The sequence below is a fragment of the Streptomyces sp. NPDC048636 genome, assembly GCF_040650655.1.
Classification (GTDB): Bacteria; Actinomycetota; Actinomycetes; order Streptomycetales; family Streptomycetaceae; genus Streptomyces.
In genome coordinates this window covers 1-114,380 of the sequence record NZ_JBEZHR010000008.1, presented here as the reverse complement: position 1 = coordinate 114,380, position 114,380 = coordinate 1, and the positions used below count along the sequence as shown (strand labels likewise).

The window sequence follows — 114,380 nt, the reverse complement described above, 5'->3', positions numbered from 1 at the left end:
GGACCTGATGCCGTGGGCCGTGGGGCCGCTACGGCTGGGGCGGGCGTGGGTGATGGGGCCCGACGCCGCCTCGCTCACCGCGCGGTGGGAGCGGCTGATGGCCACCGGGGACGAGGCGGAGCGCGCCGCGCTGTTCCGGCCGTCCCGTGCGCGGACCCTGCACACCTCCGTCGCCCAGCTGCCCGGTCAACGAGGCTCCACCGCGCGGCTGGTGCGGGCCGACGGGCCGTGTCCCGAACCGGTGCGGGTGACCTGCGGACCGTTCGACCAGCAGTGGCTGATACCGGACCACCGGCTGATCGACGCGGCCCGGCCCGAGCTGTGGCGGGTCGCCGACGACCGGCAGATCCATGTGGTCGAGACGGCGGCCGGGTCCGGTCCCGACCCGGCGCTCGCCTTCTCGGCGGCGCTGCCGGACGGGTGGTCCGCGGCGGGCCGTCCGGGCCGGATCCGTCCGCTGTACCGGCGCCCGGGCGGCCGGGAGCCCAATGTCGCCCCCGGTCTGCTCGACCATCTCGGTGCCCGGCTCGGCCGGTCCGTCTCCGCCGAGGACCTGCTCGCCTGGACCGCCGCCGCGGCGCACTCCGCGCCCTGCGCCGTTCCGCTCACGGCCGATCCGGAGGTGTGGGCGCAGGGCGTGGAGCTGGGCCGCCGTGCGCTGTGGCTGCATACGCGCGGGGCGCACAGTGGTGAGCGCCCGCGGATGCCGGGCGGTCAGCGCCCGTACGTACGCGCCGCGCTCCCGGCCCGCGGTCTGCCGGACTCCCTGGGCTACGACCCGGAGGCGGCGGCGCTGCTGCTGGGCGAGGGCCGGATCTCCCCGGTGCCGCGCGGTGCGTGGGAGTTCCACGCGCAGGGGGTGCGGGTGCTGGAGAGCTGGTTCGAGCGGCGTACGCGCCGGGGCGAGCCCGGCACGCTGGACGCGGTGGTGCCCAGGGCGTGGCCGTCCGCCTGGACCTCCGAACTCCTGGAGCTGATCACCGTGCTGGCGCTGCTCGCCGAACTCGGCCCGCGACGCCGTGATCTGGCGGCCCGGTTGGCGGACGGAGAGCTGATCGCCCCGGCGGAGCTGCACGGGGCGGGCGTCCTGCCGGTGCCGGCCGCGGCCCGCCGTCCGGCCTCGGTGCTCGATCACCACGAGGAGGGCCCGGAGGGCCAGTTCGCCCTGTGGTGACCGTGGCCGCGATCAGCGCGTGGCCGCGTACCCGGCCAGGACCCGGCCCAGGAGCCGGTCGAAGGTCTCGTCCGGGTCGGCGGCGGCCGGGGCGGCGGCGAAGGTGCGGGAGAGGTGCGGATAGTCGCCGCCGGCGATGACCCGTGCGAGATAGGCGGTCTGGGCCGCCCGGCGCTGTTCGGCGGTGGACTCCGAGGCCCGGCGCTGCCGGGCGGCGGCCAGCTCGGAGGAGACGTAGGAGATCACCGTGCCGTTGACCATCGCGATCAGCTCGATCTTGAGGCCGTGGTCGAGGCCCGACTCCTCCAGCGCGGCCAGGCAATACTCCAGGTAGCGCAGCCCGTTGGGGCCCAGCGCGCCACTGGGCAGCACGGCGGCGGGCAGCCAGGGGTGACGGAGCATCAGGGCGCGGCCCTGGCGGGCGACGCCGAGGAGGTCGGCCCGCCAGTCCCCCGACGGCCGCCCGGGCAGCTCGTATTCGCCGGAGACCCGGTCCACCATCAGGTCGACCAGATCCTCCTTCCGCGGCACATAGTTGTAGAGCGACATCGTGCCGCAGCCGACGGCCGCCGCCACCCGGCGCATCGACACCGCGTCCATACCCGCCTCGTCCGCGATCCGCACCGCGGCCTCGGCGATGTCGTCACGGGTGTACGCGGGGCGCGGACCGCGGCCGGTGCGCTCGGGGAGCGCCCAGATCACATCCGGCCCGGCCGTCCGGCCACTCGCTGCCATGGATCATCACCTCGCCCACCATCCTAGTTACGTACAGCGTACGTAGTGAGCTACAGTGAGCCGCATGGAAACTACGTACGCTGTACTTAGTGAAGGGCTGTGCAAACGCTTCGGCGAGGTGCGCGCCCTGCGCGGACTCGATCTCGCCGTCCCGCCCGGTACGGTCTGCGGGCTGCTCGGCCCCAACGGCGCGGGCAAGACCACCGCGGTCCGGATCCTCACCACCCTGAGCGCCCCGGACTCCGGTACCGCGCGGGTCGCGGGCCATGACGTCGTAAGGGACCCCCGTGCGGTGCGCGGGCGGATCGCCGTCACCGGCCAGCAGGGCTCGGTGGACGGGGATCTGACGGGCCGGGAGAATCTGCGCCTGTTCGCCCGGCTCCAGCGGCTGCGCGGCTCCGCCGCCGGAGAGCGGGCGGACGCCCTGCTGGAGCGCTTCGACCTGACGGAGGCGGCCGACCGCCCGGCCCGCACCTACTCCGGCGGGATGCGCCGCCGACTGGACCTCGCGGCCTGTCTGCTCACCGCTCCGGCCGTGCTCTTCCTCGACGAACCGACGACCGGTCTGGACCCGCGCAGCCGGGGCGAGATCTGGGACAGCGTCCGCGAGCTGGCCCGGGCGGGCACCACCGTGCTGCTGACCACCCAGTATCTGGAGGAGGCCGACCGGCTGGCCGACGACATCGTGGTGATCGACCAGGGCCGGACCATCGCCACCGGCACCCCCGAGGAGCTGAAGACCACGATCGGCCGACGGATCGAGATCGTGGTGGCGGACGCGGCGGCGGTCAACGGCGCGGCCGTGGTCCTCGGCAACCTCACCGGTTCACCGGCGGAGTGCGACACCGAACACCGCACCGTCGGGGCCGCGTCCAGCGATCCCGCCCTCACCCTGCCCCGGGTGGTCCGGGAGCTGGACGCGGCCGGGGTGCCGCTGGCGGACGCCTCGGTGCGCCGCCCCACCCTCGACGAGGTCTTCCTCGAACTCACCCACCGCACCGCCGTCCCCGAGGAGGCCGCCGTATGAGCGACCTGAGCCACCCCACGCTCGGCTGGGCCGTCCGCGACACCGTGGCCATGCTGGGCCGTCAGCTGACCCGGCTGCGGCACGCCCCGGCGCTGTTCACCATCACCCTGGTGGCGCCGCTGATGATGCTGGTGCTCTTCGGCTATGTCTTCGGCAGCGCGATCCAGGTGCCGGGCTCGGGCGACTACCGCGAATATCTGGTGCCGGGGCTGTTCGTCTCGATCGCGGCGGGCGGCATCCTCACCGGGATGATCGGTACCGCGCAGGACATGCAGCGCGGGGTCATGGACCGGTTCCGCACCCTGCCGATGAGCCGGGTCGCCGTACCGCTGGGCCAGGCCGCCTCGGAGGTGCTGATCGCCGCGGTGGGGCTGGTGCCGCTGGCGCTGCTGGGGCTCGCCGTGGGGTGGCGGGTACGGGGTGGAGTGGGAGCCGCGCTCGGGGCGTTCGCGCTGTTGCTGCTGTTCCGCCTGGCCACCGCCTGGATCGGGCAGTACCTCGGCATGGTGGTGGGCAAGGAGGAGGCCGCGGGCCAGCTCTCCAGCCTCACCTTCTCGCTGCCGATGGTGTCCAACACCTATGTGCCGACCGACGGGATGCCCGGCTGGCTGCGGTTCGTGGCCGACTGGAACCCGATCAGCGCGGTGGTGGCGGCCTGTCGTGATCTCTTCGGGAACGCGGCGGCGGACCCGGACGCGTCCTGGCCGCTCGCCCACCCGGTGGCGGCGTCGATCGGCTGGTCGCTGCTGCTGGTGGCGGTGTTCATGCCGCTCACCGTCCGCCGCTACACGCGCGGCGGACGGTGAACCGGAACGTCATCCTTCGTCGGTATCCCGGAACGGCTGGGGTGTGCGGTGCCTCACAGCACCGCCACACCGGCTGGAGCGGGCCGGGGTGCCCCCCTGGCTGCCCGGGACGCCGACGGCAATCCTCACAACCGGCGGACCGAGTGGGTCAGCCGTGATTGCCGAAGAGCGAGCGACGCAGCCGACGCAACGGCGCGAACAGCGAAACCCGCGCACTCCGGCTGTTCTTCGCGCGCACATGGTCGCGCGCGGTCAGCTCCTGCATCAGCACCGTCGCCCCCTCGGCCTCCCGCAGCGGGACGGCGGGGCCGCCCATCACCGCGAGATGGCGTTCGAGGCGCGCACTGGACGCACCGCTCCCGCAGTTGATCGCAGGCACTCGCGGCCTGCTCCGTACCGTTATCTGCTCCATGACACTCCCCACCCGTACGAGGGCACCCGCCCCGGGCAGAGTAACCCTACCTCCCCGAGCCGTCACCCGCGCATCCCATGTTCCGGATTCACCACCGCGTCAAGGGTGTTGACGGGAAATGTCACACGCGGACAAATTGTCGGACGGACCAAGCCATCCAGCCGTCGGCCCCGAATTGCTGCTTGAAGGAATGCCCCGACAAGCGTGCGAAGGACCGACAGGATGACCGCATTCACCAGGAGCTTGGCCTCGCTGGTCAGCTGCGCACTGGCCGCGGCCGGGCTCACGGCCGCCGGTGTGGCCGTGCTCCGGCCGGAGACGGCCCAGGCGTCCAGCCACCGCGAGGCGCCGCTGATCTCCGGTCAGCCGCAGTACGACACCACGGACGTGTACGCGTTCGTCAGCCCCGACAAGCCGGACACGACCACGATGGTGGTCAACATGCTGCCGTTCGAGGACCCGGCGGGCGGCCCGAACTTCTACAAGTTCGCCCATGACGCCCGCTACGACCTGCATGTGGACAACGACGGGGACGGCCAGGGCGATCTGCTCTTCCGGTGGACCTTCAAGGACCATCTGCGCAACGGGGACACCTTCCTCTACAACACCGGTCCGGTGACCTCCCTGGAGGACCAGGACCTGAACTTCTTCCAGACCTATGACATCGAGATGATCCACCTCAAGGATCAGCACGCCGTCTCCCGCGAGAAGATCGCGAAGAACCAGCTGGTCGCGCCGTCCAACGTCGGCAAGGCGTCCATGCCCAAGTACGAGACCCTGCGCGACCAGGCGGTCTATCAGCTGCCCGGCGGCGGCTCGACCTTCGCGGGCCAGGCCGACGACCCGTTCTTCCTCGATCTGCGCGTCTTCGACCTGCTGTACGGCGGCGACATGTCCGAGGTGGGCCAGGACAGTCTGAAGGGCTACAACGTCCAGAGCCTCGCCCTCCAGCTGCCGACGAAGACGCTGACCGAGTCCGACGAGCAGCCGGTGATCGGTACGTGGTCCACCACCCACCGCAAGACGGCGGGCGGCGACTGGGCACAGGTCTCCCGGCTGGGCAGTCCGCTGGTCAACGAGGTGGTCATCCCGCGTAAGGACAAGGACAAGTTCAACGCCTCGTCCCCCTGGGACGACGGGCAGTTCCTGAAGTTCGTCCAGGATCCCGAACTGGCCAGGCTGGTGGAGCAGATCTACAAGATCAAGGCGCCCAGGACACCCCGCGACGACCTGGTCCAGGTCTTCCTCACCGGTGTGCCCAAGCTGAACCAGCCACCGAACGTACGCCCCGCCGAGATGCTCCGGCTCAACACCTCCATCAAGCCGACCGCCGGCCCCAAACGCCTCGGCGTGCTCGACGGTGACAACGCCGGATTCCCCAACGGCCGACGGCTGACCGACGATGTGCTGGACATCTCGCTCCAGGCCGTGGAGGGCGAACTCGTCGGCAAGAAGAACGACCTGGGCGACGCGGTGGACGAGAACGACCAGAAGTTCGGCGACTCCTTCCCGTACCTGGCGGTCCCCAACTCCGGTTCGGACGCCACCGCGGCCAAGAAGAGCGCCGGGGACTCGCTGCTCAACGGTGGCGACGGGGTCGACCCGGCCTCGGACGACAACATGCTGCTCGCCGGGTCCGCGGCGGCCGGTGGCGGGGCCGTGCTGCTGCTGGCCCTCGGATTCGCCTGGTGGCGCTCGCACCGTCGGCCGGCCCGGGTCCGCAGGCACTGACCGGTCCGCGGATGAGCGGTCCCCTCCCCAGGGGCGCGGCCCCGCACCTCCCGCGCGGCGGCCGCGCCCTCTCCCCTCTCTCTTCCGTCCGGCCCCGGCGTACGTTCCGGCGAAAGGCAACAGTCACCATGGCTCTTCGGCCACTCCTCCCCCACACACCCCGCACCGCCGTGGTCGTGTGCGCGCTCGCGGTGGGTCTGACCGCCGCCTCGGTCGTGATCGACGGGCCGGGCGGATCCGGCGGCGGGCCGTCCGCGCCCCGTGACGCACGGCCCGCCGCGGCCCGGCTCCAACAGATCAGCGCGGACGGCCTCTCCAGCCGGGTCGGCGCGTTGCAACGGCATCTGCGCACCGAGCCCAAGGACGCGGCGGGCTGGGCCCAGCTCGGCTCCGCCTATGTCGAGCAGGCCCGCGGCACCGGCGATCCCACCCGGTATCCGCAGGCGCAGAAGGCGTTCGCCCGGTCGCTGACCGTCCAGCCGCGCGACAACGACACCTCGCTCGCCGGACGTGCCTCGCTCGCCGCCGCCCGCCATGACTTCCGGGGCGCGCTGCGGGACGCCGACAAGGCGCTGAAGGTGAACGCCTACAGCCAGGGCGCGATGGCCGTCCGCGTCGACGCCCTCGTCGAACTCGGCCGCTACCAGGACGCGTACAAGGCCGCGGAGCACGCCGACGCCACCCGCCCCGGCATCCCCGTGTTCACCCGGCTCGCCTATGTCCTGGAGCTGCGCGGTGAACCGGCGAAGGCGCGGAAGGTGCTGCTGCGCGCCGAGGACTCCGCGACCTCGCCCAGCGACATCGCCTATGTCTCCACCGCGCTCGGCCAGCTCGCCTGGGGCCAGGGCCGGTACGACACCGCCCGTGACGCCTATGACACCGCGCTGCGGGCCGTCCCCGGCTATCTGCCCGCCCTGGAGGGCCGCGGCCGCACCGCGGCGGCGGACGGCCGGCTCGGCGCCGGGATCCGCGATCTGGAGAAGGTCGTCCAGCGCTATCCACTGCCCGCGGAGCTCGCGGCGCTCGGCGAGGCGTACGAGGCGCGCGGCGACCGCGAGCGGGGAAGGCGTCAGTACGCCGTGGTGGACACCTGGATCACCCTGGCGAAGGCCAACGGCGTGGCGACCGACCTCGACAGCGCGCTGGTCGCCGCCGACCACGGCGACGCCGAGGAGGCCCTGAAGGCGGCCCGCGCCGAATGGGACCGGCGGCACACGGTGCACACGGCCGACGCCCTCGCCTGGGCGCTGCACCGCACCGGCGACCACAAGGAGGCCCTGGGGTACGCCGAGCGCGCCGCCGAACCGGGCTATCGCAACGCGGCGTTCCTCTACCACCGGGGAATGATCGAGAAGTCGCTCGGCGAGAAGGCCGCCGCCCGCCGCCATCTGCGCGAGGCGCTCGACCTCAACCCCGGCTTCTCCCCCACCGCCTCCCGTACGGCGAAGGCGGCGCTGAAGGCGTTGGGCGGTGACCGATGAGGCTCCGGTTCCGCGTCCGCCGTCTGGTGGCCGCCGCGGGTGTGCTGACGGGCGCCGCGGCGCTGGTGGTGCTGCCCGCGGGCAGCGCGTCCGCGCATCCGCTGGGCAACTTCACCGTCAACCGCTACGACGGGCTGGTGGTCGCCCCAGGGCGGCTGACGGTGGACCATGTCGAGGACCTGGCCGAGATCCCCTCCGCACAGGCGAAACCGGAGATCGACGGGGACGGTGACAACACCCTCGCGGCGGGCGAGGTGAACGCCTGGGCGGCGCGCCGGTGCGCAAGCGCCGCGCGCGGGGCGCGACTTACCGTCGACGGGCGCACGGTGCCGGTGCGCGCCGCCCACACCACCGGTCACACCCGGCCGGGTCAGGCGGGGCTGCCGACGCTGCGTGTCGAGTGCCGGTTGACGGCCGCGCTGACGCGCGGGGAGCGGACGGCCGTCTCGTACCGTCCGAAGGACATCGGAACCGGCCCCGGCTGGCGGGAGATGACGGCCCAGGGCGACCGGATGACGCTCTCGGGCTCCGATGTGCCGAAGAAGTCCGCCTCGCACCGGCTGACCGGCTATCCCAAGGGGCAGCTCTCCTCACCGCTCGACCAGCGCGCGGCGGCCCTGCGGGCGCGGCCCGGCGGTCCGGCGCTCGCCTCCTCGCCGGAGGCCGAGGAGCGGAAGGGGGTGGCCTCCGGGGTGCTGCCGCGCGGTGTCGACCGCTGGACCGAGGCACTGACCTCGATGGTGGCGCGGCATGACATCACCTTCGGCTTCGCCCTCACCGCGTTCGCCACCGCCGTCCTGCTCGGCGCGATGCACGCGCTGGCCCCCGGACACGGCAAGACGATGATGGCGGCGGCCGCCGCGGCGGGCGGGCGCAGCGCGCTGCGCGATGTGGTGGCGCTGGGCGCGTCGGTGACGGTCACCCACACGATGGGGGTGTTCGCGCTGGGGCTGCTGGTCACGGCGGGTTCGGCGGCGGCGCCCTCGGTGATCTCCTGGCTGGGCATCGCCAGCGGTGTGCTGGTCTCGGCGGCCGGGGCGCGGCTGTTGCGCAAGGCGCTGCGCCATCGGCGCCAACTGAGCCATCAGCGCGCCCACCACCACGCTCATGACCACGAGCACGAGCACAGTCATGGTCACGCGCACGGCCACAGCCACGACCATGGGCACGGACATGCGCACACCCACACCCATGACCACGGGGACGGCCACACCCACACCCATGAGCTGCGGCCCACCCTGCGCGGCACACTGCTGCTCGGATTCGCCGGGGGTCTGGTCCCCAGCCCCTCCGCCGTCATCGTGCTGGTGGGCGCGGCGGCCCTGGGACAGGCGTGGTTCGGCTTCCTGCTGGTGCTGGCGTACGGGCTGGGCCTGGCGCTGACCCTCACACTCGCCGGGTTCACGGTGGTACGGCTCGGGCACCGGATCGCGGAGCGGCTGCGGGCCCGCCGCGCGGCGGCCACGGGCCGCGGTCACCGGCTGCTGGCGGCGCTCCATCGCAGCTCACCGGTGGGCACGGCAGCGGTGGTGCTCGCGCTCGGCTGCGGATTGGTGCTCAGGGGGGCGGCAACTACGCTCGGTTGAGGTACATTCACCCCGAATTGCTCGGTTGGGGGGAGGGCTCGGCCATGGGCGACGAGGGTGCGGGGCGGCGGGGCGAGCGGGTGGCCGGAGGGCGTTACCGCCTTCTGGACGTGCTGGGCCACGGCGGGATGGGTGTGGTGTGGCGGGCCTACGACGACGCGTTGGGCCGCGAGGTGGCCATCAAGGAGGTCCGCGCCCCGGCCGGGCTCGGCGACCGTGACCTCGGGCGGCTGTACGCCCGGCTGGAGCGCGAGGGCCGGGCGGCCGCGCGGATCTCGCACCGCAACGTGGTCACGGTGTACGACGTGGCGCTGGAGGACGGCCGCCCCTGGATCGTGATGGAGCTGGTGCGCGGTCTCTCCCTGGCGGAGGTCCTGGAGGCGGAAGGCCGACTGCCGCCCGCGCGGACGGCGTTCGTCGGTGCCGAGGTACTGACCGCGCTGCGGGCCGCCCATGCGGTGGGGGTGCTGCACCGGGACGTCAAACCCGGCAACGTACTGATCGCCGACGACGGCCGGGTGGTGCTCACCGACTTCGGAATCGCGGCGGTGGAGGGCGACGCGGCGACGCTGACACTGACCGGGGAGCTGGTGGGCTCACCGGAGTTCCTGGCGCCCGAGCGCGCCCTCGGCGAGCCGCCGGGTCCGGGCGCGGATCTGTGGTCGCTGGGCGTGCTGCTGTACGCGGCGGTCGAAGGTGTCTCGCCGTTCCGCCAGGACACTCCGCTGAGCACCCTGCGCGCGGTGGTGGACGCGTCGCTGCCGGAGCCGCGCCGGGCCGGACCGCTCGCCCCCGTACTGGAGGGGCTGCTGCACAAGGACCCGGGACGGCGGCTCGCGGCGGCGGAGGCGGAGCGGATGCTGCGGCTGGTGGCGGCGGGCGGCGCGCCCCGGGCCTCCTCGGCCCCGGTGCCCGCGCCCGTGCCCGTACCGTCGGCGGGGTTCCCCTCGGACGGCCCGGACGGCGCGCCATTCCCCCTCACCCCCGCTCCCACTCCCGCGCCGTCCGGTGATACGGCACCGCCGCCTGACCACCGGCCCCGGCGCGCGGTGGCCGCGCTGGTGGCGGGGGCACTGCTGGCCGGGGTGGCGCTGGGCGGGGTCACCTGGGCGCTGCTCAACGGCGACAACGGCGACGACGGGAACAAGGGGAGCGATAACGCCCCGCACAGCGGCGGGAGTTCCTACGGCGCCACCGCGTCGGCCGCCGAGGACGCGGACCACCCCAAGGCCGGTACCGGTGCGGATGGCAAGGGGACGGCTTCCCGTCCGGCGGACGGCGCCTCGTCCTCGGAACGGCCGTCCCTCACCATCACGATCATCGTGAAGGCGGCGCGCGGCAGCTACCACGGCGTATGTCCGGCGCCGGAGGACGAGGCGCCGTCGTTCACCGCGACCGTCACGGTGAACCGCTCCCCCGCGACCGTGGAGTACCGCTGGATCACCGGCAGCGGTGAGGTGTCCGATCCGGGCTGGAAGAAGCTGGAGTTCACCGGCGGCCGGGCGGGGTCGTCGCGCACGGTGCGCCATGCGGAGGCGGCGTCCGGCGCCCGGAAGGACTGGATCGCCGTGGAGGCCAGGAGCCCCAAGGCGGTCACCTCGCAGAAGGTGTCGTTCGCCGTGGTGTGCGAGGAGGCCCCGACGGGCGGGGCCTCCTCTTCGGTCTCCTCGCCGCCCTCGGCCGAGGGCGGCTGAGATCAGGCGGCCGCGCTGAACGCGGGGAGGTAACCGCCGGAGTGTCCGGCGGCGTTCGGGTGGTACGAGTCGTCGATGGGCCAGGTGAGGCTGTTCAGCCAGGCACTGCCGGAGCAGATCTCATGGCCGGAGAAGCGGCCGGTGACATCGGCGAAGGTGTAGCCGTGGTCGGCCGCGCGCTTGGCGGTGATGGAGTTGAGGAGGTCGGCCGCGCCGTTGATAGCGGAGCGTTCGGCTTCGGTCAGACCCGCGATGCAGGAGCCGTTGAGCTTGTAGAAGCGGGGGTAGCCGAGGACGACCACATGGGCGGAGGGGGACTTGGCGCCGATCGCGTTGTAGACCTGGTCGAGCCTGCCGGGCAGGGTGGTCTCGGCGAAGGCGCGAGCGCTGGCGATCTTGTTGAGACACGCACTCTCGCCGGGCAGTACACAGGTGGTCATGACGTCGGCGAAACCGGCGTCATTGCCGCCGATGCTGATACTGACCAGTCCGGTGCCGGAGTTGAGCGGTCCGAGCTGATTGTTGAGTACGTCGGCGGTCTTGGCGCCCGAGCAGGCGGTGAAGTTGAAGCTGGAGGGGGAGTGCGAGGCGGCCCAGAGCGCGGGGTACGCCTTGGTGCTGCGCTTGCAGCCGCCGCTGGAGCTGTCGTAGCTGCCCGCGCCGACGCCGGACGCATAGGAGTCACCCAGCGCCACATAGGCGGGGCCCGCGCTGTTCTCGGTGGCATGGGCGGTGCCGGCCCCGGTGAGGGCGAGGACGGCTCCTACGGCGAACGCTCCGACGGTCGCCGTGAGTCTGGACAGTTTCATTCGATCTCCCTAGCAGGGTCTCTGCTGTGCCGATGTGAGGCGCGATCACCCCACAAGGGGGGCAAACGCGTTCGAAACCGTCAGTCACGCCGCCCGCACGTGTTTCGACGACATGACATGGCTATGTCATGCCGTCGAACGGGCCTGTCCATGCGCGTAGTTGGCAAGATTCTTGCGGTCAGAGAGGTGAGGGAACGCGCGCACACCGGTGATTGACCCCGGGCGCCCCCAGGCGCACATGGGGCGCACGCGGCGCACGACCCCTTGATGAGTGCTCAACCATTCGCACTCCCGTGGCGCGTTCGTACCTACTCTCCGTCTTGACGCGCCTCCGTTGAGTACGCGACATTGAAGCCCGGCATCCGGCGCTTCGGGGGGCAAGTCGCCCATGCAGACCATCACTGACAAGAGACCGGCGGGTGTGCGCTACCTACCGGTGATCGCGGGGGCCGCGGTCGGCGTCGGAGGGGTGGGGGCCGCGCTGGCGCTCGCCGATGTCGGCTCACCGCTGCGTGCGCCGTTCGCCCTCTTCTTTCTCGTGGTGGCACCTGCGGCGGCCGTGGGCGGCGCATTGCGCGGCCTTGACGCCGCCGCCCGCTGCGTGCTGGCGGTCACGGGTGCGCTGGCGCTCGATCTGCTGGTCGCCCAGGCCATGCTGGCGCTGCACCTCTGGTCGGTGCGGGGCGGTGTGGTCGCGGTGGGGTGTCTGAGCCTGCTGATCCTCGTGGGGACGCGGGCGGCGCGTCGGCCCCGGAGTGCGACGGGCCCGGCAGGCCGTACGACAAGAAGTCAGGAATGACACGTGGAGATCGGCGTATACCGCCCGGGTGAGCTGACAGCCGCGGACCGGGAGGTCTGGACCGCCATGCAGTCGGAGGCGCACCTGCTCGGCGCCCCGGAGCTGGCGAATCCTTTCTTGGCACCGGAGTTCACCCTCGCCGTCGGCCGCTGCCGCCGCGGGGTGCGGATCGCGGTGGTGCGCGAGGAGGGCGAGCCGGTGGCCTTCTTCCCCTTCCAGCGGACCCGGCTCGGGGTGGGGCGGGCGATCGGCCTGGGCCTTTCGGACGCCCAGGGTCTGGTGCACCGCCCCGGCTTCCCCTGGGACGCGCGGGAGCTGCTGCGGGCGTGCGGGCTCTCGGTATGGGAGTTCGACCATCTGGTCGAGGGACAGAAGCCGTTCGCGGCCCAGGCCCGGGGTAGCTTCCCCTCCCCCGTGATCGACGTGGACCGGGGGTACCCGGCGTATCTCGCCCAACTGCGCTCCCGCTCACCGAAGTTCACCCGCTCCACGCTGGCCAAGGAGCGCAAGCTGGGCCGTGACGTCGGCGACGTGGCTTACGTCCATGACGAGCGCGACCCGGCGGTGCTGCGCACGCTGATCGGCTGGAAGTCCGCGCAGTACCGCAGGACCGGGCGGAGCGACCGCTTCGCCCACCCCTGGATCGTCCGGCTGGTGCACCAGTTGTTCCACACCCGCCGGGCCTCCTTCGAGGGGCTGCTCTCGGTGCTGTACGCGGGTGGGCGGCCGGTGGCCGCGCATTTCGGACTGCGTTCGGAGCGGGTGTTCGCCTGCTGGTTTCCGGCGTACGACCCGGCATATGCCAAATTCTCGCCCGGACTTGTGCTGCATCTGCGTATGGCGGAAGGTGCCGCTGGACAGGGTGTGGCATATCTCGATCTCGGACGCGGTGAGAAGGAGTACAAGGACTCCCTGAAAACACGCGATCTCAGCGTGTCGGAGGGGTGGGTGGCGCGCCGTCACCCGGTGGCGCTCGGACATCGGGCACGCCGTGCCCCGGTGCGGGCGCTCCGCAATACGGTGCTCTCCAGGCCGGAGCTGTTCGGACCGGCCGACCGGATGCTGAAGCGTATGGGCGGCATCCGGGCGAGGAATTGACCCGCGATATTCCCGAAGGAGGTGTCGGCACAACGGCGATGCACTAGAGTTTCGGCGTTCATACCGCCGGAAAAACACCCGCAGTGGAATGGATCAGCACACGAGGCGGCTCCTGGGGAGGGCTTGGCCGCCGTGCTGGTTTCCCGGTGCGGGACGCGGTAGGGGGGTGCCGCGCTCGTCCGTCCCGGTTGCGCCGGGGCGGTGCCGAGTCGCGTGCCGCGAGGCCAGCCAGCTTGCCCGGCCTGTTCGACAGTCCATGCTGTCATGGGCGGGTGAGAACCCCCCTTTCGAACCGGATACACCAAAGGACCGCCCGGGCGGACGGTCCACCGGACGAGAGGGAAAACCAACTCATGAGCTCCTTTGTGCGCCCGGCCGATTCGGATGTCCATCCATCGTCCGGACCGCATCGATATCGACCGGTGTCCTCGCATCTCGCGATCGCGCCACCGGTGAGCGTCGTGATTCCCGCGATGAACGAGGCGGACAATCTTCCGTACGTTTTCAAAACGCTGCCCGACTGGATCCATGAAGTTGTCCTGGTGGATGGGAATTCCACCGATGACACGGTCCGGGTGGCACGTGAGCTATGGCCCGACGTCAAAGTCGTGTCGCAGTCCGGAAAGGGCAAGGGGGATGCCCTCATCACCGGATTCGCGGCCTGCACCGGAGAGATCGTGGTGATGGTCGACGCCGATGGTTCGGCGGACGGTTCCGAGATCGTCAGCTATGTCTCGGCACTGGTCTCGGGCGCGGACTTCGCCAAGGGGTCCCGGTTCGCCAACGGCGGCGGCACCGACGATATGACGCCGATCCGCAAACTGGGCAACCGCGCGCTCACCGCCTTCGTCAACCGGAAGTTCGGCGCGCGCTACACCGATCTCTGCTACGGCTACAACGCCTTCTGGCGCCGCTGCCTCGACGAGATCGCGCTCGACTGCGCCGGGTTCGAGGTCGAGACACTGATGAACATCCGTGTCGTGAAGGCGGGGTTACGGGTCCAGGAGATCCCCAGTCATGAGTACGAACGCATCCACGGCGTCAGCAATCTGCGGGCCGTCCGCGACGGGCTCCGGGTGCTCAAGGTGATCCTCGCCGAGCGCGGGATCCGGCGGCCGCGTCGCCCGGCGATGGCGACCGCGGCGGTCCGGGGGGAGGTGTCTTGACGGTTCGCACACCACCGGTGCGGATCTCCGTGGTGATCTGCGTCTACACCGAGGACCGCTGGGGCGACATCCTCGCCGCGGTGGCCTCGGTGCGCGACCAGTCCCTGCCCGCCCTGGAAACGCTCCTGGTGGTGGACCACAACGCACGGCTGCTGCGGCGGCTGGCGGACCACTACGGGGGCGACGGGGCGGACGCGGACGCCGTAGCGGGGCAGGAGGTGCGGGTGCTCGCCAACGCGGGCCCCCGCGGCCTGTCCTCGGGCCGTAACACCGGGATCGCCGCTTCCGGCGGCGAGGTGATCGCCTTCCTCGACGACGACGCCGTCGCCGAGCCGGACTGGCTGCGCCACTTCGCCGCCGCCTACGTCGATCCACGGGTGATGGCGGTCGGCGGGCGCACGGTCCCGGTGTGGGCCTCCCGCCGCCGCCCGGTGTGGTTCCCGGAGGAGTTCGACTGGGTGGTCGGCTGTACGTACCGGGGGCTGCCGCCGGGTCGGGTCCGGGTGCGCAATGTGCTGGGCGGTAACGCCTCGTTCCGCAGGGAGGCGTTCACCCTGGCCGGGGGGTTCGCCACCGGTATCGGCCGGGACGGGGACAAGCGCCCGCTGGGCTGCGAGGAGACCGAGCTGTGCATCCGGCTCACCCGTGCCCGGCCGGACGCGGTACTGCTGATCGACGACCGTGCGGTGATCCACCACAAGGTGCCCGCCGCGCGGGAGCGGTTCGGCTACTTCCGCAGCCGCGCCTATGCCGAGGGGCTCTCCAAGGCGCTGGTGGCTCGCAGTGCGGGGGCACGGGACGGGCTGTCGGCCGAGCGGCGCTACACCACCCGGGTGCTGCCCGCGGGTGTCGGGCGCGGAGTGCGGGACGCGCTGCTCGGCCAGGCGGGCGGGGCCGGGCGGGCGGCCGCCATCGTGGCCGGGGTGGCGGCCGCCACCGGCGGCTATGTGATCGGCAGCGCCCGCGCCCGCCGTGGCGGCCCGCGCTTCACCATCGCCCCGATCCCGGAGGGCGGCCCGCACTTCGGCATCGCCCCGGTCCTGGTGGACGGCCCCGCGTCGGCGGACGCCACGGCCCCCGCCGCGCGGGAGGCCCACCCCACCTCCGCGGGGCGGTCCGCCACGCCGGACGGGCCCCCGACCGGGCCGCAGGACACGTCCGCCGCACCGGAAGGGAACCCGGCAGCGGCCGCGTCCGACGGCACGGCTGACGCGGCCGGGAGGCTTTCCGCCGCGCCCGGCGGCGGCTCGGGCGACGGTCATCCGGACCGCCGGGGCGAGGGGGCGGTATGAGCGGCGGCGGACCGGTACCCATCCTCATGTATCACGCGGTGGCCCACGCCCCCGCGCGGGCCACCCACGGTCTGTCCGTCTCACCGGGCGCGTTCGCCGAGCAGATGGATCTGCTCGGCGTACACGGCTTCACCCCCGTGACCTGTGAACGGCTGGCCGCCGCCTGGCGCGGTGGGACACCGCTGCCGCCGAACCCCGTACTGATCACCTTCGACGACGGCTACGAGGGCGTACACCGCTACGCCCTCCCGGCCCTGGCCCACCACGGCTTCCCGGCCACGCTGTTCGCCTCCACCGGTTGGCTGCGCGGCCGTTACGAGACCGACGGCGCGCTCGATGTGATGCTCGACTGGCCGCAGGTGCGGGAGCTGGCCGCCGCCGGGGTGGAGATCGGCGGCCATAGCCACACCCACCCCCAGCTCGACCAGCTCACCGACGCACGGCTGTGGTTCGAGGTGACCCGCTGCCGGGAGATCCTCACCGCCGAACTGGGCCGTCCGCCGGTGTCGTTCGCCTACCCGTACGGCTACTCCAGCCGCCGGGTGCGCCACGCGGTGCGCTCCGCCGGGTTCGGAGTGTCCCTCGCGGTGGGGAACGCGCTGGCCGCCAAGGGCCAGGGGCCGTACGCCCTGCGCCGGGTGACGGTGCGCCGCACCACCCGTATCGAGGAGTTCCAGCAGCTCGTCAGCGGCCGGTCGCTCGGCCGCCACTTCGCCAGGGACCGGGCCCTCACCAAGGGATACGCCCTGGTCCGCAGATCACGTCAGGTTCTGGGAAAGGTGACTTGAGCCCGTGTCCGACACGACCACCCGGGCCGGGGAGCGGACGGCCGCCGAGGCGCCCGCCGCCCGGCACGGGGAACGCGGCCAGCTCTTCCGCAACGCCTACGCCCTGATGCTCAATACGGGCATCTCGGCGGTGCTCGGCCTCGGCTTCTGGCTGGCGGCGGCCCGCTACTACGCGGAGGACGCCGTCGGCCAGGGGTCGGCGGCCATCGCCGCGATGAAGCTCCTGGCCGGGCTCACCGCGGTGACCCTCACCGGGGCGCTGGCCCGGTTCATCCCGGTCGCCGGGCGCGCCACCGGGCGGCTGGTCTCCACCACCTACGCGGCGAGTTCGGTGGTGGTCGCGGTCGCGGCGGTGGTCTTCCTGCTGACGCTGAACACCTGGGGTCCGTCGTACCGCTTTCTGCACGGCCCGGTGCACGGGCTCGGTTTTGTCGCGGCGGTGGTCGCCTGGTCGCTGCTGACCCTCCAGGACGGGGTGCTGACCGGGCTGCGCAGCGCGCTCTGGGTGCCGGTGGGCAATACGGTGTTCTCGGCGGCGAAGCTGCTGCTGCTCATCGCGCTGGCGGCGGCGATTCCGACCGCCGGGGTGTTCGTGTCGTGGGTCGCCGCGATCGCGGTGTCCGTTCTGCCGCTGGGCTGGCTGGTCTTCCGCCGCCTGGTGCCCCGTCATGTCAAGGCCACGCGGGGCACGGCGCGGCCGGCGTCCTTACGGGAGATGGGGCGATTCCTCGCCGGGGACTACACGGGGTCGCTGTTCTCGCTGGCCGTGGTCTACGCGGTGCCGGTCATCGTCGCCTCGCAGGTGAGCGCCGAGGACAACGCGTACTTCTACATCACCACCACCATCGGTGGCACCACCAATCTGCTGGCCATCAACATGGGCGCGTCGCTGACTGTCGAGGGGGCCCACGATCCGGCCCGGCTCGCCGAGAACTGCCGGGCGGCACTGGGCCGGATGGCCCGGATCATGATCCCGGTCTGTCTGGTGCTGTTCGTGTTCGCCCCGCAGATCCTCGGGGTGTTCGGGGACGGCTACGCGGACGCCGCCGCGCCGCTGCTGCGGTGGTTCGCGGTGGGGGCGGCGCTGCGGGTGGTCATCGAGGTGTACTTCGCGGTGCTGCGGGCGCAGAGCCGTACCTCCGGACTCGCTTATCTTCAGGGCCTGTTGTGTGTGCTGGTGCTGGGGCTGACCTTGCTGCTGCTGCCGCGGATGGGGCTGACCGGGGCGGGGGTCGCGGAGATCTCCAGCCTTGCGGTGATCGCGTCCATCGCGGCGGTGAAGCTCTACCGGGTGGTCACGGCCGCGCCCGCGGCCCCGGCCGCCCCGGCCGCCGCCGCCGTCCCGCTCGCGGAGACCGGCACCGCCCCCGACGGGGACCTGGCAGACCTGGCCGTACGGGGTGATCGCGGCGGCAGGCGGAGCCTCGGCGGGCAGGAGGAGAGCTACGGCACCCGCTGGGCGGTGCGCGCCGCGCTCGACAGCGACACCCTCGCGCTCGGTGTGCGGACCGACTTCGACCACCCCGAGCGGCGTCCTGACACCCGCCGGGGTCCGGGCGGCGGCCCGGTGGAGCGCGACTTGGACACGACGTCGCTCCGGAGCCCCGCGGCGGAGCCCGTACACCGCACCCGGGCCGCCGGGCCGCTGCTGTGGGGGCTGCTCATCGCCGCGCTCGGGCTCTACTGGCTGCCGCTCATCGGCATGGGCGAGGCCGAACTGGACGGGATGGGCGGGCTCGGCCTGGTGTCGGTGCTGCCCCCGGCGACCTTCGCCGGAGCCGCGCTGCTCGTGGCCGTGTTCGCGGGCGGGCTGTGGCCGGACCGGCCGCACCGGGCGCTGCTGACCGTCACCCTGCTGGCCACCGTGGTCTCGCTGCACGCGGTGCCCGCCGTACTGGAGGCGCAGCCGCGGTTCCCGACGGCCTGGCAGCACCTGGGGTTCATGGACTACATCGGGCGCACCGGGGACGCGGTGCCCGATCTGGACGCGCGCTGGAGCTGGCCCGGTTTCTTCGCGGGGGCCCAGTTCCTGGCGGGTGCCTGCGGGGTGACGGACTTCGGCGCGCTGCTGCGCTGGTGGCCGACGCTGATCCAGCTGCTCTATCTCGCCCCGCTGATGGTGCTGATGCGGGCGGTGCGCGGGAGCTGGCGGGCGAAGTGGACGGCGGTGTGGCTGTTCGCGTTGAGCGGCTGGGTGGGCCAGGACTACTTCTCCCCGCAGGGTTTCACCTATCTCTTCTATCTGGTCTTCGTGGCCGTGCTGCTGGTGTGGTTCCGCGAACCCCGGGTGCTGCGCGGCAGGCTGCGGCCGGGCGAGACCGAGGTGGCCGGGGCCTCCGGCGGTCAGCGGGTGGCGCTGCTGGGACTGCTGCTGGTGCTGTTCGCGGCGTCGGTGGCGGCCCATCAGCTGACCCCGTTCGTGATGCTGGGGGTGGTGAGCGCGCTGGTGCTGCTGCGCCGCTCCGAGCTGTACGGGCTGCCGCTGCTGTGCGGGGTCATGGTCGTGGTCTGGGTGGGGTGGCTCGCCGAACCGTACTGGTCGGGCCATTTCGACGAGCTGTTCGGCGGGATGGGCGGGGTGGGCGGCAATGTCTCCTCGTCCGTCTCCGGCCGGATCGAGGGCGGCAGCAGTGTGCACAAGCTGGTCCTCTACACCCGGGTGGCGCTGGCCGGCGGGGTGCTGGCCTTCGCCTGCTGGGGGGTGCTGCGGCGGCGGGCGGCCGGGTTCGCGGAGCGCTCGCTGCTGGTGCTGACCTTCGTACCGTTCCTGGGCTTCGGGATGCAGTCGTACGGCGGGGAGATGGCGCTGCGGGTCTTCCTGTTCGCGCTGCCGGGCGCCTGTGCCCTGGCCGCGCTGGCGCTCTTCCCGAGCGTGCGGCCCCGCCGGCGGAGCCGTCGGCTGGGCCCGCCGGCGGCCCTGCTCGCGGGGCTGACCCTGATGTCCGGCTTCCTGGTGGCCCGTTGGGGCAATGAGACCTTCGAGCGGGTGCGGCCGGGCGAGGTCGCGGCGATGGAGTACCTCTACGCCCATGACCGGCCCACCGTGCGGGTGCTGTGGATGAGCAACGACACCGTCAACAACGTCACCCCGGCGATGCCGTGGGGCGAACGGGACATGGAACGGGTCGACTACGTCCCCACCCTGGCCCCGCCCGATCCGGCCCGGGTCGGCTCACTGGTCCGGGCGCTGGGGGACGCCGGGCCGCATTCCTATCTGATGCTGGGCCGTGGTCAGTCGGTCTACCTCGCTCTGGACTCCGGCTACCCCGCCGACTGGCAGCGGCGGCTGGAGCGCTCGCTGGACGGCCGCTCGGAACTGCGCAGGGTGCTGTCCAACGGGGACGCGTCGCTGTACGAGCTGAAGCGGCAGCCACCCGGGGCGGTGGCCGAGCCCGCGCCGGGCCGGGCCGGCCCGCTGATCACCTGGACGCCGTGGTCGGTGCTGGGCGCGCTGGCGGCGGTGGCGCTGCTGGTGCTGCTGGCGGCGCGGGAGGTGGTGCGGGTGGCGGTGGAGCCGGGCGTCCGCCGGCTGCGCTGGCTGCGGGGCTCGTTCTGGTGCGCGCTGCCGCTGCTGGGCGTGGTGCTGGCCGCACTGGTGCAGCGATTCCTGACGATGTCATGAGCGCGGCGCGGCTACCGCTTGAACCAGCGCACCCCGTATCCGCCGAGACCGAAGGAGTGCCCGTCCACCCGGGCCGTCACCCGGCGGTCACGGGTGTTGACCACCAACAGGGCGTGGTCGTCGGCGAGGACCTGGAGCCTCTCCCGGTCCTCGGCGGCGATGTCCACCGTGCGGAAGGCGGTGCGGGGCGGGAACTCCCGGGCGAACCGGCCCAGCAGTCTCATCATCGGCAGCGGGGTGCCGCCGTCGGACAGCTCGGTGCTGCGCCACAGACAGCCGGGGCAGCGGGCGCCGCGCCGCTGGGGGTTCCAGTAGAAGGCGGTGGTGGCGCCGCCTTCGGCCAGCCGCATCAGCGCGGTGGCCTGCACCGCCGTACGGCGCCGCTCGCTCCAGCCGTCCCGCCGGTCATCGGATCCGGCCGGTTCGACGTACCACTCGGCCCACCACACCGGCAGCCCGGTGGTCTTCCGCAGCCAGCGGGTGACATCGGTGAACTTCTCCGTGGCGCGGAAGGCGTCCGGAATCAGCCGGTCGTCCTCGCGGGTGTAGCTGGAGCCGTCGGCCACCACGAAGTCGGCACCGGTCTTGTGCCGGTTCCAGTAGCGGATCGCGTCCACCGACCGCTGGTCGAGGGTGCCCCACGGCCCGCGCACCGGGGACGAGCCGGAGTCCCCGGGCGGATCGCTGTCGGCGACCACATACGGGCCGCCGACCAGGTTCTTCGGGTCGCGCTTCTTGAGCTCCCGGTAGACCAGGTTGTACAGCCGGGTGTAGCCCTCGTAGTTCCAGCGCCGCTTGGTGTCGTCGTAGAAGCCCTTGAACTCGTTCCAGACGATGAAGTGACGGACGTCCGGATAGCGCGCGGCGACCTTCCCGGCCAGCTCGGCGAAGTCCTTGTAGTGGGCGGGGGTCGGCGCGGTCTCCAGCGACTTCCGCGACCAGTCGGTGCGGCCCGGCGCGCCGCCCTTCATCCAGTCGGGGGCGCAGCACAGGGTGAGGACGGGCACGGTGCCGGTGCGGCGCATCAGGGCGACCCGCCGGTCGAGGTCGGCGAAGTCGTAGCGGCCCGGCGACGGCTCGGGGTTGCCCGCGCCCCAGCCCATGAGGTGCTGGTTCTGCGGCATCCGGCGGTCGGAGAGCGTCCGCTCGGCGGTCCGTGTGCCCCGCGCGGTGCCTTGGTCGGCGCTGTACTGGGTATGGGTGAATCCCCAGCCGAGGCCCGGCGCGGCGGATCTGTCGTCGGCCGACGCCGACCCCCGCCGTCCGTCTCCGCCCCCCGGCCAGCCGGTGCAGGTGGTCAGCAGTACGGCCAGTGCCGCCATACCGGCGGCGAGCAGCGTGCCGGTCCGCCACCGCCTCGTGCTCGTTAATCCGGCCCGTTCCCCACCTTGACGTCCCACAAAGGGTAAGAGTATCCGTGAACGCCCCCATTCCGGTGGGGTTCTTCGGAACCGTTCGCCAAACGGCCACAAACCCCGGTGCGTGGACGCCCCACGTGCTGGATCATGGGGCGGGTGCGCCGACCGCCGCACCGACCCGCGTTCTCAGGAGGCAGGCCCTGCCCACGACACCCGCCGAACAGTCTCTCCCCATCCGGCTGAACGTCGATGACAGCGACTCGCCGTCGGATGTCGTCGACGCGCTCTTCCTCGGGCGCTTCGCCACCGGTGAGCAGCCGTACGCCCGCAGCCACTCCGTGGACCGCGTGAAGTCCGGGGTGACCCTGCTGCCGCCCTCGGCCACGGTGCTGCGCGCCGCCCGTGACGACGACCGCAGCGCGACCCTCGCCGAGGGCGAGGGCTGGACGCTGCTGGTGTCCCGGTGGAACCGGGGCGCGGATGTGACGGTGACCGCCGTCGATGACGCGCTCGCCGAGAAGGTGCTGGGGCAGGCGGTCGACGGCGCGGAGGACGAGCCGGAACCCCAGCCGGAGAACGTGGCGATGGGCTTCTGGTACGTCTCGCCGCGGCGCGGTCCGCACCGCACCACCCGGCAGATCTCCGCCGGGACCTGGGAGGAGATCCGCGGCAACTACACCGCGCCGGTCGCCGAGGCGATGGACGGGCTGATGAAGGTCACCCCGGATGACATCGCCGGGCGGCTGTTGCTGCTGCACGGCCCGCCGGGCACCGGCAAGACCTCGGCGCTGCGCACCCTGGCCCGCTCCTGGCGGGACTGGTGCCAGGTGGACTGCGTGCTGGACCCGGAGCGGCTGTTCACCGACGTCGGCTATCTGATGGATATCGCGATCGGCGAGGACGACGGCTCGGCCAAGGGCCGCTGGCGGCTGCTGCTGCTGGAGGACTGCGACGAGCTGATCCGCGGCGAGGCCAAGCACACCGCGGGCCAGGCGCTCTCCCGGCTGCTGAACCTGACGGACGGTCTGCTCGGCCAGGGGCGGAACGTACTGGTCGGGGTGACCACCAACGAGGACCTGGAGCGGCTGCACCCGGCCGTGGTCCGCCCCGGCCGCTGTCTGGCCCGGATCGAGGTCGGCAAGCTGAGCCGCTCCGAGGCGCTGGGCTGGCTCGGCGACGACGCGCACGGCCGGGAGGACACCGTCGGACGGGACGGCGCCACCCTGGCCGAGCTGTTCGCGCTGCGCCGCGGCACCCGGCCCGCGTCGGTTCCGGTCCAGCCGGGCGACGCGGACGCGGGGCTGTATCTCTGAGCCATGGGTCCGGGGCTCGGCGCCCCGTCGGTTCCGGGGCCGCCGTCGGTTCCGGGGCCGCCGTCCGGGTGGTGCGCCGCTCAGCCGTACAGCTCTCGCAGCCGTACGGACAGACAGGTCACACAGCCCTCCATCTTCTCGAACTCGCTGATGTCCACCGGCACCGGCTCATAGCCGAGGTCGGCGAAGAGCTCGGCGCTGCGCGGCGCGCTCGTCGCCATCAGCAGCCGTCCGCCGCCGAGCAGCACCACATGGGCGCCGGACTCCTCGGGGACGGGCAGGAAGCGCGGGAAGGCGGCGGGGTCGTCGACCAGCGGCGGATGGCCGATGACGGTCCCGTCGGGGAGGGCGGTGACCGCCGATTTCAGATGGAGCACCCGGCTGACCGGTACGGCCACCACCCGGGCGCCCAGCGGTTCGAAGACCGCGCGCAGCTGCCGTACGCCCTCGCCGTTGGTGCGGCCGCCGCGGCCCGCGTAGAGGGTGTCGCCGATCTTGAGGATGTCGCCGCCGTCCAGTGTCCCCGGTTCGCGGACCCGGTTGAGCGAGAGGCCGAGGGCGGTCACGGTCTCCTCGGCGGCGGCCGTCTCCGGCCTGCGGGACCCGGCGCCGGGACGGGCCATCAGCGCCACGTTCTTATGGACGACCATGGTGTCCTCGATGAACACCCCGTCCGGGCAGTCGTCGAGCGGGGGCACCTCCACCGTCTCCCAGCCGTGGGCGCGCAGGCAGCCGACGTAGTCCTCCCACTGCCGCAGGGCGAGCTCCGGGTCGACGGGCTTGCGGTCGATATGGGTGACGAGTCCGTCGGCGAGTCGGGGGCTGGGGCGTCGGACGAGGGCTTTCCGGCTGGCCATGGGTGCGGCTCCTGATCGGGGGCGTGGAGGTCGGGGCGGTCGGCGGGTTCAGGACGCGTCGTAGGCGGCCCGCAGCGCGTCCTCGACCACGGCGAGCGCGTCCGCGCGCGCCAGACCGAGGCGCCGCGCCCGCTCGACGTAAGCCCGGGCGGCCTCGGCCGCCTGGCGCCGGGCCGCGTCGCCCGCCGCCGCCACGAAGGAGCCGTGCCGGCCGCGGGTCTCGATCACACCGTCGGACTCCAGCGCCCGGTAGGCCTTGGCGACCGTGTTGGCCGCGAGCCCCAGCTCCTCGGCGAACCCGCGGACGGTGGGCAGTTTGTAGCCCACGGGCAGCGCGCCGGAGCGGGCCTGTTCGGCGATCTGGGCGCGGATCTGCTCGAACGGGGCGGTCGCCGCGTCCGGGTCGACGGTGATCTGCAAGGCCACGCGGGGCTCCTCGGCGGGTGCTGTGGGCGGGGGTCCGGTCGGCCGTTCCGGCGGTCCGGCGGGTTTGTCCTCCCCATTGTGTGATGCCGTGGTGTGAGGTCACACCGGTGTCCGGAAATCGGGAGGCACCCCGGGCGGGGACACCGTAGCCTGCGACACCATGACCATGATCGTGCGCGATTTCCGTCCTGCCGACGCGGAGGCCGTGGCCGCGGCGCGCCGTTCCGCCTTTCCCCATCTGGTGACCACGGCGTCCACCGTGAGCTGGGAAGTGGCGAGCGCACCCGCCGAACGGCAGTACCGGTTGCTGGTCGCCGAGGTGGACGGCCAAGTGGTGGGCTCGTCCGAGATCGGCGTCTTCCACGACAGCGAGGAGCGGGGGCTCGCGTTCGCCAACACCTCGGTGCGCGCGGACGCGCTGGGCCGGGGCGCGGGTTCGGCGCTGGTGACCGCGGCGGAGGAACGGCTCGCCGCGCTCGGCGCCGCCAAGGTCTTCGCCTGGACGCTGGAGGCCCCGCACGCGGTGACCTTCGCCGAGCGGCGTGGCTACCGGCGCGGCCGCTCGTCCCGCGTGCAGCGGCTGGACCTCACCGCGGCCGCCCTGCCGCCACTGGACCCGAACGGGCTGCCGGGGAAGGTGGAGCTGCGGACGGCGGCGGACTTCCTCGACGATCCCCGTCCGCTGTACGAGGCGGACGTGGAGTGCACCGCGGACGAGCCGGGGGACGTGGCGGCCGGGCGGCTGCCGTACGACCAGTGGATCGCCCTGGTCTGGGAACACCCCGCGCTCAACCGCGAACTGACCACGGTGGCCGTGGTGGACGGGACGGCCGCCGCGTACAGCGTGGCGCATACGGACGGCGACGGCCGCTACTGGTCGGGGATGACCGGTACGCTCCGTGCCTTCCGGGGCCGCGGGCTGGCGAAGCTGGCCAAGAACGACGCACTGCACCGGGCCCGGGCGGCGGGCTGCCGCGAGGCGTTCACCGGCAACGACGGTGACAATCTGCCGATGCTGGCGATCAACAAGTGGTTCGGCTACGAACCCGCGGTCACGGAATGGCGCTATGTCCGGGAGCTGTCCGCGTAACGGGCGAGGACACCGGCAGCGGCACAAGCCGGTCGGGACCCCCGGGATCGACGCCGATGGAGTCCCCCGGCTCGTGCCAGTGCAGGACGAACCGCTCCCCCGCCCGGTATGCCTCGAGCCCCGCGCGGCAGTACGCCACCATGTCGTCGGGCAGCGCGTCCAGCGGGAACCAGCCGAGCTCCGCGCACTTGTCCGGCTCCCGGTTGACCGGCCGATGGCCGCCGCCCGGCCCGGTGGCGTCCGCCTCGAAGAACCAGCCGGTGCGGGGCGCGCCCGACGGGGACTTGTGCTGCATCACCAGCGCGGTCCGCACCTCGTCGGGGGCGAGGACGATCCCGGTCTCCTCCTCCGCCTCCCGGATCAGCGCGGCCCGTACGTCCTCGCCGTCCTCGACATGGCCGGACGGGGCGTGCAGCAGCCCGTCCGCGTAACCGGTGCCGGAGCGGCGGGCGAGCAGCACCTCCCCGCCGCGGCGCAGGATCAGATGGACGTCGACGATCTCGGTGTGCCGGACGGGGCGGGCGAGGTCGGCGATGAGGACATAGCGCTCATCACGCACCTCCCGGCCCCATAGCGCCGCGTCCGGTCCGAGCTGCTCGAGCCGGGTGCGCACCGCCAACGGCTCGACCAGCCGCGTCAGTTCGGCCGCCGTCAGTCCGACCGGATCGGATTCGCCCCACCGCCCCTCGACCAGCACCAGCCGTCCGCCGGGCCGCAGCAGCCGCGCCCAGCGGCGGAGCACCGCCGCCGGGCCGGGCAGCAGCCACAGCAGATGGCGCACCAGCAGGACGTCGAAGGCCCGCTCCGCCACCGGCGGCGCCGCCGCGTCGCCGACGAGCACGGTGGCGCCGGTGCCGGCCAGCTTGACGCGGGCGCGCTCGGCCATGGGCGGCGAGCGGTCGACGCCGGTCACCCGGTGGCCGTCCTCGGTCAGCAGCAGCGCGAGACTGCCGGTGCCGCAGCCGAGGTCGAGGACGTCCAGCGGTTCGCCCGGCGGCCGCTCGGGCAGCCAGTCACACAGCCGCGCCGCCCATGCGGCCCTGACCCCCGGATCGCGCAGCCCGTGGTCCGGCTCCTGGTCGAAGTCGGCCGCGGCGGCGTCCCAGTAAGCGGTGGTGGTGTCCTCGGATCCCATACCGCGATGGTGCCACCCACCACTGACAGCCCGGCGGTCACCGGGGCGTCGACGGCCGCAGCAGCAGGGTGAGGAAGCCGAGGGTGCCGCGGTAGCCCTTCAGCCATGCGTCACGGTGCTCCGCGGCGGCGGCGTGGGCGGCTCCGGCGCCGGGGTCGTCGGGGTGGTCCAGAGCCCACCGCTCCAGCGAACCGGTCCAGCTCCACTCGTAGTCGTCCCACTCCTGGACGGTGCTGACATGGCCATGGACCGGTGTCCAGCCGTCGGCCACGACGCGGTCCACGGTGGCCGCCAGATCGGCGTAGTCGTCCGGTACGGCGTCCAGCGCGTCGAGCGCCGCGGCCCCGGGCTCGCGCTCCCAGAATCCGTCGCCGATCAACACCTGGCCGCCGGGGGCGAGATGGCGCCGGGCCGCGGCGAGGGTGGGCAGCAGACCGCCGAAGGCGTGGACGGCGCCGACGCTGAGGACGGTGCCGAACCGGTGCGGCGCGCCGAACGCGGCGGCGTCCGCCTCATGCAGCTCCAGCCGGTCCGCCACCCCGCGCTCCCGGGCCTCCGCACGCCCCAGGGCGAGTACGGCGCCGTCGGTGTCCACGCCCTCGGCCACCGCCTTCGGCCGCAGCTCCAGCGCGCGCCGGAGCCATTCCCCGCGTCCGCAGCCGAGGTCCAGCACCCGTGCCCCGTCGGTCACCGCCCGTTCCAGCAGCCGTTCGACCGTCGCGTCGGCGAGCGGTGCGGCGATGGGGTGGTCGGTATGTGCGAGCCGGGAGAGCTGTCGTCGGTCCATCCGCGCAGCCTCGCAGCCGCGCCCCGGCCCGCGCATCCGGATTTCCGGGGGCGCCCGCCGACCGGTCCGGGGGGCGCCCCCGGACCGGTCAGCCGCCCAGGTAGTGGAAGCCGGGCCTCGGGTGCATCAGGAAGTCATGGTGCGAGATGTTCCAGGCGTAGGCACCGGCGAGCGCGAAGGCGATCCGGTCCCCGACGCGCAGTGCGTCCACCGGCACTCGCCGGGCCAGGACGTCCTTGGGGGTGCACAGTTGGCCGACGAGCGTGACCGGCTCCCGCGTCACGGCCGGGCGTGGCCAGGGGCGGTCCCAGGTGTCGTCGGGCAGCACCACGAAGGGCTGGTCGTGCTGTTTGGTGACCGGGGTACGCAGGTGGTGGGTGCCGCCGCGGAGCACCGCGAACGCCTCGCCACCACTGTGTTTGAGGTCCAGCACCTCGGTGACGTACCAGCCGCAGTAGACGGTCAGGGCGCGGCCCGGTTCGATCCGCAGGGTGCGTCCGGGGTTCCGGTGCGCCACGTCGGCCAGGCCCTCGCCGTAGGCGGCCCAGTCGAAGCGTGCGTCGGGACGGGTGTAGTCGACGGCCATACCGCCGCCGACGTTCACCTCGGTGAGCGCGAGACCGTGCCGGTCGGACAGCTCCCGCGCCCAGGCGGCGATCCGTCCGGCCACGGCGACCTGGGCGGGGGCGTCGAGTCCGCTGGCCAGGTGGGCGTGGATACCGCGCAGCCGCAGCGGGGAATCGGCCGTGAAGTGGCCGAGACAGCGCTCGAGTTGGCCGGGGTTCAGGCCGAAGGGGCTGGGGCCGCCGCCCATGGCGAGCGCGGCGCCGCCCAGCTCACCGCCGTCCACGGGGAGGTTGACGCGCAGCAGCACCTCGGCCGTGCGCCCCGCCGCCCCGGCGAGCTCCGCCAGCAGCCGCAGTTCGTGCTCGCTCTCGACATGGAAACGCGCCACGCCCAGCTTCAGGGCGCGCCGTAGCTCGGTCTCGGTCTTGCCCGGTCCGCCGAAGGCCAGCGGATGTCCGGGGACGGCGTCGCGGACATGCTCCAGCTCACCGCCGGAGGCCACTTCATAGCCGGTGACGTACGGGGCGAGGGCCGTGAGGACGTGTGGCGCGGGGTTGGCCTTGGCGGCGTAGTACAGCTCGACGGCGGGCGGCAGCGCCTCCCGTACGGTCCGGGCGTGGGTCGCGAGCGCGGTCAGGTCGTAGACGTAGGCGGGCAGTTCGTCACCGCCGAGGGTGGCGGCGTGGCCGGCGACGGACGGGGTGATCATCGGCTGCTCCCGGGCGAGATGACATGGGCCGCCTCGGACAGCAGGGCGGAGGCGAGCGGACTGGCGATACGGACGTAGCCCGCCTCACGGTCGGCCTTACGGGCCCAGCGGGTGAGGAGGTTGGCCTTGGCGGGCAGCGGGACGCCCGCGACGAGGGCGCGCAGCGGCGGCGGATCGTCATGGGCCGCGGAGCGTTCGCACAGCACCCGGCGGACCGCCGACCACAGGGCGGGCTCCAGCCGGGGATGGCGGTCGGCGAGCGCGGCGACCATCTCGGCGACATGGTTGACCAGCAGGCAGTACACCACCCGGTCCCAGCCGCGGCCGCGCTCGTACGTCATGGGGCGGGCCACGGCTGCGGGCAGCCGGGCGAGCGCCGCGGCGTGGTGTTCGGGCAGCAGCTTGGTGCCCTCGAGGTCGCGGAAGAGGACCTGTCGCGGGGTGCCGGAGGCGTCGACCCCGATGACCACGTTCTGGAGATGGGGCTCCAGGACCACGCCATGGTCGAAGTAGGCGGCCAGGACGGGTGGGACGAGCAGTCCGAGATACGCCTCCCACCAGGCCAGCGCGCGGTCCGGTCCGGCCCCGGCGAGCAGCCGGGAGACCTGGGCGCCGCCGGTCGGGTACTCATCGGCGACGGCCGCCGCCAGCAGCCCGGTCAGCCCGGGCCGCAGCCGGGCGGCGAGACCCTCGCGGACGATCACCCCGAACCCCTCGGTGAGTTCGCGGTGGCCGAGGTCGAGGGTGCGGTAGGCGGGTTCGCGCAGCAGCTCGGCGCCGGGGAAGCGGGCGCCGAGGTCGGCGGCGACCGGCTCCAGCAGCCGGGTCAGCGCGACGGCCCCCGCCAGCTCGTAGTCGGCGTTCTTGCGCAGGCAGTTGGTGATCCGCACATTCAGGCTGAACTTGAGGAAGTCCCGGCCGTCGTAGAGGGTCCGGACCGACGCGGTCGGCGCGAAGTCCGGCCCGCCGGGCCCGAGGTCGAGCACCTCGCCGCGGCCCAGCGCCGCCCGCAGCGCCCGGTGGTCGCGCAGCATCGCGTACTGCCAGGGGTGGGCGGGCAGCAGCCGGTAGCCGTCGGGCACCGGGCGCTGGCGGTCGAGGGCGCCCAGGGCCCCGGGGGACGCGGACTCCTCACGGACGGACTCCTCGCGCACGGCGAGGTGGTGCAGCGGGAAGCGGGCTCCGGCCTCGGGGGCGAACAGGGACCAGGCGTCGGCGCTGCCGGTGCGGGCCTTGGGGGTGGGGTGAAAGCGGTGACCGAAGATCAGCGACTGCTCGGAGGCGAGATAGGCGTCGTCCTCCGGGGCCCCCGCGGTGGTCTTCTCCCGATCCTCCAGGGCCGCCGTCATCCCCGCGTGGCTGGAGGCGACCTGGTCCAGGAACTCGTCGTTGCGTACGCCGGTGCGCAGATGCAGTTCCCGGTGGATGAGCTCGGCGAGGTCGCGCCAGGTGACCTCGGTCCAGGTGCCGTCGCGCTGTTCGCTGACCGGTCCGGTGAACCGGTGCGCCCCGATGAGGGACGTACGGCGCAGTCCGACGCGCAGCAGCACCCCGCAGCGTGGCAGCCGCAGCCGCAGCTGTCCGTCGGCGACGGCGGTCTGGTGCTCCGGGCCGGAGACCTCGCGGAGCAGACAGTTGAGGAGGGTGTGGGCGGCCACCTCGTCGGCGCGGGCCACGGCGGTGGCCGGGGCGGACGGGGAGGAGGGTGAGGGCATCGGGCGGCTCCAGCGGGTGCGGAGGGAGGTGGCGGGAGGCGGGGCGGAGGCGGGACGGGAAGTGCGGAGGGACGGGGATCGGGACGCGGGTCGGGAGGGTGCATCGCCCGGCGGCTCGGTGGTCATCCGCCGCTCCCCCGCAGCAGGTAGTTGGGTCCGGTGACGTAGTGCTTGTTGATGTCGGCGGCCCCGGTGCGCTCCTTGGGCAGCAGCGTGCCCGCCGTGACCATCGCCTTGACCGGCAGCCGGGGCGCGTCCAGCAGCCGGGCCCGCAGCAGGTCGGCCGTGGCGCCGGGCCGGGTCCCCGCCATCCGGTCGACGGCTTCGGTGAGCCGGGTCCGCAACTGCCGCAGCAGGTCGTCGAGGGGCGCCCGGCCGAGCGCGGCCAGCTCGAAGGCCGGGGCCGCGGCGCACAGATGGACGGTGATGGTGGTGAACACATCGGTCACCGGAACATCGCCGCGGGCCAGGATCCTGCGGTCGTCGAATCCGCACAGATCGGCGGCGGCGCCCCCGCCGATCATCGCCGCGAGCCGTACCGCGTGGACGCGCGGCCCGTCGTGATCCTTGATCAGCAGCCGGAGGCGGGGGCCTGTCGCACCGTCCTCGAACACCAGGGAGGTGTTCTGCTGATGGGACTCGAGCGCGATGCCGTGGGCGAAGAGGGTGGTGTGGAAGTCGAACAGCAGCCGGTAGTAGGCGTCGAGGAGGGCGCGCAGATCACCGCCGTAGTAGCGGTCGGCGAGCGCGTCCACGACCGTCCCCCCGTCCGGTGTCCGGGCCAGCAGTCCGGCCAGCGGCACGATCCGGGTGTGCTCGAGCCCCGGGGGGTAGCGGCGTACCAGGGTCGCCAACAGCGCATGTCCGGCGTGGAGATGGGTGGTCTCGTCGGCCAGCAGCACGGTGTCGGTGAACCGCGGCTCCCGCGCGATCACCGCCGCCACCAGCCGCTGCGCCACCGCACCGTCGATCAGTGTGCCGGGTTTGACGGTCCGCCGGTTGCGCAGTCCCAGGGTGGCCGTGGTGAGCGGCAGCTTGAGGTGGACGAGGGGATCGTCGGCGACGGCGACGGTCCGCATCGACAGCGTGGGGACGACGTCGAGGTACGCGCGCCCGGCGAGCCGGGCGGAGCCGCCGAGCCCGGTCTCCCCCAGTGCGTCGACGAGCGGGCGGCCGACGGTCAGCGGATGCACGGGAACGGCCAGATGCGTACGGTCCAGACCGCGCTCCAGCCCGAGTTCCCCGGGCGCGGGCCACCACGGGGGCAGCCGCGCGGCCTCCCCGGCCACCGCCTCGCGCGGCAGCGCGACCCAGCGCAGCGGGAAGGTGGGGTGGAACTCGGGCGCGTAGGCGTGTAATGCGGCCTCGTCCACGCCGGAGCGGGCACGGCCGGTCGGATAGACGGGATGATCGCGAAAGGCGGCGAGGGTGTCGTAGGCGAGCGAACCGGCCATCCCGGCCCATGCGGTGCCCATACCGGGCGGGCACGTAGCGCCGCCTCGCGCGAGCCCGCCTGGGCGGGGCGCGCCCCTACCGGACTCCACCGCGCCGGGCCCACCCGGACCGGACCCACCCGGACCGGGGGCGCCCGAACCCGGACGACCCGAGCCGGACTCCACCACGCCGGGGACGCCCGCACCGGGGGTGCCGGGTTCGGGGCCGTAGTGGGTGGTCAGGTGGGCGACGATGCCGGGGCGGATGCGGTCGTGCAAGCGCGCGGTGTCCAAGGCTTGTCGGCACTCGTCCATGAAGCTGTCGTAGCCCGCCCGGTCCTCGGCCGGGACGAGCCGTCGCAGCTGCCGGAGGACGGCGTCGAGCCCGGTGACGACCGTGGCGGCGGAGGTATCACCCGGGATATCGCCGTTCCCCCCTGCCGCACCCGGCGGAGGTACGAACTCCAGCCGGACCGGGCGGCGGGCCCGGATCTCGCACTGGAAGCCGTCCTCCTCCACCGGCAGCAGCACGCACTCACCTCCGTCCAGCGCGATCCGCAGCCAGTCGCCCCCGTCCGCGCGGCGTACGGTGCGGGCGCGGCCGCGCAGTCGGTACGCGTCCTCGCGGAGCAGGGTGTCGATCACCCGCCCGAGAAGCTCCTCCTCGTGGCTCCCCCCGGCGCCGGACCGAAAGCCGTCGGGCGCCCCGGTCCCGCTCATGACGTGATCTCCCATCGGTGGGCCGCCAGGAACTCCGCCACGGCGGCGTCGATCAGCTCCTGATCGGTGCCGGTCGCCCGCAGGACGCCGAGGAAGTCGCGGTTGGTGCCGTGGAGCGGGTGTTCCTCGCCGATGTCACGCAGGGGACGGTAGTCCAGCCGTACGCCGTCGCGCTCGCTCACGCCCGCCGCCGGGGCGGAGACCAGCCGTCCGGCGCGGTCCGCCACGACGTATTCCAGCCGGGCCCTGCCGTCGGTCCGCGCGCCGAGGTCGTCCGGCAGCGGTTCGCCCAGGTGGGTGCGGAGGACGTGCTCGAACAGCGGGATGCCGAGGAGTTCGCCGAGCACCAGGTCGCACTGGTCGCCGATGGCCCGGTAGTTGACCTCGATCAGCCGGGCCCGGTCGCCCTGGACGACGTATTCGGTGTGGCAGATGCCGAAACCGACACCCAGCGCGCGCAGTTGGGCCAGCACCCGGCCGGTGTGGGGTTCGGGCGCCGGGGCGGGCAGCAGGCTCAGCCGCTCCTCGACGAAGTGCGGGGGCGGGGAGAGTTCGGTCCGGAACCCGCCGAGGACGTGCAGGGTGCGGCCGTCGCCGAGGGTTTCGAGGGTACGGAGTTCACCCTCGAGGAACTCCTCGACCACCAGCGCCGCGCCGGGCCGCCGTCCGCGTATCTCATGGCACCGGGCGACCAGTTCGGCCGCGTCCGCGACGCGTACGACATCCTCGCTGGCCACCCCCTCGCGCGGTTTGACCACACAGGGGTAGGGCGCGTCGAGCCCGGCGAGGTCGGACGGGTCCTGTCCGGTGCCGAGTTCGGTGGACCAGACGGTGTCCGCACCGGCCGCGGCCAGCGCGCGACGCAGCTCGGCCTTGTTCTTGGTGCGCAGCGCGGCGCGCCAGTCCTTGCCGGGGAGGCCGAAGTAGTCGGCGGCGAGGGCGGCCTGGGCCTGGAGGTGATCGCTGTTGCTGAAGATCGCCCGGGGCGGCTGCCGGGTGGCGGCGATACGGCCGATGACCTCGCGGAAGTCCCCTACGTCGCAGTGTTCGAGGGCGAGTGCGGGCAGGGGTGCTCCACCGGCCGCGCGGACGCGCGCGTAGGCGCGCTCATGCGCCTCCGGCTGGTCGGTGAGCAGGGTGACCGCGAGCCCCAGTCTCGCCGCCGCCGGGAGGAAGCCCTCGGTGACGGAGTCGGTGGGGTTGACGGCGAGGAGGTGGAGCCGGTCCGGCCGCCGGGCAGGGGAGGAGAACGGCCGTGGCGCCGCCTCGGGATCATGCTCGTTCACGGGCCGAGATTAGGTTAGGCATGCCTAAGACCGCTAATTCGGTGGCCCCGTCCGCCCGTTTGGCCCTGATTCGCCGTCAACCCGACGCCCCGATGCGGCGGTGCCGGGCCCGCCGCGCGGCCAGCCGCTCACCCTGGTCCCGCGCGCGGAGGGTGGCGAGCTCGGCTCCGAGGATACGGCCGAGCCGGTCGAGGAAGATCTCCGGGCGGCCCTCCTCCGCGTCGGACTCGTCCACGATCCGGTCGACGATGCCCTGGGCGAACAGATCGGCGGAGCGCACGCCTTGGCGCCCGGCGACCTCGTACGCCCGCTCGGTGGTGCGGTGGAGGATCGCGGCGGCGCCCTCGGGCGGCAGCGGCGAAAGCCAGGCGTGCCGCGCCGCCACGACCCGGTCGGCGGGCAGCAGCGCGAGCGCGGCGCCCCCGGCGCCCTGGCCGAGCAGCAGACACAGGGTGGGCGCGGGCAGGGTCACCATGTCGGCGAGGCAGCGGGCGATCTCCCCCGCCAGCCCGCCCTCCTCGGCGGCGCGGCTGAGCGCGGCGCCCGCGGTGTCGATGACGGTGAGCAGCGGAAGCCCCAGCTCGGCGGCGATCCGCATGCCGCGCCGGGCGGTGCGCAGCCCGGCGGGGCCGAGCGGCTGCCCCCGCCCCGGCCCGTCGCCGGTCTCGCCCTCGCGCGCGCTGCGCCGGTTGTGCCCGAGCACCACACAGGGGGTCCCGCCGACGCGCGCGAGCGCGAGCAGCAGCCCGGGATCGTGCTCACCGGCCCCGGTCCCGCTGAGCGGGGTCACATCCTCGGCGGCGACGCGCAACAGATCCCGCACCCCGGGCCGATCGGGCCGCCGGGAGGCCCGAATCGACTCCTCGGCGGAAGGCACAGCGCCCACACCCCCGACCCCAGAGCCCACCCCCGCGGCGGGCCCGAGTACGGGTGGGCCCGTCGGGGGTGGGCCATCCCCCGCGGGATCCGTGGAGCGAGAGGGCGAGGCGTCGTCGGACGGTGGCGGCGCGGCGCGCCCCGCCGCCTCATCGGAGCCGGAATCGGACGCCGCACCAGGCACAGCGCGCCCCACGCCACTCTCGGAGCCAGGTGCGGGCGCTGCCCCCTCGGCCATCGGGGGCGCCCCCGATGCGGGCAGCGAGGAGGCGGAAGCCACACCCCGCACCGGCGCACCGGCCCCGGGCACGGCCGGGCCCGCGCCACCGGCGGGGCCGGGCGCGGGCTGGGCCGCTGGATCCGGCCCGTCCGTCGCATTCGCCGCGGGGCGGGAGGGCGGGCCATGGCCCTCACCGTCGGCGGACGGTGACGGCGCGGGGTCTCCGCACAGGACGCGGAGGACCTGCGCCGCCACCCCCGCCAGACGGCTCGCGGGGAGCACGGCGTCGATCAGGCCGTGGTGCATCAGATGGTCGGCGACCTGTACGCCGGGCGGGAACTCCTCGCCGTAGAGCGCCTCATGCACCCGTGGGCCCATGAAGCCGATGAGCGCGCCCGGCTCGGCCGCGGTGACATGCCCCAGGGAGCCCCAGGACGCGAGGACGCCACCCGTCGTGGGATGGCGCAGATGCACGAGATAGGGCAGGCCCGCGGCCTTGTGGTCGGTTATCGCCGCCGCCACCTTCACCATCTGGAGGAAGGCGACGGTGCCCTCCTGCATCCGGGTCCCACCGGACGCGGGGGCCGCGAGCAGCGGGAGCCGTTCCGCGGTGGCCCGCTCCACCGCCCTGACCAGGCGCTCCCCGGCGGCGACCCCTATCGAACCGGCCAGGAACCGGAACTCGCATGCGACGAACGCCACCCGCCGCCCCTCGATCCGCCCCTCCCCCGTGATCACGGACTCGTCGAGTCCGGTGCGCTCACGGGCCCGCTCCAGATCGGCGCGGTAGTCGGGGTCCTCGGTGGTGATCTCGACCGGTTCGTCCCATGACCGCCGGGTGCCCGGGTCGAGGACGGCCTCGATCAGCTCCACGGCGGACTTGCGGGACGACGGCGTGGACGAGGAGGCGGACCGCATCGGTCCGGATCCAGCCGCGTCGTTCGTACGAGAGTTCGTTCCGGTCATGTCTGTCACCATTCCACGCACCCGGCCCTCCGCAATCATTCTCGGCATGTGCTAACTTTTTTTGGCATGTGCAGGGTTTCACTATGACCGTCTCCGAACCGACCGGCGATGAGCTGGTGCGCATCCTCGCCACGCTCGCCAATCCCCACCGGCTCCGGGTCATCGCGGCATTGGCGCGTGAGCGCATGTATGTGAGCGAACTGGCCCGCGCGCTGGGGATCAGCCGGGCGCTCCTCCAGGTCCATCTGCGGAAGCTGGAGGCCGCCGGGCTGGTGACGGCACGGCTCGAGGTGTCGGAGGACGGCAAGGCCATGAAGTTCTACGAGGTCAGCCGGTTCACGATCGAGCTGACGCCGGAGGCCGTCGAAGCCGCGGAGCGGACGCTGACGGTTCCGGGGAACGACGCGCGCCAGGAGGCCGTGCGGCACGAGACGACGCGCCACGAGACGAAAGGAAACACGTGATGGACGGACACGATCTCGCGGAGGTCGTCGGGGCCTTCGGCCTCTTCGCGCTGGTCACCACCGTACTCACCACGATCATCTGGCAGTTCGCCGCCACCCGGCGCGCGAAGGTCCAGGTCGTACGGGAGCTGGAGTACCGCAAGATCGCGGAGGAGGCCGTCGCGGCACAGCAGGGCGCCGAGCTCCGGCTCAAGGAGATCAGCGAGCGCCTCGCCGCGGTACAGGGGCGGATGGACTCACTGGAGCGCATTCTCCAGACCGTCGAATAACCGCAGCCGGAGGCCCCGGCACAGGCCCTGGGCCGTCGAGCGGCAACTCGACGGCCCAGGTGGACGAAGCAGCAGCACCAGCTCGCCCGAGGGCGAGTTCTCACAGGAACGCTCCTTCCGCAAGAAAGGACAGCAGCTCATGCTGCGCAAAAGCAAGTCGCACCCCGCGCTCGTGGAACGGATCGCGGGGTGGTCGACCAGGCATCGCACGCTCGCGATCGTGGGCTGGTTCGCGCTGGTGGTGGTGGCCGTGCTCACCAGCGCGGTGATACCGGGCGAGACCAGGAGCAGCACCGGACCGGGTGAGTCGGGCCGCGCCGATGTGGTGCTGGACGACCAGCGGGAATACCCGCCCGCCCAGGAGAACGTACTGATCCAGGCCATGAAGTCCGGCGGCACCCCCCGGTTCACCGACGACCCCGCACTGCGCCGGGCCGCCGAGGACCTGGTCCGGACCCTGCGCCGTGCACCGGCCGCGGCCGCGGTGACCGCCGTCCGCGCCCCGCTGGTGTCGGAGGACGGCCGGTCCGGTCTGGTCACCTTCCAGGTGGCGGGGCCCGACGAGAAGTCGGCGGAGCACTACGAGACCGCGGTCGACGCTTTGGCCTCGGTACGCGAGCGCCATCCCGGCGTACGGCTGGCGCAGGCGGGCGACACAAGCCTGTCGCGGGCGGTCGACGAGGGCATCAAAGGGGACTTCCAGCGGGCGGAGTTCTTCTCGCTGCCGCTCACGGTCGCCATTCTGCTGGTGGTGTTCGGCTCGCTGATCGCGGCCGCGATTCCCCTGCTGCTGGCGGCCACCACGGTCATCGGCACCTTCGGCGTGCTCCAGGTGGTGGCGCACTGGGTGCCGGTCAACAGCGCCACCTCCTCCATGGTGTTGCTGATCGGCGTGGCCGTGGGTATCGACTACTCGCTCTTCTCCCTGCGCCGGGTGCGTGAGGAACGCGCCGCCGGACATGACCTGCCGGAGGCGCTGCGGATCACGGCGCGGACCTCGGGCCGGGTGGTCGTGGTCTCCGGGCTGACCGTGATGGCCTGTATGAGCGGGCTGCTCCTCACCGGCCTGGACAACTTCAAGGGGCTGACGGCGGGCGCGGTGCTGGTGGTCGGGGTGGCGGTGCTCGGCTCGGTGACCGTACTGCCCGCGCTGCTGGCCGCGTTGGGGAGCCGGGTGGACCGGGCGCGGCTGCCCTGGCTGGGCCGTCGCAGGATCGCGGCGGAGCCGTCCCGCACCTGGTCGGCGGTGGCCCGCGCGGTGGTGCGCCGCCCGCTGCTGTGGGGCGGTTCGGCGGCGCTGGCGCTGTTGGTGCTGGCGCTGCCCGCGTCCGGGATGCACCTCCAGGACGCGGCGGTGACCGACAGTCTGCCCCGGAGCGTCCCGGCGGTGGACGCGGCGATCCGGATGCAGCGGGCGTTCCCCGGCACCCCGGCCCCGGCACAGGTGGTGATCTGGGGAACGCGGGACAGCCGCGCCCTGGACCGTCCTGAGGTGCGGAAGGCGGTGGCGAGCCTGGACGAACGGGCCGCGGCCGACGGGGGAACGCCGGGCGCACCGATCACGGTGACCCGGGCGGACCGGGCCCTGGTGGTCCGGGTGCCGCTGGCCAGCTTCGGCACCGACGACACCGCGAACAGGGCGCTGGAGACGCTGCGGAAGCGGACGCTCCCGGCCGCCCTCGGCAGGCTGGAGGGGATCGACTACGCGGTGACGGGCAAGACGGCGTTCGCCCATGACTTCACCCGGCAGGTCTCCGACCGCACCCCCGCCGTCTTCGCCTTCGTGCTCGTCCTCGCTTTCGTCCTGCTCGCGGTCGCCTTCCGTTCGCTGGCCGTCCCCCTGGTGTCGATCGTGCTCAACCTGCTGTCGATCGGGGCCAGTTACGGGGTGCTGGCCTGGGTGTTCCAGGACGGGCACCTGGGCTCCGTACTGGGCTTCAGCCCGTACGGCGGGGTCATCGGCTGGCTGCCGCTGTTCATGTTCGTCATCCTCTTCGGACTCAGCATGGACTACCACATCTTCGTGCTCAGCCGGATCCGCGAACGGTGGCTGGACGGCGCGGACGCCCGTGAGGCGATCGTCGGGGGTGTGGCGTCCGGGGCGGGGGTGGTCACCAGCGCGGCGGTCATCATGACGGCGGCCTTCAGCGTCTTCGTCGTGCTGTCCGCGATCGAGTACAAGATGATGGGCGTCGGTCTGGCGGTGGCCGTCCTCATCGACGCCACCGTGGTGCGCGGGGTGCTGCTGCCCGCCGCCATCGCGCTGCTGGGACGGCGGAGTTGGACCCTGCCGCGCCGGCCGCGGTGGCTTCCGGGCGGCCGGGGCGACCGCTCCCCCGCCGGTCCGACGGATGCGCCGCGTCCGGGCCGGGTGCCCATGGGCTGACGTCAGGACGTCGCTCAAGGCGGTTGCCGCTCACGGGCCCGTATCGCGTTTCCGGTCCGTGACGGGCGTCATCCTCAGCTCAGTCTGAGCTGCTCCTTAACGCCGTCATAAGCGCGGCGAATCGTCTGATGGACCTGGCTAGCGTGCTGCGCGTCGCCCCCCATCAGCGAAGGAGTTCCCCACCATGACCGCTCGCCGCGAGGCCGCACGGATAGCCGCGCTCGGTGTTGTGCCGCTCGCCCTCACCACGCTGAGCGCGGCCCCGGCCGTCGCGCACGGTTCGATGCAGAACCCGGTCAGCCGGGTGTCGGCCTGTTTCGCCGAGGGGCCGGAGAGCCCGGACTCGGCGGCCTGCAAGGCGGCGGTGGCGGCCGGGGGCACCCAGCCGCTGTACGACTGGAACGAGGTCAACATCCCCGACGCCGCCGGGCGCCACAAGCAGATCATCCCGGACGGAAAGCTGTGCAGCGCGGGCCGCGAGAAGTACAAGGGGCTGGACCTGCCGCGCGCCGACTGGCCCGCCTCGGCGATGAAGGCCGGGAGCCACACCTTCACCTACCGGGCCACCGCCCCGCACAAGGGCAGTTTCGAGCTGTACATCACCAAGGACGGCTACCGGCCGACCAAGCGGCTGGCCTGGTCCGATCTGGAGGCGAAACCGTTCGCGAAGGTCACCGACCCGACGCTGCGGAACGGGAGTTACGTCTTCAAGGGCACCGTGCCGAAGAAGTCCGGCCGCCATCTGATCTACAGCGTCTGGCAGCGTTCGGACAGCCCGGAGGCGTTCTACACCTGCTCGGACGTGACCTTCGGCGGCGCGGCCGGGGCCCCGAAGAAGACGTCGGCCCCGAAGGCGTCGGCCCCGGAAGCGTCCGCACCGAAGCCGTCCGCACCGGATGACGCGCAGATCGCCGCGGGCGCCGGGAAGTCGACCGTCGATCACCACGGGCACGGGGGTGACGAGCCGAAGGCGGCGGATGCCCACAAGGGCGCGAAGGCCGAGGTGAAGAGCGCCGAGGTGAACTCCGCCGCCAAGGCCCCGGCCGCGACCGGCGGCAAAGCCGGAGGCAAGGGTCAACACCTCGCCCAGACCGGTGGCGACGGCAACACCACCACCCTCGCCATCGGCGGTGCCGCGGTCCTCGCGGCCGGGGCGGCGGTGCTGTTCACCGCGAACGGCCGGCGCAGGACGGCACGGCGCGGCCGCGGCTGACAGGGGCGGTAGGCGCCGGGACACGGAGCCGGTTCCGGGGGTGGTTTGACCGTGCCCCTCGGGACCGGCTCCTCCCCGTCGGCGCCCGACCACACGTCATACCCGGCGCCCATACGGCGCTCAGGCGCCCTCGTCCGCTGCCGCCTCCCCGTCCTCGTCGTCGGCCAACGCCGCGTCGAGCGCGGCCGTCAGCCGCTGGAGCCGCGACCGCAGGTCCACCATCTCCTCCGTGTCGAGACCGCTGGCCTCGCCCACCCTCAGCGGGATGTCCTGGGCCTTCTCGCGCAGCGCCTCGCCCTCCGCCGTCAGCCGCACGGTCACCGAGCGCTCGTCATGGGCGCTGCGCTCGCGCTGGACGAGACCGGCCGTCTGCATCCGCTTGAGCAGCGGGGAGAGAGTGCCGGAGTCCAGCCGCAGATACTCCCCCAGCTTCTTGACCGGCATCTCCCCGTGCTCCCACAGCACCAGCATCGCCAGGTACTGGGGGTAGGTCAGCTCCGTCTCGCGCAGCACCCGGCGGTAGACGCCGCCGAAGGCGCGGGAGGCGGCGTGCAGGGTGAAGCAGAGCTGGAGATCGAGCCGGAGGAGATCGGGGCGGGACTGGTGCAACATGCCTCCAGCGTACCCTTTAGTTGTGCACAACTGAATTGTGTGCTGTACTTCGTGTCGAACGGAGACGGGCGCAGCGAGCGCCCGCTCCGCACGGACTCGAAAGGGATGGTCTCCATGGATGCGCTCTACACCGCGGTCGCCACGGCCAACGGACGCGACGGCCGGGCCGTGAGCTCCGACGGCCAGATCGACCTGGCGCTGGCCATGCCGCCCGCGCTCGGCGGCAGCGGTCAGGGCACCAACCCCGAGCAGCTGTTCGCCGCGGGCTACGCCGCCTGCTTCGCCAGCGCGCTCGGTCTCGTCGGCCGTCAGGCCAAGATCGACACCAAGGACATCTCGGTGACCGCCGAGGTCGGCATCGGCAAGGACGAGGCCGACGGCGGCTTCGGGCTCAAGGTGACACTGCGCGTGGAGCTGCCCGCGGACCTGGAGGGCGACAAGGGCCGCGGCCTGGTCGAGCAGGCCCACCAGGTGTGCCCGTACTCGAAGGCGACCAGGGGCAATGTCGAGGTCGAGCTGATCGCCGAGTAACGAGCGAGCGGCACCGGGCGGCTATGCGGCGGGGGAAGCGGATTCGAGGTTCGCGGCCATACGGCTCAGCACCCGTACGGTCTCGAGGTACTGCCCGGCCGTCACCCCGTCCATCAGCCGCCGCCGGGTGTCATGGACCCGCCCCGCCACCTCGGCCCGCCCCTCGGCACCGAGCGGGGTGAGCACCCACCCTCCGCCCCCGCCTTCCGCACCCTCCGCCATGACCCAGCCCCGCTCGCGGAGCGAGGCGAGGACCTCGTCGAGGGTGATCGCGCCCTCGCCCCAGAACGGGAGCAGGGCGGCGGAGAGCTCATCGGTCCGGCACGGGCCCGCGGTGAGCGAGTTCATCACCTGCCAGTGGCGCCTGGTCAGCCCGCTCCCCGCGAGGACGCGCGAGAAATCCGCGTCGATCAGCGCGTCCAGGCGCTTGAGCCAGTATCCGATCGGCTTGTCCATACGCCGCCGCCTCCCCGTAATGCATGTAAAATAGCAACTAGATGTCAATGATTATGCATTGGGGAGCGATGGACAACAACAGCGCACGGCATATCGACGACATCGAGCGGGCGATGGTCGCCATCCGGCGGAGTCAGAGCAGAAGGTCCCTCGCGCACCTCGCCGGCGAGCGCGGCACGGGCCGGGCCGGGGGCGCGGCCTTCGACGTCCTCGACGCCGTCGAGGCGGCGGAGCAGAGCGGAATCCCCGCGACCGTCTCGGGTATCGCCGCCGCCCTGGCCGTCGATCAGCCCCGGGCGAGCAAGCTCGTCGCCGGGGCGGTGGACGCCGGGCTGGTGCGGCGGGAGGCGGACCAGACCGACGGGCGGCGCGCCCTGCTCGTCAGAACCGAGGCAGGGCGCGCGCTGACCGAGGAGGTCCGCCGCTTCCGGCGCTCCGTGTTCGCGGAGGCGACGGAGGAGTGGCCGGAGGCGGACCGGGCGACGTTCGCACGACTGCTGACCGGCTTCGTGGACGCCCTCGGGAGGCGTACCAACCGCTAGCGGTGTGAGCCGTCACCCGCTTTCTGTCAAGGGTCAGTCGTCCGACGCACAGGTCGTCGGGGTGGCGTGTTCCGGATCGAGGGCGTTGACGGCCTCGTGGAAGGCGAGGTGGTCGGTCAGCCCGATGGTGAGGTGCTCGGACAGATGAGAGGGGCAGAGGTCCTGGAGCACCACGTTCTTGACGTTGGGCCCGGACAGGAACTGCGACTGGTAGGGAGTGACGACCTCGTCGTACTTGGTCGCGATGACGGTGTAGCGCACCCCGGGGACGGTGTCGCCGCCCTCGTTGAGCCGGTTGAGCAGGTCCGAGCCGACGACCTGGTCCATCAGCCCCGGTGCGGCCTTGGCGATCAGATCACCGGCGCCCGGGAAGTGGTCGAGCAGCCTGGTCAGTCCGGACAGGGTGGTGCCGTGGTTGCTGGGGGCCAGGCCGACCAGGGCGTTCACCTTCGGTGCCCCGCCGAGGAACTTGAGGTAGTAGCGGGGCATCATGCCGCCCTGCGAATGTCCCACCATGTCGACCTTGTTGGCGCCGGTGGCGGCGAGCACCCGGTCGACATAGCCGGACAGCTGCCCGGCCGACTTGTCGACCCGGTTGAGGCCGTGGAAGAAGGGCACGAGCGGCAACTGCCCGTAGTCGAGGGAGAAGACGCAGTACCCGCGTTTGACCAGGTAGGGGGCGAAGCCGAGCCAGTTGTCGACAGAGTTGCCCAGGGTGCCGTGCACCAGCACCACGGGGCGGGGATGTTGAGCCGATGGCTTGCAGGAGTAGTTGTTCCAACCGCTGCTGACCGAGCCGGAGCTCGCCGCTTCGGCCGCGGTGGGTACCGCGGTCGCCACAACCGTCAGGACCAGGGCGGGCAGTAACCTGCGCGACCTGTGGACCTTCCGGGACGTGCGGGACCTGCGGAAACCAGGGATATGCCTCCAGGGCAGCATCACATGAACTCCTCACCGTGGGGGAGAGAGGGTTGCATTGACGGCGCGCCCTGCGATCCGGATCACAAGTAGTGGTGCGCTGAGACGAAATTACGCGTGAGTAGGAAATGCTTCCAGCCATTGGTTGGTGAGGAAACGTTCACGTACTTTTCACGCGACGTCCAGGAATCCGGCGGGCCTTACCGCGGACGGGCCGAAGCGGGCACGCGCCCGGTCGGCAGCCGCCTCCAGCCGTCGGGACTTCTCGTCGGCGGGGTCGAACGTCAGCTGGTGCGCGGCGAGTCCGGCGTCCGTCACCCCCTCGACCCGCAGCGATACGGCCCGTACCCGGGCCCGTTGCAGCCCGAGCGCGTCATGCAGCGCGTACGCGGCGGCGGTCAGTACCGGGGTGTGCGCGGTCGGCTCGGCCAGGGTGCGGGAGCGGGTGGTCGTGGAGCGGTCGGCGTACCGGACCGTGAGTACGAGCACGGCCGCCACCTGTCCGCTCGTCCGCAGCCGGACGCCGAGCCCGTCGGCGAGCGTGAGCAGCGCCCGGCGCCGCCGGGCGGGGTCCAACTCATCGTGGCGGAAGCGGAGTTCCGCGCCCATGGCGCGGGCGGGGGCGTTCGGGGTGACGGGCGCCGGGTCGACACCGCGGGCCCAGGCGTGCACCTTGCGCGCGGCCGACGCGCCGAGGATCCGCTGAAGGGTGCCCAGCGGCGCGTCGGCGATCCGCGCGGCGCTGTCGAGCCCGTACGAACACAGGGTGCGCGCGGTGGCCGGACCCACACCGGGCAGGGCGGTGGGCGGCTTGCGGGCGAGGAACGCGGCGACGGCGCCGGGGTCGTCGGGCACGGTGCGCACGGTGCCGGGCGTGTCCGGCGCCGCGTCCTGGGCGGCCATCCGGGCGAGCATGGGGTTGGCGGCGACGCCGACGGTGCAGTCGACGCCGTACCGGGCCAGCGCCCGGACCCGCACGATCTCCGCGAGCCCGGCGGCGTCCCGTCCGAAGTACCGCAGCGCGCCCCGCACATCGGCGAACGCCGCATCGGGCGGCAGCGCCTCGACGACGGGCGTCAGCTCACCGAGCAACGCCAGCAGCCCCTGGTAGACGTCCTCCCCCGGCGCCCCGCGCCCGGCGCCCTCCTGGAACCGCACATACAGCACATGCGGCTCCCCGCCACCGGAACGGGCCGCCGCCGCACCGGACCGCGTCGCCGGACCGGCGGTGTCGGCGCGGGGCTCATCGGCCCGGTCGGGGGTCATCCCGCGCTCCCCGGGCTGGCGTGCCACAGTTTGCGGCCGGTGGCGGACTGGTCGCCCGCGGGCCGGAGGTCGGCCCACGGGTGCATGGCGTAGCCGGTGGACATCTGGATGCGGCGGCCGGAGTCGGCCCCGGCCGGTTCGCGCGTACCGTCGTCGGGGCCCGCCGCGAGTTCGGCGGCGACCGCCTCCAGACCGCCCTCACGGCGGAGCCGGGCCAGTTCGGCGAGGTTCCAGACGGCCGAGCCGACGACGCTGAGGCTGCGCGGGCCACGCCGTTGGACCACCCCGCGTACCAGCAGCAGCCATGAGTGGAAGACGGTGTGCGCGCACGCGGCGTGGCTGTCGTCGAAGAACGCGCAGTCGACCAGGCCGGTGCCGTCGTCGAGGGTGGTGAAGATGACCCGGCGGCCCGAGCGGATCGGCGGGGTCTGGGTGGCGGCCTTGGCCCCGGCGACGAGTACGGTCTCGCCGTGCCGGGCGTCCCGCAGCCGCTTCGCGGAGAGCGCGCCCAGTTCCTCCAGGAAGTCCCGGTGGTCGCCCATCAGATGGCGGGAGACGTCCATACCGAGGACGCCGAGCTCGGCACCGAGGCGTTCGTCCGCGTCGAGGTCGGGGAGCCCGGCGGGGGCGGCGGGCCCGGCCTCGGTCAGCGGGAGCTGGCCCGCGCCGTCGTGCCGGGCGGCGCCCCGCTGCTGCCGGTGCAGTTCGGCGATCTGCAACAGCAGGTCGCGGCGGCTCGGACCGAACGCGTCCAACCCGCCGACCTGGGCCAGCCGTTCGGCCACCGGCCGCCCGGGGTGGGCCCGCAGCCACAGGTCCTGGAGCGAGGAGTACGGCTGTCCGGCCGCGATCCGCCCGGTCTCCGCCTCGCTGATGCCGTGGACGTCGGAGAGGGCCAGCCGGACCCCGAGCCCCGGACCGTCACCGGACATCAGTTCGATCCGATAGGTGGCCCCCGAGCGGTTCACATCGAGCGGGAGGATCGGCACCCCGCGCCGCCGCGCGTCCGCAAGCAGCAGCCGCTTCGGGTACATCCCGGGGTCGTGGGTGAGCAGCCCGGCGTAGAAGGCGGCCGGGTGGTGCGCCTTGAGCCAGGCGGACTGGTAGGTCGGCACCGCGAAGGCGACGGCGTGCGCCTTGCAGAAGCCGTACGAGCCGAACGCCTCGACGATCTCCCAGGTGCGCGCCAGCACCTCCGCCGGATAGCCCCGCTTCGAAGCCTCCGCCCGGAACCAGGCCCGTACCCGCCCCTGCCGTTCGGGGTTGGACAGCGCGCGCCGCGCCTCGTCGGCGAGGTCCCGTTCACAACCGGTCATGATCGAAAGGATCTTGATGATCTGTTCATGGAAGACCACCACGCCATAGGTCTCGCGCAGCGCCTCCTCCAGATCCGGATGCGGATAGCGCGGCGGCTTGCGGCCGTGCCGGGCGTCGATGAAGGGACGCACCATATCGGCGGCGACCGGACCGGGCCGGAAGAGCGAGATATCGACCACGAGGTCGTGGAAGGAGGTGGGCTGGAGCCGTCCGAGGAGGTCGCGCTGGCCGGGGGACTCGATCTGGAAGCAGCCGAGCGTCTCGGTGGAGCGGATCAGATCGTAGGTGGCCGGATCGCCGGGCCGGACCTGGGCGGGGTCGTCGAGGTCCACCGTCCGCCCGGTGACCCGCCCGATCTCGGCCACCGCGTGCGCCATCGCGGACTGCATCCGCACACCCAGGACATCGAGTTTGAGCAGTCCCAGCTCCTCGACGTCATCCTTGTCGAACTGGGACATCGGGAAGCCCTCACCGCTGGTCGGCACGATGGGCGTACGGGCCAGCAGCCCGGCGTCCGAGAGCAGCACCCCACAGGGGTGCATGGCGAGACCGCGGGGCAGCGCGTCCAGCGCCTCGACCAGCTCCCAGAACTTGCCGAAACGTTCCTGCTCGGCGGTCGCCTCGCGTAGCGCCCGTAGCTCGGGCAGTTCGGCCAGGGCCGCGCGGGCGTCACGGGCGCGGATATGCGGGAAGGACTTGGCGAGCCGGTCCACCTCGTCCGGATCCATACCGAGCGCCGCGCCCACGTCCCGTACCGCATGGCGCACCCGGTAGGTCTCGGGCATCGCGACGGTCGCGACCCGCTCCGCCCCGAAGCGGTCGAAGATGGCGCGGTAGACGTCGAGGCGGCGCGCGGACTCCACATCGATGTCGATATCGGGCAGCGCGGCCCGCCGCACCGAGAGGAACCGCTCCATCAGCAGCCCGTTGGCGACCGGATCGGCATGGGCGATACCGAGCAGATGGTTGACGAACGAGCCCGCCCCGGAGCCGCGGGCGGCGACCCGGACCCCGAGCGCGCGGGTGTCGTCGACGACCTGGGCGACGGTGAGGAAGTACGAGGCGAAGCCGAGCCGTTCGATGGTGCGCAGCTCGTCCTCCAGGCGCTCCCAGCGCAGCCGGTCACGGTCGTGGCCGCGCAGCACCATGGCGGCGGCGCAGCGCGACCGCAGCACCCGCTCGGCGCCGCGCCGTCCGGCGCCGACCAGCCGCGGTTCGGGGAAGTGGACACTGCCGAGGCCGAGGTGGTCCTCGGGGTCGACCAGGCATTCGGCGGCGGTGCGCCGGGTCTCCTCCAGCAGCCGGTGCGCGGCGTCCCGCCGCATGCCCGCGGCCTCCGCGATCCGTTCGGCGGCCGCCGCCATCTCCCGCGGGCCCTTGAGCCAGCGCTCCCCGCTGTCGAGCGAATCGGGGCGGTGCGGATCGATCGGAACCAGCCGCCGGGCCGCGTCCAGGACATCGGCGACCGGCCCCTCCCCCGGGTCGGCGTAGCGCACGGCGTTGCTGAGCACGGCCCGTACGCCCTGCTCGGCGGCGAAACCGACGGTACGGGCGGCCAGCCGCAGCGAGCCGGGGCCGGTGCCGGTGCGGCCGTGCCATACGGCCTCCAGCCGCAGGGCGTCGTCCCCGAAGAGCTCGCGCCAGGGGGCGATCAGCCGGGCGGCCCGGTCGGGGCGTCCGGCGGCCAGGGCCCGGCCGACGTCGGAGTCCGGGCCGAGCAGCACGGTCAGCGCACAGAGCGCTCCGCCACCGCCGACGACCAGGTCGCGCCGGTGCAGCAGGGGCGGTCCGTCCCCGTGGGCACGGGCGGAGCCGGGGTGGTCGAGCTCGGCGTGGGCGGCGGAGACCAGTCCGCACAGCGCGGCCCATCCGGCGGCGCCGTCCCGGGCGAGGAAGACCACACGGGGCGTGGATTCATCGATGAACGCCCCGCCGCGCACCGGGGTGCGGCGGCGGACCGTGCGCCCCGGCTCCGGGCGTTCCGCCTGGACGGCCAGGTTCACCCCGAAGAGCGGGCGCACCCCCGCGGCCTCGGCGGCGCGGGCGAACCGCACCGCTCCGGCGAGGCTGTCGCGATCGGTCAGCGCGATCGCGTCCATACCGCGCTCGGCGGCGCGCTCCGCCAGCCGCTCCGGATGCGCGGCCCCGTACCGCATGGAGAATCCGGACGCGGTGTGCAGATGCGTGAAGCCTGGCATCCGCACCTCCCGCTGCTCACACCCCCTGACCGACCCTGTTCGTCCCACGCCCCACCATAACCCCATTCTCGAACAAGCGTGCGAGTCGCTATGAGGGGCCTTCCATATACACCATAGGCACGCAAAACGCCCCGACATTCCGCGTGTCGCACCACGGGGACCGGCCGCCCGCGACCTACGCTCGATCCTTATGACCGAGCGACCCGGGGATTCCGCCACACCCTCCCAGGACGCCCTGTTCGGGCTGTTGCGGGAGCAGCGCACCGGCGCGCTGGTCACCCTCAAGCGCGATGGGCGGCCCCAGCTGTCGAATGTCGCCTTCGCCTACGACCCGGCCGCCCGGCTGATCCGCGTCTCGGTCACCGACGACCGCGCCAAGACCCGCAATCTGCGCCGCGATCCGCGCGCCAGCTTCTATGTCACCAGCGAGGACCGCTCCTCCTATCTGGTGGCCGAGGGCGATGCCGAGCTGACGCCGGTGACGGCCGACCCCCATGACGCCACCGCCGACGAGCTGGTCGAGATCTACCGCGCCGTCCAGGGCGAGCATCCGGACTGGGAGGAGTTCCGTGCCGCGATGGTCGCCGACCGGCGGCTGGTGGTGCGGCTGCGGGCCGGGCGGGCCTACGGCTGGGGGCGCCGGAGCGGCCCCCTGAGCCGGGATCTGGACAGCTGACCCCGCGCTGTACACCACCGCTCCGGCCTCCGAGGGCCGTTCGAGCCCCCGCCCGCCGGTCGCCTTGCGCTGGCAGGATCTCGCCCACGCTCCCCGCGCGCGCCCATGCCCCCGGCAGATGACGAACGGATCATCACCAGCTGTCCCATATTTCCCGCCTGGGCCCATACGAGCGCTCTGAACACGTAGTTCAGGAACCGGCGGACACTCCGGACACCTCCGCGCCGGCGCACACCCGCCGGTTCGCCCGCCCCTCCGCGCACCCGCTCGCCACGCGGCGTTCCGCGGAGTGACACCCCCCGCACGCGACAATAAGCCACCGAATGACTACGTATAGCGACCGGAAGTGTTCGATCGACATGCGTTCCCGACGCGCACGGCGTAGAACTCCGTCCGGTATCTGAAACCACGAGCAAGGGAGCGTTCGAAATGCGGAAGACCACAGGGGCGATCGGTCTGGGGGCCGCCGTGGCTCTGAGTGCCGCGCTGGGGATCGGTGCGAGCGGTACGGCGAACGCCGCGCCCGCCCAGCCCGACAGCCTGTACCCGGCCTCTGCGATGGTCCTCACCGTCGGCTATGGCGCGGACGCGGCCACGGCCGACGTTCAGCGGGCGGTGACGCTCAGCTGTCAGCCCAAGGCCTCCGGTACCCACCCGGCGGCCGCCAAGGCATGCGCCGAACTGCGCACCGTCGACGGTGCGTTCAACTCGCTGACGCTGTCGGCGGAGCCGGGCCGGATCTGCACCAAGGAATGGCGGCCGGTGACCGTCACCGCCACCGGGGTCTGGGACGGCCGCCGGGTCTCGTACGAGCACACCTTCGCGAACAACTGCCAGCGGGACGCCGTCACCACTCAGGTCTTCGGGTTCTGAGCGGCGCACGACCGAGCAGCGCGGCCCCGTACGACGCACCACCGCACCACGCACCACTGAACGCGGCACCACCGAACACCGCACCATGAACACCGCACCATGAACGCGGCTCGAGCGGCCGCGGACACAAGGGGAGGCCCCCCGGACACCGTCCACGGGTGTCCGGGGGGCCTCTGCTTTGGGTACGGGGTCAGCCGATGGAGGCGCCGTACGCGTCCAGCGCCTCCGGCACCGGCTGGAAGAAGGTCTCGCCGCCGCCGGAGCAGTCACCACTGCCGCCGGAGGTCAGGCCCAGCGCGGTGTCGTCCGCGAAGAGCGCGCCGCCGCTGTCGCCCGGCTCGGCGCAGACGGTGGTCTGGATGAGCCCCTCGACCGTGCCCTCCTGGTAGTTGACGGTCGCGTTGAGGCCGGTGACCTCGCCGTCGTGCACCTGGGTGGTGCTGCCGCTGCGCTGCACCTTCTGGCCGACCGTGGCGTCGCCCGCCTTGGCGATGGCCTGGGTGCTGCCGTTGTAGAGGTCCACCGCGCTCGGGTGCTCGACGTCCTTGGTGTACTTGACCAGGCCGTAGTCATTGCCCGGGAAGGAGCTTCCCTCGTTGGCCCCGATCTCCTCACCGCCCTGCGAGTCCGACCAGCTCTTGATCGCCTCGGTGCAGTGCCCGGCGGTCAGGAAGTACGGCTGACCGTCCTTGACCACGTTGAAGCCGAGCGAGCAGCGCCCGCCGTCGCCCCAGATGGCGTCGCCACCGGCGATGAAGGTCGAGAACGTACCCTTCGACCGCTTGACCTCGACCTTGTCGCCGAGACCGTCGGTGACCTTCGTCAGCTTCGCCAGTGTGCCGCCCTTGACGGTGCGGTCGGCGGTGACGACGACCTTGTTGGATCTGGGGTCCACCGACCACGAGGTGCCGGGAAGAGTGGCCTTGTCCTTGAGGGTGGTCCGCGCCGAGTTCAGCTGGGCCAGGGTGTACTTGACCACCTTGGCCTCGGCCCCGGCCGCGCGGACCTTGTCCGCGGCGGCGTCGTTCACCACGTTGACCACGAGCTTCTTGGCCTTGGTGTCGTAGTAGGTGCCCGCGGAGTCATCGCCCAGCGAGGAGAGAAGGCTGTGCGCCAGCTTGCCCGCGGACTTCACCGACAGGGGGTCCGGCTGCTGGTCGCCGGGGGCGGCGTTGGCGCTTTGCAGGGTGAGTCCCGCGGCGACCAGAGCCGCTATGCCGGCTCCGGCGATGGCGACACGACGCTTGGGTATGCGGCGGTGCTTCAACTCAGAACCTCCAGTGGGGGGTTGGGCCCGTTCGGCAGTGGGGTGCCGGACCCGGAGGGCGGGTAGCGGGGCGCGTCTGGTTGAACACGGCGCGTCCATGCCAAGTTCGCCGTCGAGTATTGCCAGGGTTTCCGGGGCCACACAAGGGCGCGTTCACCACACGACTGTGAAATTTACGAGGCGATCCCGTGCCGGAATCGACACGACGAAGCCCGCGCACCGACGAAGGGTGCGCGGGCAGGACACTATCTCAGCGGATGTCGATCACCGGCCGGGGGGCATGGCCTCCGAGGTCAGCGCTCCACACCGCGCCGCGGTTCCGGCTCGTGTTCGGTGAGGGTGGGCACCGGCCGCGCGGACCGGTCCTCCGTCACCGTGTCGGGAGCACCGGGAGCACCGGCAGGGGCGGCGGGGGCGGCTTCCCGCCCGGCGGCACCCTCCGGCTTCCGCTCCGCACGCCCCGCCTCCAGCGGCTGCTGCCCCTGGTCCTGTCCCCGCTCCAGGAACCGCAGCAGCTCCACCGGGATGGGCAGCACCAGCGTGGAGTTCTTCTCCGCCGACACCGCCATCACGGTCTGGAGCAGCCGCAGCTGGAGCGCGGCGGGGGTCTCGGACATCTGGGCGGCGGCCTCGGCGAGCTTCTTGGACGCCTGGAGCTCCGCGTCCGCGTTGATGACCCGGGCGCGGCGCTCCCGGTCGGCCTCCGCCTGGCGGGCCATCGACCGCTTCATGGTCTCCGGCAGCGAGACGTCCTTGATCTCGACGCGGTCGATATGGACGCCCCAGCCCACCGCCGGGCTGTCGATCATGAGCTCAAGGCCCTGGTTGAGCTTCTCCCGGTTGGAGAGCAGATCGTCCAGATCGCTTTTGCCGATGATCGAGCGCAAGGAGGTCTGGGCCATCTGCGAGACGGCGAAGCGGTAGTCCTCCACCGCGACGATCGCCTCGGAGGGGTCCACGACCTGGAAGTAGACGACCGCGTCGACGCGGACCGTCACATTGTCGCGGGTGATGCCCTCCTGCGCGGGCACGGGCATCGTCACGATCTGCATGTTCACCTTTTGGAGCCGGTCCACGACCGGGGCGATCATGGTGAACCCCGGCCCCCGGACTTCCGGCCTCAGCCTCCCGAGCCGGAAGACCACCCCCCGCTCGTACTGCTTGACCACCCGGGCCGCCGCCAGGGCGCAGACCGCGCCCAGACAGGCCAGTACCACGATCACTGTCACCAGCGCATCGATCATCACGGCCACCTGCCGTCCGTATCACGATCAATGCCCCATCCGGGGTATTGATGTCCACGATAGTCCGGCTCGACGACAGGGGGGAGCCCCCGCCCGACTCCTTGGGGCGGGGGCTCCTTCGCCGTACGCCGACGACCGGTGAGGGCGGCCGCGGGCATGCCGATGACGGCGAGGGTGAACGATGCGGTGAAGGCCGGACGCCGGGGGCGGTCAGTAGACGCTGACCCCGTAGGCGTTCAGCGCTTCGACGACCGGCTGGAAGAAGGTGGTCCCGCCGCTGGAGCAGTTACCGCTGCCGCCGGAGGTGAGGCCGAGGGCGGTGGACCCGGCATAGAGGGGGCCGCCGCTGTCGCCGGGCTCGGCGCAGACGGTGGTCTGGATCATGCCGTAGACGATGTCGCCGTTGCCGTAGTTGACGGTGGCGTTCAGCGCGGTGACCCGGCCGCTGTGGATACCGGTGGTGCTGCCGCGGCGGGTGACCGTCTGGCCGACGGTGGGATTGGCGGCGCGGGTGATGTCCTGGCTGCCGACGGTGCCGGAGGGGCTGACCGAGCCGCTGTACCGGACCAGACCGTAGTCATTGGTCGGGAAGCTGGATCCGGCCGTGGGGCCGATGGTGGTGGTGTGCCCGGAGTTGGACCACCAGGTGCCCGCGCCGTCGGTGCAGTGACCCGCGGTGACGAAGTAGTTGGCTCCGCTGCTGTTGCGGACGTTGAAGCCGAGGGAGCAGCGCCAGCTGGTGGCGTAGATGGCGTCACCGCCGGAGATCAACTTGTTGATCTTGCCCGGGGTGCGCTTGATCTCGATCGCGTCGGCGCTCGCACCGGCGCCGTCCTTGATCTTGGCGATCTCGTTCGCGGAGACGGTGCTGTCGGCGGTGACCACAAGGCCGTTGGTCGCCTTGTCGACGTACCAGGCGGTGCCGGCGACATCGGCCTCGAGGACGGCGTCGCTCGCCGCCTTGGCCTCCGACGCGCTGAAGGCGGTGGCTTTGTCGCTGCCGGCGTAGGCGGCGGGGGCGGCGAGTGCCGTTCCGGCCAGCAGCGCGGAGGTGGCGGCGATCAGGGCTATACGTCTCGCCTGGGTGCCGTGGGGGGCAGTGCGCTCGATCCTCAACTCTTCCTCCGAGGGAATCGGGGGTCCGCTTGGGTGGGCAGGCCCGTGAGGCGCAGTCAGCGATCATGTCGGCGGGAATTTCCGACGTGTTCCTGACAAGCGCTTCCCGCAGTATTCGGGCCGTCACCCTCAGCGCGCAAGAGACAATTCGGAACAGTCAGCGGAACGCCCGGCACCTGGCCCCGGCGGCTTCCGGCCGCCGGGGCGGTGCGCCCATCCCCTGGGTGTTCATGAGGACGCCGCTACGGACGCTCAGGTTCCGTCGACCCGGCCGAAGCCTCTCGGGCGTCCGTCCGGTCCGCCGCGAAGGCCCTTGGCGAACCGTTCGGTCCGCCCCTCCCGGATGACGAAGTCCCAGGTGATCGCGGAGGGTGCGGCCGGTGTACGCGGTACGGAACACCCCGCGCTCCTGGCGCGGCGGGACCGCCCGGTCCCCGAAGTCGTCGGGTCCGCCGGGGGTCGGATGCGGGACCAGGATGAAGCCGTCGGCCGTCTCGCCCCGTACGAATGCGGCCATCTCGGCGGCGGCCGCCTCCGGAGCGCCGATGGACGACTGCCGTCCGGTCACCTCGATGACGGTCCGCCGGATAGACAGCCCTTTCCCCTCCGACAGCGCCCGCCACTTGGGGCCCGCTCGTGTCGTTCACCGCGCCGCCTCCCTCGCCAGGGCGTAGCGGTTGGCGGGGCGCGGCCGCCCCAGATGCTCATGGAGCGTCGTACCGGGGTAGAAGGTGCGGAACAGTCCGCGGTGCTGGAGCAGCGCCACGGTGCCGTTGACGAACCGTTCGAGATCGCCCGGCGGTCCGGCGGGGGTGATGTGGAAGCCGTCCACGGCTCCCGCGGTATGCCATCCGGCGATCAGCTCCGCGAGGCCGACCGGTCCCCCGCGGTACAGCGGCGGCCCGCCGTCCACGGCGGTCAACGGGCCGCCGTGGACGGCGAGTCCGGCCGCGTACTCGCCGTCCGCCAGGTCCACGGTGACGGCGGCGAGCACGGTGAGCGCGTTCCGCCCCCGGCCCGACTCCTCGGCGCGGCGCCGCAGTTCATCGCGTATGCGGCCCGCCGCGTCCGGGGTGGTGGCCCGGATGAACGCCACATCGGCGTGGCGCGCGACGGTATGCCAGGTGACGGGGTCGGTGGCGTCGACGGCCACCACCGGATGGCCCTGCGGGGACCGGGGCACGAGGGACGGGCCGCGCACCCGGACGTGGCCGCCCTCGAAGTCGACGTCGTGCGGCTTGTCGCGGTCGACGAAGAGACCACCGGCGAGGTCGCGGATCTCCGGGTCGTCCTCCCGGCCGCCCCACAGCCGGGCGCCCCCCTCGGCCACCTCCGCCGCCTCGGCCTCGGCCGTCGACACCGAGACCGTCCAGCCCGCCCGGCCGCGGCTCATCCAGTCCAGGGTGGCCACGGCACAGGGGAGGTGGAACGGCTCGGTGTGGGTGGTGGTGACGGTCGGCACCAGACCGATCCGTCCGGTGTCCGGTGCGACGCGGGCGAGGACGGTGAGCGCGTCGGGCCGGCCCTGCTCCTCCCCCGAGGGGCCGAACGAGTCGTCCAGGGTGATGAAGTCGAGCATGCCGCTCTCGGCGAGCCGCGCGAGCTCGACGTAATACGGCGCCGTGTACTGCCCGGTGCCGTCGATGGCGGCGGCCAGATGCAGAGTGCCGGGGGATGGGGCCATGGTCAGGGCCTTCCTCGGTCGGGGTGGTCGGAGGTCGATGACGCGGGGGGCCCTTCGGCGTCCTTCGGCCCTTCGGCGTCCTTCGGTGAAGCGGTGAAGCGGTGAAGGCGGGACGGCGGGGCCGTGCGCCCGGGCGGTGACGCGGGGCGCTACGGGTCGGTTCGCGCGGACAGCGCGGCAGCGCCCGCGCGGTCGCGTCGTTCCGGCGGAAGGCGGGCGCGTGGGTGCGCGGCCGGGCGAAGGCGCCGGAGGCGCGGGCGCCGGTGTGCGGGCCGAGGGCGAAGCGGCGCGGATGCGGGCGTCCGTCCCGGTCCAGGATCCGGCCGTCGCCGGGGCTGACGGCGAGCGGTCCGGCCGGGGTGGCGGGTCGCGCCGGCGCGGTGCGGAGTGCCGTCGCGGTGCGGGGTTCGGGGCGGTCGGGACGGGAGGTCCGGGATCGCGGACATACGTGAAGACTCCGTGAGTTCTGAAGTGAACTCACGCATGGGCCTCACACCCGGCCGCGCCCCTCAGCACGGCCTGGCGCCGAGATTAGGGCGTCCCTACGGCGGGTTGTCAAGGCTGTCCGTACTGTGAGCAGCGCGTCTCATCACAGTTGACGCACCGCCGGAAGGCTGCTGCACTTGGGCCCATGCGTTCACGGCGGCGACTGGTCACCCGCGACCACATCGACTTCGGTCGGGTGTGGTCGTCGTCCTGTTCGGGCTGACCGCCCGCCTCCGCTGCCGTTCGGGAGGCTTCGCCCGCCCATCGCGCTCCGGTGTCCGATGTGGCCCCGTATGCCCGCGTTCTCACGCGTCCTCACACCCGCGCTTCGGCACACCCGTTGCAGCACAACCGCTTCGGCGCTCCCCTCGCGCTCGGCCGTCCCTCAACAGCCGCAGTCACACCCGCAGTCGCAACCGTCGCAGCAACCACAGTCGCAGTTGCAGCAGTCACAGCAATCGCAGCAGTCGGAACAGTCATCGCACTTGTGGCACAGCCCCTCGCGCGGCTGCCCCGTCCACGGGTCGTAGTACGGGTCCTTGCAGCACACCTGACAGGTGCAGAAGAGTCCGGCCCACACCGCGCACCCGGCTATCAGCCCGCGGCGGCGGCCCCGGTTCGGCGGCTCGGGCGGCGCGCCACCGGGTCCGTGCGGGTTGTTGATCCACGGCGACTGCGGCGGCGCCCCATGGGACCCGTGCACCCCCTGGGACCCCTGCGCCCCCTCGGGGCCGAGCATCTCGAGCTCCGGCGCACCGGATCCGAGGGGCGCGCCATCGGTGGTATGCGTACAGCCGGTGGTGCCGAAGGCGCGGTCCACCGCGCGCGGCAGTTCATGCGCCAGCAGCAGATGCGCCAGCTTGCCCGAGCCCTTGCTCGCGAACCGGGTGTCCCGGAGGGCGAGCCGTACGCCGTGCACCGCGTCGTCGCAGAGCCTGCGGACGTCGGCGAGGTCGGCGCCGGTGGCGGCGATCGGGTTCCAGGCGCCGGTCTCGGCGTCCTCGGTCAGGTCCTCCACCGCGTCCAGCAGATGGGCCAGCCGTCCGAAGAGCCGTCCGGCCTCCTCGAGCGGGGCCCGGTTCTCCGGCCGCCCCGCCAGGATCGCGGTGTGGCCGAAGGCGGCGGCGGTCGCGGTCTCGGTCGGCTCGGTGACGGTCAGCAGTGAGGTACCTGCCCCGGCGCCGCCCTCGATCCCGGCCTGCCGGCCGACCGCGTCGAGCAGTACGGCGGTGTCGAAACCGATCTCGGCGCCGCTGCGCGCACCCGCCCGGTCCCACCGGGCGGCGACCCGGCGGGCGGCCGCGGCGACCGGCCGCCGGGCCAACGCCCCGTCGCCGTCCTCCACATGGTCACGCATCTTGGCCGAGGCCAGTACGAGCGAGACGGTCGCGGCGAGCCGGGCGCCCTCGCCCTGGGCGACGGAGGCGGTACGCATCCCGCGCAGCGGGCACGGCCCGGCGGTGCGCCGCCGGTCGTCGGTGCGTCCGGCCTGGGCCTCGACCAGAACCGAGATCACCAGACCGTCGTAATTGGTGGCAATACGGGCGAACTGCCCGTGGTCACCCCTCAATGCGAGGCACAACCCGCACAGATGCGCCATCCACTCGGTCCGCAGGTTTTCCGACAGCCGATGGCGGCAAGGCCGGATAATGCCAAACACGAAGATCCCCGTTCACCCGTACGTCCCTGACGTCACCCGTCCGGCCCGGCGGAGTCTACCCAGCACTCCGTCAGCCCCCTTAAGCAGGTGGAACTCTGATATGGCGCCAGCCGTTGTGCACCAGTAACGTCACGAATCCCCTGTGCGGCCGCAATCCACGTGGCACACCATCCGCATCATGGACGACCATAGAGGGGCGGACAGTACACACCGTTAGCGAAAGGAGGCGTCCATGGGATCGGTACGCAAGGCGAGTGCCTGGCTTGGCCTCGTCGACGACAGCGATGACGAGCGCTACTACGACGACGACTACGCCGAGGGGCCCGAGCCCGGCGACTCCTGGGTGACCGACCCGCGCGTGCGGGTGGCCGACCAGGCCGCGCAGGACCAGGGCACCCGTATCGCCACGGTCACCCCGGACGGCTTCCGGGACGCCCGGGGCATCGGTGAGCTGTTCCGGGAGGGCGTCCCGGTCATCGTCAATCTGACGACGATGGAGTCCGCCGACGCCAAGCGGGTCGTCGACTTCGCGGCGGGGCTGACGTTCGGGCTGCGCGGTTCCATCGAGCGCGTCGCCAACCGGGTCTTCCTCCTCACCCCCGCCGACTACCAGATCGTCAGCGGTGAGGCCCAGCGCTCGATCGGCGGCTTCTTCAACCAGAGCTGAGCCCCTCGCGCGGGGCTCGGCCCCTGCCGCCGGTAAGGCGCCTCTGCCGCCGGTAAGGCGTCTGCCGCCTCTGCCGCCGGTGAGGCGCCCCCGGCCGCCTCACCGGAAGGCGTCGAGGCCGGTGAGCGCCTTGCCGAGCACCAGTTGGTGCATTTCGACGGTGCCCTCGTAGGTGAGCACCGACTCCAGGTTCGTGGCATGCCGCATCACGGGGTACTCCAGCGAGATCCCGTTGGCGCCCAGGATGGTCCGGGCCGTACGGCAGATCTCGATCGCCTCCCGTACGTTGTTCAGCTTGCCGAAGCTGACCTGCTCGGGGCGGAGCCGCCCGGCGTCCATCCGCCGTCCCAGATGGTGGGCCAGCAGCACACCCTTGTGCAGCTCCAGCGCCATATCGGCCAGCTTGGCCTGGGTGAGCTGGAACCCTCCGATGGGGCGGCCGAACTGCTCACGGGTGCGGGAGTATTCCAGCGCCGCGGCGAACGACGCCCGGGCCGCGCCCATCGCGCCCCACACGATGCCGTAGCGGGCATGGCTGAGACAGCTCAGCGGTCCGCGCAGCCCGGTGGCCCCGGGCAGCACCGCGTCGGCGGGCAGCCGCACTTCGTCCAGCACCAGTTCGCTGGTGACCGAGGCACGCAGCGACCACTTGTGCTTGATCTCGGGGGCCGAGAAGCCCGGGGTGCCGGTGGGCACGGCGAAGCCGCGGATGCCATCGTCGGTACGGGCCCAGACCACCGCGACCCCGGCCACCGAACCATTGGTGATCCACATCTTGCGGCCCGTCAGCACCCAGTCGGAGCCGTCCCGTTTGGCGTGGGTGCGCATGGCGGCCGGGTCGGAGCCGATATCGGGCTCGGTGAGCCCGAAGCAGCCGATGATCTCGCCGGCGGCCATCCCCGGCAGCCACCGCTGCTTCTGCTCCTCGGAGCCGAAGCGGTGGATCGCGTACATCGCCAGCGAGCCCTGCACCGAGACCAGGGAGCGGATCCCGGAGTCGGCGGCCTCCAGCTCCAGACAGGCCAGTCCGTACTGGACGGCGCTGGCGCCCGCGCAGCCGTAGCCCGTCAGCGACATCCCGAGCGCGCCGATCGAGCCCAGCTCACGGGCCAGTTCACGGATCCCGGGCAGCTCACCGCGCTCGTACCAGTCGGCGATATGCGGCAGGACGCGGTCGGCGGCCCACTGCCGCACGGTGTCGCGGACCGCAAGATCCTCGGGGTCGAGAAGGTCGTCGATGCCCAGCGGATCGCTCGGGTCGAACGGCGGCAGGGTGCCAGCGGACATGGGAAGCGGCCTCCGGTGCGATACGGCGGGTGCGGCGGGTGCTGCGGATCTCCACCGGTCGCCGGGCGCGCGCCCTCGGCCACGACGGCCAGGTGATCATCCGTGTCGGCTCCGACGCTACGGCCGGGTCCCGTCCGCCGTCCAGACCCACTCGGGCCCGTACCGGTGGCTCCGCGCCAGGTCAGCCGGAGGAGTCGGCGCCCACGACGGCCGCGCGGTCGCGGCGGGCCGGGACCTCCGCGGCCTCGATACGGTCCGCGGCGCCCGGAGTGTCCGCGACGGCGCCCGGCGCGGGCACCTCCTCGTCGGCGGGGGCGCACTCCATGGTCTTCGGCAGCCGCAGCGCGGCCAGCGCGCCCATCAGCAGCAGGCCCGCGCTGACCACGAGCGTGACATGCAGTCCGTGGACGAAGGAGGCGCGGGCGGCGGCGCGCAGCGCCTCTCCGGCCGCCCCGCCGATCTCCTGCGAGACGTCGTACGCCGCGCCCAGCGACTGTCCGGCGGCGGTGCTGTCCTGGTGCGACACCCCGGTGACCGAGGAGACGCCGGGCTTGTAGGCCGCGTTCATCACGCTGCCCAGCAGCGCTATGCCGATTCCGGCGCCGAGCTGGTAGGAGGTCTCGCCGATGGCGGCGGCGCCACCGGCCGACTTCGCGGACGCCTCGTTGAGCATGGACTCGTACGCGCCGAAGAGCGTGGTCTCCAGGCCGAAGCCGAGAACGACGAAGGCACCGATGAGCACCCCGGGCCGGTCGGACTGGCCCATGACGGTGAGGGAGAGCACCGCGGCGGCGGTGAGCCCGAAGCCGAGCGCCACCATCGTGCGCGGGCCGAGCCCCTGGAGCATCCGGGACCCCGCGAGCCCCGCGGCCATGGCGGCGAAGGTGAGCGGCAGCAGCCGCAGCCCGGTCTCGAGCGGGGTGAGCCCCAGCACCAGCTGGAGGTACTGGGCGGCTATGAGCTCCAGGCCGACGAGCGCGAGCAGGGCCAGCACGATACAGCCGACCGAGATCGAGAAGGCGGCACGGCCGAAGAGGTTGAGGTCGACCAGCGGATGCGTACGGCGCCGCTGACGGCGGACGAACAGCACCAGCAGCGCGACACCGCCCAGCACCGGGAGGGCGGTGACCGGCTCCAGCAGACCGAAGCCGCCGCCCACCCGCTTCACTCCGAAGACCAGGCAGAACAGTCCGCCGGCCGCCATGACCGCGCCCAGCACATCCCACGGTCCGTGGCGGTCTCCGGTGGACTCCGGGAGCAGCCAGCGGCCCACGGGCAGGGCCACCACCATCAGCGGGATGTTGATCAGGAAGACCGAGCCCCACCAGAAGTGCTCGACCAGGAAGCCGCCGAGCAGCGGGCCGACGGCCGCGCCGACGGCGGCGACCGCGCTCCAGACGCCGATGGCCAGGGCGCGCTCCCGGCGGTCGGGGAAGACCTGGCGCAGGATCGACAGGGTGGCGGGCATGATCATCGCGCCGCCGACGCCCAGCAGGGCGCGGGCCACGATGAGGGTCTGGGGGGTGGTGGCGAAGGCCGCGAGGGCCGAGGCGGCGCCGAAGAGGCCGTAGCCGAGCAGCAGCACCCGGCGTCTGCCGACGCGGTCGCCGAGGGTGCCGAAGAGGATCAGCAGCGACGCGCAGACCAGCGGATAGGCGTCCACGATCCACAGCAGCTCGATCGAGCCGGGGCGCAGGTCCTCGGTGACGGCGGGGACCGCCACGTGGAGCACGGTGGCGTCGACGGCCACCAGCAGCAGGCTGACGCAGAGGACGAGCAGAACGACCCAGCGGTTCGCACCGCCGCCCGCTTCGGTCCCGCGCCATTGCCGGGGAACGCCCGCCGTCCGCTGCTCGCGGCCCGTGGTCGTCCCTGACATGTACGCACCTCCCGTGGTCTTGCGCTCGCGGTCCGCCCGGGAGGGCGGAGACGTCACGTCGTGGGGACGCTTCCGGTGACCCGGTGGCGACGGCGCGAGTGAGTGGTCAGGGTACGCGAGTCGCCGCGCCGACCGTGTGCCGCAGGTCATGTTGCACCTGGGCGAGGAGGCGATTAAGGAGGCGTACGTTCACTCATTCCCCTTTTGTCCCCTCACCTCTCGCACATCCCCCGGTGTCGTGGAGGTGGCGCCGGGATGTCGCTCCGCTGTTCGCCTCACGGTTGTCCACAGGCGCCACGGGCGGTCCGGATCATGCTTGATAATCGTCGCCGTGACAGTTCTCGATCACGCCCCCAGCGTGCCGCGCGGGGACGACGGCCGGCCCGGCCGCCCCCTGCGCGCCGCGCTGCACCGAGCCGCCCCGGCGCTGCTCGCGTATGCGGGGGCGCGCCTGGTCGGGCTGGTGGTGATGGCGGCCTGGGGGGCGGTGGCCGGCAGAAGTCCCCATCAGCTCCTCTCGGCCCGCTGGGACTCCCTCTGGTACTCCCGTATCGCCGAGGAGGGGTACGGCCACACGCTGTACCTGGCGGACGGCACGATCCACTCGGATCTGGCGTTCTTCCCGTTGCTGCCCACGCTGGAACGGGTGATCTCGGCCATATCTCCGCTTGACGCCGCCGACGCGGGGCTGGCGGTGAGCTGCGTCACCTCACTGTTCGCCGCGTGGGGGATCTTCGCGGTCGGCGATCTGCTGTACGGGCGGCGGGTGGGCACCGCGCTGGCGGTGCTCTGGGGAGTGCTGCCGGTCGGCATCGTGCAGTCGATGGCGTACTCCGAGTCCCTCTTCACCGCGCTGGCCGCCTGGGGGATGTACGCGGTGCTCACCCGGCGGTGGCTGGCGGCGGGCGTGCTCGCGGCGCTCGCCGGGCTCACCCGGCCGGTGGGGGCGGCGGTGATCGCCGCGGTGTGGGTCGCCGCGGCCGCGGAGCTGCTGCCCGGGGGGCGGTGGCGGCGGGCCTGGCGCGCCCGGCCCCGGCTGCTCGCCTCGGTGGCGCTGGCTCCGCTGGGCTGGCTCGGCTATGTGCTGTGGGTCGGCTTCGAGACCGGCAGCGCCAGCGGCTATTTCGACGTCCAGAGCGGCTGGGGAAACGGCTTCGACGGGGGCCTCGCCTTCGCGGGCTTCCTCGGCGCCATACTGTCGGGTCCGTCCTACCCCACCGGGCTCGCGCTGCTGACCGGTGTCGCGGCGCTGCTGTGGCTGTACGCCCGCGGGGTGCGGGAGCACCAACCGCCGCCGCTGCTGGCGTACTGCGGCGCGGTGCTGGTGCTGGCGCTGGCCGCGAAGGGCTACTTCGGTTCCAAACCACGGCTGTTGATCCCAGCCTTCCCCCTGCTGCTGCCGCTCGCGCTGGGCCTGGCCCGGCTGCGTACGGCGCGTACGGCAGTGGTCCTGGGCTCGGCGGGGCTGGGCTCCGCGCTCTACGGGGCGTTCTGGCTGCATGGTTCGGGGCCACCGTGATCCGGCCACCCGGCGGCGCCAGTTGGGGCCGGCGCGTCCGGCGGGGCCCCGCCGCGCCGCGGGGCGGCGACGCCCCGGGAAACGGGTGGGAACGGCACGGCCAATCGCCGATAAACGCCGCTGTAAGTAATCCATAAAGGACCTGTTGACGCCGATAGGAAGACCGGGCGCACAAATGTCCCCGGGCCTCGCGGATTACGCCGGAATGGGGCGGCCAAAAGCCGCCGACGAGACGAACTCCACATCACATCGTCATCACAAAGCGACGTGATCGACCGAACCCACCTGTCACGCAATGTAACGTCGATTAGGTGCGTACCGAAGACAAGCTCCCCGAGGCGGAGGAGCGCCCGACCGATCTCGCGCGACCGCGCATGACCCGAACCCGCCGCTGGCTGCTCGGGTCCACCCTGGCGGTCTACGCGGCCACGGTCATCGGCGTGCTCACCACTTCGTGGCTGGTGAAGCTGGACTGGCAGGTCATGCTGTTCCGGCCCTACAAGCAGTGGCCGGAGATCCATACCTTCCTGGACTACTTCGTGGTCATGGGCCAGCGCGGCCCCACCGCCGTGGCGGTCGCCGCCTGGCTGGGATGGTGCTGCCACCGGCAGCGCACCCTGCGCCCGCTGCTGGTGCTCGGCAGCTCACTGCTGCTGCTGAACATCACCGTGGGTGCGGTGAAGCTGGGCTTCGGACGGCTCGGCCCGCACTACGCGACCACCGTCGGCTCCAACGAGATGTGGGGCAACGGCGATATATTTCCTTCCGGTCACACCGCGAACGCCGTGGTCACCTGGGGTGTTCTCGCGTATCTGGCGACCACGCCGGTGGCCCGCAGAGTCGCCTCGCTGATCGCCACGGGGTTCGCCTTCGGCGTCGGCATGACCACCGTCTACCTCGGTACCCACTGGCTGAGCGATGTGGTGCTGGGCTGGGCGGCCGGTGTTCTGGTGCTGCTGGCCCTGCCCTGGCTGGAGCCGGTGATGTACCGCGCCGAGGTGCTGCTGCTGGGCCTGTGGCACCGGTTGCGCCAGCACAGCGGCCGGCCTCCGGTACCGGTCCCCGTCCCCTTCGCGCGCCCGCTTGCCGGGTCCACGCTGGCCACCCCGCGGACCGCCCGCGACGACGAACTGCCGCCGCGTGAGCCGGTGGGCGTGACCGGGTCCGGACGGACCCCCGGCGGCCCCACCGCGCGGGTCGCCGAGCCCCGGCAGCACCACACGGTCCGCCAGCACCAGCACACCCCGCGCTCCGAGCGGACCCCGGTCAGCCCGGCCGGCAGCCGCCGTCCGCCACACGCCGACCGGGTGCCCCGCGCCGCCTCCGGCCCGTACGGCTCCGGCTCCGGCTCGGGCCGCGGGCATACGACGGCCACCGGCGGCTAACCCCCGCCCGGCCGCGGGACGGTACGCACAAGCCCCTCCCCCGCACCGGCGACCGCACCACCAGGACCGCGCACAACGGCCCCGGACGCTCCCAGCAGAGCGTCCGGGGCCGTTGTCGTGGCCCGTGTGCGTCGCGTAAGGGCTCAGCCGTGCCAGCAGCGCCGTACGGCGTCGTCGGCGACCTCGAAGTTGATGCGGCCGACCAGGTACTCCATCGTGATGATCGCGCCCGGCGGCAGCTTCCGCACAGTGGTCCAGCCGCGCTCCCGCGCCCTCTCCTCGGCGGTCGTGGCGTCGAGTCCCAGATAGCTTTCGAGGTCGTCTTCGGGTTCGGCCGGAAGGTTCGGTACAGGTCCCATGACAGCCACCGTAGGCGGCCCCGAACGGGTGGGAAAGCGAGAGCTGGATCACGGTGGGCACCACCTCATCCGCCCCGAGTCCGTCACTCGTCACACTTGTGTCACAGAAAACACGCCCGGGTTTGTCGGCGAGTTTGTCACTCGTCCGGGGTTCATGTTGACGCCCTCCCGGATGACCGATCGTTTTCGTCGATTTCCCGTGCCAAAGGCACCGGTCTGGTATAGGACGCGGGCTCTCCGATCTCTCCGCCGAACAAATGAAACGAGCGACGGAAATACTTCGCCCGGAAGTAGTCGGAGCACACAAATCCACCACAAATCGCCATTCATGAACCGTCAGGTTTACCCGGGTCCGGACGCGGTACCCGCCGCGACCGGAGTGAACATGACTGACTCGACTGACTCACACGATGAGACCCGCGACAAGAAGAAGGCGACCGACGGTATGACCCCGGTGGCGCTCCTGCGCTCTGCCCGTGACCAGCTCGTCGAGCTGACGGGCCTGGTTCCCGAGGCGGTGCCGCGCATGGAGCGGACCGAGGACGGATGGGCGCTGGACGTCGAGGTGGTGGAGCTCGCCCGGGTGCCGGAGACGATGAGTCTGATGGCTCTGTATGAGCTGACTCTCGATCCGGACGGCGTACTCACCGGCTACCGCCGTATCCGCCGCTATGAACGCGGGCGAAGTGACCGCGGCTGACCGTGCGGAGGGCCACCGGCCCACCCGCGCGGGAGCCGACCGGAACCGAGAGAGGAGCACACCCGATATGACGACCGTTGTCCCGGCACAGCAGTCCAGGGGTGGAGGCGGCAGCAGCGGTCTCTACGACGTCCTGGAACTCATCCTCGACCGTGGGCTGGTGATCGACGCGTTCATCCGCGTCTCCCTCGTCGGAATCGAGATACTCAAGATCGACGTCCGGGTCGTGGTGGCCAGTGTGGACACCTATCTGCGCTTCGCCGAGGCGTGCAACCGGCTCGATCTGGAGTCCGGTCCCAATAAGTCCCCCGGTATCCCCGAGATCCTCGACGGCGCCACCGAGGGCGCCGCGCGCAGCAAGACCAAGGGCGCGCTGTCCGGCGCCGGTGAGACGGTCAGCAAGGCGGCCAACACCGTGGCCGAGGCGCTCCGGAGCGATGAGCGCGAGGAGGAGCCGGCCCGCAGCCGCAGCCGCCGTACGAGCACCCGCAAGACGACGTCGAAGAAGGCGGAGGAGGGCGAGTGAGCACCTACGTCTACGGCATCGCGCGGGGTGAGGTGGCCGACCTCGGCGACCGGCTGCACGGTATCGGCGACCCCCCGCTGCCGGTCCGCGCGCTCACCGAGGGCGAGCTGTCCGCGATCGTCAGCGACTGTCCGCCCGAACTCAAGCCCCGGCGCCGTGATCTGCTGGCCCATCAGCATGTGCTGGCCGAGGTGGGCGACGCCCATCCGGTGCTGCCGATGCGCTTCGGCTCGGTGTCGACCAACGACGACGATGTGCGCACGGTCCTGTCCGAGCACGCCGAGCGCTACCACGACCAGCTCTCCCGGCTCGCGGACCGGGTGGAGTACAACGTCAAGGCGGTCCACGAGGAGAACGCCGTACTCCACCAGGTGCTCTCCGAGGAGCCGGAGCTGCGGATGATGGCCGAGGCCAACCGGGCCTCCGGCGGCGGCACCTACGAGGACCGGGTGCGCTTCGGCGAGCTGGTGGCCGCCGCGGTCCGGGCGCGCGAGGCGCGCGACGCCGCGCTGGTGGAGAAGGCCCTGGCCCCGGCGGCCGAGGCGGTGCGTCCCGGTCCGGAGAGCGGCGGCTGGTTCCTGAGCCTGTCCGTACTGCTGGCCAAGGACGGCGCCGCTGCCCTGCTGGAGGCGGTGGCCGAGCTGGAGAAGGCCCATCCGCAGCTGCAACTGCGGGTCAACGGGCCGCTGCCGCCGTACAGCTTCGTCGATTCCTGATGCTGCTGATCGGCTGGGTGCTCCGGCAGCTCCTCACCCAGGCGGAGCGGGAGTACTACAACCCCGCCAACATCCAGGGCGAGTTGATCGCGCTGGAGAGCCAGCTGGAGGAGGGGCTGATCGACGAGGAAGAGTTCGAGCGGCGGGAGGACGTGCTGCTCGACCGGATGGAGGAGGCACGCCGATGGGTGAACGGGACCCCATGACCACGACCGCCTACGGTTCCCCCATGGCGTCCCGCTCCCCCTCCCCGGGCGGGCTGGCCGCCCGGGGCGAGAGCGGGGCCAACCTGGCCGACATCCTGGAGCGGGTGCTCGACAAGGGAATCGTCATCGCAGGCGATATCCGTATCAATCTGCTCGACATCGAACTGCTCACGATCAAACTGCGGCTGATCGTGGCCTCCGTCGACAAGGCCAAGGAAATGGGCATCGACTGGTGGGAGCACGACCCCTCGCTCTCGTCACGTGCCCGCGGCCGGGACGAGCTGGAAGGGCGGGAAGAGGGCTGATGACCGAACCACTCGGGGCGGACGGACAGCGGTACGACGGGCTCGAGTACGCGTACGCCGTGGTCCGGGACACCGGCACGCTGGACACGGCCCTGGCGGGCGTCCCCGGGGTGGCGGGCGAACCGGTGCGCGCCGTCGTCCATCTCGGTCTCGCCGTGGTGGCGGGCCCGGTTCCGGCCGGGGAGTTCGACGAAGGGCCGCTGAAGGAGCGGCTGGAGAAGCTGGAGTGGCTGGAGCGGATCGCCCGCGCCCATGCCCGGGTGGTGGACGCCGCCGGTGCGGACACCGCTGTGGTGCCGGTCCGGCTGGCCACCGTCTGCCGCGGCGAGGAGGGGCTGCGGCGGATGCTCGAGAGCGGGCGGGACCGGTTCACCGAGGCGCTGGACCGGCTGGACGGCCGGGTCGAATGGGGCGTCAAGGTGTACGCCGCGGCGCCGCCGCCCGCGGAACCGGCCGCGTCACCCACCGCCGCCGCCTCCGGCCGCGACTATCTGCGCAGGCGCCGGGCCGAGCGGCAGGCGTCGGAGGAGCGCTGGGGACGGAGCGAGGACGGGGCGCGGCAGGTGCACGACGCCCTGTGCGGCCACGCCGAACAGGCCCGGCTGCATCCTCCGCAGGACGCCCGGATCTCCGGTGAGGCGGACCGCAATGTGCTCAACGCCGCCTATCTGGTGCCGCGTGCGGACGGCCCCGCGTTCGCCGAGCGGGTGGAGGAGCTGGCCCGGCGCTCGGCGGGGGTGCGTCTGGAGCTGACCGGGCCCTGGGTGCCGTACTCCTTCGTCGCCCCGTTCAGCGAGGACGACAGCGTGCGGGGGCGGTCCGGCGGATGACCACAAGCCCCCTGGCCCACCGGGAGATCGCGCTGGTGGACCTGTTGGACCGGCTGCTCGCGGGCGGTGTGGTGATCACCGGTGATCTCACCCTGCGGATCGCCGACGTCGATCTCGTCCGGATCGATCTGCGCGCGCTCATCAGCTCGGTCAACGAGAACGTGCCGTCCCCCTGGGAGGAACCGTGAGCCGGAAGGTGGAGCTGGACCAGGACACCGTCGAGCGCGATCTGATGAAGCTGGTGCTGACCGTCGTGGAGCTGTTGCGCCAGCTCATGGAGCGGCAGGCGCTGCGCCGCGTCGACCAGGGTGATCTGACGGAGGACCAGGAGGAGCGGATCGGTCTGACGCTGATGCTGCTGGACGACCGGATGAGCGGGCTGTGCGAGCGCTACGGCATCGCGCCGTCGGACCTCAATCTGGACCTTGGGCCACTCGGTCCGCTGTTGCCCCCGAGGGAGTGACGCTCGGCAGACCTCCGCGGATCGGGGCGTCCACCGGGTGATCATGGCGGCATGACGACGGACACCACACCCGCCACGACCGGCGGGGTGTGGCTGCCGCGGCGGGGCCGGGTGGTCGTGGACTGGCTCACCACCACCGACCACAAGAAGATCGGCCACCTCTATCTGATCACCTCCTTCGGCTTCTTCCTGATCGGCGGGGTGCTGGCCCTGGTGATGCGGGCCGAGCTGGCCCGGCCGGGGATCCAGCTGGTCTCCCAGGAGGCGTACAACCAGGCGTTCACCCTGCACGGCACGATCATGCTGCTGCTGTTCGCCACCCCCGCGTTCGCGGGATTCGCCAACGAGATCATGCCGTTGCAGATCGGTTCGCCGGATGTGGCCTTCCCCCGGCTCAACATGCTCTCGTACTGGCTGTACCTGTTCGGCGCGCTGATCGTGGTGTGCGGTCTGCTGGTGCCCGGCGGCGGCGCCGACTTCGGCTGGACCGCCTACGCCCCGCTCAACAGCGCGGTGCGCTCCCCCGGTGTGGGCGCCGATATGTGGATCATGGGGCTGGCGCTGACGGGCTTCGGCACGATCCTGGGCGCGGTCAACTTCCTGACCACCATCATGGTGCTGCGCGCCCCGGGGATGACGATGTTCCGGCTGCCCGTCTTCACCTGGAACACCCTCTTCACCTCGATCATGATCCTGATGGCGTTCCCGGTGCTGGCGGCGGCGCTGCTGGCGCTGGAGGCGGACCGGCGGTTCGGGGCGGTGGTCTTCGACGCCCGGTTCGGCGGGGCGTTGCTCTGGCAGCATCTGTTCTGGTTCTTCGGCCATCCCGAGGTCTACATCATCGCGCTGCCGTTCTTCGGCATCATCAGCGAGATCATCCCGGTCTTCTCCCGCAAACCGATCTTCGGCTATCTCACGCTGATCGGCGCGACGATGGCCATCACCGGGCTGTCGATGGTGGTCTGGGCGCACCATATGTTCGCCACCGGCGCGGTGCTGCTGCCGTTCTTCTCGTTGATGTCGTTCCTGATCGCGGTGCCGACCGGGGTGAAGTTCTTCAACTGGATCGGCACCATGCTGAACGGCTCACTGTCCTTCGAGGCGCCGATGCTGTGGGCCGTCGGCTTCCTGGTGAGCTTTCTGTTCGGCGGGCTGACGGGGGTGATCCTGGCCTCGCCCCCGCTGGACTTCGAGGTCACCGACAGCTATTTCGTCGTCGCCCACTTCCACTACGTGGTGTTCGGCACGGTCGTCTTCGCGACCTTCGCGGGCTTCTACTTCTGGTGGCCGAAGTTCACCGGGAAGCTGCTGGACGAACGGCTGGCGCGGATCCACTTCTGGACGCTCTTCGTGGGCTTCCACACCACCTTCCTGGTCCAGCACTGGCTGGGCGTCGAGGGGATGCCGCGGCGCTACGCCGACTATCTGGCGGCGGACGGCTTCACGGCGCTCAACACCGTCTCCACGATCGGGGCGTTCCTGCTGGGCCTGTCCACCCTGCCGTTCCTGTACAACATCTGGCGTACGGCCGTGTACGGGAAGCGGGTCGAGGTGGACGACCCCTGGGGGTTCGGCCGCTCGCTGGAGTGGGCGACCTCCTGTCCGCCGCCCCGGCACAACTTCACGACGCTGCCGAGGATCCGCACCGAGTCCCCCGCCTTCGATCTCCACCATCCGGAGGTGGCGCGGGCGGCCCAGGATGAGGACCAGCAGCTGAAGCCGCGCGGCGGGTGACCGGGAGCGCGGATCAGTCCAGGGCCCGGTCCAGCCGGTCCCGGATCAGCCGGATGTGGTCGTTCAGCTCGGCGGGCTCGCGCACCTCGAAGTCGAAGCCCATCAGCATGATGTGGACCACCATCACATCGAGGCCATGGGCGCCGGTGTGCAGCAGACAGCTGTACTCGTCGACCGCCTCCAGCACCCCGGCCGAGGGCGAGACGCGGGCGGCCGCCCGCTCGAGGGGGACCTTCAGCAGCACGGTGGCCCTCTCCGCGTAGACGGCGGTGGACACCCCGCGGGAGACATAGCCGGCCAGGTCGTCGGCGGGCGGACGGCGCGGGGCGACCCGGGCGCCGTGCGGCGGGGTCGGGGTGATCCGGTCGACCCGGTAGGTGCGCCAGTCCGCCCGGTCCACGTCCCAGGCGACCAGATACCAGCGGCGCTGGGCGCAGACCAGCCGGTGGGGCTCGGCGGTGCGGCGGCTGACGGTGCCCCCGTGGTCGCGGTAGGCGAAGCGCAGGATATGGGAGTCGCGGCAGGCGTTGGCCAGTTCGGTCAGCACCTCCGGGTCCACACCGGGCCCGGGGATCCCGCCGGTCATCGTCACGGTGAAGGAGCTCAGGGCGCCGACCCGGCGGCGCAGCCGGTCCGGCAGCACCTGCTCCAGTTTGGCCAGGGCGCGGACCGAGGTCTCCTCGATGCCCTCGACACCGCCGCCCGCCGCCGCCTGACGCAGCCCGACGGCGACGGCCACCGCCTCGTCGTCGTCGAGCAGCAGCGGGGGCAACTGGGCGCCCGCGCCCAGCTGGTAGCCGCCCGCCGTACCGGGTGCGGAGTGCACGGGGTAGCCGAGTTCGCGCAGCCGGTCGACGTCGCGGCGTACGGTGCGCGGGGTCACCCCGAGCCGGTCGGCGAGGTCGGCGCCGGACCATTCACGGTGGGCCTGCAACAGGGAGAGCAGACGCAGCAGACGTGCCGAGGTCTCCAACATGGATCCGAGTCTGCCAGCCCTTGCGGACGGCCACTGTCCTCATCTCCGCGAGGTCTTGGCGCACCGCCGGGGCGGGCCGGTACGGGGCGGCCCCGCGCGGGGCCGCCCCACCGGTCACTCGGACCTCTCGACCCGGACCGCCAGATCGTTGTCCCGGGTGTAGTACGGACGCACTCGCGCCCGGCCGTGCGGTGCGATCACCTCCGTGGACGGATAGGTGAAGATCTCCTTCTTGTCCGGGATATCGTCCAGGATGCGGGCCAGCCGCGCGGTCGGCTCCGCCGCGTCCGCCGGGCGCAGCCTCAGATCCCAGAGCTCCGTACCGCCGTCCCAGTCCCCGGCCAGCTCGGCGAAGGGCAGGGTGCAGAAGAACTCCGCGCCGTCCGCGGTGACCGGCACGGTGCGCACCCGGGCGGTGTCCCGGCGGCAGCGCGCCTCCAGGACCGCCCCGGCCAGCCACTGCGCGGGGTGGCGGACACGGTGGAGCTGCCCGTGGACGGCCATCGCGCCGTCCTCCAGCCGGATCTCCCCGGCCTCGGCGTGCGGTGCCCGCCGCCAGCTGCGCAGCGAGAGATTGCCGTGCTTGGTGGTGTACGGGATGCGCACGGACAGCGGGGAGGTGCTCGGGCCCGGTCTGCGGTCGACCAGCGAGCGCAGATCGTTCAGCCCCGGCGCCAGCCGCCGCGGTTCGCTCTCCCCGTAGGCGACGTGCACGTCCCAGCGGCCCTCGGGCAGGGCTACGGTGCTCGGCAGCGCGGCCCGGAGCCGCCCGTCGCCGGTCGGGCCGAGCGGCAGCCGGACCTCGCCGTCGTCGTGGTCCGCCGCGCCCCGGCGGATCAGCACCAGGGCGCCGCTCCAGTCGTCGTAGCTGCCGGGCCGGGGCGGGACCCAGTCGGAGATCTGGAAGGTGAGCCCACCGGCGGAATCCGCCACGCAGTCGGCACGGGTGGGGGCGGCCTCTCCGGTCTCGTTCATGCTGTCCTCCTGGGTTCGCTCCGCCGCCCCCGCCGACGTCATGGACACACCTCCGCTCAGCGCACTCATGCCAGCCGCACCTTCCGCAGCGAGTCCGTGGTCGCCAGCGCGCCGCTGAGCAGACTGCCGCGGGCACGGTGGAGGGTGCCTCGCAGTCCGCTGCGCGCCACCAGGTCGGCGAAGAGGGACTCGTAGCGCCCGGCCACCCGGGAGGGGTCGAACCGGGCCGAGTCCTTCAGCGCCGCCTGCCCCATCTGCTGCCGCAGTTCATCGTTGTTGATCAGGTCGAGCAGCGCCCCGGCCACGGCGTCGGCGTCGCCGGTGGGCACCAGACGGCCGTCCACCCCGTTGTCGATGATCTCGGCCGGGCCGTGCGGGCAGTCGGTGGAGACCACCGGCAGCCCACAGCGCATCGCCTCGACGATGGTCATGCCGAACGACTCCAGGCTGGAGGTGACGGCCGCGATGGAGCCCTTGGCCCACTCGGGGTCCAGCGGGTTGGCCGGGCCCATCAGGAACACATGGTTGTACAGGCCGAGTTCATCGATCAGCGCGCGTAGCGTGTCGTGCTGGGCGCCGCCACCGTAGATCCGCAGCCGCCAGTCCGGACGGGCCGCGCTCACCTTGGCGAACGCGCGGATCAGCAGGTCGTACCGTTTCACCGGGGCCAGCCGGCCGGCCGCGACAACCCACTTGCCGGTGCCGTCGGCGGGCTCCAGACCGGGCTCGGGCACGCTGTTGGGCACCGCCTCGATCCGCACCCCCGGCAGCCGCATCTGGCCGCGGTAGGTCCGGGCGTCGGCCTCGGTGACGGTGGTGACCGCGTCCAGCCGCGGATAGACACCGCGCAGCGCCCGCTTCAGCCCCCGGGAGTGGGTGCTGAGCGTCAGATGCTCCTGGCCGACGCGCATCGGACCGCGGCGGGCGTCGCGCGCGATATGCACATTGAGGCCGGGCCGGGTCCCGACGACGATATCGGCCTCGAGCCCCCTGAGGTGTTCGCCGATCCGGCGGTCGGTGAGCTCGCTGTACTGCTTGTAACGGCCCTCGTCGGTGGGGAAGACCTTGGCGGGGCGGGCGTGGTCAGGGTCCGCTCCGTCGTAGGTGGGACTTCCCTTGCGGATGTCCACGAGATGGCTGAGCCGTACGTGCGGCCCGGGATCGAAGATCGGCTGATCACGGTGGCGGAACACCGAGACGATCTCCACATCGTGCTGTTCGCCCAGCGTGCGGGCGAGGTTGTACGTGGTCCGGATCGTCCCGCCGATCCCGTACGCATTGTGAATCAGGAATGATATGTGCATCCGTCCCCGTCGTCCCCGTATCCGACTGGTTCCCCGCGGACTGGTCAGTCGTCCGCCTACTGAGAGGTGAGACCGGCCCCAGGGGTGACGGGTTGGCCCTCATCACCACTTTGTTCCATAACAGATGTGAAATCGGTAGCGAACTGAGGGAACTCCGAGGGGATCTGACGCATCCGAGCCCCCGGGGACGGCCCGGGCGGCGTGACCCCCGCCGTGGATGGCCCGTTGTTCTCCATATGAGCCGGGAGACACCCGGCACAGGACCGATACCGAGGAGCCACCCGTGCCGCGCATGCTCGACGTCAGCGATGACGTACGCGCCGAAATCGGCGATGAAGAAGCCGACCGGCTGCTCACCGGTGACAACGCCCCGGGCGCCTACGACTGCACCTCCTGCCGCACCCCGGGCAACACCCAGCAGGAGCGCACCAGCACCGTGCTCTTCGTCGGGCAGGAGACGGCCGTACTCGCCTTCGCGCATGCCACCTGTGTTCCGTCCCAGGTGGTGCCGGTCTCCGAGGAGCAGTTGCGCGGCGCGGTGCGCTCCATCACCGGGGAGGACACGGCCGATCCGCTCGCGGAGCCCGCGCCGCGGGCCGCGGCCGCCGTCCCGTCCGGCTACGCCGCCCCCTCGGGGTATGCCGCCCCGTCCGGCTACGCCGAGGCGCCACAGCCCCGGGCCCAGGCCCAGGCCGTCCGGCCGCCCGCACAGCCGCAGGAGCGCGCGCAGACGGCGCAGGCCGTCCTCGGGGTCACCAGCGGGGTGGTGCTGGTCGGCGCGGAGGCGCGGCCCGCGCTGGTGGTCGAACCGACGGCGCCGATCAACCGGCCGGGTTCGCAGCAGGTCGATGACTTCCTGTCACTCCTGACCGAGCAGGGCTTCCTGCCGGTCGTCGATCTGAACCGGCCGCCCGGCCCCAACCACGGCTGGTCGGTGCTGATCGCCATGGGCCAGCTGCACGCGGTGCTGATGCCGTCGGCGAACGGCGGCGCCCCGGTGGCCTGGTGGCAGGCGCACCGTCCGATGCCGCTCAGCGAGGGCTGGCGCAACGCGGTCAACCGCTCCCAGCAGGTGATGCTCTACGCCGCACCGGCGGGCACCATCGGCACCCAGCCGCGCGAGGACCAGCTGCGCACGGCGCTGGACCGGGCCGCCGCGAGCGGTGCGCTGGTCGGCGCCTCGATGCCGCTCGCGGGCACCTGACGCCGATGACCTCCGCCGTTCCCGGCCCCGATCATCCGCCACGGGATGCCCATTCGCCATCGATGCCGCATCCGACGGGCGGCCGGGTCGTTGGCACATACGTGCACGCATACGACCTCCCCTATCGTTCCCCCTCATACGGCTACATTCCGGCAATGCGCCCCGCGCTGGAGGCATCGGCCGACCCCTGGCGCCACTCCGCCACGCCGATCTACGACGCGCTCTACGCGGAGTACCGGAGGCTGTTCCGGGCGCTGCCCGGTGACCGTTCGGACGAGGAGGACCTGGAGTTCGTCGCGTTCAGCGCCATCGGCCACACCGGTCAGCCCCGCGGACTGACCATCGGCGGCCAGGGCCGGGCGGGCGGCCACAGCGGCTCGTGGGACACCGGCGGCCCGTACTACCGCGGCTACCTCCCCGCCCTGCCGCCGGGTCAGCGCGACGGGCGGGGGCACGACTACTGAACCGGCCCCGCTGAACGGGTGCCGGGGGTGCGCCCACCCCCGCGCGCCCGCTGCCCCTCGCTCCGTCCCGCGGCCGGCTACTTCTTGCGGCCGCGCTTCTCGCGCACCCGCACCGAGATCTGGATCGGCGTCCCGTCGAAGCCGAACTCCTCGCGCAGCCGCCGCTCGACGAAGCGGCGGTAGCCCGCCTCCAGGAAGCCCGAGGCGAACAGCACGAACCGCGGCGGCCGGGTCCCGGCCTGCGTCCCGAAGAGGATGCGGGGCTGCTTACCGCCGCGGATCGGGTGCGGGTGGGAGGCGACGATCTCGCCCAGGAAGGCGTTCAGCCGCCCGGTGGGGACCCGGGTCTCCCAGCCCGCCAGCGCCGTCTCGATCGCCGGGACGAGCTTCTCCATATGACGGCCGGTGCGCGCGGAGACATTGACCCGGGGCGCCCACTGGATCTGCGCGAGCTCGGTCTCGATCTCCCGCTCGAGGTAGTAGCGGCGCTCCTCGTCGAGGGTGTCCCACTTGTTGTAGGCGATCACCATCGCGCGTCCGGCCTCGACCGCCATCGAGATGATCCGCTGGTCCTGGACGCTGATCGACTCGCTGGTGTCGATCAGGATGACCGCGACCTCGGCCTTCTCCACGGCGGCCGCGGTGCGCAGCGAGGCGTAGTAGTCGGCGCCCTCCTGGAGGTGGACCCGTCGGCGGATACCGGCGGTGTCCACGAACTTCCAGGTCACACCGCCGAGTTCGATCAGCTCGTCGACCGGGTCGCGGGTGGTGCCCGCCACCTCGTTGACGACCACCCGCTCCTCGCCCGCGACCTTGTTCAGCAGCGAGGACTTGCCCACGTTGGGACGGCCGATGAGGGCGATCCGGCGCGGTCCGCCGACGGTCGCCCCGAAGGTCTGGGCCGGGGCCTCGGGCAGCGCCTCGAGCACCGCGTCCAGCATGTCGCCGGTGCCACGGCCGTGCAGCGCCGAGACCGGATGGGGCTCACCGAGGCCGAGCGACCACAGCATGGCGGCGTCCGCCTCGGCGCTGGGCCCGTCGACCTTGTTGGCACACAGCACCACGGGCTTGCCCGCCCGGCGCAGCAGCTTGACCACGGCCTCGTCGGTGTCGGTGGCGCCGACCGTGGCGTCCACCACGAAGACCACCGCGTCGGCGGCCTCGATCGCGAACTCGGCCTGCGCGGCCACGGACGCGTCGATACCGAGTACGTCCTGCTCCCAGCCGCCGGTGTCGACCACCTTGAAGCGGCGGCCGGACCACTCGGCCTCGTAGGTGACCCGGTCCCGGGTGACGCCCGGCTTGTCCTCGACCACCGCCTCACGGCGGCCGATGACCCGGTTCACCAGAGTCGACTTGCCGACATTGGGGCGGCCGACGACCGCCAGGACGGGCAGCGGACCGTGTCCGGCCGCGGCGAGGTCGCCCTCGACCTGCTCGAGGTCGAAACCCTCCTCCGCGGCGAGCTCCATGAACTCCGTGTACTCGGCGTCGCCAAGCTCTCCGTGCTCGTCGCCGCCACTGTGGATCTGGTCGTTCATGAAGTTACGTTCCTCGTCGTCCCTCAGGCCACGCGCCCGTTGTGCGGGCTCGCGGGTCTCATGTCTCGTCGCGGCGGCCGGTGAGCCGCCTGGCGTTCCCCAGGTGCGCGCCCAGGCGCTTCTGGATGCGCGTGGTCGCCTCGTCCAGAGCCGCCCGGGTCCGTCGGCCGCTGCCGTCGCCCGCCTCGAACGGGTCACCGAAGACCACGTCGATCCGGCTGCGCAGCCGCGGCAGCGGCCTGAGCTCGCCGTCGCCGTTGCGCTGCTCGCCGGAGCCGAGCACGGCCACCGGCACGATCGGCGCGCCGGAGCGGACGGCGAAGTACGCGAGCCCCGCGCGCAGCGAGGCGAAGTCTCCCTGGCCCCGGGTGCCCTCGGGGAAGATCCCCAGCACCCCGCCGCGCTCCAGCACGCCCAGGGCGTCGGTGATCGCCGTCCGGTCGGTGGTCGTACGGTCCACCTTCAGCTGCCCGATGCCGCGCAGGAACGGGTCCAGCGGACCGATGAACGCCTCTTTCTTGATCAGGAAGTGCACCGGCCGGGGCGCGGTGCCCATCAGCATCGGGCCGTCGATGTTATGGGTGTGGTTCACCGCGAGGATCAGCGGCCCGGCGGACGGCACCCGCCAGGCGCCCAGCACCCGCGGCCGCCAGAGGCCGTACATCAGCCCGATGCCGATCCGGCGTCCCACCGCGGCTCCGGCCGCGCTCGGCAGTGTGTCGGCGGGTCCGGTCACACGCCCGTCCGCTTCTCCTCGACGAGGGTGACCACGCACTCGATGACCTGGTCGAGGGTGAGCTCGGTGGTGTCCACCTCGATGGCGTCATCGGCCTTGGCCAGCGGCGAGGTCTTCCGGCCGGAGTCCAGGGCGTCCCGCTTGGCGAGCGCCGCCTGGGTGGCGGCCAGGTCGGCCGCCTCCTTGCCCTTGAGCTCACCGCTGCGGCGAGCCGCCCGGGCCTCGGCGGACGCGGTCAGGAAGATCTTGACGTCGGCGTCGGGCAGCACCGTGGTGCCGATGTCCCGGCCCTCGACGACGATGCCGCGCGGGGCCTCGGCGGCGATGGTCCGCTGGAGCTCGGTGATCCGGGTCCGCACCTCGGGGACCGCGCTGACCGCGCTCACCCGGGAGGTGACCTCCTGGGTACGGATCGGCCCGGCGACATCGACGCCGTCGACGGAGATGGCCGGGGCGGCCGGGTCGGTACCGGAGACGATCACCGGCTTGGCCGCGGCGTCGGCCACGGCCACGGCGTCGTCGATGTCGATGCCGTTGTTCACCATCCACCAGGTGATCGCCCGGTACTGGGCGCCGGTGTCCAGGTAGCCGAGGCCCAGCTTGGCGGCGACGGCCTTGGAGGTGCTGGACTTGCCCGTGCCAGCGGGGCCGTCGATCGCGACAATCACTGCTGCCGGGGCGGTCCGGGCGGCGGTTTCCACGGTGACTGACACCTTTCGTGTGCACGGGGCGGGTTCGACGGGACTCACGGAGCCTCGGACAAGGTTACTTGCTCACACCGCCGCCCTCGTACCGCCGGGCAAGGCGGCTGCGGCGGGCGGGTCACTGCCGGATGGACCAGCCCCGCTCGCGGAGCGCCGCGGTGAGCCCGGGGGCCGCCGAGGGCTCGACCATCAGCTGGATCAGACCCGCCTGCTGCCCGGTGGCGTGCTCGATCCGGACGTCCTCGATGTTGACGCCCGCCCGGCCCGCGTCGGCGAAGATCCGGGCCAGCTCGCCCGGCTGGTCGCCGATGAGCACCGTCACCGTCTCGTAGACGGCCGAGGCGGCGCCGTGCTTACCGGGCACCCGCTCGCGTCCGGCGTTGCCGCGGCGCAGTACGTCCTCGATCCCGGAGGCGCCGTCGCCGCGCTTGGCGTCGTCGGCGGACTGGAGGCCGCGCAGCGCCCGTACCGTCTCCTCGAGGTCCGCGGCCACCGCCGCGAGCACATCGGCGACCGGGCCGGGGTTGGCGGACAGGATGTCGATCCACATCGCCGGGTCGGAGGCGGCGATCCGGGTCACATCCCGGATCCCCTGTCCGCACAGCCGGACCGCGGTCTCGTCGGCGTCCTTCAGCCGCGCGGCGACCATGCTCGACAGCAGATGCGGGGTGTGCGAGACCAGCGCCACCGCGCGGTCATGGGCATCGGCGTCCATCACCACGGGCACCGCCCGGCACAGCGCCACCAGCTCCAGGGCGAGGTTGAGCACCTCGGTGTCGGTGTCCTGGCCGGGGGTGAGCACCCACGGCCGCCCCTCGAAGAGATCGGCGGTGGCGGCCAGCGGCCCGGAGCGCTCCCGGCCGGACATCGGATGGGTGCCGATGTAGCGGGTGAGATCGACGCCCAGGGCTTCCAGCTCCCGGCGCGGCCCGCCCTTGACGCTGGCCACGTCCAGCGCGGCGCGGGCGACCCCGCGGCGCAGCACATCGGCGACCGTCCGCGCCACATACGCGGGCGGTACGGCGACGATCGCCAGGTCCACCGGGCCCTCGGGCTCCTCCTGCGTACCGGCGCCGAGCGCCGCGGCGGTACGGGCCTGGTCCGCGTCATGGTCGGCGAGGTGGACGTGGACCCCGCGTCCGGCCAGGGCGAGCGCGGCGGAGGTGCCGATCAGGCCGGTGCCGATGACGAGTGCGGTTCTCATTGGGCGATGTCCTTGCGGAGGGCGGCCGCGGCGCCGAGGTAGACATGGGCGACCTCGGGCTTGGGCAGGTCCGTCTCGACATGCGCCAGGATGCGGACGACCCGCGGCATGGCGCCTTCGATATCCAGCTCCTGGGCGCAGATCAGCGGCACATCGGTGATGCCCAGCTTGCGTGCCGCGACCGCGGGGAAGTCGCTGTGCAGATCGGGTGTGGCGGTGAACCACACACTGATCAGGTCGTCCGGCACCAGCGCGTTGCGCTCCAGGATGGCGGTCAGCAGCTCCGAGACCTGCTGCCGCATATGGCCGGACTCGTCCCGCTCCAGCTGGACCGCCCCGCGGACCGCTCGTACCGCCACGTCTGTACTCCCCTGCGCGCTCCGGTTCCGCCTTCCCGATCAGCGTAACGAGTCGGCCGGATACCCCGCGGACGCGCCCGCCCCGCGAGACGCGGGACGGGCGCGTGCCCCCGGCGGATGACGGCGCCGGACTCAGCCGACCGGCACCGGCGCCGGGGCCGGCAATTCCTTCGGCTTGATATTGCTGGCGGTCAATGTTCCCGTCCCGTCGACGATTCCGAAGACCGGATACCCCTCCACCTTGAACGCCTTTTCGGTGGGCCCCTCGTCGGCGTCCTCGATCACCACATGCGCGATCCCGTGGAGCGGCTCCGCCAGCTTCCGCGCGTCCTCCGTATCGCCGTGGATAAAGGCGACGACCGTCCGGCCCAGGGCTCGGTGACGCCCGGCGATCTCCACGAAATTCGGGAGCTGCTCCTTGCACGCGGAACAATGCGGGGAGACGAATCCGATGAGCGCGTCGCGCAGTGTCTCCCGGGATATCGTCTCACCGTCGATGGTCTCCGCCTCGAACTCCGGCATGGCCGAGCCGTTCGGAATCATCAGTCCCGGATTGTCCCCCGCGAACGTATCGCTCTGCCCGGCTCGCAGTTTCCGGATGACTCCGAAGGTGAGCAGCAGGTTCAGCAGGCACAGCACCGCCAGAACGACGACGGCGGCGATCAGAAACGGCATCAGTTCTCCTGGTGGGGGACATGCGCCGCGAACACCGCGGCGAGTTCGTCAGTGGCGATGACCAGCAGGACGCCCACCAGCGCGGCGAACGCGGCGACGGCGATCCCGCCCGCATGCGACGGGAATTCGGGGGCACCGCCCAGCACGGCGGCGACACCCGTGCCGGCCACCGCGAGCAAGGCGACGTTCCGCACCACGTGCTGACGGCCTATCGGAGCGGTGGAGGATCCGAAGCAGGCGCAGGACGTGGTCTTCTTCCGCCGCAGCGCGTTCGCCATCGCCACCGTGAAAACGATGAGCATCGCTCCCCCGAGCGCGAGGCCGGCCAGCCCGCCCGGCGGGACCACGAGCAACAGCGGAATCAAGCCTTCGGCCGCCACCACGGCGAGGGCGACCGGTCGCCGAAAACGGACCGGTGCGCCCATTTCCTGGGCGGCGGTTTCGAACTCCCGGAAGGCGGCCCGTCCGCGCAACTTGCTCACAGCGGAGACCACGAAGACCCCGCCGATCAGAAAGCGGCAGGCCAGCAGGGCATAGCCCATCGAATCCCCCATGTGCTGCTCGACGACCGACGGCACTGTAACCCCGAAGGGATGTTCTAGGGAATCACCGCAAGATCGAAAAATAGGGAACTCTGCATTCCGGAAGTGCCAGCGAGAACCGGCCACAAACGGAATACCCAACTCCTCTGGCGTACAGGCGTTCGGCCGTCGTACGGTTCCGGCGTCCTGATCAACCAACGGGAGGAAATTCCGTGCTTGCCAAGCTGAGTGACCGCATATTGTCCGCCGTACTGCGCGAGGAGCGGGCCGGCGCCTGCGTGCCGGAGCACGGCCAGTACTGCTACTGCAAGAGCGGCAAGAAGTACTACCACAGCTGCACCGGCACCTGCACCAAGAGCACCAAGAGCTGCTAATTAGTTAACGGGGGAGGGGGTCTCGGTAGCGTCGCAACATGAGCGCCCGCGGCCCTCTCCGGGTTATCCATCAACACCTGGCGTACAGATCCGAACGCGATCCGTATTTACGGTATCCCGGTCGGAAGCGGATATTCCGAGGGCAGGGAAAGCCAGATGATCCGTGTCTGACATGCCCGACGAGGCACGATCCGAGATACCGGAGACACCGGTCGAACCGGGTCCCGGGCCGCACTCCCGACTGCGCTTGCGCGCCGTGACCACCTGTGTGGCACTACAGTTCCGGGCGAGCAGAGCCGGCACGTGCGCGATGTTCGGAACGGCCGTGCTCTCCGGCCTGCTGCCCGCGCTCGCGGCGTGGCTGAGCAAGCTCCTCTTCGACGAACTGGGCCGCGCCGGCCACGCGGACGTCGGCCGGGTGACGCTGCTCGCCCTCACCATCGCCGTCGTCGGAGCGGTCACCGCCGTACTGCTGCAACTCGGCGGATTCCTCGACGAAGTGGTCCGCCAGCGCCTCGTGGTGACCGTCGAGGACACGCTCTTCGCCCAGGTCAACGAGTTCCGCGGGCTGCGGCTCTTCGAGACTCCCGCCTTCCACGACCGGCTGAGACTGGCCCAGGAGGCGTCCCAGGACGCTCCGCACAACATCACCATGTTCAGCCAGCTGATGGTCCAGGCGGTCTCCACCGTCTCCGGTTTCACCGGGGTGCTGCTCGCGGTCTGGCCTCCCATGGCCGGTCTGCTCTTCCTGGTCGGCGCCGCCGCCCTCGTCACCCAGCTCTTCCAGGCCCGCCGCCAGGCGGAGGTCTCCGAGACCGTCTCGGGCAAGTACCGGCGCCGGATGTTCTACCGGGGCCTGCTGACCGACCCCCGGGCCGCCAAGGAGATCCGTCTGTTCGGGCTCGGCGGCTTCTTCCACTCCCGCCTGGTCACGGCGCTCGGCGAGGCGACCGAGGCCGAGCTCCGGGTCGCCCGCCGGGGGATGTTCGTCCAGTCCGGCTTCGCGCTGCTGAACGCGGTGGTCATCGGCCTGGGCATCGTCGTCGTGGCGGTCGGCGCCGGGCACGGGGAGTTCAGCGTCGGTGATGTGACCCTGTTCATCGCCGCGGCGGCCGGAATCCAGACCACCTTCGGCGGGATCGTCATGCAAGCCGGAATGGCCATCGAGGGCATCCGGCTGTTCGGCCACTTCATCGACCTGCTGGAGACCCCGGACGACCTCGTCTCCGGCGACCTTCCGGTCGACCCGCTCAGGGACGCGATCGAACTGCGCGACGTCTGGTTCCGCTACGACCCGTCCGGGCCCTGGGTGCTGCGCGGTGTGAACCTGAGGATCCCGGCGGGCACGGCGGTCGGGGTGGTGGGCGAGAACGGTGCGGGCAAGAGCACGCTGGTGAAACTGGTCTGCCGGTTCTACGACCCGGTGCGCGGACAGATCCTCTGGGACGGGACGGACATCCGCGCCCTGGACGTCGAGGAGCTCCGCCGCCGCCTCGGCGTCACCTTCCAGGACCATATGGCGTACGACCTCACGGCCCAGGAGAACATCGGCGTCGGCGACCTCCCCCGGCTGACGGACCGCGTGACCGTCCGCGCCGTGGCCCGTAAGGCGGAGATCGACCAGAAGCTGAGCGCTCTCCCCGACGGCTACGACACGCTCCTGAGCCGGGTCCAGGTGGATGACTATGACGCGCCGCCCGGCGTGACCCTCTCCGGCGGGCAGTGGCAGCGCGTCGCCCTGGCCCGCTCGCTGATGCGCGACGAGGCCGATCTGCTGATCCTCGACGAGCCCAGCTCCGCGCTGGACGCCCAGGCGGAGCACAACATCAATCTCACCCTTCGCGAGCACCGGGAGGGCAGGACCAGCCTCCTGATATCGCACAGGCTGAGCGCCCTGCGCGACGCGGACACCATTGTCGTCCTGGCGGACGGTGAGATCGCCGAGACCGGCACACATGACGGACTGATGGAACAGCGAGGCCGGTACGCGCACCTGTTCGCGGTGCAGGCGGCCGGCTACCAGGACGCACGAGTGGAGTGACCGATGCGCGCGCGCATGACGAGGGTGATCGTTGCGGGGCTGCTGGCGGTGGGTGCCGGAGCGGCGCTGCGGAGGAAGCTGATGCTGATCCGGGTGACCGGAAACAGCATGGCGCCGACGTTCACCGACAGCAGCCGTCTGCTGGTCCGTACCTCCAAGCGGGTCCGGAGCAACGACGTGATCATCTTCCGGAACCCGCTCGGCGAAGCCGATCCGGAGCTGCGCTGGCTGGTCAAGCGGGTGGCCGCACTCCCGGGGGAGCCGGTCCCGGCGGAGGTCCTGGAGAGGGTCGGCGCCCGCCCCGGCGCGGCGGTCCCGGCGGGCCGGATCGTCGTTCGGGGCGACGCCGAGAGAACTCTGGACTCCCGTCACTTCGGGTATGTCCCCTCCGGCACCGTCCTCGGTGTGGTGGTGACGCGTCTGGGCACCGGCCTCTGAGTGCCGGGACCGCGGACAGACCCCAGATCGGTCCGGCCGCGGTCGCGGGGCCGTCGGCGGACGGCCCCGGCGCGGATCAGAGATCGACCTCGCGCATCAGCATGCCGACCTCGGTGTTGGTCAGCCGCCGCAGCCAGCCGGACTTCTGGTCGCCCAGCGGGATCGGCCCGAAGCCGGTGCGCACCAGCCGGTCGACCGGGAACCCGGCCTCGGCGAGCATCCGGCGCACGATGTGCTTACGGCCCTCGTGCAGGCTCACCTCGACCAGGTAGTTCTTACCGGTGTTCTGCACCACCTTGAAGTGGTCGGCGCGGGCGTAGCCGTCCTCGAGCTCGATGCCGTTCTTCAGCTGCTTGCCCAGGTCACGCGGGAGCGGGCCCTGGATCGCGGCGAGGTAGGTCTTGATGACGCCGTACCGCGGGTGGGTGAGGCGGTGGGCCAGCTCACCGTGGTTGGTGAGCAGGATGATGCCCTCGGTCTCGGTGTCGAGACGGCCGACGTGGAAGAGCCGGGTCTCGCGGTTGGTGACGTAGTCACCGAGGCACTGGCGGCCGTCCGGGTCCTCCATGGTGGAGACGACCCCGGCGGGCTTGTTCAGCGCGAAGAACAGGTACGACTGGGTGGCCACGGTCAGCCCGTCGACCTTGACCTCGTCCTTCTCCGGGTCGACCCGGAGCCCCTGCTCGGTGACGATCTTGCCGTTGACCTCGACACGAGCCTGGTCGATCAGCTCCTCGCAGGCGCGGCGCGAGCCCATACCGGCACGGGCCAGCACCTTCTGGAGCCGCTCGCCCTCCTGCTCGCCGAATGTCTTCGGCAGCTTGACCTGGGGCTTGCTGTGCCGGGCGCGGTTGCGTTCCTCTATCTGCGCGTCGTACTCGCGCGGGCGGGACGGGCCGCCGGGCTTACGGCCGCGACCGGCGCCGGTGCCGCCCTTGGGGCCGCCCTTCGCGCCGCCCGCCTTGGGTCCCCCCTTGGGACCGCCCTTCGGACCGCCCGTGGGGCCGCCGCCCTGGGAGGTTCCGCCCACGTCGTAGCGGCGCTCCTCGGGACGGGGGCGGCCCGCGCGCTTCTGCTTGTCGTCACGCTGGTTGCCCGCGCCACGGGGGTTCCTGCCAGCGCTACCGCTGCCGCTGCCCCTGTTGTTCCTGCCGCTGCTTCGCATCAAGTTTCCGTCTGAGAGTGGCCTACTCCGTCATCCGCGTCATCCGCGTCGACGGCGTCCGGGTCGAACGACGGCACACCCTCCTGGGACTCGCCCTCGACCGCGTCCGCCTCGGGGAGGAACGGCGCGAGCTCCGGAAGCTCGTCCAGACCCCGCAGGCCCATTCGCTCCAGGAAGTAGTTCGTCGTCCTGTACAGGATCGCACCTGTTTCGGGTTCCGTGCCCGCCTCGTCGACCAGACCCCTCTGGAGGAGGGTCCGCATCACGCCATCGCAATTGACGCCGCGGACGGCCGAGACCCGGGAACGGCTGACCGGCTGACGGTACGCGACCACCGCGAGGGTTTCCAAAGCGGCCTGGGTGAGCCGGGCCTGCTGACCGTCCAGGACGAAGCCCTCGACGGCGGCGGCGTAGGCGGGGCGGGTGTAGTAGCGCCAGCCGCCCGCGACCAGCCGCAGCTCGAAGCCGCGGCCCTGGGTCGCGTAGTCGTCGGCCAGCTCGCGCAGCGCGTCGGCGACCGCGCGGCGCGGACGCTCCAGGACCTTGGCGAGGTGCTCCTCGGTGGCGGGCTCGTCGACGACCATGAGGACCGCCTCCAGGGCGGGCTTGAGGTCGAGCGCCGCGACGTCCGAGGCCGCGGCGGGGGTCCACTGCTCGCTCAACTCCGTACCTCCTGCTTCTCTTTCTCCTCGGCCCGTTCGTCGGCCGGGTGCCCGGTCTGTTCCTCCACCCGCTTCCGCTGGGCTCCGGCCTCCTGGTCGAACTCGTCGGTGACCAGCGGCTGCTCACCCTCCGCGCCCGTCCAGCGCACCATGAGCTCGCCGAGAGCCTCCGGCTGGTCGAGCAGGACCGCACGCTCCCGGTAGAGCTCCAGCAGCGCCAGGAACCGGGCGACGACGGTGAGGACGTCGGGAGCGTCCTCGGCGAGCGTCCGGAAACTGGCCTCGCCCAGTTCGCGCAACCGCGCCACCACCAGCCCGGCCTGTTCGCGCACGCTGACCAGCGGGGCGTGGATGTGGTCCACGTACACCTGCGGCTTGGGCCTGGGCTGCATCGCCTTCACGGCCAGCCGGGCGAACCCCTCGGCGCCGATGCTGATGACGACGTCCGGCAGCAGCTCGGCGTGGTGCGGTTCGAGGCCGACGGTACGGGGGTGCCGGGCGGCCTCGCCGACCAGCCGGTCATGGAAGATGTCCGCGATCCGCTTGTACGCGCGGTACTGGAGCAGCCGGGCGAACAGCAGGTCGCGCGCCTCCAGCAGTGCGAGGTCGGCCTCGTCCTCCACCTCGGCGGCGGGCAGCAGCCGGGCCGCCTTGAGGTCGAGCAGGGTCGCGGCGACCACGAGGAACTCGGTCGTCTGGTCGAGGTCCCAGTCCGGCCCCATGGCTCGGATGTACGCCATGAAGTCGTCGGTGACCCTGGACAGGGCGACCTCGGTGACGTCCAGCTTGTGTTTGGAGATCAGCTGGAGGAGGAGGTCGAAGGGCCCCTCGAAGTTGTCGAGCCGCAGGATGAACCGCGTGCCGTCGTCGCCCTTGTCGGCGGCGTCGGGGTGATCGTCCGAATCCGCTGACGGCCCGCTGACGGCCTCCGCGGCCGCTCCCCCGCCCCGGGCCTCCCCCACGTCCGCCGACGGCCGCACAGGCCCGTCCGCCCCCTCCTCGGCCCTCCCATGCGCCGGATCAGGCTCAGGCCATCCGCCACCCGCCGCCACACCGGACCCGTTGACCGCGGCTTCGGCACCACGGGCCGCGGTGCCCGGCGCGGGCTCCGCCGCCGATCCCCCGGCCAGCGGCCCGGGATACGACTCGGCTTCAGGCGCGTGCGCGGCATCGGGCTCGGGTTCGGGCCGGGCCGGGGCCGGATCGCGTGCGGTGGCATCGCCGGGCCCGGGGGACGGCGCGGGCTCCCCGGCCGGTGGCACCGGGTACGCCTCGCCCTCAGGCGCATGCGCCGGATCGGGCACCGCGGCAACGCCGGGCGGCGCGGGACGCGAGACGGGAGCCGCCACCTCGGGGTCGCCGGGCTCCGCGGACGGTGGCACCGGAGACGGCCCGGTGCGCGGCTCCGTCTCAGCGCTCCCCGCGGCGCGCGGCTCGGCGGCACGCGGCTCGGCGGCACGCGGCTCGGCGGCGGGGGCCGCGCCGGGGCCGCGGCCCAGGGAGCGGCGGCGGGGCGGCGGGGCGGGGGCGTCGTTCGTCGGCATCGCGGTCCAGGGTGCTCAGGGCCGGGCGGGGCAGCCCGTACGACCGGGCAGGCTATCGCCCGGCCCGGTCAGCGGCCGCGCAGGCGGCGCACCAGGATGCTCGCGTCGCCACGCGACTCGAGGTCGGCGAGGACCACCGCGACCGCCTCGCGGACGATCCGGCCGCGGTCGACCGCGAGTCCGTGTTCACCGCGCAGCACCAGACGCGCGTGCTCGAGGTCCATCAGCTCCTCGGCGGAGACATAGACCGTGATCTTCTCGTCGTGCCGCTCCCGCCCGCTGGGCCGCCGGTTCGCCGCGCGGTTGCGGCGGCGGGCGGCGGCGCCCTGGTCGGCCGGGCCCGCCGCCCCGGCGGCCTGGCGTCCCTTGGGGCGGCCCGCTCCCCCGGGGCGCCGCTCGGCGGCGTCCTGCGTGGCGGCGGCCGTCTCACGACCCGTGTGCTCGGACGCGCCGGACTGCTCGCCCTCCGGGCGACGGCCGCCCTCGGGCGCACCGTCCTCGTACGGTTCGGCGGCCGTGTCGGGCTCGGCGGCGGGCGCCGGGACCCGGGCCGCCTCGCCGTTCGCCTGGCGGCGGCCGGAGGCGGGAGAGGAGGACTGGAGCCCCATCCCTCCCGTGGTGCGGAACAGTTCGTCGGCTCCCGGCAGACTCACTCGGCGTGACACCGGGCGAGCACCTCCCTGGCGAGCTGGCGATAGGCGGCGGCACCGACGGAGTTGGACGCGTACGTGGTGATCGGCTCGCCCGCGACGGTGGTCTCCGGGAAGCGGACCGTACGGCCGATGACCGTGTGGTAGACGTGATCGTCGAACGCCTCGACCACACGGGCGAGCACCTCACGGCTGTGCACGGTGCGCGAGTCGTACATCGTGGCGAGGATGCCGTCCAGCTCCAGGTCGGGGTTGAGCCGCTCCTGGACCTTCTCGATCGTCTCGGTGAGCAGGGCCACCCCGCGCAGCGCGAAGAACTCGCACTCCAGCGGCACGATCACCTTGTGCGCCGCGGTCAGCGCGTTGACGGTGAGCAGACCGAGCGAGGGCTGGCAGTCGATGACGATGTAGTCGTAGTCCGCCATCAGCGGCTTGAGCGCGCGCTGGAGGGTGGACTCCCGGGCGACCTCGCTGACCAACTGCACTTCGGCGGCCGACAAGTCGATATTGCTGGGCAGCAGGTCCATATTGGGCACGGCCGTCTTGAGGAGCACCTCGTCGGCCGACATGCCCCGCTCCATGAGCAGGTTGTAGACCGTGAGGTCGAGCTCCATCGGGTTGACGCCGAGGCCGACGGAGAGGGCGCCCTGCGGGTCGAAGTCGACCAGCAGAACCCGGCGGCCGTACTCGGCCAGCGCGGCGCCCAGGTTGATGGTGGAAGTGGTCTTGCCGACGCCGCCCTTCTGGTTGCACATCGCGATGATCTTCGCGGGGCCGTGGTCGGTCAGCGGACCGGGAATCGGGAAGTACGGCAGCGGCCGCCCGGTGGGGCCGATGCGCTCGCGGCGCTGGCGGGCCGCGTCGGGCGCGAGTGTGGCCGCGTACTCGGGGTCGGGCTCGTACTCGGCGTCCGGGTCGTAGAAGTGCCCGTCGGGGAGGTCGTCGTAGTCGGCGAAGCGGGCGGGATCCGTGCCCCCCTGGTCGCCGGCCATGGCGTTCACGTGATGGCCGTCCATACTCTGACTCTGGTGGGCTGTCGTCATGCTCTGGCGGGTTGCGAAGGTGCGGACAGCGACGGAGCCGACAGCCTCGAGCTCCGAGGGACCCTGGCCCCGCGCAGCCGATCCTGGTTGACCACCCCCGGGAGAAAATGTCGACTCATTCACAAGTCGTCCTACCTCCTTGGTGACCAGGAAATTTCTAGATAGGTCAGCGTGACACCATGCCGACGGTTGGCGACTCTATGGCGTGTCGGCGGTCCGCAGCAACACAATCCACCGGACACGGCATGATGTGTCGGCAATCGAACACCCCGATGTCAAGGGCGTGTGAACGGCGGCGGAGCGATTTCACCACCGCACAAAGCGTCTGAAGAGTTGCATTTAGGGCGAGTTGACCAGTGTGTTGCCGCCCCGCGGAGAGGACGGCGGCGGACACACCTGCGGCCGGGTCCCGCCCTTCGGCAAGACCCGGCCGGATGCCCGGTGTTGACCCCGTGTTGACGGTCCGGGTTGACCGCCGGTCGGCTTGTCAGCCGATGAGGGTGTTCAGTTCGACGTGGGGCAGGTCGTGCGCCTCGGCGACCGGACCGTAAACGACCTGGCCCTCGTGGGTGTTGAGGCCCTTGGCCAGGGCGGCGTCCCGGCGCAGCGCCTCGCGCCAGCCGCGGTTGGCCAGCTCCACGATGTACGGCAGCGTGGCGTTGGTGAGCGCGTGGGTGGAGGTGTTCGGCACCGCGCCCGGCATGTTGGCCACGCAGTAGAAGACCGAGTTGTGGACCTCGAAGGTCGGCTCGGCGTGGGTGGTGGGACGGGAGTCCTCGAAGCAGCCGCCCTGGTCGATCGCGATGTCGACAAGGACACTTCCCGGCTTCATCCGGGAGACCAGCTCGTTGGTGACCAGCTTCGGGGCCTTGGCGCCCGGGATGAGGACCGCGCCGATCACGAGGTCGGCCTCGAGGACGGCCTTCTCCAGCTCGAAGGCGTTGGAGGAGATGGTCTGCACCTTGGTGCCGAAGACCTTGTCGGCCTCGCGGAGCTTGTTGATGTCCCGGTCCAGCAGGGTGACGTGGAAGCCCATACCGATGGCGATCTGCGCGGCGTTCCAGCCGGAGACACCGCCGCCGATGACCACCGCGCGGCCCGCGGCCACACCCGGGACACCGCCCGGCAGCACACCGCGGCCACCGGCCGAGCGCATCAGGTGGTAGGCGCCGACCTGCGGCGCGATCCGGCCCGCGACCTCGGACATCGGGGCGAGCAGCGGCAGCGCGCGGTTCGCGGCCTCGACCGTCTCGTAGGCGATTGCGGTGGTGCCGGACTCCAGCAGCGCGTCGGTGCAGGCGCGGGAGGCGGCCAGGTGGAGGTAGGTGAAGAGGGTCTGGTCCTTGCGCAGGCGGTGGTACTCCTCCGCGATGGGCTCCTTGACCTTCAGCAGCAGGTCGGCCGTGGCCCAGACCTCGTCGGCGGTCTCCAGGATGCGCGCACCGGCCGCGGTGTACTCCGCGTCCGTGATGGAGGAACCGAGGCCCGCGCTCTGCTCCACGAAGACCTCGTGGCCGTTGCGGACCAGCTCGTGCACACCGGCGGGGGTGATGGCCACACGGAACTCGTTGTTCTTGACCTCGCGGGGGATACCGACCTTCACGTCGATCACGGTCCTTGAATGGGGGGAAAGGAATATAACGTCACAGCCGGACAGACCCAGCCATGGACATGCAAACCGGAACGTGTCCGCATGCCGGTGACGGCCGCATCATTCGCGGTACGCCCAGTCTAATGAAGGACGTCGCGCTGTCTAGCCTTGCAATGCATCAATCTTTCACGAGACCACTACTGATTTCGTAGGTCGATCCCGTCTCTCTCCCTGGCCTGGGGTGTCTCCGGGGGTGCCGAGAGGGATGACTCCTCAGGTGAGGGGCCCTTCTCCGGCGCGTCACCGCCCCGCCCCTCCCGCTTCTCCGGGGCGTCACCGCGCCCGGCCTCCCGCCTCAGCACCCGGGCCACCGCGGGATCGCCGCCGAGCCGGTCGACGGCTTCGGCGGCACGCAGTGCCAGCTCGCCATGGAGCGCGGAGTCCCCGCATCCCCGGGCGACCGTCACCGCCTCCCCCCAGCCGCGCAGCGCCTCCCGGACCCGGCCGAGCTGCTCCTGGGCGCGGGCGGCACCGCTGAGCGCCCGGGCGCATCCGGGCAGATCGTCCGCCCGGCGGCAGGCGGCCGCCGCGGCGCGCCAGTCACGCAGTGCCTCGGTCCAGCGGTCCGCGTATCCATGGACGGTGCCGAGCCGTGCGTAGACCCGGGCCCCGCCCGCCACATCCCGGCGGCTGAGCCTGAGCTCCAGGGCGCGGCCGTACCAGTCGGCGGCCCGGTGCCAGTCCGCGAGCTCCTGGTAGATCGCGCCGATGGACTCCAGCGCCCGCCCGGTCGTGTACGGGTCGGCCGCCTCGCGGGCGGCCTCCAGCGCGCCCTTGTAGCGGGTGAGCGCCTGGTCCACACGGGCCGCCCGGGCGTCGAGGTCGCCCAGGTTGAGCAGGGCCGCCGCCCGCTCCACCGGCAGATCGCGGCGCTCCGCCACGTCCAGCACCAGCTGGTGCAGTCCGTAGAGCTCCGGTGCGGCGTCCTCCGCGCCCCGATGGGCGCTGAGCGCATGGGTGAGCCCGGCCACCAGCCGCCGGGCCAGCGTGTCCAGTTCACCGGCCCCGACGGCCAGCCGGGCCGCCTCCAGCAGCACCGGAAGCCGGGCCCGAAGCCAGTCGGCCGCGTCCGCCGACGACGAAAACCGCAGCGGTGCGGGCAGCTCGGCCAGCTTCCGCCGCCCCGGGGAGCCCACCGGTTCGGCGGCCCACCGGCACGCGTGCAGCTGCCGTACGGTGCGCTCCAGCATCCGGGCGCGGGCGAGCTCCACCTCCGCCGGGCGCTCCACGGACTCCAGCAGCTCCCGCAGCAGGGGCTCCAGACAGCCCGGCACCTGGTACCGGCCGTCCCCGCGCGGACGCAGCAGCCCGCATCCGGCGAATCCCTCGAGCGCGGCCGCGCCGTCCCGGGCCGAGCACCCGGCCAGCGCGGACGCCACATGGGCGTCGGCCGTCCCGCCGGGCGCGAGCACCAGCAGCCGCAGCATCCGGGCGGCGGCGGGCGGCAGCGAGTCGTAGACCAGCCGGAAGGTACGGGCCAGCGGCCGTACGCCGGGGTCGGCGTCGGCGGAGGACGGCGGCAGCTCCCGCAGCCGCGCCACCAGGTCGGACACGGACGCCTCGGGCCGTACGGCCAGCCAGCCACCGCCCAGGACGAGCGCGGCGGGCTGGCCCGCGCACTCCTCCACCAGCGCCTGCGCGGCCACCGGGTCACAGGTGATCCGGGTGGATCCGGCGTACTGCGCCAGCAGCCCGACCGCGGCGCTCACATCGAGCCCGCCGACCGTGCACGGCCGGACGTCGGGCACCCCGGTCAGCGGACCGCGCGAGACGGCGACCACCAGACAGCCGGGCTCATCGGGCAGCAGCGCGTCGACCTGGTCGGCCCCTGCCACGTCGTCGAGGAACAGCAGCAGACGTTTGCCGGTCAGCCGCGCGCGCAGCGCCTCACCCAGATCGTCCTCGTCCGCCCCGGGCGGGGCGGTCACCCCGAGCGTGCCGAGCAGATCGCGCGCGGTGCGGAGGGTCGGCACGGGCTCCCCGCCGGAGGTCGTCAGCCGTGCGCTCAGCACTCCGTCGGGATAGTCGTCGGCCAGCCGCCGGACCAGCTCCTCGGCCAGTGCGGTACGGCCCCAGCCGGGGCGTCCGGCGATCAGCAGCACCCGGCTGCGGGCGGCCTTACGGCCCGCGAGGGTGTCCAGACCGGCGCGGTCGATATCGGCCCGCAGCGACAGCAACTCCCGCCGCCGCCCGGCGAATCCCTTGCCCACGGTGGCCGCCGCGGCGAACAGCACGGCCCGGGTGGCCCCGCCCCACACCCCGCCGTCCGCACCCGCGTCACGGGGCCCCGGCGGCGCGGTGTCCGCGGAGGTGTCCGCCGCCGCGGCGCGCGGGCTCGGCGCGGGTGGGGGCACAGCGGGGTGGTGGGAGGCCGGTGGCTCCCCTTCGGTGTCGACCGCCTGCTCCGCCACGGGCCCACTCCCGTCCACCTGCGCATCACGAGCCCGCCGCGGTCGCGGTCGGGGTTGGCGCGGCTCGGTGCGCCCGCGCCGCTTCGACGGTCGACCGTGCTCGACCCCTCGTGCCTCCGGGACGCCGTGCGCCGCCTGCGACGGCTTCGCGAGCGGGTACCCCTTCGGCGCTTATGAGCGTAGTTCACTCCGCGTCAGGAACCGGGCACTCCTGACCGGGTGACCGGGCTGAAAATCACTCCATCGGATCCACTGATGGTCGGAAGGGATCCGGTGTGGGCCCGCGAAGGGGCGTCGGTCACGCCTCGAAGGGGCGCGCCGGCCAGGGGGCGTCCGCCGGGCGCAGCGCGTCCAGGCCGTCCCCCTCCCGCGCGGCCCGCGCGGCCAGGACGCCGACCGTCAGGCAGGTGTTGTGCAGCTCGCCCGCGAGGACGCCACGGACCAGGTCGTCCAGCGGGACGCGGTCCAGCTCCATATCGGCCTCCTCCTCGGAGACCTCGTAGCGCTCGCCCTCGGCCGTGGAGATCTCCCGGGCGAGGAAGATCCGCACCGCCTCGTCGGTGCCGCCGGGCGAGGTGTAGACGTCGGTGAGGACGCGCCAGTCCTCGGCCTTGACGTGCGCCTCCTCGTACAGCTCGCGCTGGGCGGCGTGCAGCGGGTTCTCGCCGGGGATGTCGAGCAGCCCGGCCGGGATCTCCCACAGCCGCTGGCGCACCGGGTGGCGGTACTGCCGCAGGACGATGACCCGCCCGGCCTCGTCGAGGGCGAGGACGGCGACCGAGCCGGGGTGGACCTGGTAGTCGCGCTTGACCCGGCTGCCGTCGGGCATCACGACCTCGTCGGTGCGCACGCTGGTCTTGTTGCCGGTGAACGGCGTGGCGGTGGCGGTGACCCGCCACTCCTCGGGGGTGTCCTGGATGCCCATGGGTCTCTCAGCGTCCTCTCGGTGCGATGGCCGGGGTGCGGGCCGCTGACACGGCCCGCACCCGGGGTTCCACCGTATCGGTCAGGCGCCCGCGCCCTGCCCCTGAGCAGCGGTCTGTCGCTCGACGGCCGCCTTCACCAGACCCGCGAAGAGCGGGTGCGGGCGGGTGGGCCGGGAGCGCAGCTCGGGGTGGGCCTGGGTGCCGACGAGATAGGGGTGCACCTCGCGCGGGTACTCCACGTACTCGACCAGCTTGTTGTCCGGGGAGGTGCCGGAGAACACGATCCCGGCCTTCTTCTCCAGCTCGCCGCGGTAGGAGTTGTTGACCTCGTAGCGGTGGCGGTGGCGCTCCTCGACGTACGGCTGGTCGCCGTAGACCTCGCGGACGATCGAGCCCTCGGCCAGCTTGGCCGGGTACATGCCCAGCCGCATGGTGCCGCCCATGTCGCCCTCGCCCGCGACGATGTCGAGCTGCTCGGCCATGGTGGAGATGACCGGATCGGTGGTGGCGGGCTCGAACTCGGTGGAGTTGGCGCCCTCGATGCCCGCCAGGTGCCGCGCGGCCTCGATGACGATGCACTGGAGGCCGAGGCAGAGACCCAGCAGCGGGATCCTGTTCTCCCGGGCGTAGGTGATGGCGCCCAGCTTGCCGATCACGCCCCGGTCGCCGAAGCCGCCGGGGACGCAGACCGCGTCGACGTCCTCGAGCTGGAGCCGGGCACCGGCCGCGGTCTTGCAGTCGTCGGAGGTGACCCACTTGATCTTCACGCGGGCGCTGTTGGCGAAACCGCCCGCGCGCAGCGCCTCGGTGACCGACAGATAGGCGTCGGGCAGGTCGATGTACTTGCCGACGAGCGCGACGGTGACCTCGTGGTCGGGCCGGTGGACACGGCCCAGCAGGTCGTCCCACTGGGTCCAGTCCACATCCCGGAAGGGCAGGTCCAGCTTGCGGACGACATAGGCGTCCAGCCCCTCGGAGTGCAGCACCTTGGGGATGTCGTAGATCGACTTGGCGTCGATGGCGGCGACCACCGCGGCGTCGTCCACATCACACATCAGCGAGATCTTGCGCTTGATGGAGGTGGGCACCTCGCGGTCGGCGCGCAGCACGATCGCGTCGGGCTGGATGCCGATGTTGCGCAGGGCGGCGACCGAGTGCTGGGTGGGCTTGGTCTTCAGCTCGCCGGAGGGGCCGATGTAGGGCAGCAGGGAGATGTGCACCACAAAGACGTTGTCCCGGCCGACCTCGTGGCGGACCTGGCGGACGGCCTCCAGGAAGGGCAGCGACTCGATGTCGCCGACGGTGCCGCCGACCTCGGTGATGACCACGTCGACGTCATCGGTGGCCATCCGGCGGATGCGGTGCTTGATCTCGTTGGTGATGTGCGGAATCACCTGCACCGTGTCACCGAGGTACTCACCGCGCCGCTCCTTGGCGATCACGGTCGAGTACACCTGGCCGGTGGTCACGTTGGCCGAGCCGTCGAGATCGACGTCGAGGAAGCGCTCGTAGTGGCCGATGTCCAGATCGGTCTCGGCACCGTCGTTGGTGACGAACACCTCACCGTGCTGGAAGGGGTTCATCGTGCCCGGGTCGACGTTCAGATACGGGTCGAGCTTCTGCATGGTGACGCGCAGACCGCGCGCCTTCAGCAGCGCACCCAGGCTGGAGGCGGTCAGGCCCTTGCCGAGTGAGGAAGCGACACCCCCGGTGACGAAGAGGTGCTTGGTCGTCATGGGCTTAGCGGCAATGGCCAAGAGGGGGCTCCCGTGGTCGCGTGGTGAGAGTGCGGTACGGCTGCCGGCCCCGGAATTCCGGGGGGTGCCGTCGCTGAGGTTCGGGGGTTTTGCGCCCGCCGCTCCACGGGCTACCAGGGTATCAGTGCCCCGGGGCGGCCGCTGGAGGCCGTGCCCGCGCAATCGCGCGGACACCTTGCGTGACCTGCTCGGGGACGCCGCCGGGGAGCCGGCCACCCGATCGGACGTGAGAGGCGGGCCACGATATGGACGAACACAAACGGATCATCGTTGTCCGTCGTATCCTGCTCGGACGCACGCATGCGAGCCACCCCGGCACGGCACCACCAGCACGCCCCCGGAACAAGAGCTCGTCGAGAATTTCCGAGACCGTAAGCACGCCTCACGGGGCAATACGGCCGTTCGAATGGGGAAGCACGTGGCCGGGCGTATCGAGGACTACGCACTGATCGGTGATATGCAGACCGCCGCCCTCGTTTGCAGAGACGGCACGGTCGACTGGCTGTGCCTGCCGCGCTTCGACTCCCATGCCGTGTTCGCCGGTCTGCTGGGCACCGAGGAACACGGGTTCTGGCGGCTGGCTCCGACCCCCGCCGCGGGCGCTGAGCCACCGGCCGCGGACCGCCGTCGCTACCGGGGGGATTCGCTGGTCCTGGAGTCGGAGTGGGACACCCCGCGCGGCACGGTCCGCGTGATCGACTTCATGCCGCCGCGGGACGGCGCCCCGCAGCTGATCCGGATCGTGGAGGGCGTCAGCGGCCGGGTGCCGATGCGCTCGGCGCTGCGGATGCGCTTCTCCTACGGCTGGGTCGTGCCCTGGGTGCACAAGGTGGACACCCGCACGGTCGCGGTCGCCGGTCCCGACTCGGTCTGGCTGGACACCGAGGTGGACACCTACGGCAAGGACCTGACCACCTACGCCGACTTCACGGTCGCCCCCGGCGACCGGATCGCCTTCACCATCAGCTGGCAGCCCTCGCACAAGGAGCAGCCCGCGATGCCCGAGCCGGAGGCCGCGCTGGAGGCCACCGAGGCGTTCTGGCGCGAGTGGGTCGAGCACTGCACGTACCACGGCCCCTACCGGGACGCGGTGGTCCGTTCGCTGATCACCCTCAAGGCACTGACCTACGCGCCCACCGGCGGCATCGTGGCGGCGCCCACCACCTCCCTCCCGGAGGACATCGGCGGTGTCCGCAACTGGGACTACCGCTTCACCTGGCTGCGGGACGCGGCGATCACCCTGTCCTCGCTGCTGCGCACCGGCTACCGCGAGGAGGCCCGCGCCTGGCGCGAGTGGCTGCTGCGCGCGGTCGCGGGCGACCCGGAGAACCTCCAGATCATGTACGGGATCGCGGGCGAGCGGGAGTTGTCGGAGGCGGAGCTGACCTGGCTGCCCGGCTACGAGGGCTCGCAGCCGGTCCGGGTCGGCAACGGCGCGGCGGGCCAGCTCCAGCTGGATGTCTACGGCGAGGTCACCGAGGCGCTGCACCTGGCCCATATGACGGGCCTGGCGCGCAACGACTACGCGAGCGTGCTCCAGCTGAAGCTGATCCGCTACCTCGAGGAGCACTGGGACGAGCCGGACGAGGGCATCTGGGAGGTGCGCGGTCCGCGCCGCCACTTCGTGCACTCCAAGGTGATGGCCTGGGTCGCGGTGGACCGCACCGTCAAGCTGATCGAATCGGGTGATGTGGACGGCCCGTTGGACCGCTGGCGGGATCTGCGCGACCAGATCCACCGGGATGTGTGCGAGAAGGGCTACGACGCCGAGCGCAATACCTTCACCCAGTCCTACGGCTCCAAGGAGCTGGACGCCTCCCTGCTGCTCATTCCGCAGATGGGCTTCCTGCCGCCGGACGACAAGCGGGTGATCGGCACCATCGAGGCGATCCAGCGCGAGCTGTCCACCCCCGACGGCTTTGTGCTGCGCTACCCGACGGCCGGTGAGGACGCGGGGGTGGACGGTCTCGAGGGCGATGAAGGCGCCTTCCTGGCCTGCTCGTTCTGGCTCGCCGACGATCTGGCGATGATCGGCCGGGTGGACGAGGCCCGCAAGCTCTTCGAGAAGCTGCTCGGGCTCCGTAACGACCTGGGGCTGCTGGCCGAGGAGTGGGACCCGCGGCTCCAGCGGCAGGTGGGCAACTTCCCGCAGGCGTTCAGCCATGTGCCACTGATCGACACCGCGCTGCGGCTGACCGCCTCCGGCGCGTACGGCGGCTGACCCCGGCCGCGGCTGACCCCGGCCGGTGGGCGCCCGCGCCCACCGGCCCGTATCGCCCGCTCCGGGTAACGTCCTGACCATGGAACCGCAGGGTCCCCAGGGGACGATCACCGTGGCGCGGGCGCTCGACCTCCCGGCGCTGCGCCGCGGGCTCCCCGAGGTGGTGTCCGGACAGGAACTGCTGGACCGGCCCGTGCGCTGGGTGCACGCGGGCGAGGCGCCCAATATCGCGGCGCTGCTGCGCGGCGGGGAGCTGCTGCTGACCACCGGGCTCGGCGTCGGACCGCGACCGGCCGAGCAGCGGGCCTTCGTCCGCAGACTGGCCGAGCGCGGTATCGCGGCGCTGGTGGTGGAGCTGGGAGCGCGGTTCCGTTCGCTGCCGGGGCCGGTGGTGGACACCGCGCGCTCCTGTGGGCTGCCGCTGGTGCAACTCCATCGCGAAGTGCCGTTCGTGGCGGTCACCGAGGAGATCCACACCGAGATCGTCAATGAGCACTACGCCCTGCTGCGCCAGGCCGATGTGGTGCACCGGCAGGCGACCGAGGTACTGCTGCGCGGCGGCGGGGTGCCGGAGATCCTGCGCCATTTCGCCCGGTTCGCGGCCAACCCGGTCTTCCTGGAGACTCCCGACGGCCATCTGCTCTACGCGGCGGGGCCGGGCGAGGAGGCGGCCCGGCCGGGGCTCGCCGATCCGCTCCAGGTGTGGGAGGGGCTGCGGGCGCGCCGGGCGTCCGAGCAGCCGGAGCCCCCGGCGGGCAGTGTCCTCGCGGACATCCCGGGCGGCGGCCACGGTCCGGGGGCGGTACGGGCCCGGCTGACCGTGCTCCCGGTGGCCGGGCCGCTGGGGCCGGTGCACCGGATCGCGGCCGAGCGGACGGCGGATCTGCTGGCGGTGGTGCTGCTGCGGGCCCGTCAGGAGGAGGAGTTGGCGGCCCGGGGCCGGGGCGACTTCCTCACCGATCTCGCGGAAGGCCGGATCGAGCCGTCGGAGGCGCCCGCCCAGGCGCGGGTGCTGGGCTTCCGGCCGGGGGACGGCCCGCTGCTGCCGGTGGTGGCGCGGCTGGCGGAGGACGTACGTCCGCTGGGCGGCGGGGAGAGCTGGGCGGCCCTGGCCCATGCGCTCCAGGAGGAGTTGGCGGCGGTGGGGTCGCCGGTGCTGCTGGGGGTGCGGCTGCCGGAGGGCCGGGTGCCGCTGCTGGTGGGGCTGCGGGACGCGGCCGAGCGCGGTGCGGTCGCCGAGCGGATCGCGGCGGCGCTGCGGGCCGGGGTGCAGCGGGCGTGGCCGGACCTGTCCGGTGCGCGTCCCGCGGTGGTGATCGCGGGTCTCGCGGTCGGCTGGGAGGCGGCCGGGGCCGAGCTGCGGCATGCGGCGGAGGCGGCCAACGCGGCGCGGGGGCTGCCGTTCCGGGACTGGTACGACGTCCGCAGCCTGGATGTCGATCTGTTGCTGTGGCGACTGCGTGAGCACGGGGATCTGGCCGCCTTCGTCGACCGGGTGATCGGTCCGCTGCTCGCCCATGACCGCACCGCCCGGCCGCCGTTGCTGCCGACGCTCGAGGTGTATCTGCGGCATGCGGGCCGCAAGGCGGAGACGGCCCGTGCGCTGCATCTCAACCGGCAGACGCTGTACGACCGGCTGGCCAGGATCTCGCGGCTGCTCGGCAGCGACCTGGAGGACCCCCAGACGGTGCTCGCCCTGGGAGTGGCCCTCCAGGCCCGCCGCCATGTCCGCTGAGCGGTCGCCGCGCCGGGCGACCCGGAACCGGTTCAGAACGGGGTCAGGGTGAGGGTGAGCCCGGTCGGCGCGGTGTCCTGGAGGTAGGACGCGAAGTCGGCGACGTCGTCGAAGGCGAAGCCGTACGCCTTGCCGTCGGTGGTGGCCGCGTGCATGGCCTTGGCGTAGTGGTGGGTGATCCGCTCGGTGTAGAAGGCGGCCGGGTCGGTGACCGGCTGTCCGGCCGCGCCGTGCAGGGTGGTGCGGTTGAAGCCCGCGCCGAGGACGGCCGCGACCGGGCCCGTCGTCCCGTCGTTGGGCGCGGCGAGCGCACCGTCGCAGAACAGCACGTCCTTGGTGGAGGGTTTGGCGAAGGAGACGGCGGCGGGGCCGGTGAAGGAGAGCCTGCCGCCGCCGACCCGGCCGGTGAAGGTGCCCGCGTTGGTGGTGATCTTGAGGTCCTTCGATCCGTAGGTGTCCCAGACCTGGTCGATATAGGACGCGAAGTAGTCCTGCGGGAACAGTCCGGCGCCCAGACCATGGCCCGGGGCGATCACCCGCAGCCGGTCGCCGAGCACCAGCGGACCGAAGTCGTCGGTCGCGGCGAGCCCGGAGAACACCGTGTCGCGGGCGCCGTCCCTGAGGGTGCCGGTGGTCTGGTCCTTGGCACCGGTGAGCCGGATCGCCAGCGGCACGCTGAACATGTCCACCATGGTGGTGTTGCAGAACATGCCGTCGGCGTTGAAGGTGAACTCCGCGCAGTCGTGCAGGACTTCGTAGTTGGGGTCCCCCGAGACCCAGCCCGCCGGGTATCGCAGCGCGGCGTTGCCCGCGCCGTCATCGACCGCCCTGAGCTTCAGCCGGGAGCCCAGCGCGACATAGATCCGGCCGGACATCCGCGGCAGGGTCAGCCGGGTCTCCCCGCTCCCGGCCAGCGGGATGGCGTAGTCGGTCCAGCCGTCGGGGCCGTTGTCGGACAGGGCGACGGGGGCGAGTTGACCGTCGGGGGTCACCCGTACCTGGCGTCCGCCCTCACTGCCGACGATGTAGAGCCATATCGACGTATCGGCGAACTGACCGGTGCGGTTGACGACGGTGAGCGGCAGGGTGGCGGCGCGCTGGGCGCCGTCCGCCCGGCCGCCGGTGAGGGCGAGACCGGAACCGGCGGCGGCCGCGGTCGCGGCGAGGGAACCCAGCAGCTTGCGGCGACTGATCATGGTGACGTGCTCCTCGGCGTGGTGGGGGTTTGCCGGGACAGTGCGCGAGGATGACGGACGGCGCGATGGAGAGCGCTCTCTCGCGGTCACTGCGCAGCACCCTGCCGATCGCCGCCGGGGGCCGTCAACCCCCTTGGCGCCAAAAGGTCTGAACCAACTCGTCGTAGACGCTGAGGACATGACCGACCGTGTCGTCCTCGGTCGGCCAACCGGCCGTCCGCGCCCGCCCGGCGGCGGCCAGCGCCATCCGGCGCGCGGGGTCGGCGAGCAGCCCGGTCACCGCCTCGGCCAGCGCCTCCGGGTCGCCGTACGGCACCAGTTCGGCCGCGTCCCCGACCAGTTCGGGCACCCCGCCCACGGCCGTGGCGACCAGCGGCACCCCCGCGTGCAGCGCCTCCTGCGCGAGCAGCGAACGCGCTTCCCAGCGGCTGGAGAGCACCGCGACATCGGCCGCCGCCAGCAGCTCCGGCACATCGTCACGGCGGCCCAGCAGCCGCACCGGCAGCCCCTCCGCCTCGATCCTGCGCTGGAGCGGCGCCCGGTCCGGCCCCTCCCCCGCGACCACCAGCATCGGCTGCGGGTCCAGCGTCCGCCACCGGCGGGCCGCGTCCAGCAGCGGACCGCAGCCCGCGCGCTCCAGGCGGCCCGCCGTGACCAGCAACGGCCGTTCCACGACGCCCAGTTCGGCCCGGGCCTTCTGCCCTTCGCCGTCGTCCACGCCGTTCATGACGGCCCCGCCGCGCGGCGCCGGGACCGCGACCGGTGCCAGCCGCGCGTCCCGGGCGCCCCGGGCGCGGGCCCGCTCCACCAGGTCCGAGGAGGCGCCCAGCACGATCGCGGCGGTGCGCGCCACCGTGCGCTCCATCAGCCGGACCACCGGTCCCCGTGCCCCGTCGGTGTCCACCGTGGTGTGCCAGGTGACGATCAGCGGAACGCGGCGGCCGCGCAGGGCCATCGCGGCCAGCAGCCCGGAACGCAGCCCGTGGGCGTGCACCAGCTCCGCGCCGAGCGAGGCCGCCCGCAGCGAGGCGACGCTCCCGGCGTCGGTCAGCGCGTCGAGGGCGGTGAACCGCGCGCCCGCCTCGGTGAAGCCGTAGCCCCGTTCGGCGCTCCAGGGCCCGCATACGGTCACCCGCAGCCCGCGCGCCACCAGCCCGGCCGACAGCGACCGCACATGCACCCCGCTGCCCGAACCGCCCCTGCCCAGCACCTGGACGGCGTGCAGCGACGACTGCCCGTGCGGCGGGACCGGGGTGCTGCTCACGGTACTGCTCACGCGGGCGGAGCTCCTGAGGCGATAGAGGGGTCGGGGAGGGGCGCGGCGGTGCGGGCGGTACGGGTGCGCCGGGCCCCAGAATGCCAGCAGTCGCGGTGCCCTCGCGGCACCGCCCGCGCGGGGCGCCCGGCCCTGGCTCGGCCGTACGTCCGCAGTACCACCCGTATGGGTGACCCCCGGGGAGCCCGGCCCGCCGGCCGCCCCCTTCTCCGCTTCTCCGCTTCTCCGCTTTCTCCGCTTCTCCGTCATACGAACGCCGCGCGCTCGCCTGACGGCGGGAACGGACCGGACCGGGGTCTAGCGTCCGGCGCGCGCCGCCTCCAGCAGCTCTTCCGCGTGCGCCCGCGCCAGTTCCGAGTCCTCCTGGCCGGCCAGCATCCGCGACAGCTCCCGTACGCGGTCCTCGCCCTCCATGGCCTTGACCCCGCTGCGGGTCACCGACCCGTCGTTGGTCTTCTCCACCACCAGGTGCCGATCGGCGAACGCCGCGACCTGGGGCAGATGCGTGACCACCACGACCTGCGCGGAGCGGGCCAGCCGGGCCAGCCGACGGCCGACCTCGACCGCGGCCTTGCCGCCGACGCCCGCGTCCACCTCGTCGAAGAGGTACGTCGGCACCGGATCGGAACCGGCGAACACCACCTCGACCGCGAGCATCACCCGGGACAGCTCACCGCCGGAGGCGCCCTTGGCGATCGGGCGGGGCGGGGCACCGGGGTGCGGGGCGAGCAGCAGCTCGACCTCGTCGGCGCCGTGCGGACCGTAGAGCACGGCCCGGCCGCCGACGTCGACGCCCGCCGTCTCGTCCGCGGCGTCGGTCTGGCGGATGGCGAAGGTCACCCGGGCGTGCGGCATGGCCAGTTCGGCCAGTTCGGCGGTGACCGCCCCGGCGAAGCGGGCCGCGGCCTCGGTCCGGGCGTCGCTGAGCGTCTGCGCCAGCTCGCCGAGTTCGCCGCGCAGCGCGTCGTGCTCGGCGGTCAGCTCGCCGATGCGGTCGTCGTCGCCGTCCAGCTCGGCCAGCCGGGCCGCGCTCCGCTCCGCCCAGACCAGTACGTCCGCGATGCTCTCGCCGTACTTGCGGGTCAGCTGGGTCAGCGCCGCGCGCCGCTCCTCGACGGCGGCCAGCCGCAACGGGTCGGCGTCGAGGTTGTCGGCGTAGCCCGCCAGCTCCTGCGCGACATCCGCCAGCAGGATGCCGACCTCGCCGATCCGGTCGGCCAGCCCCGCGAGCGCGGGGTCGTGGGAGCGTACGGCCTCCAGGGCCCGGGCGGCGCCGCCGACCAGAGTGGTGGCGTCCACGCCCTCGGGGTCCTCCGGGTTCCCGGCGAGCGCGGCGTGGGCGAGGGCGGCCGCGGAGGCCAGGGCCTCGGCGTGGCCGAGCCGCTCGGCCTCGGTGGCCAGCTCACCGTCCTCCCCCGCGCGGGGCTCGGCCGCGGCCACCTCCTCGAGACCGAAGCGGAGTAGATCGGCTTCCTGGGCTCGCTCCCGGGCGCGGGTGGTCAGCTCGTCCAGCTCGGCGGTGACGGCGCGCAGTCTGCGGTAGGCGCCCGCGTACTTCTCCAGCGGTCCGGCGACCGCCTCGCCCGCGTACCGGTCCAGCGCCTCACGCTGCCGGGCGGGGCGCAGCAGGCCCTGCTGATCGGTCTGGCCGTGCACCGCCACCAGCTCGTCGGCCAGCTCGCCCAGCAGCCCCACGGGGACCGACCGGCCGCCCAGATGGGCCCGGGAGCGGCCTTCGGCGGAGAGCGTACGGCTGATCAGCAGCGCGCCGTCGTCCAGTTCGGCGCCCGCCTCCTCGGCCCGTACGGCCGCGGCCGAGCGCGCGTCCAGCGTGATCCGCCCCTCGACAACGGCCGCCTTGGCGCCGATCCGTACCAGGGCGGCGTCGGCCCGGCCGCCCAGCAGCAGCCCCAGACTGGTGACCACCATGGTCTTGCCCGCGCCGGTCTCACCGGTCACCGCGGTGAACCCGGGCGACAGCTCGACGACCGCGTCGTCGATGACGCCCAGCGCACGTATCCGCATCTCCTCCAGCACGTGCAAGACCATACGAGGTTTGGTGGGTCCGATGCGACGACGGGGCTCACCTTCCGGGTTCCGTCCGCACGGATGACCGGGCGGACGGACCCCTTCGTCACGGTTTACCGGCGCGTATGACCGGCACGGTTCACCGCTGCCGCGGGCGCTAGTGGGGGGCGCCGCGCCAGCCCGCGACCGGCAGCGCGAACTTGGCCACCAGCCGGTCGGTGAACGACGCGTGGTGCAGCCGTGCCAGCCGCACCGGTACGGCACCGCGCCGCACCTCCACCCGCGCCCCCGCGGGCAGTTCCACCGTGCGGCGCCCGTCGCACCACAGCACCCCGTGCGGCGTCTGCGGCTGCACCTCCACCGCGAGCACCGAGTCCGGCGTGGTCACCAGCGGCTTGGCGAACAGCGCATGGGCGCTGATCGGCACCATCAGCAGCGCCTCCACCTCGGGCCAGACCACCGGGCCGCCCGCCGAGAAGGCGTACGCCGTGGAGCCGGTCGGGGTCGCGCAGACCACGCCGTCACCGCCGAAGCGGGACACCGGACGGCCGTCGACCTCGGTGACGACCTCGAGCAGCCGCTCGCGGGCCGCCTTCTCCACCGACGCCTCGTTCAGCGCCCAGTCGGTGTGCACGATATGGCCGTCGTTGCGGACGAGCACATCGATCGTCATCCGCTCCTCGACCTCGTAACTCCGGGTCACCACCCGGTCCACGACCTTGTCCAGGTCATCGCGCTCGGCCTCGGCCAGGAAGCCGACCCGGCCCAGGTTGACCCCGAGCATCGGCACTCCGGAGATCCGCGAGAACTCCGCCCCGCGCAGCAGCGTCCCGTCCCCGCCGAGCACCACCAGCAGCTCACAGCCGTCCAGGACATCCCGGCCCGCCTCGACCAGCTCGACCGCGGGCGGCAGCGGCAGATCCGCGGCCTCCGCGGCGAGCACCCGCACACCGATACCGCTGCGCAGCAGCCCCTGCACCACCAGCTCCGCACTGCGGACGGCCGCGGGGCGGCCGGTGTGCGCGAGCAGGAAGATGGTGCGCCCGGCAGCCGGCTCGGCCGTCGGCGTCATGGGAGCGAGTACGGGAGCGTCGGCCGGCTCCGTACGACCGGTTCGGTCCGCTGTTTCCGACGCTGCTTCTGAAGTGGTCAACTGGGCCCCTCCGCCACTGCACGGTCAACATCGGCCGGGTCCAGTGCCGGCGCCCCGGCGCGCATCCACAGAAAATACTCGACATTGCCCGACGGTCCGGGCAGCGGGCTGGCCGTCACACCCAGCACTCCCAGCCCGTGTCCCGCCGCCTTTTCCGCCACCCCGCGCACCGCCTCGGCGCGCAGTTCGGCACTGCGCACGACACCGCCGCTGCCCAGCCGTTCCTTGCCGACCTCGAACTGCGGTTTGACCATCAGCACCAGATCGGCGTCGGGCGCGGCACAGCGCACCAGGGCGGGCAGCACCAGCCCCAGCGGAATGAAGGAGAGATCGCCGACCACCAGGTCCACGGGCTCCCCTCCGATCTGTTCCAGCGTCAGCTCGCGTACGTTCGTACGGTCCAAAACGGTCACGCGTTCATCGCTCTGGAGGGACCACGCGAGCTGCCCGTAGCCGACGTCCACGGCGACCACACCGGAAGCGCCCGCGCGCAGCAGGACGTCGGTGAATCCGCCGGTGGACGCGCCCGCGTCCAGCGCCCGCCGCCCGGCGACCGCCAGCGCCGCGCCGGGCACCGGCCGGACGTCCGTGAGCTGCCCCGCGCCCGGCCCGCTGCGGTACTCCTCGCTGAAGGCGAAGAGGGCGCCCGCCAGCTTGTGGCCGCCGCGCGAGACATACTCCGGGTCGCTGTCGTCCTTGATCACGACGACCGCGGCACTGATCTCCACCTGGGTGGCGGCTTTGGTCGCGGTCGTCCCTCCGACGGTGACCCGTCCCGCGGCGATCAGCTGGCCGGCGTGCTCACGGGAACGGGCCAGCTTGCGGCGCACCAGCTCCGCGTCGAGTCGTACGCGTCGTGGGCGGGTCACTGCCACGGGTGGTTCAGCTCCTGAGGTCGGTTCCGGAGATCGTCAGGCGGGGCCGTGCGGGGCGGGGGCCGGAGGTCCGGGCCGCCGGTCGAGTGCCGTCAGCGTGTCGCGCAGGCCCTGGTGCACATCCTCGTACACCTCCAGATGCTCACCGGTCCCGAGGTGGTCGGCATCGGCCAGCCGGTCGAGCCGGGCGTCGACCTCGGCCACACCGGTGGGGGTACGGGGAACGCCGAGCGGCGCCGGGGCGGCGGGTCCGGGAGCCTCGGCGGGCGGGGCGTCCTCCGGGGGCCGGGGGAGCTCCCCGCCCTCCGAGGTCCCCGGGACAGTGTCTTCCGCGCGCTCCGCGCTCTCCGGGGGCTGGGCGGCGTCCGGGGACGGCCCGGCCGCGGGCCACGGCGCCGGGTCCGTGGTGAGGTCCGGCACGGCGGGCCCGGCGCCGGACTCTGCTCCGGGCCGTACGCCCGGCATCGGCTCACTCATGGCCCCGACGCTACCGCGAACCGTACGTTCTCCGACGTGCGCGACCTGGGGTACGGTCATCGCGATGGCGACCTTGGAACAGTGCCGTGGCGCACTCGACAAACTGGCGGAGAACCTCGCGGGCGCGAACGGGGACCTCCGCGGCGCCGCCGCGCTCGACCGCTCGGTGAGCTGCTGGATCACCGACCTCGACACCACCTTCGTCGGCCGTCTGGTGGACAGCCGGATCGAGGATGTGACGACGGTCCCCGGCCCGCCGCCCGAGCGTGCGCAGATCCGGCTGGCGATGACCGGTGACGACCTGGTGGCGCTGGTCGACGGTGAGCTGCACTTCGCCCGGGCCTGGGGCAGCGGCCGGGTCAAGCTGGAGGCGGGGCTGCTCGATCTGGTCCGGCTGCGGAAGCTGCTGTAGCCGCCGACAGCTCACGCGGCTCGTCGTCCCCCCGGACCGGAGATCCGGCCGTTTTGTCCGAGGCGGCCGGAGCACCTGCCGTACGGGCCCGCCGAGCGGCCGGGATGACCAGCGGGGTACCGGTCTCCGGATCGTCGATCACCTGACAGCGCAGTCCGAAGACCCGTTCCACCAGCTCCGCGGTGACCACCTCGGCCGGTGCGCCCTCGGCGACGACCACCCCGTCGCGCATCGCGATCAGATGGGTGGCGTAGCGGGCGGCGTGGTTGAGGTCATGGAGGACCGCGACGAGGGTGCGGCCCTTCTCCTCGTGGAGCTGGGCACACAGGTCCAGTACATCGATCTGGTGCTGGATGTCCAGATAGGTGGTGGGCTCGTCGAGCAGCAGCAGCGGGGTCTGCTGGGCGATGGCCATCGCGATCCACACCCGCTGGCGCTGGCCGCCGGAGAGCTCATCGACATAGCGGTCGCCCAGCTCGCCCACGCCGGTGGCGTCCATCGACTCCTGGACGATCCGCTCGTCCTTCTCCGACCACTGGCGCAGCAGCCCCTGGTGCGGATAGCGGCCGCGGGCGACCAGGTCGGCGACGGTGATCCCGTCCGGGGCGATCGAGGACTGGGGCAGCAGTCCGAGGGTGCGGGCGACCTTCTTGGCGGGCAGCGAGCCGATCGCCTCCCCGTCCAGCAGCACCGATCCGGCGGCGGGCTTGAGCATCCGGGACAGGGCGCGCAGCAGCGTGGACTTACCGCAGGCGTTGGGACCGACGATCACCGTGAAGGAGTGGTCCGGGATGGTGACGGAGAGGTCCTCGGCGACCGTACGGCGGTCATAGGCGAGGGTGAGCCCCTCGGCGACGAGCCGCTGCGGCCCGTCGGCGGCGCCCTTCGGCCGTGTGGCGGGGGCGCCGGTGGAGCCGGTGGGGGTGCTGGAAGCCACGGTCTGCCGGGTGTCCTTGTCCTGGGGTATGTCCTTGTCCATGTCCTCGTCCATGGTGGGGTCCGCGTCTCCGTCCACGCCGTTGTGTTTCGTCATATCCGCCCCGCCTTGCGTTCGGTCACCAGCAGCCACAGCAGATAGGCGCCGCCCAGCATCCCGGTGAGCACACCCACCGGCAGCTGATCAGCCCCGAAGAGCCGCTGCGCGGACCAGTCCGCGGTGATCAGCAGCCCGGCGCCCATCCAGGCCGACGGCAGCAGATTCGGCCCCGAGGAGCGGGTGAGCCGACGGGCCAGTTGCGGGGCGGTGAGCGCCACGAAGGCGACGGGCCCGGCGGCGGCCGTGGCGGACGCGGTGAGCACGATGGCCGCGAGCATCAGCACCAGCCGGGTCCGCTCCACCCGCACCCCGAGGGCGTACGCACTGTCGTCGCCCATCTCCAGCATCCGCAGGTCCCGGGCGTGCCCCAGCACCACCGGCAGCAGTACGGCGCAGACGACGGCCAGCGGCCAGACCTGGCTCCAGTCACGCCCGTTGAGCGATCCGGTCAGCCACACCACCGCGCGGGTGGCGTCCGGGAGGTCGGCCTTGGTCAGCAGATAGCCGTTGACCGCGCTGAGCATCGAGGAGGCGCCGATGCCCACGAGCACCAGCCGGTAGCCGTGGACGCCTTGCCGCCACGCCAGCGCGTAGACCCCGGCGCCGGTCACCAGACCGCCGACGACCGCACCGGCCGCGACCGCGCCCGGACCGCCCTGGAACAGCACGATGACCGCGAGCGCCCCGGCCGCCGAACCCTGTCCGAAGCCGACCACGTCCGGACTGCCCAGCGGATTGCGGGAGATGCTCTGGAAGAGCGCACCGGCCAGCCCGAGCGCCGCACCGACCAGCAACCCCACCAGCACCCGCGGCATCCGCAGCTCATTGATGATGAAGTCCTGGGCCACGGTGCCGTTACCGGCCAGGGTGCGCAGGACATCGGCGGGGGCGATGGGGAAGTCGCCGCTGCCGATGAGGACGACGCTCATCGCCAGCGATACGGCGATCAGCAGCAGGCCGACAATCGCCCCGCGCAGGTCCAGGCGCAGCGAGAACCCGCGGGTGCGCAGCGTCACCCCGCGCGTCCTGGGCGTCATGCGCTTGCTCGCGTTCACAGTTGGGCCATCCTTCGGCGGCGTACGAGGTAGATGAAGACGGGACCGCCGATGAAGGTGGTGACGACCCCGACCTGGAGTTCGGCGGGCCGGGCCGCCACCCGGCCGATCACATCCGCGCCCAGCACCAGCACCGGCGAGAGCACCGCGGCGTACGGCAGGATCCAGCGCAGATCGGGGCCGGTGAGCGCGCGCACCAGATGCGGCACCATCAGCCCGACGAACGCGATCGGTCCGCAGGCGGCGGTCGCGGCCCCGCAGAGCAGGGTGACGGCCAGCATCGACAGCGCCCGGGTACGGCCCAGATGGGTGCCGAGCGCGCGGGCGGTGTCGTCACCGAGCGCCATGGCGTTGAGCGGGCGGGCGAGGGCCAGCGCCAGTACCGACCCGCCCAGCAGGAACGGCGCGACCTGCTGGACGATCGTCATGTTCGCGGAGGCGAGCGAACCGACCATCCAGAAGCGCATCTTGTCCAGCGCCACCCCGTCCAGCAGCTGAACGGCGTTGACGTAGCCGTAGAGCGCGGCGTACACGGCGGTGCCCGCGAGCGCGAGCCGCACCGGGCTGGCCCCGCGGCTGCCGCCCAGCGCGTACACCAGCACCGAGGCCGCGGCGGTGCCGAGGAAGGCGAACCACACATAGCCGGTCAGCGAGGTGACACCGAGAAAACTGATCGCCGACACCACGGCCGCGGCCGCTCCGGTGCTCAGGCCCAACAGCCCCGGATCGGCCAGCGGATTGCGGGTGAGCGCCTGGATGACGGCGCCGGAGAGGCCGAGACCGATGCCGACGAGCAGCCCGAGGAGGGTGCGCGGCACCCGTACGTCCCGGATCACCACATCGCTGTTCCGGCCGCTGTAGTGGAACAGCCCGTGCCAGACCTCGTCCAGGGGGATCGGCTTGGAGCCGATGGCGATGCTGGCCGCGACGACCACCAGCAGCAGGGCGACCGACGCGGCCAGTCCGGCCGCTCGACGCGCGGTGCGGCGCCCCGGTGGCGCAGTCGCAGTCTCGGTCCCGGCTTTCACCGGACTGACCAGGGTCACGCGGAACTCCACCTCACTGCACGGTCGATCAACGCTTAGGTTAGGTTACCCTAAGCCTCATCCGCCGTATCCGGTCGGGCACCGGAGTCCGCGAGGCCACCTCACCGGCGCGGCCGGCCACCCCACCCCCGGGGCATCCAGCCGCTCACCAGCCCAGCCGGGCCAGAGCCTTCCCCGCGTCCGCGCCGCTCACACCGTCCCCCGCCGCGGTCCAGGCCGCCGCGCACAGCGCCCGCAGCCCGTCCATCGGTTCCGCCCCCTCGCCCTCCAGCAGCAGCACGCCGTCACGCACCCGGGCCGTCCAGCCCCCGCATCGGAAACCCTCCGCGCCGCCCGCCTCTGCGACCGGCTCCACCTCGGGCTGTGAGCCGAGCAGCCCCCTCAAGTCGCGATCCACATAGGTCGGCCGGTGCTTCGGCCCGGCCGCCAGCAGCCCCGCCGCGTCCGTCACCCCGGTCAGCACCAGCAGCGAGTCCACCTCACCCGCGTACGCGCCCTCGATATCGGTGTCCAGCCGGTCCCCGACCACCAACGGCCGCCGGGCGCCGGTCCGCAGGATCGTCTCCCGGTGCATCGGCGGCAGCGGCTTCCCCGCCACCTGCGGGGACGCACCCGTGACGATCCGTACGACCTCGACGGCCGCGCCATTGCCCGGGGCGATCCCCCGGCCGCTCGGAATCGTCAGATCCGTGTTGGACGCGAACCACGGCACCCCGCGCCCCACCGCGTACCCCGCCTCCATCAGCCGGGACCAGGGCATATCCGGTCCGCCGTAGCCCTGCACCACCGCCGCCGGATCGTCGTCCGCCGACTCCACCGGCGTCAGACCGCGCTCGCGCAGCGCCACCCGCAGCCCGTCACCGCCGATCACCAGCACCCGCGCGCCCGACGGCAGCTGTTCGGCGATCAGCCGGGCCACCGCCTGTGCCGAGGTGATCACGTCATCGGCTCCGGCGGGCACCCCGAGACGGGTCAGATGCTCGGCCACCGCCTGCGGGGTGCGCAGTGCGTTGTTGGTCACATACGCCAGCCGCATCCCGTCGTCCCGCGCGGTGCCCAGCGCCTCCACGGCGTGGTCGATCGCCTCGCCCCCCGCGTACACCACCCCGTCGAGGTCCAGCAGAGCGGTGTCGTACACCTCGTTCAGCGGCCGCTGACTGCCCTCGGGCCGGGTCCGGACGGCGGTCTGATTCATGGATGGATACGCTCCTCGCAGATCTGTGCGCTTCTCCCCCGATCATCGCCCATCCCCGTCCTGGGCATAGCATTCTCAAATGAGCATTCCAGGGCCTGGCGGGCAAGGTCTCCAGCTCACCCCGTTCCGAGGGCTGCGCTACGCGGCGGAACGGGTCAGCAGCATCGCGGCTGTCACCTCCCCGCCCTACGACGTGGTGGTGCGCCCCGACGGTCTGCGCGAACTCGAGACCGCGGACCCCTACAACATCGTCCGGTTGATCCTGCCGCAGGCCGGCACCCCCGCCGACCGCCACCGGCAGGCCGCCGAGACACTGCGCCGCTGGCAGGCGGACGGCATCCTCGCCGCCGATCCGGAACCGGCGCTCTACATCTACGAACAGCGCGACGGTCGGACCCTCCAGCGCGGTCTGATCGGTGCCCTTCGGCTGAGCCCCCGCGAGGAGGGCATCGTCCTCCCGCACGAGGACGTCATGCCGCATATCGTCGAGGACCGCGCCGATCTGATGCGCGCCACCGCGGCCAACCTGGAGCCCCTGCTGCTCGCCTACCGCGGCAACGGCGGGGCGAGCGGTGCCGCCCATGTCATCGAACGCACCGTAGGGCGCGAACCGTTGCTGTCCACGACCACCGAGGACGGCATCGACCACCATCTGTGGCGGCTGACCGACCCGACCGACCTCGTCGAGATCGCCAACGACCTCCGCAACCACCAGGCACTCATCGCCGACGGCCACCACCGCTGGGCGACGTATCTGCGACTGCGCGAGGAGCGGCCGGAGCCCGGCCCGTGGGACTACGGACTCGTCCTGCTCGTGGACACCACCCGCTACCCCCTCCGGGTCCGCGCCATCCACCGGCTGCTGCGACGGCTGCCGCCCGCCAAGGCACTGGCGGCGGCGGGCCACGCCTTCCGGATCCAGGAGATCGACGGCCCCCTGCCGCACGCCCTCGAGGCCCTGGCCGAGGCCACGACCGCGGACCCCGGCGGAAACGCCTTCCTGCTCACCGGGGACGGACGCTTCCACCTCCTGGACCGCCCGGACGCCGAACTGCTGGCCCGTACGGTCCCCGAGGGACGGCCGGAGGCATGGCGCACCCTGGACGCGACGGTCCTCCAGTGCGTGCTCCTGGACCACCTCTGGAACGTCCCGGACGCGCCCGAGCACATCGGCTACATCCACGACACCGAGGCCGCCGTCGAACAGGCGGAACGGCTGGGCGGTACGGCGGTGCTGATGCACCCGGTGAACGAGGACGTCGTCCACGATCTGGCCCGCAAGGGCGTCGCCATGCCGCACAAGTCGACGTCGTTCGGGCCGAAGCCCGCGACGGGGCTGGTGCTGCGCAGTCTGACGCTGGGCTGACCCCGGACACGGCGAGAGGGCGGAACCCGTACGGCACGGGTCCCGCCCTCTCGCGGTGCGCGGTCAGCGATCGTCGGCGTCCCGCGACGGGTCGGCGTCGTCTTCCGACACCTCGGCGTCGCGCGGAAGGTCGCCGTCGTGCGTCACGTCGGCGTCCTCCTCCGACACCTCGGCGTCCTCGACAGCGGGCTCCTCGGCCTGGGGCTCGTCGGCCTTGATCTCGTCGGCCTGGGGCTCGTCGACCGGGACCGTCTCGGCCCGGGGCTCCTCGGCCTCGGGCTCCTCGGCGGTCGCCGTCTCGGCCTCGTCCTGGACCGCCTCGTCGGGGTCGAGGGCGTCCACGAACTCCACACCGTCCAGCTCGGCGAGCCGGTCCGACGCGTCCGTGGTCCCACCCTGATCGGCCTCAAGGGCCTTGGCGAACCACTCGCGGGCCTCGGCCTCACGCCCCACGGCCAGCAGCGCGTCGGCGTACGCGTAACGAAGTCGCGCGGTCCACGGCTGGACGGAGTGCGAGGCCAACTCCTGGCTCTGCAAGGTCACGACGGCGGCCTCGGCCTGGCCCATGTCCCGCCGGGCACCGGCGGCCACGAGCCGCATCTCGACCTGACCGGCCCGGTCCAGCTTCTGCACCTCGGGCTCACCGGCCATGGCGAGCGCCCGCTCGGGACGGCCCATGCCACGCTCGCAGTCGGCCATCACCGGCCACAGCTCCGAGTTGCCGGTCATCCGCCGCGCGGCCCGGAACTCGGCGAGCGCCTCGGCGTACTTGCCGACGGCGTACGAGGCGAACCCGGCGGCCTCACGCACGGCGGCCACCCGGGAGGCGAGCCGCAGCGCGACACGGGCGTACTCGTACGCCTGCTCGGGCTCGGTGTCGAGCAGCTTGGCGACCATGACGAGGTTCTTGGCCACGTCGTCCGCGAGCGTCTTCGGCAGGCTCATCAGCTCCTGCCGCACGGACTTGTCGATCTCCTCGCCAGTCACGTCCTCCGGGATCGGCAGCCGCTTGATCGGCTCACGGTCACCGCGCTCGTGGCCCCGGTCGTCACGGCGCCCGTAGCCACCGGAACGGTCGTCACGACGGCCCTTGAAGCCACCGCCGGACCGGTCATCGCGCCCCCGGCCGCCCTGGCCGTACGGACGACGCGGCCCGCGATCGTCGCGGCTGTCGCGCCGGAACCCACCATCGCGGTCGTCGCGACGCGGCCCACGCGGCCGCTCCTCACGGCGATCGTCGCGACGGTCATCACGGCGGTCGCCACCACGGTCATCACGCCGCTCGTCACGGCGGAAGCCGGGACGGTCATCACGCCGGTCATCACGACGGAAGCCGGGACGGTCATCACGCCGCTCGTCACGACGGAAACCGGGACGGTCATCATCACGACGCTCGTCACGACGGAAACCGGGACGGTCATCATCACGACGCGGCCCGCCACGCGGACGCTCATCACGACGGTCATCACGCCGGAAACCGCCACGGTCATCATCACGGCGGAAACCGGGACGCTCATCGCGACGATCGTCACGACGGAAGCCACCACGGTCATCACGCCGATCATCGCGACGGAACCCACCGCGATCGTCGTCACGGCGGAAGCCGGGACGCTCATCGCGGCGGTCATCGCGCCGGAAACCGGGGCGGTCATCACGCCGATCGTCACGCCGGGGACCGTGCGGACGGTCGTCACGCCGGTCATCGCGACGTTCGTAGCCACCGCCGGGCCGACCACCACGGTCGTCACGACGGAATCCGCCACGGTCGTCATCACGACGCGGCCCGCCACGCGGACGCTCATCACGGCGGTCATCACGCCGGAAACCGCCACGGTCATCATCACGACGGAAACCGGGACGCTCATCGCGACGGAACCCACCACGGTCGTCATCACGACGCGGCCCACGCGGGCGCTCGTCACGACGCTCGTCACGACGGTCGTCACGGCGGTCATCGCGACGGAAACCACCACGGTCGTCATCACGGCGGAAGCCGGGACGCTCATCGCGGCGATCGTCACGACGGAAGCCGCCCTGGCGGGATCCACCGTCGCGGTCATCACGCCGGGGACCCTGCGGACGGTCATCGCGACGCTCGTAGCCACCGCCGGGCCGACCGCCACGGTCGTCACGACGGAAACCGCCACGGTCATCCTCGCGACGCGGCCCACGCGGCCGCTCATCGCGGCGGAAGCCACCACGGTCACGGTCACGGCGGGGGCCGGAGTCGCGGGAGTCCCGCCGGTCGCCGCCGTCCCGGCGACGCGGCTCGCGCTCCGACCGGTCGTCGGGAGAGTTGGTGGACATCGGGGTGACTCCTGTCTTGAGGTACTTCAGTCATTCTCCCGCACCGGTCTCGTCGGCGCGGAAACAGCAAAAACAAAAGGACCCCTGGGTCCCAGCGTTGAACGCTGGGACCCAGGGGTCCTCCAAAGATTGTTCGGCGGCGTCCTACTCTCCCACAGGGTCCCCCCTGCAGTACCATCGGCGCTGAAAGGCTTAGCTTCCGGGTTCGAAATGTAACCGGGCGT

At 72.4% G+C, this 114,380-nt stretch carries 99 protein-coding genes, 1 rRNA gene and 4 pseudogenes (1 of these 104 running past the window's edge); 44 read left to right on the top strand and 60 right to left on the bottom strand.

The window, feature by feature from the left end:
* Positions 1-1,174: the 3' portion of a type ISP restriction/modification enzyme gene (locus AB0C66_RS22695; RefSeq protein ID WP_362441857.1), read on the top strand. Its footprint begins 38 nt before the window's first position; 1,174 of the gene's 1,212 nt are visible here — the last part of the coding sequence; its start codon lies beyond the left edge, outside the window; the stop codon is at positions 1,172-1,174.
* Positions 1,175-1,186: 12 nt separating this feature from the next.
* Here the strand turns inward: AB0C66_RS22695 and AB0C66_RS22690 are convergent, their stop codons facing one another.
* A complete protein-coding gene (locus tag AB0C66_RS22690; RefSeq protein WP_362441380.1) occupies positions 1,187-1,909 on the bottom strand; it encodes a TetR/AcrR family transcriptional regulator in 723 nt (240 codons plus the stop codon).
* Between the two features lie 64 nt (positions 1,910-1,973).
* On the opposite strand from AB0C66_RS22690, the gene AB0C66_RS22685 reads away from it, so the two are divergent.
* Both AB0C66_RS22685 and AB0C66_RS22680 read left to right on the top strand, forming a co-directional pair.
* Positions 1,974-2,936 (top strand): ATP-binding cassette domain-containing protein, encoded by a 963-nt coding sequence (locus AB0C66_RS22685; RefSeq protein WP_362441378.1) that lies wholly within the window; start codon positions 1,974-1,976, stop codon positions 2,934-2,936.
* Complete coding sequence (locus AB0C66_RS22680) at positions 2,933-3,742, top strand: ABC transporter permease (RefSeq protein WP_362441375.1); 810 nt, start codon at positions 2,933-2,935, stop codon at positions 3,740-3,742. Before AB0C66_RS22685 ends, AB0C66_RS22680 begins: the two co-directional genes overlap by 4 nt.
* 148 nt (positions 3,743-3,890) lie before the next feature.
* On the opposite strand, the gene AB0C66_RS22675 is transcribed toward AB0C66_RS22680, so the two are convergent.
* Positions 3,891-4,154 (bottom strand): hypothetical protein, encoded by a 264-nt coding sequence (locus AB0C66_RS22675; protein ID WP_362441372.1) that lies wholly within the window; start codon positions 4,152-4,154, stop codon positions 3,891-3,893.
* A 222-nt stretch (positions 4,155-4,376) separates the two neighbouring features.
* Between AB0C66_RS22675 and AB0C66_RS22670 the strand changes: the two genes are divergently transcribed.
* From AB0C66_RS22670 to AB0C66_RS22655, 4 genes are all read left to right on the top strand, one after another.
* Positions 4,377-5,885: a DUF4331 domain-containing protein gene (locus AB0C66_RS22670; RefSeq protein WP_362441370.1), complete on the top strand. Its 1,509-nt coding sequence runs from the start codon at positions 4,377-4,379 to the stop codon at positions 5,883-5,885.
* Between the two features lie 128 nt (positions 5,886-6,013).
* Positions 6,014-7,366 (top strand): tetratricopeptide repeat protein, encoded by a 1,353-nt coding sequence (locus AB0C66_RS22665; RefSeq protein ID WP_362441367.1) that lies wholly within the window; start codon positions 6,014-6,016, stop codon positions 7,364-7,366.
* Positions 7,363-8,952, top strand: a complete 1,590-nt coding sequence (locus AB0C66_RS22660) for a sulfite exporter TauE/SafE family protein (RefSeq protein WP_362441364.1) — start codon at positions 7,363-7,365, stop codon at positions 8,950-8,952. Before AB0C66_RS22665 ends, AB0C66_RS22660 begins: the two co-directional genes overlap by 4 nt.
* 44 nt (positions 8,953-8,996) lie before the next feature.
* Positions 8,997-10,646 (top strand): serine/threonine-protein kinase, encoded by a 1,650-nt coding sequence (locus AB0C66_RS22655; protein ID WP_362441361.1) that lies wholly within the window; start codon positions 8,997-8,999, stop codon positions 10,644-10,646.
* Positions 10,647-10,648: 2 nt separating this feature from the next.
* Here the strand turns inward: AB0C66_RS22655 and AB0C66_RS22650 are convergent, their stop codons facing one another.
* Entirely contained in the window at positions 10,649-11,455 is an 807-nt protein-coding gene (locus tag AB0C66_RS22650; protein WP_362441357.1) for an SGNH/GDSL hydrolase family protein, read from the bottom strand.
* A gap of 388 nt (positions 11,456-11,843) precedes the next feature.
* On the opposite strand from AB0C66_RS22650, the gene AB0C66_RS22645 reads away from it, so the two are divergent.
* From AB0C66_RS22645 to AB0C66_RS22620, 6 genes and pseudogenes are all read left to right on the top strand, one after another.
* Positions 11,844-12,254: a hypothetical protein gene (locus AB0C66_RS22645; protein ID WP_362441354.1), complete on the top strand. Its 411-nt coding sequence runs from the start codon at positions 11,844-11,846 to the stop codon at positions 12,252-12,254.
* Positions 12,255-12,257: 3 nt separating this feature from the next.
* Positions 12,258-13,352: a GNAT family N-acetyltransferase gene (locus tag AB0C66_RS22640; protein ID WP_362441351.1), complete on the top strand. Its 1,095-nt coding sequence runs from the start codon at positions 12,258-12,260 to the stop codon at positions 13,350-13,352.
* Positions 13,353-13,705: 353 nt separating this feature from the next.
* Positions 13,706-14,518, top strand: a complete 813-nt coding sequence (locus AB0C66_RS22635; protein WP_362441348.1) for a glycosyltransferase family 2 protein — start codon at positions 13,706-13,708, stop codon at positions 14,516-14,518.
* A 17-nt stretch (positions 14,519-14,535) separates the two neighbouring features.
* A pseudogene (locus tag AB0C66_RS22630) lies at positions 14,536-15,522 on the top strand (glycosyltransferase family 2 protein); the annotation flags it as partial.
* A gap of 284 nt (positions 15,523-15,806) precedes the next feature.
* Positions 15,807-16,598, top strand: a complete 792-nt coding sequence (locus tag AB0C66_RS22625; protein WP_362441345.1) for a polysaccharide deacetylase family protein — start codon at positions 15,807-15,809, stop codon at positions 16,596-16,598.
* 4 nt (positions 16,599-16,602) lie between these two features.
* On the top strand, positions 16,603-20,220 hold the full coding sequence (locus AB0C66_RS22620) for a lipopolysaccharide biosynthesis protein (RefSeq protein ID WP_362441342.1): 3,618 nt from the start codon (positions 16,603-16,605) through the stop codon (positions 20,218-20,220).
* A gap of 11 nt (positions 20,221-20,231) precedes the next feature.
* On the opposite strand, the gene AB0C66_RS22615 is transcribed toward AB0C66_RS22620, so the two are convergent.
* Positions 20,232-21,542: a xylan 1,4-beta-xylosidase gene (locus AB0C66_RS22615; RefSeq protein WP_362441339.1), complete on the bottom strand. Its 1,311-nt coding sequence runs from the start codon at positions 21,540-21,542 to the stop codon at positions 20,232-20,234.
* A 236-nt stretch (positions 21,543-21,778) separates the two neighbouring features.
* On the opposite strand from AB0C66_RS22615, the gene AB0C66_RS22610 reads away from it, so the two are divergent.
* Entirely contained in the window at positions 21,779-22,891 is a 1,113-nt protein-coding gene (locus tag AB0C66_RS22610; RefSeq protein ID WP_362441854.1) for a DUF5925 domain-containing protein, read from the top strand.
* A gap of 80 nt (positions 22,892-22,971) precedes the next feature.
* Here the strand turns inward: AB0C66_RS22610 and ddaH are convergent, their stop codons facing one another.
* Both ddaH and AB0C66_RS22600 read right to left on the bottom strand, forming a co-directional pair.
* Positions 22,972-23,748 (bottom strand): dimethylargininase, encoded by a 777-nt coding sequence (gene ddaH, locus AB0C66_RS22605; RefSeq protein WP_362441337.1) that lies wholly within the window; start codon positions 23,746-23,748, stop codon positions 22,972-22,974.
* A 48-nt stretch (positions 23,749-23,796) separates the two neighbouring features.
* Positions 23,797-24,174, bottom strand: a complete 378-nt coding sequence (locus AB0C66_RS22600) for a GntR family transcriptional regulator (protein ID WP_362441334.1) — start codon at positions 24,172-24,174, stop codon at positions 23,797-23,799.
* Between the two features lie 160 nt (positions 24,175-24,334).
* Between AB0C66_RS22600 and AB0C66_RS22595 the strand changes: the two genes are divergently transcribed.
* Entirely contained in the window at positions 24,335-25,264 is a 930-nt protein-coding gene (locus AB0C66_RS22595) for a GNAT family N-acetyltransferase (protein WP_362441331.1), read from the top strand.
* Here AB0C66_RS22595 and AB0C66_RS22590 read toward each other — a convergent pair.
* The 7 genes from AB0C66_RS22590 to AB0C66_RS22560 all read right to left on the bottom strand — a co-directional run bounded on the left by AB0C66_RS22590 (position 25,227) and on the right by AB0C66_RS22560 (position 35,678).
* Positions 25,227-26,399: a methyltransferase domain-containing protein gene (locus tag AB0C66_RS22590; protein ID WP_362441328.1), complete on the bottom strand. Its 1,173-nt coding sequence runs from the start codon at positions 26,397-26,399 to the stop codon at positions 25,227-25,229. The genes AB0C66_RS22595 and AB0C66_RS22590 overlap by 38 nt on opposite strands.
* A gap of 37 nt (positions 26,400-26,436) precedes the next feature.
* Entirely contained in the window at positions 26,437-27,186 is a 750-nt protein-coding gene (locus tag AB0C66_RS22585) for a class I SAM-dependent methyltransferase (RefSeq protein WP_362441325.1), read from the bottom strand.
* A gap of 88 nt (positions 27,187-27,274) precedes the next feature.
* Positions 27,275-28,462 (bottom strand): type III PLP-dependent enzyme, encoded by a 1,188-nt coding sequence (locus AB0C66_RS22580; RefSeq protein ID WP_362441323.1) that lies wholly within the window; start codon positions 28,460-28,462, stop codon positions 27,275-27,277.
* A complete protein-coding gene (locus tag AB0C66_RS22575; RefSeq protein WP_362441320.1) occupies positions 28,459-30,177 on the bottom strand; it encodes an IucA/IucC family protein in 1,719 nt (572 codons plus the stop codon). The genes AB0C66_RS22580 and AB0C66_RS22575 overlap by 4 nt, the downstream gene beginning before the upstream one ends.
* Before the next feature lie 122 nt (positions 30,178-30,299).
* Positions 30,300-32,330, bottom strand: a complete 2,031-nt coding sequence (locus tag AB0C66_RS22570; protein WP_362441317.1) for an IucA/IucC family protein — start codon at positions 32,328-32,330, stop codon at positions 30,300-30,302.
* Positions 32,327-33,616 (bottom strand): ATP-grasp domain-containing protein, encoded by a 1,290-nt coding sequence (locus AB0C66_RS22565; protein WP_362441314.1) that lies wholly within the window; start codon positions 33,614-33,616, stop codon positions 32,327-32,329. The genes AB0C66_RS22570 and AB0C66_RS22565 overlap by 4 nt, the downstream gene beginning before the upstream one ends.
* Before the next feature lie 76 nt (positions 33,617-33,692).
* Positions 33,693-35,678 (bottom strand): carboxyl transferase domain-containing protein, encoded by a 1,986-nt coding sequence (locus AB0C66_RS22560; RefSeq protein ID WP_362441311.1) that lies wholly within the window; start codon positions 35,676-35,678, stop codon positions 33,693-33,695.
* Positions 35,679-35,761: 83 nt separating this feature from the next.
* Between AB0C66_RS22560 and AB0C66_RS22555 the strand changes: the two genes are divergently transcribed.
* The 4 genes from AB0C66_RS22555 to AB0C66_RS22540 all read left to right on the top strand — a co-directional run bounded on the left by AB0C66_RS22555 (position 35,762) and on the right by AB0C66_RS22540 (position 40,010).
* Positions 35,762-36,142: a metalloregulator ArsR/SmtB family transcription factor gene (locus tag AB0C66_RS22555; RefSeq protein WP_362441309.1), complete on the top strand. Its 381-nt coding sequence runs from the start codon at positions 35,762-35,764 to the stop codon at positions 36,140-36,142.
* Positions 36,142-36,411: a hypothetical protein gene (locus tag AB0C66_RS22550; protein ID WP_362441306.1), complete on the top strand. Its 270-nt coding sequence runs from the start codon at positions 36,142-36,144 to the stop codon at positions 36,409-36,411. Before AB0C66_RS22555 ends, AB0C66_RS22550 begins: the two co-directional genes overlap by 1 nt.
* 139 nt (positions 36,412-36,550) lie before the next feature.
* Positions 36,551-38,797, top strand: a complete 2,247-nt coding sequence (locus tag AB0C66_RS22545; RefSeq protein ID WP_362441304.1) for an MMPL family transporter — start codon at positions 36,551-36,553, stop codon at positions 38,795-38,797.
* 184 nt (positions 38,798-38,981) lie between these two features.
* The gene (locus tag AB0C66_RS22540; RefSeq protein WP_362441301.1) at positions 38,982-40,010 is read left to right on the top strand and encodes a lytic polysaccharide monooxygenase; all 1,029 of its coding nucleotides are present in this window, start codon (positions 38,982-38,984) and stop codon (positions 40,008-40,010) included.
* Between the two features lie 120 nt (positions 40,011-40,130).
* Here AB0C66_RS22540 and AB0C66_RS22535 read toward each other — a convergent pair whose 3' ends face one another.
* Positions 40,131-40,622, bottom strand: coding sequence for a MarR family transcriptional regulator (locus AB0C66_RS22535; RefSeq protein WP_362441298.1), 492 nt, complete (start codon positions 40,620-40,622; stop codon positions 40,131-40,133).
* A gap of 114 nt (positions 40,623-40,736) precedes the next feature.
* Between AB0C66_RS22535 and AB0C66_RS22530 the strand changes: the two genes are divergently transcribed.
* Positions 40,737-41,153 carry an organic hydroperoxide resistance protein gene (locus AB0C66_RS22530; RefSeq protein WP_362441294.1) on the top strand — a complete coding sequence of 139 codons (417 nt, stop codon included), beginning with the start codon at positions 40,737-40,739 and terminating at the stop codon, positions 41,151-41,153.
* 21 nt (positions 41,154-41,174) lie between these two features.
* On the opposite strand, the gene AB0C66_RS22525 is transcribed toward AB0C66_RS22530, so the two are convergent.
* Positions 41,175-41,609, bottom strand: coding sequence for a winged helix DNA-binding protein (locus AB0C66_RS22525; RefSeq protein ID WP_362441291.1), 435 nt, complete (start codon positions 41,607-41,609; stop codon positions 41,175-41,177).
* Between the two features lie 68 nt (positions 41,610-41,677).
* Here AB0C66_RS22525 and AB0C66_RS22520 point away from each other — a divergent pair, with 68 nt between their 5' ends.
* On the top strand, positions 41,678-42,151 hold the full coding sequence (locus AB0C66_RS22520; protein ID WP_362441288.1) for a MarR family winged helix-turn-helix transcriptional regulator: 474 nt from the start codon (positions 41,678-41,680) through the stop codon (positions 42,149-42,151).
* A gap of 33 nt (positions 42,152-42,184) precedes the next feature.
* On the opposite strand, the gene AB0C66_RS22515 is transcribed toward AB0C66_RS22520, so the two are convergent.
* The 3 genes from AB0C66_RS22515 to dnaE all read right to left on the bottom strand — a co-directional run bounded on the left by AB0C66_RS22515 (position 42,185) and on the right by dnaE (position 47,850).
* Positions 42,185-42,991: an alpha/beta fold hydrolase gene (locus tag AB0C66_RS22515; RefSeq protein ID WP_362441285.1), complete on the bottom strand. Its 807-nt coding sequence runs from the start codon at positions 42,989-42,991 to the stop codon at positions 42,185-42,187.
* Between the two features lie 249 nt (positions 42,992-43,240).
* Positions 43,241-44,335: a helix-hairpin-helix domain-containing protein gene (locus tag AB0C66_RS22510; RefSeq protein ID WP_362441282.1), complete on the bottom strand. Its 1,095-nt coding sequence runs from the start codon at positions 44,333-44,335 to the stop codon at positions 43,241-43,243.
* Positions 44,332-47,850, bottom strand: coding sequence for a DNA polymerase III subunit alpha (dnaE, locus tag AB0C66_RS22505; RefSeq protein ID WP_362441279.1), 3,519 nt, complete (start codon positions 47,848-47,850; stop codon positions 44,332-44,334). Before dnaE ends, AB0C66_RS22510 begins: the two co-directional genes overlap by 4 nt.
* Before the next feature lie 190 nt (positions 47,851-48,040).
* On the opposite strand from dnaE, the gene AB0C66_RS22500 reads away from it, so the two are divergent.
* Together AB0C66_RS22500 and AB0C66_RS22495 are read left to right on the top strand one after the other, a co-directional pair.
* Positions 48,041-48,526, top strand: a complete 486-nt coding sequence (locus AB0C66_RS22500; RefSeq protein ID WP_362441276.1) for a PPOX class F420-dependent oxidoreductase — start codon at positions 48,041-48,043, stop codon at positions 48,524-48,526.
* A 429-nt stretch (positions 48,527-48,955) separates the two neighbouring features.
* Complete coding sequence (locus AB0C66_RS22495; protein ID WP_362441273.1) at positions 48,956-49,399, top strand: subtilase-type protease inhibitor; 444 nt, start codon at positions 48,956-48,958, stop codon at positions 49,397-49,399.
* A 190-nt stretch (positions 49,400-49,589) separates the two neighbouring features.
* Here the strand turns inward: AB0C66_RS22495 and AB0C66_RS22490 are convergent, their stop codons facing one another.
* The 7 genes and pseudogenes from AB0C66_RS22490 to AB0C66_RS22460 form a co-directional block, all read right to left on the bottom strand.
* Positions 49,590-50,666: a S1 family peptidase gene (locus tag AB0C66_RS22490; RefSeq protein WP_362441270.1), complete on the bottom strand. Its 1,077-nt coding sequence runs from the start codon at positions 50,664-50,666 to the stop codon at positions 49,590-49,592.
* A gap of 293 nt (positions 50,667-50,959) precedes the next feature.
* Positions 50,960-51,910, bottom strand: a complete 951-nt coding sequence (locus AB0C66_RS22485) for a slipin family protein (protein ID WP_362441267.1) — start codon at positions 51,908-51,910, stop codon at positions 50,960-50,962.
* Positions 51,911-52,120: 210 nt separating this feature from the next.
* Positions 52,121-53,026, bottom strand: a complete 906-nt coding sequence (locus tag AB0C66_RS22480; RefSeq protein WP_362441264.1) for a S1 family peptidase — start codon at positions 53,024-53,026, stop codon at positions 52,121-52,123.
* Positions 53,027-53,375: 349 nt separating this feature from the next.
* Positions 53,376-53,651: pseudogene (locus tag AB0C66_RS22475) on the bottom strand (F420-dependent methylene-tetrahydromethanopterin reductase); the annotation flags it as partial.
* An 18-nt stretch (positions 53,652-53,669) separates the two neighbouring features.
* A complete protein-coding gene (locus AB0C66_RS22470) occupies positions 53,670-54,710 on the bottom strand; it encodes an LLM class flavin-dependent oxidoreductase (protein ID WP_362441261.1) in 1,041 nt (346 codons plus the stop codon).
* Between the two features lie 181 nt (positions 54,711-54,891).
* Positions 54,892-55,071, bottom strand: a pseudogene (locus tag AB0C66_RS22465) (adenylate cyclase); the annotation flags it as partial.
* 510 nt (positions 55,072-55,581) lie between these two features.
* The gene (locus AB0C66_RS22460; protein ID WP_362441259.1) at positions 55,582-56,856 is read right to left on the bottom strand and encodes a DUF5685 family protein; all 1,275 of its coding nucleotides are present in this window, start codon (positions 56,854-56,856) and stop codon (positions 55,582-55,584) included.
* A gap of 232 nt (positions 56,857-57,088) precedes the next feature.
* On the opposite strand from AB0C66_RS22460, the gene sepF reads away from it, so the two are divergent.
* Entirely contained in the window at positions 57,089-57,523 is a 435-nt protein-coding gene (sepF, locus tag AB0C66_RS22455; protein WP_362441256.1) for a cell division protein SepF, read from the top strand.
* A 99-nt stretch (positions 57,524-57,622) separates the two neighbouring features.
* Here sepF and AB0C66_RS22450 read toward each other — a convergent pair whose 3' ends face one another.
* The gene (locus AB0C66_RS22450; protein WP_362441253.1) at positions 57,623-58,810 is read right to left on the bottom strand and encodes an acyl-CoA dehydrogenase family protein; all 1,188 of its coding nucleotides are present in this window, start codon (positions 58,808-58,810) and stop codon (positions 57,623-57,625) included.
* A 181-nt stretch (positions 58,811-58,991) separates the two neighbouring features.
* Positions 58,992-60,689 (bottom strand): MFS transporter, encoded by a 1,698-nt coding sequence (locus AB0C66_RS22445; RefSeq protein WP_362441250.1) that lies wholly within the window; start codon positions 60,687-60,689, stop codon positions 58,992-58,994.
* Between the two features lie 331 nt (positions 60,690-61,020).
* Between AB0C66_RS22445 and AB0C66_RS22440 the strand changes: the two genes are divergently transcribed.
* Complete coding sequence (locus AB0C66_RS22440; protein ID WP_362441247.1) at positions 61,021-62,208, top strand: hypothetical protein; 1,188 nt, start codon at positions 61,021-61,023, stop codon at positions 62,206-62,208.
* A 311-nt stretch (positions 62,209-62,519) separates the two neighbouring features.
* On the top strand, positions 62,520-63,593 hold the full coding sequence (locus AB0C66_RS22435; RefSeq protein WP_362441244.1) for a phosphatase PAP2 family protein: 1,074 nt from the start codon (positions 62,520-62,522) through the stop codon (positions 63,591-63,593).
* A gap of 143 nt (positions 63,594-63,736) precedes the next feature.
* On the opposite strand, the gene AB0C66_RS22430 is transcribed toward AB0C66_RS22435, so the two are convergent.
* Positions 63,737-63,952, bottom strand: a complete 216-nt coding sequence (locus AB0C66_RS22430; RefSeq protein ID WP_362441241.1) for an I78 family peptidase inhibitor — start codon at positions 63,950-63,952, stop codon at positions 63,737-63,739.
* Between the two features lie 385 nt (positions 63,953-64,337).
* Here AB0C66_RS22430 and gvpO point away from each other — a divergent pair, with 385 nt between their 5' ends.
* The 9 genes from gvpO to ctaD all read left to right on the top strand — a co-directional run bounded on the left by gvpO (position 64,338) and on the right by ctaD (position 69,432).
* Positions 64,338-64,652 (top strand): gas vesicle protein GvpO, encoded by a 315-nt coding sequence (gvpO, locus tag AB0C66_RS22425; protein WP_362441238.1) that lies wholly within the window; start codon positions 64,338-64,340, stop codon positions 64,650-64,652.
* Between the two features lie 67 nt (positions 64,653-64,719).
* Complete coding sequence (locus AB0C66_RS22420; RefSeq protein WP_362441235.1) at positions 64,720-65,178, top strand: gas vesicle structural protein GvpA; 459 nt, start codon at positions 64,720-64,722, stop codon at positions 65,176-65,178.
* Positions 65,175-65,894 (top strand): GvpL/GvpF family gas vesicle protein, encoded by a 720-nt coding sequence (locus AB0C66_RS22415; RefSeq protein ID WP_362441232.1) that lies wholly within the window; start codon positions 65,175-65,177, stop codon positions 65,892-65,894. Before AB0C66_RS22420 ends, AB0C66_RS22415 begins: the two co-directional genes overlap by 4 nt.
* Positions 65,894-66,100 carry a gas vesicle protein GvpG gene (locus tag AB0C66_RS22410; RefSeq protein WP_362441229.1) on the top strand — a complete coding sequence of 69 codons (207 nt, stop codon included), beginning with the start codon at positions 65,894-65,896 and terminating at the stop codon, positions 66,098-66,100. Before AB0C66_RS22415 ends, AB0C66_RS22410 begins: the two co-directional genes overlap by 1 nt.
* Positions 66,101-66,123: 23 nt before the next feature.
* Positions 66,124-66,405 (top strand): gas vesicle protein, encoded by a 282-nt coding sequence (locus AB0C66_RS22405; RefSeq protein ID WP_362441226.1) that lies wholly within the window; start codon positions 66,124-66,126, stop codon positions 66,403-66,405.
* Positions 66,405-67,235: a GvpL/GvpF family gas vesicle protein gene (locus AB0C66_RS22400; protein WP_362441223.1), complete on the top strand. Its 831-nt coding sequence runs from the start codon at positions 66,405-66,407 to the stop codon at positions 67,233-67,235. The genes AB0C66_RS22405 and AB0C66_RS22400 overlap by 1 nt, the downstream gene beginning before the upstream one ends.
* On the top strand, positions 67,232-67,423 hold the full coding sequence (locus AB0C66_RS22395; protein ID WP_254744192.1) for a gas vesicle protein: 192 nt from the start codon (positions 67,232-67,234) through the stop codon (positions 67,421-67,423). Before AB0C66_RS22400 ends, AB0C66_RS22395 begins: the two co-directional genes overlap by 4 nt.
* Entirely contained in the window at positions 67,420-67,698 is a 279-nt protein-coding gene (locus AB0C66_RS22390) for a gas vesicle protein K (RefSeq protein WP_362441220.1), read from the top strand. The genes AB0C66_RS22395 and AB0C66_RS22390 overlap by 4 nt, the downstream gene beginning before the upstream one ends.
* 51 nt (positions 67,699-67,749) lie before the next feature.
* The gene (gene ctaD, locus AB0C66_RS22385) at positions 67,750-69,432 is read left to right on the top strand and encodes a cytochrome c oxidase subunit I (RefSeq protein ID WP_362441217.1); all 1,683 of its coding nucleotides are present in this window, start codon (positions 67,750-67,752) and stop codon (positions 69,430-69,432) included.
* A gap of 13 nt (positions 69,433-69,445) precedes the next feature.
* Here ctaD and AB0C66_RS22380 read toward each other — a convergent pair whose 3' ends face one another.
* The 3 genes from AB0C66_RS22380 to AB0C66_RS22370 form a co-directional block, all read right to left on the bottom strand.
* A complete protein-coding gene (locus AB0C66_RS22380) occupies positions 69,446-70,408 on the bottom strand; it encodes a YafY family protein (protein WP_362441214.1) in 963 nt (320 codons plus the stop codon).
* Between the two features lie 114 nt (positions 70,409-70,522).
* Positions 70,523-71,383, bottom strand: a complete 861-nt coding sequence (locus AB0C66_RS22375; protein ID WP_362441211.1) for a hypothetical protein — start codon at positions 71,381-71,383, stop codon at positions 70,523-70,525.
* A gap of 65 nt (positions 71,384-71,448) precedes the next feature.
* Positions 71,449-72,687 (bottom strand): glycosyltransferase family 4 protein, encoded by a 1,239-nt coding sequence (locus AB0C66_RS22370; protein WP_362441208.1) that lies wholly within the window; start codon positions 72,685-72,687, stop codon positions 71,449-71,451.
* Between the two features lie 283 nt (positions 72,688-72,970).
* On the opposite strand from AB0C66_RS22370, the gene AB0C66_RS22365 reads away from it, so the two are divergent.
* Positions 72,971-73,891: a hypothetical protein gene (locus tag AB0C66_RS22365; RefSeq protein WP_362441205.1), complete on the top strand. Its 921-nt coding sequence runs from the start codon at positions 72,971-72,973 to the stop codon at positions 73,889-73,891.
* Between the two features lie 62 nt (positions 73,892-73,953).
* Positions 73,954-74,355: a hypothetical protein gene (locus tag AB0C66_RS22360; protein WP_362441202.1), complete on the top strand. Its 402-nt coding sequence runs from the start codon at positions 73,954-73,956 to the stop codon at positions 74,353-74,355.
* Positions 74,356-74,432: 77 nt separating this feature from the next.
* Here AB0C66_RS22360 and der read toward each other — a convergent pair whose 3' ends face one another.
* The 7 genes from der to AB0C66_RS22325 all read right to left on the bottom strand — a co-directional run bounded on the left by der (position 74,433) and on the right by AB0C66_RS22325 (position 80,128).
* Positions 74,433-75,896 (bottom strand): ribosome biogenesis GTPase Der, encoded by a 1,464-nt coding sequence (gene der, locus AB0C66_RS22355; protein WP_362441200.1) that lies wholly within the window; start codon positions 75,894-75,896, stop codon positions 74,433-74,435.
* A 58-nt stretch (positions 75,897-75,954) separates the two neighbouring features.
* Entirely contained in the window at positions 75,955-76,632 is a 678-nt protein-coding gene (locus tag AB0C66_RS22350; RefSeq protein ID WP_362441197.1) for a lysophospholipid acyltransferase family protein, read from the bottom strand.
* Complete coding sequence (gene cmk, locus AB0C66_RS22345; RefSeq protein ID WP_362441194.1) at positions 76,629-77,333, bottom strand: (d)CMP kinase; 705 nt, start codon at positions 77,331-77,333, stop codon at positions 76,629-76,631. Before cmk ends, AB0C66_RS22350 begins: the two co-directional genes overlap by 4 nt.
* A gap of 121 nt (positions 77,334-77,454) precedes the next feature.
* Positions 77,455-78,540: a prephenate dehydrogenase gene (locus tag AB0C66_RS22340; RefSeq protein ID WP_362441191.1), complete on the bottom strand. Its 1,086-nt coding sequence runs from the start codon at positions 78,538-78,540 to the stop codon at positions 77,455-77,457.
* The gene (gene aroH, locus AB0C66_RS22335) at positions 78,537-78,899 is read right to left on the bottom strand and encodes a chorismate mutase (protein ID WP_362441189.1); all 363 of its coding nucleotides are present in this window, start codon (positions 78,897-78,899) and stop codon (positions 78,537-78,539) included. The genes AB0C66_RS22340 and aroH overlap by 4 nt, the downstream gene beginning before the upstream one ends.
* A 132-nt stretch (positions 78,900-79,031) precedes the next feature.
* Positions 79,032-79,574: a redoxin domain-containing protein gene (locus AB0C66_RS22330; protein WP_362441186.1), complete on the bottom strand. Its 543-nt coding sequence runs from the start codon at positions 79,572-79,574 to the stop codon at positions 79,032-79,034.
* Entirely contained in the window at positions 79,574-80,128 is a 555-nt protein-coding gene (locus AB0C66_RS22325; protein ID WP_362441183.1) for a MauE/DoxX family redox-associated membrane protein, read from the bottom strand. Before AB0C66_RS22325 ends, AB0C66_RS22330 begins: the two co-directional genes overlap by 1 nt.
* Before the next feature lie 227 nt (positions 80,129-80,355).
* Between AB0C66_RS22325 and AB0C66_RS22320 the strand changes: the two genes are divergently transcribed.
* The 3 genes from AB0C66_RS22320 to AB0C66_RS22310 all read left to right on the top strand — a co-directional run bounded on the left by AB0C66_RS22320 (position 80,356) and on the right by AB0C66_RS22310 (position 82,969).
* A complete protein-coding gene (locus AB0C66_RS22320) occupies positions 80,356-80,490 on the top strand; it encodes a hypothetical protein (protein WP_362441180.1) in 135 nt (44 codons plus the stop codon).
* A 310-nt stretch (positions 80,491-80,800) separates the two neighbouring features.
* A complete protein-coding gene (locus AB0C66_RS22315; RefSeq protein WP_362441175.1) occupies positions 80,801-82,531 on the top strand; it encodes an ABC transporter ATP-binding protein in 1,731 nt (576 codons plus the stop codon).
* A gap of 3 nt (positions 82,532-82,534) precedes the next feature.
* On the top strand, positions 82,535-82,969 hold the full coding sequence (locus AB0C66_RS22310; RefSeq protein WP_362441172.1) for a S26 family signal peptidase: 435 nt from the start codon (positions 82,535-82,537) through the stop codon (positions 82,967-82,969).
* A gap of 76 nt (positions 82,970-83,045) precedes the next feature.
* Here the strand turns inward: AB0C66_RS22310 and AB0C66_RS22305 are convergent, their stop codons facing one another.
* The 9 genes from AB0C66_RS22305 to AB0C66_RS22265 form a co-directional block, all read right to left on the bottom strand.
* Positions 83,046-84,134 carry a pseudouridine synthase gene (locus tag AB0C66_RS22305; RefSeq protein ID WP_362441169.1) on the bottom strand — a complete coding sequence of 363 codons (1,089 nt, stop codon included), beginning with the start codon at positions 84,132-84,134 and terminating at the stop codon, positions 83,046-83,048.
* Positions 84,134-84,796 (bottom strand): SMC-Scp complex subunit ScpB, encoded by a 663-nt coding sequence (scpB, locus tag AB0C66_RS22300; protein ID WP_362441166.1) that lies wholly within the window; start codon positions 84,794-84,796, stop codon positions 84,134-84,136. The genes AB0C66_RS22305 and scpB overlap by 1 nt, the downstream gene beginning before the upstream one ends.
* Entirely contained in the window at positions 84,793-86,340 is a 1,548-nt protein-coding gene (locus AB0C66_RS22295) for a segregation/condensation protein A (protein WP_362441163.1), read from the bottom strand. The genes scpB and AB0C66_RS22295 overlap by 4 nt, the downstream gene beginning before the upstream one ends.
* Positions 86,341-86,408: 68 nt before the next feature.
* Positions 86,409-87,005, bottom strand: a complete 597-nt coding sequence (locus AB0C66_RS22290) for a hypothetical protein (protein WP_362441160.1) — start codon at positions 87,003-87,005, stop codon at positions 86,409-86,411.
* Positions 86,990-88,156, bottom strand: coding sequence for a ParA family protein (locus AB0C66_RS22285; RefSeq protein WP_362441157.1), 1,167 nt, complete (start codon positions 88,154-88,156; stop codon positions 86,990-86,992). The genes AB0C66_RS22290 and AB0C66_RS22285 overlap by 16 nt, the downstream gene beginning before the upstream one ends.
* A 364-nt stretch (positions 88,157-88,520) precedes the next feature.
* A complete protein-coding gene (gene ald / locus AB0C66_RS22280; RefSeq protein ID WP_362441851.1) occupies positions 88,521-89,636 on the bottom strand; it encodes an alanine dehydrogenase in 1,116 nt (371 codons plus the stop codon).
* Between the two features lie 185 nt (positions 89,637-89,821).
* A complete protein-coding gene (locus tag AB0C66_RS22275; protein ID WP_362441848.1) occupies positions 89,822-91,918 on the bottom strand; it encodes a tetratricopeptide repeat protein in 2,097 nt (698 codons plus the stop codon).
* Positions 91,919-92,393: 475 nt separating this feature from the next.
* Complete coding sequence (locus AB0C66_RS22270) at positions 92,394-93,020, bottom strand: NUDIX hydrolase (RefSeq protein ID WP_362441154.1); 627 nt, start codon at positions 93,018-93,020, stop codon at positions 92,394-92,396.
* Between the two features lie 81 nt (positions 93,021-93,101).
* Positions 93,102-94,757, bottom strand: coding sequence for a CTP synthase (locus AB0C66_RS22265; protein WP_362441151.1), 1,656 nt, complete (start codon positions 94,755-94,757; stop codon positions 93,102-93,104).
* Positions 94,758-95,196: 439 nt separating this feature from the next.
* On the opposite strand from AB0C66_RS22265, the gene AB0C66_RS22260 reads away from it, so the two are divergent.
* Both AB0C66_RS22260 and AB0C66_RS22255 read left to right on the top strand, forming a co-directional pair.
* Positions 95,197-96,999: a glycoside hydrolase family 15 protein gene (locus AB0C66_RS22260; RefSeq protein WP_362441846.1), complete on the top strand. Its 1,803-nt coding sequence runs from the start codon at positions 95,197-95,199 to the stop codon at positions 96,997-96,999.
* 79 nt (positions 97,000-97,078) lie between these two features.
* Positions 97,079-98,734: a PucR family transcriptional regulator gene (locus AB0C66_RS22255; protein ID WP_362441148.1), complete on the top strand. Its 1,656-nt coding sequence runs from the start codon at positions 97,079-97,081 to the stop codon at positions 98,732-98,734.
* Positions 98,735-98,766: 32 nt separating this feature from the next.
* On the opposite strand, the gene AB0C66_RS22250 is transcribed toward AB0C66_RS22255, so the two are convergent.
* From AB0C66_RS22250 to AB0C66_RS22225, 6 genes are all read right to left on the bottom strand, one after another.
* Positions 98,767-99,930 (bottom strand): glycoside hydrolase family 64 protein, encoded by a 1,164-nt coding sequence (locus AB0C66_RS22250; protein ID WP_362441145.1) that lies wholly within the window; start codon positions 99,928-99,930, stop codon positions 98,767-98,769.
* Positions 99,931-100,054: 124 nt separating this feature from the next.
* Complete coding sequence (locus tag AB0C66_RS22245; RefSeq protein ID WP_362441843.1) at positions 100,055-101,194, bottom strand: glycosyltransferase family 4 protein; 1,140 nt, start codon at positions 101,192-101,194, stop codon at positions 100,055-100,057.
* A 309-nt stretch (positions 101,195-101,503) separates the two neighbouring features.
* The gene (recN, locus tag AB0C66_RS22240; protein ID WP_362441142.1) at positions 101,504-103,255 is read right to left on the bottom strand and encodes a DNA repair protein RecN; all 1,752 of its coding nucleotides are present in this window, start codon (positions 103,253-103,255) and stop codon (positions 101,504-101,506) included.
* A gap of 136 nt (positions 103,256-103,391) precedes the next feature.
* Positions 103,392-104,306, bottom strand: a complete 915-nt coding sequence (locus AB0C66_RS22235; RefSeq protein WP_362441139.1) for an NAD kinase — start codon at positions 104,304-104,306, stop codon at positions 103,392-103,394.
* A 77-nt stretch (positions 104,307-104,383) separates the two neighbouring features.
* Complete coding sequence (locus AB0C66_RS22230) at positions 104,384-105,256, bottom strand: TlyA family RNA methyltransferase (protein WP_362441840.1); 873 nt, start codon at positions 105,254-105,256, stop codon at positions 104,384-104,386.
* A gap of 42 nt (positions 105,257-105,298) precedes the next feature.
* Positions 105,299-105,682 carry a hypothetical protein gene (locus AB0C66_RS22225; protein ID WP_362441837.1) on the bottom strand — a complete coding sequence of 128 codons (384 nt, stop codon included), beginning with the start codon at positions 105,680-105,682 and terminating at the stop codon, positions 105,299-105,301.
* Between the two features lie 121 nt (positions 105,683-105,803).
* On the opposite strand from AB0C66_RS22225, the gene AB0C66_RS22220 reads away from it, so the two are divergent.
* A complete protein-coding gene (locus AB0C66_RS22220; RefSeq protein ID WP_362441136.1) occupies positions 105,804-106,151 on the top strand; it encodes a sterol-binding protein in 348 nt (115 codons plus the stop codon).
* Here AB0C66_RS22220 and AB0C66_RS22215 read toward each other — a convergent pair.
* From AB0C66_RS22215 to AB0C66_RS22200, 4 genes are all read right to left on the bottom strand, one after another.
* On the bottom strand, positions 106,099-107,142 hold the full coding sequence (locus AB0C66_RS22215) for an ABC transporter ATP-binding protein (protein WP_362441834.1): 1,044 nt from the start codon (positions 107,140-107,142) through the stop codon (positions 106,099-106,101). The genes AB0C66_RS22220 and AB0C66_RS22215 overlap by 53 nt on opposite strands.
* 38 nt (positions 107,143-107,180) lie before the next feature.
* Positions 107,181-108,224, bottom strand: a complete 1,044-nt coding sequence (locus AB0C66_RS22210) for an iron chelate uptake ABC transporter family permease subunit (RefSeq protein WP_362441831.1) — start codon at positions 108,222-108,224, stop codon at positions 107,181-107,183.
* A 14-nt stretch (positions 108,225-108,238) separates the two neighbouring features.
* Positions 108,239-109,288, bottom strand: coding sequence for an iron chelate uptake ABC transporter family permease subunit (locus tag AB0C66_RS22205; RefSeq protein ID WP_362441133.1), 1,050 nt, complete (start codon positions 109,286-109,288; stop codon positions 108,239-108,241).
* A gap of 145 nt (positions 109,289-109,433) precedes the next feature.
* Positions 109,434-110,483: an HAD hydrolase-like protein gene (locus AB0C66_RS22200; protein ID WP_362441130.1), complete on the bottom strand. Its 1,050-nt coding sequence runs from the start codon at positions 110,481-110,483 to the stop codon at positions 109,434-109,436.
* A gap of 79 nt (positions 110,484-110,562) precedes the next feature.
* On the opposite strand from AB0C66_RS22200, the gene AB0C66_RS22195 reads away from it, so the two are divergent.
* On the top strand, positions 110,563-111,849 hold the full coding sequence (locus AB0C66_RS22195; RefSeq protein ID WP_362441127.1) for a DUF1015 domain-containing protein: 1,287 nt from the start codon (positions 110,563-110,565) through the stop codon (positions 111,847-111,849).
* 63 nt (positions 111,850-111,912) lie between these two features.
* Here AB0C66_RS22195 and AB0C66_RS22190 read toward each other — a convergent pair whose 3' ends face one another.
* The 3 genes and pseudogenes from AB0C66_RS22190 to rrf form a co-directional block, all read right to left on the bottom strand.
* Positions 111,913-112,809, bottom strand: a complete 897-nt coding sequence (locus AB0C66_RS22190) for a hypothetical protein (RefSeq protein WP_362441828.1) — start codon at positions 112,807-112,809, stop codon at positions 111,913-111,915.
* Between the two features lie 81 nt (positions 112,810-112,890).
* Positions 112,891-114,156, bottom strand: a pseudogene (locus AB0C66_RS22185) (hypothetical protein); the annotation flags it as partial.
* Positions 114,157-114,287: 131 nt separating this feature from the next.
* Positions 114,288-114,380 (bottom strand): 5S ribosomal RNA (gene rrf, locus AB0C66_RS22180); the annotation flags it as partial.

Coding starts and splice junctions, on each gene's coding strand:
- AB0C66_RS22445 (WP_362441250.1), bottom strand. CDS start 60,689: ATGTCAGGGACGACCACGGGCCGCGAGCAGCGGACGGCGGGCGTTCCC.
- AB0C66_RS22685 (WP_362441378.1), top strand. CDS start 1,974: ATGGAAACTACGTACGCTGTACTTAGTGAAGGGCTGTGCAAACGCTTC.
- AB0C66_RS22305 (WP_362441169.1), bottom strand. CDS start 84,134: ATGCGAAGCAGCGGCAGGAACAACAGGGGCAGCGGCAGCGGTAGCGCT.
- AB0C66_RS22530 (WP_362441294.1), top strand. CDS start 40,737: ATGGATGCGCTCTACACCGCGGTCGCCACGGCCAACGGACGCGACGGC.
- AB0C66_RS22315 (WP_362441175.1), top strand. CDS start 80,801: ATGTTCGGAACGGCCGTGCTCTCCGGCCTGCTGCCCGCGCTCGCGGCG.
- AB0C66_RS22680 (WP_362441375.1), top strand. CDS start 2,933: ATGAGCGACCTGAGCCACCCCACGCTCGGCTGGGCCGTCCGCGACACC.
- AB0C66_RS22665 (WP_362441367.1), top strand. CDS start 6,014: ATGGCTCTTCGGCCACTCCTCCCCCACACACCCCGCACCGCCGTGGTC.
- AB0C66_RS22370 (WP_362441208.1), bottom strand. CDS start 72,687: ATGCACATATCATTCCTGATTCACAATGCGTACGGGATCGGCGGGACG.
- AB0C66_RS22255 (WP_362441148.1), top strand. CDS start 97,079: ATGGAACCGCAGGGTCCCCAGGGGACGATCACCGTGGCGCGGGCGCTC.
- AB0C66_RS22395 (WP_254744192.1), top strand. CDS start 67,232: ATGACCACAAGCCCCCTGGCCCACCGGGAGATCGCGCTGGTGGACCTG.
- dnaE (WP_362441279.1), bottom strand. CDS start 47,850: ATGCCAGGCTTCACGCATCTGCACACCGCGTCCGGATTCTCCATGCGG.
- AB0C66_RS22200 (WP_362441130.1), bottom strand. CDS start 110,483: ATGAATCAGACCGCCGTCCGGACCCGGCCCGAGGGCAGTCAGCGGCCG.
- AB0C66_RS22615 (WP_362441339.1), bottom strand. CDS start 21,542: ATGGCGGCACTGGCCGTACTGCTGACCACCTGCACCGGCTGGCCGGGG.
- AB0C66_RS22545 (WP_362441304.1), top strand. CDS start 36,551: ATGCTGCGCAAAAGCAAGTCGCACCCCGCGCTCGTGGAACGGATCGCG.
- AB0C66_RS22310 (WP_362441172.1), top strand. CDS start 82,535: ATGCGCGCGCGCATGACGAGGGTGATCGTTGCGGGGCTGCTGGCGGTG.
- AB0C66_RS22330 (WP_362441186.1), bottom strand. CDS start 79,574: ATGCCGTTTCTGATCGCCGCCGTCGTCGTTCTGGCGGTGCTGTGCCTG.
- AB0C66_RS22400 (WP_362441223.1), top strand. CDS start 66,405: ATGACCGAACCACTCGGGGCGGACGGACAGCGGTACGACGGGCTCGAG.
- AB0C66_RS22295 (WP_362441163.1), bottom strand. CDS start 86,340: ATGCCGACGAACGACGCCCCCGCCCCGCCGCCCCGCCGCCGCTCCCTG.
- AB0C66_RS22405 (WP_362441226.1), top strand. CDS start 66,124: ATGGCGTCCCGCTCCCCCTCCCCGGGCGGGCTGGCCGCCCGGGGCGAG.
- AB0C66_RS22590 (WP_362441328.1), bottom strand. CDS start 26,399: ATGGGATCCGAGGACACCACCACCGCTTACTGGGACGCCGCCGCGGCC.
- ctaD (WP_362441217.1), top strand. CDS start 67,750: ATGACGACGGACACCACACCCGCCACGACCGGCGGGGTGTGGCTGCCG.
- AB0C66_RS22210 (WP_362441831.1), bottom strand. CDS start 108,224: ATGACGCCCAGGACGCGCGGGGTGACGCTGCGCACCCGCGGGTTCTCG.
- AB0C66_RS22570 (WP_362441317.1), bottom strand. CDS start 32,330: ATGAGCGGGACCGGGGCGCCCGACGGCTTTCGGTCCGGCGCCGGGGGG.
- AB0C66_RS22450 (WP_362441253.1), bottom strand. CDS start 58,810: ATGTCCGCTGGCACCCTGCCGCCGTTCGACCCGAGCGATCCGCTGGGC.
- AB0C66_RS22430 (WP_362441241.1), bottom strand. CDS start 63,952: ATGGGACCTGTACCGAACCTTCCGGCCGAACCCGAAGACGACCTCGAA.
- AB0C66_RS22660 (WP_362441364.1), top strand. CDS start 7,363: ATGAGGCTCCGGTTCCGCGTCCGCCGTCTGGTGGCCGCCGCGGGTGTG.
- recN (WP_362441142.1), bottom strand. CDS start 103,255: ATGGTCTTGCACGTGCTGGAGGAGATGCGGATACGTGCGCTGGGCGTC.
- AB0C66_RS22575 (WP_362441320.1), bottom strand. CDS start 30,177: ATGCCCTCACCCTCCTCCCCGTCCGCCCCGGCCACCGCCGTGGCCCGC.
- AB0C66_RS22650 (WP_362441357.1), bottom strand. CDS start 11,455: ATGAAACTGTCCAGACTCACGGCGACCGTCGGAGCGTTCGCCGTAGGA.
- AB0C66_RS22270 (WP_362441154.1), bottom strand. CDS start 93,020: ATGGGCATCCAGGACACCCCCGAGGAGTGGCGGGTCACCGCCACCGCC.
- AB0C66_RS22195 (WP_362441127.1), top strand. CDS start 110,563: ATGAGCATTCCAGGGCCTGGCGGGCAAGGTCTCCAGCTCACCCCGTTC.
- AB0C66_RS22635 (WP_362441348.1), top strand. CDS start 13,706: ATGAGCTCCTTTGTGCGCCCGGCCGATTCGGATGTCCATCCATCGTCC.
- AB0C66_RS22265 (WP_362441151.1), bottom strand. CDS start 94,757: ATGACGACCAAGCACCTCTTCGTCACCGGGGGTGTCGCTTCCTCACTC.
- AB0C66_RS22555 (WP_362441309.1), top strand. CDS start 35,762: ATGACCGTCTCCGAACCGACCGGCGATGAGCTGGTGCGCATCCTCGCC.
- AB0C66_RS22520 (WP_362441288.1), top strand. CDS start 41,678: ATGGACAACAACAGCGCACGGCATATCGACGACATCGAGCGGGCGATG.
- AB0C66_RS22585 (WP_362441325.1), bottom strand. CDS start 27,186: ATGGACCGACGACAGCTCTCCCGGCTCGCACATACCGACCACCCCATC.
- AB0C66_RS22325 (WP_362441183.1), bottom strand. CDS start 80,128: ATGGGGGATTCGATGGGCTATGCCCTGCTGGCCTGCCGCTTTCTGATC.
- AB0C66_RS22360 (WP_362441202.1), top strand. CDS start 73,954: ATGCCGCATCCGACGGGCGGCCGGGTCGTTGGCACATACGTGCACGCA.
- AB0C66_RS22645 (WP_362441354.1), top strand. CDS start 11,844: ATGCAGACCATCACTGACAAGAGACCGGCGGGTGTGCGCTACCTACCG.
- ddaH (WP_362441337.1), bottom strand. CDS start 23,748: ATGGCCAGCCGGAAAGCCCTCGTCCGACGCCCCAGCCCCCGACTCGCC.
- AB0C66_RS22375 (WP_362441211.1), bottom strand. CDS start 71,383: ATGAACGAGACCGGAGAGGCCGCCCCCACCCGTGCCGACTGCGTGGCG.
- AB0C66_RS22340 (WP_362441191.1), bottom strand. CDS start 78,540: ATGAGAACCGCACTCGTCATCGGCACCGGCCTGATCGGCACCTCCGCC.
- AB0C66_RS22525 (WP_362441291.1), bottom strand. CDS start 41,609: ATGGACAAGCCGATCGGATACTGGCTCAAGCGCCTGGACGCGCTGATC.
- AB0C66_RS22380 (WP_362441214.1), bottom strand. CDS start 70,408: ATGTTGGAGACCTCGGCACGTCTGCTGCGTCTGCTCTCCCTGTTGCAG.
- AB0C66_RS22670 (WP_362441370.1), top strand. CDS start 4,377: ATGACCGCATTCACCAGGAGCTTGGCCTCGCTGGTCAGCTGCGCACTG.
- AB0C66_RS22470 (WP_362441261.1), bottom strand. CDS start 54,710: ATGGCCCCATCCCCCGGCACTCTGCATCTGGCCGCCGCCATCGACGGC.
- der (WP_362441200.1), bottom strand. CDS start 75,896: ATGAACGACCAGATCCACAGTGGCGGCGACGAGCACGGAGAGCTTGGC.
- sepF (WP_362441256.1), top strand. CDS start 57,089: ATGGGATCGGTACGCAAGGCGAGTGCCTGGCTTGGCCTCGTCGACGAC.
- AB0C66_RS22540 (WP_362441301.1), top strand. CDS start 38,982: ATGACCGCTCGCCGCGAGGCCGCACGGATAGCCGCGCTCGGTGTTGTG.
- AB0C66_RS22500 (WP_362441276.1), top strand. CDS start 48,041: ATGACCGAGCGACCCGGGGATTCCGCCACACCCTCCCAGGACGCCCTG.
- gvpO (WP_362441238.1), top strand. CDS start 64,338: ATGACTGACTCGACTGACTCACACGATGAGACCCGCGACAAGAAGAAG.
- AB0C66_RS22410 (WP_362441229.1), top strand. CDS start 65,894: ATGCTGCTGATCGGCTGGGTGCTCCGGCAGCTCCTCACCCAGGCGGAG.
- AB0C66_RS22690 (WP_362441380.1), bottom strand. CDS start 1,909: ATGGCAGCGAGTGGCCGGACGGCCGGGCCGGATGTGATCTGGGCGCTC.
- AB0C66_RS22250 (WP_362441145.1), bottom strand. CDS start 99,930: ATGATCAGTCGCCGCAAGCTGCTGGGTTCCCTCGCCGCGACCGCGGCC.
- AB0C66_RS22535 (WP_362441298.1), bottom strand. CDS start 40,622: ATGTTGCACCAGTCCCGCCCCGATCTCCTCCGGCTCGATCTCCAGCTC.
- AB0C66_RS22560 (WP_362441311.1), bottom strand. CDS start 35,678: ATGACCGGAACGAACTCTCGTACGAACGACGCGGCTGGATCCGGACCG.
- AB0C66_RS22510 (WP_362441282.1), bottom strand. CDS start 44,335: ATGACCCCCGACCGGGCCGATGAGCCCCGCGCCGACACCGCCGGTCCG.
- AB0C66_RS22655 (WP_362441361.1), top strand. CDS start 8,997: ATGGGCGACGAGGGTGCGGGGCGGCGGGGCGAGCGGGTGGCCGGAGGG.
- AB0C66_RS22595 (WP_362441331.1), top strand. CDS start 24,335: ATGACCATGATCGTGCGCGATTTCCGTCCTGCCGACGCGGAGGCCGTG.
- AB0C66_RS22235 (WP_362441139.1), bottom strand. CDS start 104,306: ATGACGCCGACGGCCGAGCCGGCTGCCGGGCGCACCATCTTCCTGCTC.
- AB0C66_RS22220 (WP_362441136.1), top strand. CDS start 105,804: ATGGCGACCTTGGAACAGTGCCGTGGCGCACTCGACAAACTGGCGGAG.
- AB0C66_RS22215 (WP_362441834.1), bottom strand. CDS start 107,142: ATGGACGAGGACATGGACAAGGACATACCCCAGGACAAGGACACCCGG.
- AB0C66_RS22485 (WP_362441267.1), bottom strand. CDS start 51,910: ATGATCGATGCGCTGGTGACAGTGATCGTGGTACTGGCCTGTCTGGGC.
- AB0C66_RS22495 (WP_362441273.1), top strand. CDS start 48,956: ATGCGGAAGACCACAGGGGCGATCGGTCTGGGGGCCGCCGTGGCTCTG.
- AB0C66_RS22420 (WP_362441235.1), top strand. CDS start 64,720: ATGACGACCGTTGTCCCGGCACAGCAGTCCAGGGGTGGAGGCGGCAGC.
- AB0C66_RS22580 (WP_362441323.1), bottom strand. CDS start 28,462: ATGATCACCCCGTCCGTCGCCGGCCACGCCGCCACCCTCGGCGGTGAC.
- AB0C66_RS22550 (WP_362441306.1), top strand. CDS start 36,142: ATGGACGGACACGATCTCGCGGAGGTCGTCGGGGCCTTCGGCCTCTTC.
- AB0C66_RS22625 (WP_362441345.1), top strand. CDS start 15,807: ATGAGCGGCGGCGGACCGGTACCCATCCTCATGTATCACGCGGTGGCC.
- AB0C66_RS22675 (WP_362441372.1), bottom strand. CDS start 4,154: ATGGAGCAGATAACGGTACGGAGCAGGCCGCGAGTGCCTGCGATCAAC.